The organism is Brucella sp. IR068, assembly GCF_049065885.1.
In the GTDB taxonomy this organism is placed as follows: domain Bacteria; phylum Pseudomonadota; class Alphaproteobacteria; order Rhizobiales; family Rhizobiaceae; genus Brucella; species Brucella intermedia.
In genome coordinates this window covers 1-109151 of sequence record NZ_JBAKHE010000013.1, presented here as the reverse complement: position 1 = coordinate 109151, position 109151 = coordinate 1, and the positions used below count along the sequence as shown (strand labels likewise).

Below are 109151 nucleotides of genomic sequence, written 5' to 3'. Positions count from 1 at the left end.
GGCAATCCGGGAACGGGAAGCGGCACGTGGACTTCGAGTGACACGACCCCGCCGGACACGAGTGCGACGACCGTGACGGTTGGTGCGATTGCCGGTGACGGTGTGGTCAATGCCGCCGAGGCGGCAGGCAATGTTGCGGTAACGGTAACGATCRCCAACSCGCCTTCGGATGCTGCGACGACGACGGTGAACGTGCTTGTCGATGGCGTGCCTTATGCGGCAGTTTCCAATGGCGACGGCACATGGACGGCTTCGGTTCCCGGCAGTGCGCTTGCCGGTGCTGCGACGMCGACGGTGACGGCGGAAGTCGTGTTTGCGGAGATGTCGCCATCACCGATCCGGAAGGAGACAATATCCCGACAGCTTCCGGCACGACGGAACCGGGTTCGACGGTTGTGGTGACCTGGCCGGACGGCACGACCTCGCAGGTGACGGCGGATGGCACGACCGGCGCATGGACGGCGACGGCTGTTTTGGCCCAACCCGCTGGTACCGTGTCGGTCGCGGTGACGGACCCGGCAGGCAATCCCGGAAGCGGTTCGGGCGGCTGGACGCCGAGCACCACAACGCCGGGTGCTGCTGATGATCTCGCTGCCGCCAGTGTCGACGTCGTGCCGACAGAAACGGCGGTGGATAATGGAGATGCGACCTATCTGCTGGGCATCGGTATCGGTCTGGGAATTATCGATCTCCAGGCGACGGTCCTCGGTGTTCCTTCAGTCGGGTTCACGATCACGGAGGGACATACTCAGGACCTGACCTTCGCCTTCGGCGGTCTTGCCAATGTCGGCGTGCTGGGCGACTATCAGGTCGTTGTCCAGAAATGGGATGCCTTGACAGGCCAGTGGACCAGCGTTGACGGTTCCGCTACGGGCGGCTCCATCCTCAATATTGGCCTTCTTGATGGTGGTGCCAATGGTGTTGTGATCCCTGACATGGATGCAGGCCAGTATCGCGCCTTCATGGTCTATAATGGTGTGGGACTGTCGGTACTGACCACCATGACCGTAAGTGGTCTGGATCACGACTATATCAACACGAGCATAGTAACCGGCGAAGCCACGGGCAATGTGCTCGACAATGATGGCGGCGCTGCCGCTGCCGGGCATATCGTCACCAGCGTGAACTTCAATGGCACCGATTATCCCGTGGCGGCAGGTCCGGCAGGCACGACGATCATCGGGCAGTACGGACAGCTCGTCATTCATCAGGATGGCAGCTACACCTACACGCCGAATGCAGACGGCACCGCAATCGGCAAGGTGGACCAGTTCACCTATACGCTCCATGATCCGGTGGCGAACACGAATACCCAGGCTATCCTCTATGTCCGTATCGACAGCGATGGACAGGGGCTGGTGTGGAATGACGCCGATCTCGGTGCAGATGCGACCTACAGTGTTGCTGCTACCAATGATGCGACGGAAATCGATATTACGTGGATCAACCCCACGGATACCGCCTACTTCGACCAGGCGCAGCCTTTGATCGGGGCGCTGGGTACCGTGACAGCGAACAGCAATCAGTTCACTATCGGGAGCAATATGGACGCGACCGGTAGTGTGGTTGTTTCGGTCACCGCTGCAGCACTAGCCAGTGGTACGGTCACAATCCAGAAATTGGTTGGCAGTGTCTGGCAGGATGTTAATACCGACAACGCATTCAACGTGGCTGTTGGTGTGCTCGGGAATGTCAAGACGATCGATATCGGCAGTCTGGATCTAGATGCTGGAACCTATCGGGTTCATACGACGCTTTCGGGCGCCCTTGCGGCAATCTCTGTCACGACTGACGTGAACGTCACCCATCTGGATCAGCATGTGATCTCTGGTGATCCGTCAATCAGCGGCAGCTTGGTCGCCAATGATGGTGTCGTCCCTGAAGGCTCGCGGGTCGTAGTTTCAGACGGCGGTACTTTTGTTGACGCAAGCGCAGCGGGCACTGTCATCCATGGTGTCCATGGTGACCTGACCGTCTATAGCAATGGTACATACAAGTATGAGCCGCTGGACACGTTGGCCTATGCCGACCGCGAAGGGACGGACAGCTTCACCTACAAGATCGTGCTTCCGGGCGGTTATGAAACGACGGCGGAACTGGTTGTCCAGCTTCATGACGGCGCGGCCGTAACGTTTACAACGGAGACGGCTGATCCGGTATCGGCAGAGAGTTTCTCGGCGGACACATCAGGCGATGTCGTGGCGCTTGGCGGTCTCGCCGGATCGGATGCTTCGGACAGCTCGCCAGAACCGGCGCAGCATAATCTGTCAGAGGCTCTCCTCCTTGACGACGGCGGCGGTGAGATCGTTCTGCCTTCCAGCGATAGCGAAACGGGCGGAGGCAGCTCTGCCGATGCGGCGGTAAGCAGCACAGATACCGATCTGATAACGGTAGATGAGGGCAGCACGGTGATCGATCCGTTGGCTTATCTGACACCCGATCCGCTGAGACAGGAGGACCCACCCCACTCTGCACATATGGTTTGATCGATCTTCCCTGCCGCCGGCTGGTCGGCGGCAGGGTTTCATCCGAAAATTTTCAGGCTTCGGCCGGTTATAACGGATATTAGATGCATAAAGCCCCGGTCTTAAATCATTTGCCAACCATATTGCTCAGTTCATGCCTTCTGGCGGCGTGCCAGACCACTACAATTGACCCGGCTCCGGGAGACCAGCTTTCTGCCCGGCCAACAAGGAAAGCGGAGGCTCCCCGGCCCCCGTCAACAACGGGTTCCGTTCCCCCAAACCCTGTTGCTGACGGGGGCAATCCTGCTCGAAATCCCGCGCCCGCGATACAGGCTTCAGCGGGGTCCCTAACAATGGAAACTGCCGTTCGGCGTGCCGTCGGCTGGCATCCAGCCGTCGACGAAGCGACAGGCCGGATTTATCAGGCCGACGAACGCATTCGGGCTGCGCAGGCAGGGTACTATCCCAAGCTCAATGCGGGCGTCGCTTCCGGTTATCAGAGCAGCAATAGGGAAGGCTGGCGGCCGAATTTCAATGTCTCGGCGTCGCAGATGCTTTACGATTTCGGCAAGGTTTCCAGTTCGGTCGACATTGAACGGGCCGTAAAGGATATCAGCAATGCTCGCCTTCTTCTCGCTATCGATGATCTATCGCGCGACACTGCCAATGCCGTTGTCGAGGTGCAGCGCTACAGAAGGCTTTCGGCGCTGGCCCAGGAACAGGTGGCAGGGGTTAAAGTCATCGCGGGCCTCGTCAACCAACGCACGGACAAGGGGGCGAGCACCATGTCCGACAAGGTACAAGCCGATGCGCGTGTAGAGTCCGCGCTGGCTACCCAGTTGCAATACCAGTCCGAATTGAACCGCTGGCAGGTGGCTCTCGGAGCGCTGATCGGCGGCGGTTCGCCAAACCCCGTTTCTGGTGAGCCCGGCTGGCTGGGCAAGGCCTGCGATGCTGCAACCCCGGACTGGGAAGAAGTGCCTGCAATGCTGCAGGCCAAGGCGGAGAAGGAGGAGGCTGAGGCGCAACTGGCCGCCAGCCGGGCTGAAGCTCTCCCAACCGTATCCCTTGAGGCGATGACCGGATACGATCTCAACGCGTCGAGGGACGATACACGAAGCAATGATCGCCAGCCGGAATATTCCGTAGGCCTGAATGTTTCGTCGAACCTCTACAATGGCGGCCAGACGACAGCCCGTAAAAGAGCTGCGGCCTATGCACTCCAGTCGGCAGAAGCAGCCATCAGTACCGCCCGCTACGATATCGAGCGCAATCTCATGGAGGCGAGAAGCCAGATTGGTACGTTGGGCCGGTTGATGGGATCGCTGGAATCGCGTGCGAACATGATGGTCAAGACGCGCGATCTTTACCGCGAACAATATCTGGAACTGGGGACCCGAACGCTTCTGGACCTGCTCAATGCCGAGCAGGAATTACATGAATCGCGGTTTCAGATCGCCAATACCGTCCATGATCTGCGGCGGCTCAATATCAGCTGCCTTTATAATTCCGGTAAGATACGCCGCGAGTTCGGCATCAATCCCGCGATGGTGCGAGGAGGCACGGTCAGCCAATGAAACATGGCGAAATCTCTCCCGAAATGGGATCAGTCTTGAGCTTTGAGCCAGAAGAAGACGTACAGGAGCCGAGGTTTTGCCAGGAACGCTGGCTGGAAGCCTTGCGGCTTGTTGCACAATATTACCGACTTCCGCTTTCTGTTCAGGGTGTAAAACTCGCCGCCGCTTCCATAGACCCCAATTCAACTGACGAGATGAAGCTTCATGCGATGGCCCGCCGCATGGGGCTGGGTATCAAGCTGGTCGACCCACAAAATATCAATCTTTCCAACTGGCATGTGCCTTTCATTCTTGAATTGACGGATGGGCAATTGGCGGTTGTTCACAAGATTTCAACGGATAGGGAAGCTGGGGTCTGGCTGAGCGGCGAACAGGGGCTGGAACATGCATTTCCCCTTGATGCTCTTGTCGTCCAAACCCGTCATGTTCTGCTGGCTCGCCCGGCCCGGACTGTTCCTGATGCGCGCGTCGATGCCTATATCAAGCCTTTCGAGGAAAACTGGCTAAGGCGGATCGTCTTTCATGATCTTGGGTCCTATAGCCATGTGCTGGTCGCTTCATTTATCGCCAATGTGCTTGGGCTGACGGGTATCATTTTTTCGATGCAGGTCTATGACCGTGTCATCCCTGCGCAGTCGTTCAATACGCTCTATGTTCTGTTCAGCGGCGTCGTGCTGGCGATTTGCTTCGATTTCATGATGCGTCGCGCACGAATGGGCATCATTGATATGCTCGGAAAGCGTACCGACCTGCAAATGTCAGATGTCGTGTTCGGTCACGCGCTCCGGGTGCGTAACCGGGCCCGACCGACTTCTACAGGTTCTTTCATCGCGCAGTTGCGCGATATTGAACAAGTGCGCGAATTGTTGACCTCAACGACCGTTGCAGCAATTGCGGACCTGCCGTTTTTCCTTCTGTTTCTCGTGCTGTTCTGGTGGCTGGCGGGGCCGTTGGTCTTTATCCCGCTGGCCGCGATCGCAGCCTTGATCTTGCCCGGTGTCTTTCTGCAAAGGCGTCTCCGCCGGCACGCCAATGAGGCCATGCGCGAGTCATCATTACGAAACGCCATGCTGGTGGAAACAGTACAGGGCATAGAAGACATCAAAAGCCTGCAGGCGGAGGATCGCTTCCAACAGCAGTGGAACCATTTCAATGCTGTTACCGGCGAGGCGCAGATCAGGCTTCGTTCCGTTACAAACGGATTGAGCGTATGGACCCAGAATGTGCAGACGGGCGTTTACGCGTTGACGGTATTTATCGGTGCGCCCATGGTCATCAGTGGTGACATAACCACCGGCGCACTTGTCGGCGCATCCATTCTCGGTTCGCGTATGCTGGCGCCGATGGCGCAATTTACGCAGATCGCCGGGCGTTTGCAGCATGCGAGGATCGCAAAACAAGGACTGGACCGTCTTATGCAGATGCCGGTCGACCATCCCGACAGCGAAACCCGGATTCACTGCCCGCATATCAAGGGTTCCTATCTCCTGAAGAACGCGCTCTTCCGTTATGGTGATGAAAGCTCGCCTCCAGCGCTGCTGGTGCGCGACCTTAAGATCGAACACGGTGAGCGGGTTGCTGTTCTCGGACGAAACGGTGCAGGTAAATCCACGCTCCTGCTCGCCCTGTCGGGGCTTATGGACGCAAGTGACGGTGAGGTTCTGCTGGACGATCTCTCCTTGCCGCAGATCGATCCGGCGGACGTCCGGCGCGACATCGGTCTTCTGACACAGAATTCGCGCCTGTTCTTCGGCACATTGCGCGACAATATCACGATGGGTGCGCCTGACGCTTCGGACGATGAGATCCGGCGCGTTCTTGCCATGGTCGGAGCCGATGGCTTTATCCGCAAACTTCCGCAAGGCCTCGAATATCTTGTTCAGGAAGGGGGAAGCGGTCTTTCCGGGGGCCAGAAGCAGGCCATATTGCTGGCGCGGCTGCTGATACGGGACCCGTCGGTGGTGCTGCTCGATGAACCGACATCCACGATGGATGAGGCGACCGAGCGCCATTTCATCCAGCAATTCGCAAAGTGGAGCGCAGGGCGCACCGTGGTCCTCGCGACACATCGCACGCGGGTGCTGGAACTGGTTGAACGGCTTATCGTCGTCGAAAACGGACAGATAGCACTGAACGATACCAAAGAACGTGGGCTGCAGGCCCTGCTCGGCGTAAGCAAGGTCGAAGCCCCGAGAACGGCCCCTGCAGCATCGGCCAGAACATAGGAACTGGCTCTGGTTGGGAGAATGGCGATATGGCAGCCCTTGGCGAAGATTTCGGCGATTGGGTGAACGGGAGTGTCGACGGTGCACGGCTGAAACGTTCGAAGCGTTTTGTCCGGCTTGTATTCCTGTTCTTCGCGGTTCTGCTGATCTGGGCTTATCTGGCTTTGCTCGATGAAGTGTCGACTGGCACCGGCAAGGTAGTTCCAACGTCCCAGGAGCAGGTGATCCAGTCCTTGGAGGGCGGGGTTCTAGCGAAGCTTTATGTTCGTCAGGACGATGTCGTCGAACCAGGCAAGATACTGGCTCAGCTCGATCCAACGGTCACTGAGGCAACGGTACAGGAAAGTTCCGCCAAATACCGTGCTGCGCTGGCCAGTTCCGCTCGTCTGACGGCGGAAGTCAATGGGAGCGATCTGGAATTTCCTGACGAACTGGATGCATTTCCTTCGCTTCAGGCATCAGAGACCAAGTTATATGAAGCGCGCAAACGCAGCCTCAAGGAGTCGCTCGATTGGCTTGCGGAGTCTAAGAAACTGGCGCAGGACGAACTCGCCATCAGCCAGTCGCTGACAAAGATGGGCGCTGCCAGCAATGTGGAAGTCATCCGGCTGAAGCGGCAGCTTGTCGAGCTTCAACTCAAGGAAACCGAGATCCAATCGGACTATATTGTCAAGGCACGTGAGGAACTCGCGAAAGCTAATGCGGACGTGGAATCGCTTTCTTCGGTGATAAGGGGCCGGGCGGACTCGCTTGCGCGGCTGACCCTGCGCTCTCCAGTGCGCGGCATCGTGAAGAACATTGAAGTTTCGACGATAGGCGGTGTGGTTCCTCCCAACGGCAAGCTGATGATTATCGTCCCGCTGGATGAACAGCTTCTCATCGAGGCTCGCATCTCCCCGCGCGACATTGCCTATATCCATCCCGACCAGCCAGCAACGGTCAAGGTCACCGCGTATGACTATGCGATATATGGCAGCTTGAAGGGAAAGGTCGTCAGTATTTCACCGGATACAATTCAGGACGAGGTCAAACCGGAAGAGTTCTACTATCGTGTCTTCATAAAGACCGAAACAGACGCACTTTTCAACAAAACTGGCGAGCGTTTTCCAATCGTCCCCGGCATGGTCGCTACCGTTGACATTCATACCGGCAGCAAGACTGTTATGGATTACCTCATCAAGCCTTTCAACAGAGCGCGGGAAGCACTCCGGGAAAGATAGTTGGCTTGTATTATCCGCGTGGCGAGAATGCCATTTCCCAATGGGCTCGCTGAGTCGTGGGTGTAAACCACCAGTGACTGAATAAGTCGAAATCGGCTTTAAACGGTTTCGTAGAAGCTGTCCCGCATGGAGCGCAGGATGATGACCGCAGAAGCAGCACCGGGATCGACATGACCAAGCGAGCGCTCACCCAAACGAGCAGCGCGGCCCCGTGCGGCCACCATAGAACGGGTTGAATCCGCACCCTTTTCAGCTGCTTCGAGAATTCTGTTCCACATTTCCAGGCTGCTCAAGCCGTGCGTTCGCGCGTCAACAGCCGTTTCCATCGCCGGTATCCATGCATCCAGCATGGTTTTATCGCCACGTTGTCCCTTTCCGCGTTCCTGAATGCCTCGTGTGATCGCCTCGACGATGCCGGCCTGGTCCTCGGCGTCGAGGCTTTCGCGCGGTTTAAGGGCCTTGGAAGCGTGGCGAAATGCCGTCGCATAGAGGGGACCGGTGGAAGCGCCCACGGTGTCGAGAAAAGCGGCTGCAGCTGCGGCGAAAATCTCGGAAGGGAGTATGTGCTCCAAATCCAACTTGGCAAGCGCGCTGTTGATGGCTGAAAAGCCCAGCACCATGGTGATGCCGTGATCCGCATCGCCAATTGCTCCGTCGAGATCGGAAAGTCGTTCTTTTTCCTCCTTCATCGAAAAGGCAATGAGCTGGAACATTCGGCTTAGACGACGCGCTGCAGTTTCCTGCATTTGTACCTCCCAGACAATCTGGAATTCATGTAACCGCCGAAAGCGGCTTTAATCAGTTGACCCGCAGAAAAGCCGTATCGCAAGGATGCGACAAGAGATCGGACAATTCCTGATCGAGGTGCATGACGGATATAGATGCTCCGTTCATGTCCAGCGATGTGCAGTAGTGGCCTACCCAATTGGCTTCGATTGTTATTTGCTTGGCGCTCAGCCGTTGTTCGACGCGTCGGAACAAAATGTAGAGTTCCATCAGCGGCGTTGAGCCGAACGAATTTACCAGTACCGCCACCCGATCTCCCGGCGATGCATTCATCTCACTGAAAATCCGGTCCATGATGTGATCGACAATGGCATCGGCGGACATCATTTTCTCGCGAACAACGCCACGTTCGCCGTGAATACCCACGCCGATCTCCATTTCTTCAGCGCCGATTTCGAAATTGTGGCGCCGTGTCTGGGGCAGGGAACAGGGCTCCAGCGCAACGCCCATCGTAAAGGTTCTTCGGTTGGCCTTGCGCGTCACCGCTTCGCATGCCTCGAGCGACATGCCGCGGTCACACGCTGCACCGGCTGCCTTGAAGATGAAGAAATTTCCCGCTACGCCGCGCCGACCGTCGCGATCCTCCACTGGGGACGACGATATATCGTCTGTTGTCAGAACGGTCCGTGTGGGAATGCCAGCTTCCTGCGCCATTTCGGCCGCCATCTCGAAATTCATGACATCCCCGACATAGTTGCCATAGACGAAGAGGACGCCTTCTCCGCCGGAGGCGGCCTTGGCGCATTCGAGAATTGGGGCAGGGGGAGGCGAGGAAAAGACATTCCCGATGGCTACCGCATCGGCAAGCCCTTTTCCGACATAGCCCAGAAAACACGGTTCATGCCCGGACCCGCCGCCAATCACCAGTCCTACTTTTCCCTGTCGGGGCCCGGTCCGTGCGACGAGCGCGCGTTTCGATCCGTTGATAGGAGCGAGATAGGACCGGTGCGCTCTGGTGGCGCCATCAAGCATTTCCTCCACGACATCGTCGGGACTGTTCAGAAACTTCTTGATATGCGTGCGGTAATGGCTGGACACGTGGGCCGGCTCCGCACGCAGCTTCTGCGAAAGCTTGCTGTCGATTTCAGTCACGCCATCCGCGTTGAGGATACCGCGTCCTGTCGCGGCATCGGTAATCAGAATGTTGATATAACCGCCCCGCAAGGCGGCGAGAATTGCAGGTACTTTGTCGAAACCACCTGCAACTGCGATGCGCATGTCGATGTTGCGCAACCTGTCGAGCGTAATACCGATGGTCCTGTCGTCAAGCGGGCCTGATACAGGCTGTCCATGAGAATCGATGAAGCGCCCGGCGACGACGCCGACGGCATTCTTGGCCAGATATTCCTGTATGGAGACGTTCTCGAAAAAGCCGCTGGTATGAATCGTGGAATTCGGTCGGAGCGAAGAAATACCGAACAACGCCTTGTTCGCGTGGTCCAATGCCTGGAACTGCTCCGCAATAATCGGTTCTCCGACTATTGCTGCCTTGACGTGAGCACTGGATACGATAGCTGGCGCTGTGATGTTGACGAGATGCGCATTTGTCGCCCGTGCCATGGCTGCCGCGCATAATTCGGGGGTGTAAGCGAAACTGGCGCGTGTTCCACCGGTAGCCTGAACGACGGTCACATCCTGCAAATTGGCTATGCGGGTGTTCTCAGCGATAGCGAGGACCGTCCGCCCCCAGGCGACAGCGAGCGTATCCCCGGATTTTAGAAGCTTGGCGATTGCTTGCGCAGCTGCGGTTCCAAGCCGGTCGATAAGCGCCTGCGCGCCGTCATCATTTGGCACTACCAGACAGTCGTTCAATCCGAAATGGCGCTTGAGTTCCTGCGCGATTGCAAGGGAACCGAGGCGCGCGGGTTCGATCGAGATGTTGACGATGCCACGGCTACGGGCATCCGCCAGATAGCTGTTCACGGTAGCCCGCGAAATCCCCATGATTTCAGCGATTTCACCCTGCGTGCGCCCATCTTCATAATAGAGCCAGCACGCCCAAACGTACGGATCGTCACCATAGCGCAGCGGAATGCCGTGGGTCGGTTCCACCTGTCCAATCTTGCTTGCGGTTGTTTTTCCGTTTGGCGCCATGTTCTCTGCACTGAACCTCTTGTTTCCTTCTAAACATATCCAACAAAAGTGCGAAGCGGTTTTGTGTTGGATAATGCGTAAAAACAGAAGATTGAGCGGTTCTGCTGAACCTGTCTTAACCGGACTGCTCTATCGTCGGGTTGCCTGGCAATACAACGGTTTTGCTTGGAGTTTTTTAGAATGCGCGGAAACAGCAGGCCCGGTTCCTGGCTTTACACCGGGCCTGCTGATCGTCGGTAATCCCTACTGGAACCGCACCCGTGCGCCGTCGGAAAGTTCCTTGAGGATAATGGCGCAGGATGTCGCTCCGGCATCCAGAACACCCAGCGACCTTTCGCCAAGACGGCTGGCGCGACCGATCTTCGCCACCAGATCGATCGTCGAATCCCGGCCTTTCTCAGCGGCTAAGACGAGAGCTTCGAGGGCCTCGGCAAATGACTTTCCGGCAGCGGTGGCTTCATCGAAAGCTTCGATGGCAGGCACGAGCGTGTCCAGCAATGTCTTGTCACCGACCTTTGCAGAGCCGATTGACTGGATACCTTCAAGCCCGGCGTGAAGCATGCGGCTGAACGCAGCCGCATCGATATTCTCGATCCCGTCTATTTTTTCCGCAAATTCGGTGAACATCACGCCGTAAAGCGGCCCCATCGAGCCGCCGATCTCGGTCATGAGCACTGTGCCAAGCGTATCGAGAGAAGCGGCCAGTGTCTCGTTCTTCCCCTTCAGTCGTTCGGCGGCCATGTTGAACCCCTTGGCCATGTTGACGCCGTGATCGCCATCACCGATCTTGCCGTCGATCTCGCTGAGATAGGCGCGGTTCTCGACAATCCGGTCGGCCATTGCCAGCACGATGTCTCCGGCTTTTGCGTTATTGAGTGTTTGCACAGGTCTCTTCCTTACAGAATGGTGGTGCAGCGCACTTCCACGTCGAGCAGTTCTTTCAGTTCGTTGTCCAGCGCCATGATCGTCAGCGTTGCGCCGACCATTTCAAGCGAAGTGAAATAATTGCCGATATAAGTGCGATGGATTGTCAGTCCGCGTGCCCGGATCTCGGATTCAATCGTGTCGTTGAGGATATAAAGCTCGTTCAGCGGCGTTGCGCCCAGACCCGAAATAAGCACGGCCACTTCGGTGCCTTCAGCAAGTTCGTGGTCATCGAGCACGATCTGGCACATATCTTTTGCGACTTCGGCTGCGGGCTTGAGCGGCTCCACCCGCACCCCAGGCTCGCCGTGATGCCCGATCCCGACTTCCATCGTTCCCGGCGCGATCTCGAAATTCGGATGACCGACGGCAGGCAGCGTGCATGGACCGAGCCCCACACCGATCGAACGGCAGTTATCGATGGCCTTCTGCGCTGTGGCGCGAACCTCCTCCAGCGCGGCTCCAGTTGCCGCTTTTGCGCCGCCAACCTTCCACATGAAAATCTCGCCGGCAACGCCGCGCCGCTTTTCGCGTTCGTCGGCAGGGGCTGAACAGACATCGTCGTTCGCGACGACTGTCGCAACTTCGATGCCGTCCTTGGCGGCCAACTTGGTCGCCATCTTCACATTCATGTTGTCGCCCGCGTAGTTGCCATAAAGGACGACAACGCCCTTGCCGCCGTCTGCTTCGCGTATGGCATCGTGAAAACTCTTGGCGGTTGGCGAGGAAAACAGTTCCCCCACCGCTACCGCATCAAGCATGTTCTTCCCCGTGTAACCGATGAAAGCGGGCTCATGACCGGAACCGCCACCTGTAACGACACCGACCTTGCCGGCGACGGGGGCATCTTTCGCAGCAATGACACGCGGGTTTTCCGCGAGCCGGACGATGTCGGAATGAGCTTTGACAAAACCCTTCACGGTATCTTCCACGACTTCGTCCGGATTGTTGATGAAGCGCTGCATGATATCTCCTGTAAGATGAATGAGCGCTGGGCTCAAAGAATGGTATAGCCGCCGTCGATCAGGAGATCGGCACCAGTAATCATGTCGGCTCCTGCAGATGCGAGGAATACGGCTGCTGCGGCAATCTCTTCTGGATAGGCAAAACGCCCTGCGGGGATACGCTTCTTTGCGGCCTCGCCCTTTTCACCGGCCCAGGCCTTCTTGCCGAGTTCCGTGAGCACGATGGTCGGTGAAAGTGTGTTGACGCATATTCCATGCTTGCCCCATTCGGCTGCGAAGGTCTTCGACATGCCGATGACGCCGAACTTCGACGCGCAGTAGGCGACGTGTTCTTCAATAGCGACTGTGCCTGCCTGAGAGGCGAGATTGATGATCTTGCCGCCCTTGCCCGCAGCGATCATGGCGCGACCGACCGCCTGAGTAACGAGGAAACTTCCTTTCAGATTATTGGAGATGGTCTTATCCCATTCATCGAGCGAAATTTCTTCTGCGGGAGCCAGATAGACGACACCTGCGCTATTGACCGCAATGTCGATTGTGCCGAACTCATCATTGACCGCTGCGATTGCGTCATTGACCGACTGCTGGCTCGAAACATCGCAAACGAACGGCTTTGCGTTTTCGCCGAGTTCCGCGGCTTTGGCTTTCGCAATATCAGCGCTGATATCGAGCACTGCGACTTTGGCGCCTTTGGCGATGAAAGCTCTGGATATTGCAGCACCGATCCCGGAAGCGCCTCCGGTCACGATTGCAATTTTTCCGGAAAGCGGGAAGTTCAGGTCAATTTGGGGAGCTTGATCGGACATTTTGTGCCTCGGGAGTCTGGTTTGTGAGCCTGGCGGCCCGGCATCCCTATCATGACTTTCACGATAAGTGGCGGGGCCGCCCAGGCAGCGTTACTTGCGGCTTTCCAGGAGCTTGTCGACGTTTTGAGCGGTCACGGGCGTCCATGGAACATTGTAGTTCTTGTTCTTGCCGTCGTTAAACGGCATATCCGGATACTGCGCCCAGATATCGGATTGAGGCTTGTACTCGCCCTTCTTGGCGTGGAAGATCGCAAGGTCGAGAGCGCCTTGTGCCTGCGCATTTGCATCCTGCAGAATGGAAGTCATCGTGCCTTCCTTGACCGCATGCAGTGCATCGGTAATACCGTCGATGCCGGCGATTGCGAAATCACTCACCTTGAGGTTGGCGGCCTTGATCGCCTCGATCGCTCCGAGCGCCATTTCGTCATTCTGGCCGATCACGCCCTTGATCTGACCGGGATGTGCGGTCAGCCAATTCTCCATAAGGGTCTGCGCTTCAGCGCGAGACCAATTCGCAGTCTGGTCTTCAAGAACATTCACGTCCGGGCATTCGGCCAGCGCTTTCTTGTTGCCTTCCAGACGGGAAATCTGTGCGGATTGGCCGATTGGTCCTTCAAGGATGACGACATTTCCCTTGCAGCCGATCTTGTCGAGCACGTCCTTGGCTTCCATATAGCCCGACACCGTATCGTCGGAGCCGACATAGGCCGCGAGCAAATCGGAGTTGACGCGTGTGTTCGAACCTACAACCGGGATGCCTGCGTCGCTGGCGGCCTGAACGGCGGTAGCACCTGCCTCGATATCAATAGGCACGAAGATGATCGCGTCGAACTTCTGCGTAATCATCGTATTGAACTGTTCCTGCTGGACCAGCGCATCATAACGCCCGTCGAATATAGTCAGGTCAACCTCGCCGTTCTTGACCGCCGGATGCTTTTTCAGGGCTTCCGACCAGACCTGCATGAACTCGGCATTCAATCCGTAAGGCGCCGCGCCGATCTTGAGCTTCTTGTCTTGTGCCAGTGATGGCGTAACGATTAGTGCGGACGCCGCAGCGAGCGCGATCAACAGTTTTTTCATTGCAATCTCCTCCTTGTTGATTTGGCATACCGATCAGTATGCCGTTCTTGAAAATGGGGGCGGTGCGGCTAGGCAATTTCCCGTTTGAATTGAATCGGAAGAAATGCCCTTCCGTTTGCTTTTGCGCATGTCCTTACCCCGAAACCGTTTCCTGCTTTCGGGAGGCCTGCTCTAGGCGCCCTGGTTGCGTTTCTGATCAAGCATGACCGCGCCTACGATGAGTGCTCCCTTCAAAACCTGCTGGTAGTAGGACTGGATACCCATCAGATCGAGACCGTTGTTCATGACACCGATGATGAGCGCGCCGATGAGTGTTCCCGTGATGCGCCCGACGCCGCCCGACAGGCTGGTGCCGCCAATGACGACCGCTGCGATGGCATCGAGTTCATAGCTGATACCCGCTTGCGGCAGCGCCGATCCGGTGCGGGCCGACAGGACCATGCCTGCAAGGCCGGCCAGCCCGCCGGAGATGACGTAAACAGAAAAGCGCACCCGTGATATGTTGATGCCAGAAGTATTCGCGGCGTGGGGATTGCCGCCAACAGCGTAGATATAGCGGCCGAACCGCGAGCGATTCAGAATCCACCATGATACCAGAAACACGATCGCGAGCAGAATGACAGGAACCGGAACGCCGAGAATGTTGCCGGTTCCAATCCAGCGAAAATCCGGGACAAGGGCGGGTACCGGCTTGCCGCCGCCGTAGATCAAGGTCAGGCCGCGCGCTGCGGAAAGCATGCCGAGCGTGGCCACGAATGCCGGAACCGCGAAGCGTGAGACTATCGTGCCGACCAGCGCGCCACAGCCGATGCCCACGAGCAGGCCGACGGGAATGGCTATGAACGGTGAATATGGAGCCCCCGCAATGCCTGCCGTCGCCGACGTGGTTGCAAGGCTGGCGCTGACGATACCGGCCAATGCGACCACAGAGCCAACGGAGAGGTCGATGCCACGCGTCAGAATGACGAAGGTCATGCCGATGGCGAGAATGCCGTTGATGGAGGTTTGCAGCAAAACGTTGGAAATATTGCCTGCTGTCAGGAAATACTCGTTGGAGAACGAGAGGATCGTGGCCAGAAGCAGGAAGGCGATGAATATGCCATATTCCTGAACGACCAGCCTGCGACGTTCGGAGCCAAACCAGCTGGTTGGTGAATTATTCTCTGTGGTGGACACTGTTCTACCTCTCCAGAACCGGCCGCAAGTGCTGATGCAGGCGACTGTTCTATCTCCTTGGTCTCAACCGATACGCGGTGCTTCCGTGTCAATCTTCATGTCGAAAGATGCACCAGCGTCTGCGCGTTCGTTTCCGCCCTGCGATAAATGCCAACCGATTGTCCCCCGCGCATGACCATGATGCGATCGGACATGCCGAGAACCTCATCGATCTCCGATGAGATCATGACTACAGTTCCGCCTTCGGCGGCAAATTCGCAGATGACGCGGTAAATTTCCTGTTTTGCGCCGACATCGACACCGCGCGTTGGTTCATCAAGCAGCAGAACGCGCGGGCTTCGCAGGAACCATTTTCCAAGTACGACCTTCTGCTGGTTGCCACCCGAAAGGCCGGAAACCGCCATCGTGTCATGCGCGACCTTGATCCTGAAACGCTCGATCATTGCCCTGCTGGCTGACGATTCCTCGCGTCGGTTCATTGCAAAATGCGGGCTCATCTCGGGCAGGCTGGCAAGGCAGATATTGTTGCGAACGCTGTCGCCAAGATTGAGTCCGGTGAGTTTTCGGTCCTCCGTCACGAAGGCGAGCCCGAGCGCCATGGCATCCGAGGGACGCCGGATGCTTATCGTCTCACCTTCCAGACGGATTGCGCCTTGGGAGGCTTTATCCAGTCCGAAAAGACAGTTGAATATTTCCGAACGACCCGACCCCATCAATCCGTAGATGCCGAAGATCTCACCCTTGTGCGCGGTGAAGGAGATATCGGTTATCTTGCCTGGTGCGCTGAGGCCCAAGACCTCGAGGCCTGGAACTTCTGTCGGGACATTCGTCTTGATGTATTCGTCACCCAATTCCCGTCCGATGATCAAACGGATCAATTCTGCGCGCGTGATAGCTCCGAGATCGCCGCTGTCGATATAGCTGCCGTCGCGAAACACGGTATAGGTGTCGGCAATCTGAAAAATTTCCGACAGGCGATGCGAGACGTAAACGACCCCTTTGCCGCTCGCTTTCAGCCGTTCGATCGCGGCAAAAAGCTGCTGGGCTTCCTTTTCGCCAATGGCAGACGTCGGTTCGTCCATGAAAATGACTTCGGCGTCGTGACTGAGCGCTTTTGCGATCTCAACCAGTTGAATCTGGGCGACGGACAGATTCATCATGAACTGATTGGCGCGAATTTTGAATTCGAGTTGGTCGAGAAGTTTTTGGGCATTCCGGTTCATCGTTTTGAAGTCGATGCCGCCGAAACGACGAAGCGGTTCTCTGCCCAGATAGATGTTTTCCGCCACGGTCATGTGCGGGATGGGGCTCAGCTCCTGCTCGATTATGGCGATGCCCGCCTGCAACGCTTCAGCAGGGCTGGAATATGTGACTTCTTTTCCGCGCCGCCGGATATGACCTTCGTCACGGGCGTGAATGCCCATCAAAATTTTCAGAAAGGTGGATTTGCCCGCGCCGTTGCCCCCGCAAAGTGCATGCACCGAGCCGGGCCGCAACTGGAGGCGTCCGTTCCGCAAGGCGGCAACGCCGCCAAAGGACTTTTTCAGCCCCTCCACATCCAGCAGAAGTTCCAATGCATTTCCTCCGGTGGCGGCAGTTGTTCTGCCGCCGGTTTCAACGGCCTCGCCGTCGTTTTGACAATATTCGATAAATGATCGACAAATGTCAACCTTTCATGTAAGAAGGACAAAAAGGGGAAAAGCAACATCAGCCCTGACGGTAGCTGGGCGGCGACAATAACGTTCCTATTCAATGGGTTAAGTGTAATCAGACGGATCGGCAGGTTTTGAGTGTAGATCTGGCCCGTGATTGCGCTTCCAGCTGAGGGATCTCCCGTTTTTGAGAAGATTTCGGTGTTGAGGGGAAATGTGTTGACAAGAGACAGAACTGTCTGACAAATGTCAAAATGTGGAGGCGGTCTTCAAGCTATCACCTGTCAGGAGGCGGCAGGGTTTGAAGAACGAGAAATGCTTCGATAGCGGGAGGATGGACGTGTCATCGAACAGCCTAGATCGACAGACGCTGTTTCTGGCGTTGATCAATGTCGCCGTTCTGGCGGCGGGCGGCTTTCTGGCCGGTTCAAATTTCATGGACAGCTATAACCTGCAATCGATGGCGTCGCAGGTTCCCGAATTGGGACTGCTGGCCTTCGGTGTCATGCTGGCGATGATTTCAGGCAATGGCGGTATCGATCTTTCGGGCATCGCGCTGGCAAATCTTTCCGGCATCGTCGCGTTTCTGCTGACACGCCATTATATTCCGGCTGCCGATGCACCGCTGCTTTTCTCGTGGGTATTTGCCGGTCTGGCGCTGGTCGTCGGGTTGATCGGCGGTGTCATCAATGGGATCGTGATTGCCTATGCGCGCCTGACGCCATTGATCGCAACGCTCGGAACCCAGCTTCTTTTTACCGGCATTGCCGTGTTCCTGACCAACGGCTCCGCCGTCAGCATGGGCTTTATCGAGCCGCTCGATAATTTCGGCAACATGCCCGTTCTTGGCGTTCCGATGTGCTTTGCGCTGTTTATCGCTATCGCTCTGGCGCTGTCATTCCTGCTCAAATACACGCCTTTCGGCGTGAAACTGATGCTACTTGGCAGCAATGCCAAGGCGGCTCGCTATGGCGGTATCAATGAAAGGCGCATGCTTCTCATCACCTATACGCTGTGCGGCCTTCTTGCTTCAGTTGCGGGGATCATCATTGCTGCGCGCAACTCTTCGGTGAAGTGGGATTATGGCGGGTCTTACGTCCTGATTGCGATCCTGATTGCCGTCTTGGGCGGTGTGAAGCCGGAGGGCGGCTGCGGGAAGATACTCTGTGTGCTTCTGGCCGCTACGGCTCTGCAGATACTCTCAAGCCTGTTCAATTTCATGAATATCTCGAATTTCTTCCGCGATCTTGCCTGGGGTGTTCTGCTGATGGCGCTTCTGGCATCGGCACGCATGCACTTCAGCTACTGGCTGCGGCCCAGAAGACAATAGCGACAAGGCTGCGGTTCCGGGATGAAGCCGCCAGTCGAGGACCCAAAAAACAATCTGCTTATATTAATGGAGGAGTCTTATGAGCATGTTTTCCAAACTGATAGCGGGCACGATGCTTGCGGGAACAGTCATGGCCGGCGCCGCACTCGCGGCAGACAAGCCGACCATCGTGACGGTAGTCAAGGTTACTGGTGAAAACTGGTTTACCCGCATGAACGAAGGGGTTGATGCTTATGGCAAGGACAATGCCAATGTGAGCGCCAGCCAGGTGGGCCCGGCAAAGGCTGATGCCGCGCAGCAGACCCGCATCATCGAAGACCTCGTTGCCAAGAATGTCTCGGCGATTGCCGTTGTGCCGATGGACCCTTCTGCACTTGAAGGCGTGCTACGCCGCGCTTCACAGCGCGGCATCAAGGTCATCACCCATGAGGGTGACAGCCTCGTGAATACCGATGTCGATATCGAAGCCTTCGACAACAAGGCATTCGGCGCGCGTATCAATGAAAAACTTGCCGAATGCATGGGCAAATCGGGCAAGTGGACCTCGTTCGTGGGATCGCTTGGCAGCCTCACGCATAATCAATGGGTCGATGCCGGTGCCGAAAACGCCAAGCAGTATCCCGATATGGAACTGGTGGCAGAGAAGAACGAATCCTTCAATGATGCCAACCGGGCCTATGAAAAGGCCAAGGAAATCCTCCGTAAATATCCGGATATCAAGGGCTTTCAGGGATCGTCCGCTATCGATGTGATCGGCATAGGTCGTGCCGTGGAGGAAGCGGGACTGCAGGACAAGACCTGCGTGTTCGGTCTCGGGCTTCCGAAGGATACCGGTCCATATCTCGAAAGCGGTGCTGTCGACCAGATTTTTTTCTGGGACCCGAAGGATGCCGGCTACGTCATGAACAAGGTCTCCGATCTCGTTCTCAAGGGCGAGGAAATCAAGGATGGCATGGATCTGGGTGTTCCGGGTTACGAGAAGATGACCGTCATCAAGGGGCCGGGCAAGGGCATCATCATCCAGGGCCAGGCCTGGGTTGATGCGGACAAGTCCAACTACAAGAACTTCCCGTTCTGACTACGAAGCAACGCGCCACGCTGACCTCCAGGGCCGCCCGCACCACAGCGGCCCTGGAGGGACCATCCGGAATTTCAGGAATTCGCCATGCTCGCCACCGATACAACGACACATTCTGCGCCGCCGTTTCTAGAGGTCAGAAACGTCAAGAAATCCTTTGGCGGCGTAAAAGCACTCAAAGACGTCAGCCTGACAATTGAGGCCGGACAAATCTACCATTTGATGGGAGAGAACGGTTGCGGCAAGAGCACGCTGATCAAAATCCTCTCAGGCGCACAGCCCGCCGATGAGGGGCAGATACTGATCGACGGCGAGGCGACCGGTGCAACGGCTGGCGATCTTGGCGCTATTGGAGCGCTTCGTGCAGGAATAGAAACTGTTTATCAGGATCTGTCGCTGCTACCCAATCTCTCAGTGGCAGAGAATGTAGCATTTACCGAACAACTCGTTGAAGCTTCCGGGCGTCTTGCCCGCCGGTTGAATATTTCGCTTCTGAACGAAACTGCGCGGCGGGCGCTTGCGGAAGTGCATTTGCCTACAGACAATGCGTTTCTTTCGCTCCGAACCGACACGCTGCCGCTGGCAACGCGCCAGTTGATCGCCATTGCGCGCGCGGTCGCTTCCGAGGCACGCCTTGTCATCATGGACGAGCCCACGACATCGTTGACCCGCCAGGAAGTTGAAAACCTGCTGCATGTGGTGGAACGCCTTCGCAGCAAGGGTGTGGCCGTGCTGTTCGTCACGCACAAACTCGATGAGTGCAAGTCTCTTGGCGGGCGTGCAATCATCATGCGCGACGGGCTGAAGGTTGCCGAGCTTGATGTCGCCTTGCACAGCAAGGCGGAGTTCAGTCATTGGATGACCGGTCGTGAAATCAGCGAAACACGCTATCGCACGGATCCGAAACTTGGCGAAGTCATGCTCGAAGTCGAAAAGCTTGGCGATGGCAAGGCATTTCGGGATGTTTCACTCAAGCTTAGAAAAGGTGAAATCCTCGGTATCACTGGCCTGCTGGATTCGGGCCGCAACGAGCTTGCGCTCGCTCTTGCTGGTGTCAAAACAGCAACAACCGGAAAGATGCGCTTGAACGGGCAGGAGATCGCACCGCAGTCGACGGCGCAAGCCATTGAATATGGGATCGGTTACGTGCCGGAAGACCGGCTGACTGAAGGTCTTTTCCTCGAGAAACCGATTCAGGACAACATTACCCTTCCGATCCTCGACCGGTTGCGCAATGCGCTTGGCGTGATTAGCGTCCGGCGTGCGCGTAGCGTCGCCGAGCAAAGCGTTGCCGACCTGCAGATCGTCGCGCCGGACGTAACCATACCGGTGCAGTCCCTGTCCGGAGGCAATCAGCAGCGCGTTCTGATCGGCCGATGGCTGACGATCAACCCTCAGCTTCTGATCCTGCATGGTCCGACGGTGGGGGTGGATGTAGGCTCGAAGGACACGATTTTCCGTATCATCCAGCGTCTGGCTGATGATGGTATGGGCGTCATTATCATCAGTGATGATTTACCGGAGCTTTTGCAGAACTGTGACCGCATTCTCGTCATGCGTCAGGGCCGTATCGTCGCTACGCACGCTGCCGAGGACCTGAGCGAAGATGCCATCTACCAATCCATGGCCAGCACGTCGAAGGAGGTGGCACAATGACTGAGATCGCATCTGCTTCGGTTTCGGATAAGGGTCGGGGCGGCATTGGCTCGCGTCTCTGGGATCTGCTGGGGCGCCGGCCAGAAATCTTCACACTGCTTCTGATTATCGTCACCTGTCTGGTGGTTATCGGTGCCAATCCTGATTTCCTTCAGATGAGCAATATCGTGGATATTCTACGCGCTTCCGTCGTGAGAGGATTGTTTGCGATGGGCGTGCTGGTCGTGCTCGCTTCCGGTGGGATCGACGTTTCATTCACGGCTATTGCAGCCTTTGTGATGTATGCTCTGACCATGCTGGTCACGAACTGGTTCCCTGAAATGCCGATGACGATCACCCTGATCCTTGCGGCTCTGGGCGGCGCGGCGTTTGGGGCTCTGAACGGCCTCCTCGTCCAGAAACTGCAAGCGCCCTCGCTGATCGTCACCATCGGAACGCAATATGTCATCCGCAGCTTTCTGCTGACCTTTGTCGGCACTGCGCTGTTCATGAATATTCCGGCGGCAATGGATGCTTTCGGCAAGGCCTCGCTCTTTACCCATCACGCATCGAACGGCGTCGTTTCAGTACTACCAGCCACGGTTCTGGTTCTCGTTGCCGCCGCGCTGGTAACATGGTTCATCCTTGAGCGGACGTTGATGGGACGGGCAATCTTCGCTGTCGGCGGCAATCCGGGCATAGCCGAACGACTTGGCATCAATCTCTTCCGCGTGCGTATTTTCGTCTTCGCCTATGCGGGGCTTCTGGCTGGTATTGCGGGCGTGGTTCACGTCTCAAGCAATCGTCTCGCCAATCCATTCGATCTTGCCGGTATGGAACTTGAAATCATCGCTGCTGTCGTGCTCGGCGGTGCGCGAATTACGGGTGGTTCCGGTTCGGTGATTGGAACACTGTTGGGGGTGCTTTTGATCACGATCGTCAGCAACGTTCTGATCTTCGTGGGAATTCCGAGCACGCTGCAGCTTGCCATTGTGGGCATTTTTATCCTGCTTGCCGGTACGATCTTCGCCTTGCGCAATCGCAGTTGAAATCAAATCGGCCGCGCTTTTCTGTCACAGCACAGGTGCGGCCTCACGTATTTTCTGGGAGGGTTTCATGTCACACGATGTGTCGGTCGTAGGGCTTTATATTCTTGATGTGCTCGGTCGACCGGTCGATGCAATTCCACCGGGCGGGAATGTCGAATTCATTGATGAAATTCGGTTGACCGTCGCGGGTACCGCTGGCGGTACGGTTGTCGATCTGGCCAAGCTTGGTCTCAACTGTCTGGCCGTCGGTGCCGTTGGAGACGACGAGAAAGCCGATTTCGTCATTGCGACGCTACAAAGGTTCGGTGTCGATACCGCGCAGATGCAACGTCTCAAAGGCGTGCCGACCTCAGCGAGCATCCTGAATATTCGCCACAACGGCGATCGTCCGGCTCTGCATGCACGCGGGGCATCGGACCATTTCGAGATTGCGGACAGTGCGCTGGATGCAGTGCTGGCGCCGCCGATCATCCATCTTGGCGGAACTGGTCTTCTGGCCAAGCTTGATGGCGAACCCAGCCGAAAGCTTCTTGCTGAAGCGAAGGCACGCGGAAGAACGACGACCTTCGATCTTCTCGGTGCAAATGATGGCACTCTCGACCTGATTGCTCCGCTTTTCCCGCATATCGACTATTTCATGCCTTCCATCGAGGAAGCGAAGCAGATTTCGGGTGCTGAGGATGTTGAGGGCGCAGGCGTCTTCTTTCTTGAGCGTGGCGTGAAGCATTGTGTATTCACGCTCGGCGGTGACGGCGTCTGTTTCATGGACGCATCAGGCCAAATCGTGCGCCAGCCTGCTTTCCAGATCGAAGTCGTGGATACCACCGGATGCGGCGATGCTTTCGATGCCGGTTTCATTGCGGCCTTGCATCACAAGATGGATTTGAAAGCGGCCTTGAACTTCGCTCAGGCGTCGGCCGCGCTCGTTGCAACAGGCCTCGGCTCGGATGCGGGTATTCGCTCCTTCGACGAGACGCTGGCGTTCATGAACACCGTGCCTGTCCGGCAATAGTTTAACAGAGGCGGGTGGGTTTAGAAGACCGCCCCGCCTTCTAATCAGCAAGGAGCCGTTCGGCAGCCTCCATATCGGTCACCAGATGCGTGGCATACCCGCCCGCCAGAACAGCGCGAATTGCTTCGACCTTTTGCGCGCCACCTGCAACGCACAACCTGTTCGGGACGCCACGCAGTTCATCAAGCTCGATGCCGATGACGCGCTGGTCGAGCTCGCGGACAATCTGCTTTCCGTCTCGATCAAGGAAGCGGCAGATCAGAACCGCCGCCGCCCCTTCACGTGCATAAGCGTCGATTTCGTCATTGCTGGTCACATCCGCAATGCGCATCGTGCTTTCGGCAGCAAGACCGCCGACGCCGAAAACAATCATGTCGGCCTGGCCGATCAGTTCGAACTGGCGCTGGAGTACAGGTTCGCCCATCAGCGCATCTCGTAGTTCAGCCGTGCTGAGCACGGCAGGGGCCAGCATGTTGATGCTGGTGGCGCCCATGTTGCGCGCCATGATGGAGGTGCAAAGCTCTGCGGAAAACTCCCGTTTGCCGATGGATGAGCCTGTGACCTGTACTATCGTGAGCCCTTCCATCGGCTGCGGCAGCGAAATTGCATCGGCAATGGCGAGTACCGTGCGTCCCCATGAGACGCAGATAGTCTCGCCGGGCTTCACCATACGCTCCATCAATCGCGCTCCGCCCGCGCCCAGCGCTTTCAGGCGAGCTTCGGCGGTGATTGATTTTTCGGATGGAATGACGAGTGCCTCCGCCAGCCCGAACCGCGTCGCCAATTTGCGAGCGATATGCGTGCGTGTCGCGATTTCAGGGTTCATCAGGATGCGCACGACACCTCTCTGCCTCGCCTCCTGCAGATAGTTGACGATGGTTGCGCGCGAAACACCGATCATTTGCGCGATTTCGTTCTGGGTCAGCTGGTTCTCGTAATAAAGCCAGGCTGCCCAGACAACGGCGTCATCGAACTCGGCCGGGATAGCATGCGTAGACGATGTTTGAGCGCCCGATGTCATACTCGTTTCCTGTTGTCTCTGTTGTTCCTGAGTTGCACAGAAAACCCTTTCGATCAACACGACAATCAATCGAGTTGACTAATGTCAGTTATTGGTGTCAATTGTATATGAGAGGAAGAGGAATCTCCACAAGTCTTTGTTGCGCCGTGGAAAATGCGAGGTTTTCCACGATGGCGCCTTTGTGTCTGCACTTCAATGCGCAGGCTTGCAGCTAAGGGAACGGCGGATGAAATCGAATTGGTCACAAGCGGATTTCGACAGGATTGTCGGTGTGTATGAACGGGCAGGCGTGAACCGCGATGTCGCGATCCGTACTTATACCACGCGTCTTCTCGGTTCCGAGCCCAAGCTGGTTTTGCACGGCGGCGGCAACACCTCGGTCAAGACCACGCTGATTGATCATGACGGCAGTGAAGTTTCCGTACTGTGCGTCAAGGGCAGTGGGTGGGACATGGGCAGGATTGAGCCGGCAGGTCTCCCCGCTCTGCATCTGGAACCGTTGAAAGCGATGGTGAACTACGAAACCTTGTCGGATGACGATATGGTCATGCTGCAACGCCGCTTGCTGCTCGATCCCGCAGCGCCCAATCCATCCGTGGAAGCCATCCTTCATGCGATCCTGCCATTCAAGCATGTCGACCACACGCACGCCAACGCGATCGTGGCGCTTACCAATCAGCCGCGGGGCGAAGAGATCATTCGGGAACTATTCCCGGAGATGATTATCGTGCCTTATGTCATGCCGGGCTTCGATCTTTCGAAGGCGTGTCTGAAGGCATTTTCCGCAAGGCCCGATGCACCCGGCATGATCTTGCTGAAGCACGGTATTTTCACCTGGTCGGAGGACCCGCGTGAAGCCTATGAAAATATGATTGCCGCGATTGACCGTGCTGAAAAGCGCATCGCGGAAGGCAGGTCACGCCCATTCGGAACGGCGAGCGCAGCACGATCGGCTAAAACCCTGGCCTCGGCGGAGGAAATCGCACCTCTATTGCGTGGAGCGATTGCACTCCCTGGCAGGGGAGAGGGACGGCCGCGCCGCTTCATTCTCGAGCACCGCTCTAATGACGATATTCTTGATTTTTGCGGTGCGCCGAACATCGCGGATCTGGTGCGGTGCGGGAATGCGACACCAGAACATGTCATTCATATCAAGCGCTATGGCGTGGCGCTGCCAAGGCCGGAAGCCGATAACTTTGAAGCGTGGACAGTCGGCGTAAAAGAGGCGGTGGCCGCCTATGCGGCCGACTACACGGCCTATTTCGAGCGTAACAATGCGCGTGTCGGCGGCGGCAAGAAGATGCTCGATCCGATGCCGCGCGTTTTCTATGTCGAGGGTGTGGGACTTTTTGCGGCTGGAAACACGCAGAAATCCGCTGGCGTCTGCGCGGACGTCGCCGAAGCGACGATTGAGGTCATTCGCGGTGCCGAAGGTATCGACCGTTTTGAAGCACTTTCCGAAGAAGACCTTTTTGACATCGAATACTGGTCACTGGAACAGGCAAAGCTTACCAAGCAGACCGAAAAGCCGCTCACTCGGCAGGTGGCGGTCGTGACAGGCGGAGCAGGCGGTCTCGGTCTGGCTATCGCGGAGCAACTGAAAAATCAGGGTGCGGAACTTGCGCTGATTGACATCGATGGGGAGCGTGTAGCCGCGGAAGCGAAGCGGCTGGGTGGCTTTGCCCTTGCATGTGACCTGACTGATCCCGTTGCGGCGGACAATGCACTTGCACAGATCGCCGCAAAATTTGGCGGGGTTGATATACTCGTCTCCAATGCGGGTGCAGCTTTTCAGGGCGCTTTGACCTCTGTCGATGACGATCTGTTCAAGGCTGCGTTCGATCTCAATTTCTGGAGCCATCATTATATTGCGCGGGCTGCGATCAAGGTCATGCAGAAGCAAGGCACCGGCGGTGCCATCGTGTTCAATGTCAGCAAGCAGGCCGTAAACCCGGGGCCTGATTTCGGCCCTTATGGCACATCGAAGGCGGCATTGATGGCACTGATGCGTCAATATTCCCTGGAGCATGCCGCTGATGGCATTACGGTAAACGCGGTCAATCCAGATCGAATACGCACGGGCCTGATGACCGACGAAATGGTCGATGAGCGTGCGCGGGCACGTGGTGTGACCCCGGAAGTCTATATGCGCGGCAATTTGCTGAAGCGTGAAGTCTCTGGCGAGGACGTTGCCGAGGCGGTTCTGCATCTGGTGCAGGCACGCGCATCCACTGGCGCTGTCATAACCGTTGATGGCGGCAACGTGGCGGCGATGATGAGGTAAACAGGTGCCAGTCGGGGTCCCGCCCGTTTCACCCTAAGCTTGATAGTTCGTTGTGATCGGGCGGTGTTAGGGAACCTTCTCGCCTTTTACGCCACTCCACGACAGTCATCATCCAGATGTGGAATATCAGAACATAGGTGAGTGACCCTCAAGGTGCGCTGAAGAACCCGATGGAATTACGGCTCCCAAAGCTAGGAACCGCCAATTGGGTTTTCCAGTCGCCAGGCACCCTGCATAGGCTTTCTGAGCAGGTTCCCCTGCTAGTACTAAGCCAATAAATTACATTTACCTAATATTTCAATCATAAGTCATAAACAATAATCAGTTAGTAATTTTACGATTAACCAAAACATGCGTTCTAACTTGTTCCGGTAATACTTGATGCGTATAACCACGCTGGTTGATTCAGTTTCGTTAAGGGGAGGCAATCATTACTTTTGGTTGCATTTTTCTCCCTGCACGGCACTTATTTTTTAAGGCGCCGCTGGTGCGAGGAGAAAGCATGTCTGGCAGTTATTCAATCTGGAAATCTTCCCGTCGAATGTTGGCGCGCGGCGTTGCTGTAGCGCTTGTGACTGCAGGTCTTATCCTGCCTCAGGCTGCTTATGCATGCACCAGTTTCATTCTTCCGACAAAAGACGGCAGTTTCGTTTACGGGCGCACGATGGAGTTGGGTTTTAATATCGATTCCAAAATGATCATGATCCCGCGCAACTTCAAAATGACTTCGCAGCTTTCGGCCGATACCGCAGGGAAGACGTGGAATGCCAAGTATGCGGCTGTAGGCATGAACGCCTTTGGCCTCCCGGCACTGATCGATGGCATGAACGAAAAAGGTCTTGCGGGTGGCATCCTCTATTTCCCGGATTTTGCGCAGTATCCTGATCCGTCCTCTGTAAAGCCGGAAAACAGCCTCGCCCATGGGATTTCCTGAGCTGGGCGCTGGGCAATTTCTCGACAGTGGCAGAAGTGAAAGCTGCGCTCGAAACGGTAGCCGTCGTGGGCGTCAAGCAGTCTGATATGGGCTTCGTCCCACCGGTCCATTACACGCTGCACGACACAACCGGCGCGTCGATAGTGATTGAACCGGTCGATGGCAAGCTGAAGGTCTATGACAATCCGCTAAGTGTCTTGACCAACGCGCCTACATTCGACTGGCATATGACAAATCTGCGCAACTACGTGAATCTGTCGCCAAAGAATGTCAAGGCGCTGAAAATCAACAATGAAACCATCAAGCAGCTGGGCGAGGGATCTGGCATGCTCGGCGTACCGGGCGATATGACGCCACCGTCGCGCTTTGTTCGTGCCAGCGCCAATCTTCTATCGGCTCGCAGCGTAGGAAGCGGCATCGAGAGCGTGCGCCTGGCGGAACACATTTTGAACAGTTTCGATATCCCGATCGGCCTTGTTCAGGGCGAAGCGGGTGAGGAAGACAAGCCTGTTGATTATACGCAGTTGTCGACGGTCGCCGACATGAAGAATGACGTGTACTACGTCAAGACCTATGAGGAACAAATCCTGCGGGGAGTTTCCCTCAAGGACCTCGACCTTGATGTCAAGGAACTTCTGACGATCAAGATTCCGACAGCAGTGGAGTCACTGCCGGTCTTGAAACAGAAATAAGGAAAAAGGAGCGGCGCGAGCCGCTCTTTTGCTTCACGCGCGGTTAATTTTCTTCGAGCCGCGATCAGACGTCAGTTCTTTGTCTTTGGAACTTGTGCACCGACGCCGGTGGGATATTGCGGAACGAGCGGCCAATCTCTTCCGTTTTGAGTCCGAGTGCAGAGAGCAGTTCTGTATGGACGGGACAACGCATGGCGTAGGTGAACTGATAGAATGAACCGAGCTGCGCGAGATAGTGGAAGCTCCCCCGCAAGACCGCTTCCACCTGCACTTTATCCATCGCCAATAGGCCGAGACCGCTGACGATGTTCTTGCAGGACCCCGGCGGTAAAAGGTCGAGCGCGGCGAGTTGTGTCGCGTCGGCCTGAATGACAGTTGAACGCGGAAAGCGTTTGCGTAACATACTCACAAAATCCGGATTGAATTCGATCAGTATCAGATCGCGGGGATCGACGCCTCGTTTGAGCAGAGCATAAGTGAATACGCCCGTTCCAGGGCCCAATTCGATGACGGGGCCGGTGCCCGGGCTGATTTCGCGCGTGATCAACCGGGCAAGAGACGGCCCGGACGGTGCTATTGCGGCAGTTAGCAGCGGATTGCGCAACCATGCAGCAAAGAAGGGAACGAAATCTGCAATTGGCATTCGGCGGCTCCTCGTGAAAACTGTTCTCCGATTCGTCCGGCAGAACCGCTGCAATTTCGAAGCTTCACCTGTCAAAGACCTGTCGTCCGGGTCGCGTGTAATCGTAAAATAGGCCGGGGCTTCGGGAACCGTTGGCCGATGCCAGCCTGATGCCAGACACGATGGGTACACCGAGCAAATGCGAGCAGGAAAAGGCACGGCAGATGCGAATTCTGGTGGTTGAGGATGAACGCGAACTGGCGTCGATGTTGGAACAGGTTCTAACGTCGCAAAACATGGTGGCGGACACTGTCGCTACCTGTGCTGAAGCCGAACATATGCTCGCGGAAGATTGCTACGATGCCGTCATTCTGGACCGCCGTCTGCCCGACGGGGATGGATTGTCCGTGCTGCGAAGATTGCGCGGCCGCGGCAGTTCGATCCCGGTTCTGGTTCTGACTGCAAATGGCGATTTGCCGGATCGCATTCACGGCCTCGATAGCGGTGCTGACGACTATCTGGGCAAACCCTTTGCTTTCGATGAACTCATGGCGCGGTTGCGGGCAATATTGCGCCGCAATGGCGATGTTCGCCCTGACATTGTCCGACTCGGCCGTGTGTCCTTTGATTTCATCGCCCGCGAGGCTTTTGTGGGCGAGACTCCGCTTTCCATGCCGCGCCGGGAACTGCTTGTGCTTGAGGCCTTGATGCGCCGAAAAGGACGTATGGTGCAAAGGCCAGTTCTGATGGAAGCGGTTTTCGGCATGAACGATGAAGTGGAGCCAAACGCTCTCGACACGCATGTCTCGCGCGTGCGTCGAAAGCTGGCAGCGGCGGCTGCGGGCGTCACGCTGAACGGTGTGCGGGGTGTGGGCTATCTTTTGCGCGAGACCGTTAATTGAAAAAACTACCCTCTTCTCTGAAGTGGCAGCTTATTACTCGGATCGTCTTCGCACAGGCGTTTATCGTTCTATCAGCGCTGGCACTTTTCGTTGCATTTCTCTGGCTGTCGGGTTTTGTTCACGAACGCTACGATCGAGGCGTAATAGACGTCATCAAGGAGGCGGTGAGCCGTGACGGGGACGGGCATCTAACCCTGAAAAACACGTCTGGACTGGCGGCGTTGCGTCGAGATGAAAAATCGCTCTGGTTTATCATTCACGATGCTTCCGGCAATCAGCTTATTGAAGGCACCGTGCCAGACGCCTACCGGACAATGAGCAACGCCCTGTCGAACGTGCTGGAAGCCCGTCTTGGCGACGATAAGGCCGGGGCTTCCAGGCCCGATGCCGTCATAAGACGGGAAGACACATCTGTGGGGCGCATTCTGATCATGGCAAGCACGGGAGGTGGTCTCACCTTCGGGCGGCTGGCCGAAGCGGTCGGGGAAGGATTCAAGATGCTCGTTCTTCCGGGTCTTCTCCTTGCCGCCATGGCAGCCTTGCTGGTCATTCCGCTGGTTGTGCGTATGACATTGAGGGGAGCCTCGGCAATCGCTGAGAAAGCCTCGCAAATCGAGCCTGAGCGGCGTGGAATCCGTCTGTCTACTGAGGATGTTCCTGCCGAGCTTTCACCATTGGTGGACGCGTTCAACGGCGCACTGGAGCGCCTTGATCAAGGATACTCGCGTCAGCAGCGTTTTTTGGCACAGGCGGCGCACGAATTGAGAACCCCGATCGCAATCCTCTCCGCCCGACTGCATGCCCTGCCGGAAAACGAAGTGAAATCTGGCCTCACGCGCGATGTGGCCCGGCTTGGAACTTTGGCGGGCCAGCTTCTCGACCTTCAGCGACTGGAAGGGCAGTCAAACAAGTTTCATGCGGTAGATATTGTCTCCGCTGCCCGGCAGGTGATTTCGGATATGGCGCCGCTCGCATTCGCTGCTGGACACGACGTGGTTTTCGATAACGATGCCGAAGTCATTAACGTCCGTGGTGATCGTCAGGCGATAGAGCGTGCCATTACCAATCTGTTTCAGAACGCGATTGATCATGGAGATAAGCAAGGGACGATTGCAATAAGCGTTCTGAGGCCAGCCGTGATTGAAGTTGCTGACGAGGGCAAAGGTATTCCTTCGGATATGAGAAGGAGCATCTTTGAGCCCTTTAGTCGCCTTGATGACCAAGGCCCCGGGGCGGGCCTTGGGCTTAATCTTGTCCAACAGATCATGGCGCTTCATGAGGGAACCATTGAAGTGGGTGAAGCCAGCTCGGGCGGCGCACGCATGAGGCTGGTCTTTCCTCAAACTGTTTCATCTTCAAACCGGTAGGCGATCTGCGGCAGGCCTGTTAATTATTGCCCTTGCGCGTAATCAGGTTCGCTCCAATTTTCCAGAAAGCGATTTTTGTGTTGCTGCGTCGGCTGCCGCATCCTTCGTTAATTGCGGGATCGGCGGGAATCCGAAACCCAAACGGGGGAAAGGGAACTCCGCCACGATCAAGCCAATACGCATTCAGATCCGGCAGCTTTCTTTTTCGCCGTTTCGAGGTGCGGTGATTGATGACATGGTTGGAGTTGCTGACTGCAATCAGATAGGAAGTGGCGCCGTGCGCTATCAAACCTTTCAGCACGAGCATGATCGCATCTTTCGGTCGCAAACCGCCGAGATCACGGGTTGCGGAAATTACCGCGCGTTTGGCGTCTGCACGGGCCGACCCTTGCAATCCGCCGACGATCAGACTGTATGATTGGCCCGGACGACGCACGAACACGAAGCTCGCCATGCAGAGAAGTGCGTCATCTGTCGCGTCCACCAGGCGCACCGTAAACGCGCCTTCGTGCCGACTGCCGCAATGATCGGAAAGCAGCAATTGGAGGTGATACGCGCGTTCCCGGCCACAAATCGTCCCAAGCTCGATCTTTTCGCCTCGCCAGAGCGCTTGCAATACGTGTGGGCACAATAACTGCCGTGCCAGTTCGAAATGCTGGGTGAGAATGTTGAACCGGGTTTTCCACGCCATCCGATGCACGAGGAATGACGAGAGGGATTTGCGGATAAGATCGTCGTGAGGCGGAGCGAAGGTGTGCTGCTCGGTGTATTCACCGAGAAATCTAAGCCAGCGAAGAGTGAGTCTAGGCGACAGACTGCTTCTAAGCATGAAAGCCAGAGTTTTGCGGAACTTCAGTCGCGAAAAAATGCTGACCGTCTGCCGCAACATCGAATGGGAAGCAGCCAGATGCTTCAGGGGCACATTCTGGTTGCTTGGCTCGGCACTATGATGGGGTTGGCCTGGTTCAGGCCTTCTTGTGGCGGACGTCGAATGGGAAAGTTGTTCAGCCAGCATGATCATTGTCCGTTACGGCGGGTAGGATGCGTGCCGGAATTTTCGTCAGCTTTGTCAAGGTTCGATGGAGAATTGTCGTGTGCTCGGCGAGCGTAAAACCGCATGCCGAATTGCTTTACGCCGTTGTCGATCGCCCTCGCCTGGCTGGAAATTCGTCGCCAGAGCCACATCATCAGGCACAGGACCAGCCCCCAGGCGACTATGACATCGGACAGGAAATGAGCGCCGAAGATAACCCTGTTGAAGGAAACGAAGAACAGGATCGGAACTGCGACCACAGTTCCTACGGATCGCCATTGCAAGGGAACGAAGACGATAAGCGACAGGGTTGCGGCGGCTACCGCGGCCTCGCCCGAGGGAAAGGAGCAACTGTGCCTGCAAGCGGCCGCATATTGCCATACGGGCGTAAAATCGGCGGTTCCACCGAATTCGACGATTTCGCGCGGACGAGCTCTTCCAATGGTGTTCTTCAGAAACTGTACTGTGACGAGCGGACCGACTAAAAAACTCAGCAGTACGAACAGGGCTTTATGCGGCGGGCAGAAGGAGAATTTGCGCGGCAAGAAGGCATACAAGCCCGTTGAGAGTAGCATCAAAGGCAAAAGGTAGATCAAGCCCTGCCGGTTTATATCGCGCACAGCTTTCAAAAACGGATTCTCAGACAATGGAAACCCATGGCCGTCCGCAAAAACGCGCGAGATGGTGAGGTCGACCGACGGAAACACCACGAGGATGAAGCTTGCAGCAAGAATAGAGCGAACCACAAACTGCGTCTGGCGGGACGCAGACTTGTAATGTTCGGGAACGCTGGCTGCCGAATGAGAATCGCTTGAGCCAAGGATAGTTTCCTGCATGTCGACACCTCGAAAGAGTTGAACGACCGCGATTTGAAGGCCGATTATCAAGACTCTGCGAAGATCGAACCGGCAAAGTGTCTAAAACCGATCTTCGGATGGCGCGCATATTGTTTGGAAATTGCACGTTGAGGATTTGCCGGTCATAGTCCGCGCAGATTTTACCGGGATTATTATCAACGACCTATATCTGGAGCCGCCAGTGGACAACAGTCTCGTTCTTATTGTGGAGGATGAGCCGGAAATTGCGCAAATCCTGGATGCCTATCTCGTGCGGGAGGGCTATCGCACGGTGCGGGCCGCCGATGGCGAAACGGCGCTGCAACATCACGCGCTGCTGTCGCCGGATATCGTTCTGCTCGATGTTCGCATTCCCAAGCTTGATGGTTTTGCCGTGCTTGCACGTCTGCGACAAACCAAAAACACGCCGGTCATCATGGTGACCGCGCTGGCCGAAGACATAGACCGGCTCAGCGGACTTCGCCTCGGTGCGGACGATTATGTCGTCAAACCCTTCAATCCGCAGGAGGTTGTAGCTCGCGTCAAGGCGGTGCTCCGCCGTACAAAAGGCGATCAGCAGGAGACGCTCCGCCGCTTCGGGGCGATTGAAGTGGATTTCAATGCCTACTCGGCTTTCGTCAATTGTAACGGAGAACGGATTGCCCTCCAATTAACACTCAGCGAATTCAGAATTCTTGCTTACATGGTGCGACGTCCCACGCACGCCTTCGACCGTGCCGATATTCTCGATGCCTGCCTGCCGGAAAGCGACGCGCTGGTCCGCACGGTGGATACGCACATATCCAATCTGCGAAAGAAGCTCGAAGCACTTGGGCAGAAGGATTTCTTCCCCGCCGTCCGTGGCATCGGTTATCGCTTGGCAGACCCCAAATGAAGCTACCCACGCTCCCTCTTGCCACGCTGACTGCCATCATAATTGCTGCCATGCTGGTGCTCAGTGTCGGACTGGCCTATCTGGGGGTGACCTCTTATGCCGCTTATCTGGAAGAGGGCGTAGTAAAGAGCCTGCCCGCCAATGCGGCGCAGGCTTACCGCGATATGAATTCCGGCATCGTTCCGGAACCTGCCGCGATCAGGGAACTGTTCGACCATCTTGATGGTCTTTCTGATCCGGTCGACTTTCAGCTCTACTTGTCCGTGCTTGTCTGCGGTCTGTTTTCGGCGCTTATTTGCAGTGTCATCGGAATATATCTGGCGCGACGGATCGCTCGGCCTCTGGAGCAGCTGACGCAGGTAGCGGAGGGGCTAAAATCGGGGGACTTTACCGTCCGGCTGGCGGAATCTCATACGAGCACGGTGGAGGTCAAGAGCCTTATCGAAAGCTTCAATGCATTGGCAACCAGCCTTGAAACTATGGAAGAACGTCTGCGCTTCAACAATATGGCTGTAGCACATGAGTTGCGCACACCACTGACCATATTGCGTGGCTCCATGCAGGGCATGGTGGACGGCGTATTTCCGATGGACACGAAGACGGTGGCGAGCCTTTTGCTGCAGGTGGAGGGGTTGTCCCGTCTTGTCGAGGATCTGCGAACGCTGTCGCTGGCGATAGGACAAAAACTCGTCATGGACCGCGAGCGCTTTGAAGTGGCGGAACTGGTGGACGCCGTAATCGATTCAGCCAAGCCGATGCTCGAAGCAAGCAAGCTTACTGTCGAAAAGGAATTGTCGCCAAGGACAGCGATAGCCGATCGCCAGCGTATTCGGCAGGCCATACTCGCGCTTCTGGAAAATGCCTGCCGTTATGCTGCCGGTGGCGGAGTGTTGCGATGCCAGACTGAACTGACCACTGATGGCTTCATCGCCATACGCGTCCTGGATCGAGGTCCCGGCTTTCCTGAAAATATGGGCGACATAAACGTCAATCCCTTCTGGCGAGGGGACGCGTCTCGTTCGCGGGCCACCGGAGGAACCGGACTGGGCCTTTCGGTTGTGCAGGCGATAGCGGCAGCCCATGGTGGAAAGCTCGAACTCCAAAACCGGCCTGGCGGGGGCGCCATCGTATCCATTCTTATTCCTGGGGACTCTGCAGAGCGTTGCTCCTGATTGCCGCAGCGCACCTCAGAGGGCTTGGCGCGCGCTTCGCACAAAGGGGGTTGTTTTCCAAACCCTGCTCGCCGAATCCTCAACGCCATCAAATTCTCGAAAAGTTCGCAGTCACGTCGGAACTGGAGGGGCTGCCCGAGCACGTGCGGCGCAGCGCTTTACCACGGACGACAAACTCGCCCTGTTGGCGGCTCATGAACCATGCGCAAATTCCGCGAACAGCGAGGATAAAGACCGCTATTATTACGATAATGAGCAGTTCCATAAGGTTATCTACGCCGCCAGTCATTGGGGCTTCCTTGCCGAACAATGCCTCATGCTGCACATATGCCTGCGACCTTAACGGCGCTTACAATTGCGCATCCATAATCGTATGCGTACTTCAATTCAGGAACACACTGAAATCCTTGATGCTATCGTTGCAGGCGACGCCTCTGCCGCTCGTGAACTGCTTCGCAATCATGTCGCAATTCAAGGCGACCGCTTCAATGATCTGATGTCAACAATAGCAAGTGCATTTAGTCGGAAAGAGTAATCTTCGGAGATGAACTGGGAGTCCTGCTTAGACCTTTTACAGGGTGATGAGTTTGATCGCTGTCGCAGTTACTCAGTGCGAAAGAGTGACATATCATCGCAATCGCCCGCCTGATTGGTCTGAAGACCGGGAAGGGCAGTTTGATCTAGTCATTCATTTGGTAGCATGCTCGGGAAGAATGGCAATATTTCATGCAACGACCTGATGAGACTCATTCTCCCGTTTTCGGCGCGACTTCCCATCGAAAGGCGGGTCACGCTATGCCGTCATAGAATAGCTATCAGGGCCTCGGCTGCGTCTCCGTCTATAATCAGGCCGTTCACGATCCCGCTCTTGAGCAGTGCTTTGGCGGCAACGGCCTTCTCCTGCCCGGCGATGAGCAGGACCACCTGAACCTTCTTCAAGTCGGCGAAGCTCAGAGCAATGGTCCGCTGGTTCATCTCGTGTTCGACCTGCTGCCCGTTCTCGTCAAAGAAGATGCCGTTGGTGTCGCCGATGGCGCCGGCAGCACGCAGGCTTTCCAGTTCGGATTTGCTCAACATGTTCTGGCGGCGCAGCAGCGAATCCTCTGTCAGTTCACCGGCACTGATGAAGCAGACGGAAGCGGTACGGGCAATTTCCAGCGCGCGTGCCACAGAGCGTTGGGAGATGAGAACTTTTCGATCTTCGGCGGAATCGGCGATGAAGGGTACAGGAAGGAAGAAGCCTTGTCCGCCTGTCCGCCGCGCCAGCATATGCACAACTTCGAACGGATTATAGGCGGAGTTTGCGGTCAGCGATCCCATCACGGAAATGAAGCGCGCCTGCGGTGCACGTACACCAGCAAGTTGCAGCGTCATCTGTTCTATGGTTCGCCCCCAGCCGGTGCCGATTGTTGCATCCTCATGATCGGCCAGAAAGCTTTTCAGATAGGTGGCGGCTGCAACACCGACAGCTCGGAATGATACCTGTTTGCGGATTTCAGAGGCAGTGTCGTCATCGGATTGAAAGCCAAATGGCGGTGTTGAAATACAAAAATCCAGACCGTACTGACGCATCAGCTCATTTTCCACGGGCAATGTGCCAGCGTTCTGATGGTCGATGGAGATGCTGACGAGACCGCTTTCGCGGGCTTCGCCCAGTATCTTGTTTACACGGGCCCGGGTCAGGCCGAGACGGGATGCTGTCGCCTCCTGGTTGAATCCTCCAACATAGTAGAGCCACGCCACGCGCACCATGAGGCTGTCTTCGGATTCGCTCATCTGTCTCTCTTTCGATTTTTCATTCACCAAATTACAAATGTATTTCTATTTGACATTTGTAATTTGGTGACGCTTAATACCAATCGTTCCGGCGGACAAGAGCGCGAAAGGGCAGTGAGGTCAATCGGAAACGAAACTGGCGCAAGGCGACGGAATGGTGGTTCTGGAGGAGCAGAAACAGGCATTCGCCGATGCGACAGAAGGGGAGAACGGCGGAGCGCCGATGGCGCTTTTCGCGATGGTCACGGTCCAGTTCGACGTCAAGCGAACTGAATGTGCCTGCAAGCAGCAATCAAAGTCGGATGTGGAGCCAACCACATGGCTTTTGGGAGGAAAAAATGGGTTCTGGATTTTTCAAGAAAGCAGTGGCTGTCACGGCCCTTGCCATGCTTATGGGCACGGCAAGCGCTTCAGCTACAAATGTAGCCTGGGTGCATTCCAACGCTGCTGCGCAGTCCGAGCAGCGCGCAAAGGCGGGCTTTGATGCCTGGCTCAAGGAGACGAACAAGGACTGGAGCATAAGCGTGCTTGATAGCGGTGGCTCCGGTGAGCGCACGGCGTCGAACATTCAGGATGCGGCCTCGCGCGGGGTGGATGCGATCATCGTCAGCATGTCGGATTTGCGCGCTTCACGCGCTGCCATCGATTCCGCTGTTGCGGCCAAGATTCCGGTTTTCGCTATCGATAGCGGCCAGGTCGACGGTGTGGTGGTGGATGTGACCACCAATAACTGGGCAATGTCGGCCGATGTGTCGCCCTTTTTGCTCAATGAGATGGGCGGCAAGGGCAATCTTGTCTTCCTGCGTATGGCTGAGCACCATGGCACGCGCAAGCGCGGCGACGTGATGGAGACCGTGCTGAAGGAATACCCGGAAGTAAAGGTAATCGCTGAGCATAATATCGACTACACGGCGTTCTTCGAAGACACGACCAAGACCATGCAGGACTATGCATCGCGCTTTGGCGAGGAGATCAATGCGGTCTGGGCCCCATGGGATGAGCCTGCACAGGCCGCGATCAACGCGCTGAATGCCGCTGGTCTGAAGAATGTCAAAGTGATTGGCATTGACGGCCATCCGCAGGCCATCGAAGAAGTTTGCAAGCCTGACAGCCTGATGATCGCGACGGTCTCGCAGCCATTCGAAAAGATGGGTGCGCAGACTGGCGAATGGATCGAGAGCATAGTGGTCAAGAAGGATGACGCCGCGAAGGTCATTCCGTCGAAGACCGTTTATCTCGATGCGCCTCTCGTCACCAAGCAGAACTGCAAGGACTTCCTCCCGAAGAAGTAGGCAAGCCCTCAACGTTGCCTGCATCTGGCCGGAGCGTGATCGTTCCGCGCTCCGGCCCCTTTTGGAATAGATTGAATTCATGGGAGTTCTCCGATGGCGGTAAGCCTGTCGCAGATCGTTATGTCCTATCCCGGAACGCTGGCACTGGATCAGGTGAGCGCTGAGTTTCGGTTTGATGAGGTGCATGGACTGATCGGAGAAAACGGCGCGGGAAAGACCACTCTGGTCAGCATTCTTGGCGGTAGCAAAAGCCCGACATCCGGCACAATCACCATTGATGGTGCGCCGGTGAAGCTGACAAGCGCCGGGGATGCGCTGCGCAAAGGCATCGCGCATGTATCGCAGGAGGGCAGTCTCGTGCCCGGGCTGACCGGCGCAGAGAATATTCTGCTTGGCGACGAGCCCCGGCTTGGGCTCGGTGTCATTGATAAGCGCAAACTGCTGTCGCGTGCCTGCGAACTGCTCAGGCGCTGGTTTCCGCAAGTTTCCATCGATCTCGACCAGCAGGTCGACATGCTGCCGATGGCTGACCAGAAGATCATCGAGATTGTTCGCGCACTGCGTGGCGATGTCCGGCTGCTCATCCTTGACGAGCCCACGGCCACCTTGCCTGCACGCGAAAAGGAAAGCCTCTGGGAGATTATCAGGACTTTGCCGCAGCAAGGGGTTGGCATCGTGTTGATCAGCCATTTCCTCTCGGAAATAAAAGCACTGAGCGATAGAATTACGGTCCTGCGCGACGGCCGACATGTTGCGACGCTTCGGGCTGCTGAAGCGAGCGAAGCCGGGCTGATTGATCTGATGCTGCAACGCACTGGCGGAAAAACGGCGATGGCGTCGGAGAGCAGCCAAAATCGCAGTTTCGGCCCCGTGGTTCTGGAAGTGAGTGACTGGCGTGCAGGCAATGTCGAAGTTGACAAATTTTCCATCCGTGCCGGTGAAATCGTCGGCCTGATCGGTTTGACCGGTGCCGGCCATTTTGGCTTCGCTCGTTCGCTCTATGCGGGGAGTGGTGTCACCAGCGGCAGCTGCCGTTTTCGGGGCGACGCCATCGCCCGGATCGATGCGCGTTCCATGCAGAAAAAAGGCGTCGCTCTGGTCCCCGATCACCGCATGGAATACTCGCTGATCGGCGATTGGGATGTGCGTGAAAACCTTGCTATGGTGCATCCGTCATTTGCGGCCATGGGCGGCACGGGCGTGCTGTCGATGCGCCGTGAAGCGCAGGAAGCCGACCGCACCATGCAGCTTTTGAACGTGAAGGCGCATTCGCGCAATCAGTTCGTGAAGGACCTGAGCGGCGGCAACAAGCAGAAGGTTTCTATCGGCAAGTGGCTGTACGGCGCAGACGACCACTACCGGCTGATGATTTTCATCGAACCCACCGAGGGTGTCGACATTGGGGCCAAGCGTGAAATTCATGCTCAGATGCGCCGGCTCGCCGACAAGGGCGTGGCAATTCTGGTCACTTCGTCCGACCTGCTGGAAATTGCTGACGTGGCAGACCGCGTCATCCCCTTCGTGAACGGTTCTACGGGTGCTGAAATTCCGCGTGAGGCCTTTTCCGAAGCGAAGTTCATTGCCGCAATGGCAGGAGTTATCCAATGAATACACAAAACCCCGCCGTTGCCCCACGATCGTCGCGTCACGCGCAGAGCTTTGGCAAGAAGCTTAAGGGTGAATGGCTGCTGAAATATTCAACGCTCTTCGTGTTGCTCCTGCTGTTCGTGGGCTTTTCGCTGACAGTGGACCGCTTTCTGACGGCCAACAATCTGCTCAACATCCTCCAGCAGATTGCCATGCTCACCATCGTCGGCGCGGGCCTGACCTTCGGCTTCGCCGCGCGCGAAATGGACCTTTCGGTCGGCTATATGGTCGGCATGGCCGGTATTGTGGTGCCGCTGCTGCTGGTTGCGGGCACGCCTTTGCCATTGGCGTTGCTGGCCGGATTGGGGGCAGGATTTGTCGTCGGTGCCGTCAATGCGGCGCTCGTCACCCTGGTCGGCGTACCCTCACTGATTGCGACGCTGGCAGTAGGCTCCATTCTATATGGGATCAACTTTCTGATGACGGGCGGACGCGCGATCTATGGCGGGCTTCCGGCCAGCTATCTCTGGCTGGGACAGGGGCAGCTCTTTGGTGTTCCCGTGCTTGCCTATGCCATGGTCGTCGTGGTGTTCGTCGCCTGGTTCCTGATGGAGCGCACGGTCTTCGGTCGTTACATTTACGCTGTGGGCGGCAACCTCAAGGCTGCGGAGCTGTCTGGCGTGAACGGTCGCTTCTATCGCGCCGCCGCCCTGATCGTCTGCTCGATTTTCGCAGCCGTTGCAGGGGCGCTTCTGGCAGCGCGCCTCGGCTCCGGCCAGCCGAATGCCGGCGAGCGCTATCTCCTCGACGGTTTAGCTACGGTATTCATCGGCATGACCATGTTCCGTCCCGGTACGGCGACGGTTGCCGGAACTTTCTTCGGCGCGCTGTTTATCGGCGTCATCAATAACGGCCTCAATCTGATTGGCATGGATACGTATATCCAGAGCATCGTGAAGGGCCTCATCATTCTCGTCGCGGTCGCGGTTGTCTCGCGTACCACCAAACTAAAGCTCCTGTGAGGGCATTGAACCGGACATCATGAAACATTTGCAACAGACAGGTCTGTCGGAGGCGCACGTGCAAAATCCGAGTAACTCCAATCTTCTCGAACTCTATCGAACGATGCGCCGCATCCGCACCTTTGAAGAACGCGTCGGCGAACTCTTCGTGCGCGGCCAGACGGCAGGTTCGATGCTTCACCTTTCCATTGGCGAAGAAGCCGCTGCCGCCGGTGTGTGCGCCGCCATGCAGCCACAGGACACATTTACGACGCATCATCGCGGCCATGGCATCTTTCTCGCCCGCGGCGCCGATCCCAGGCAGATGATGGCCGAAATCGGCGGCAAGGAAACCGGCTATTGCCATGGCAAGGGCGGCTCCATGCACATTGCCGACATGGCACTCGGTCATCTTGGGGCCAACGCTATCGTAGGCGGCGGTATCCCATCTGTTGTCGGGGCAGGCCTGTCGAGCAAATACCTGAAGAAAAATTCCGTTTCGCTCGCATTCTTTGGCGACGGCGCGATGCAGCAGGGCATTCTCTATGAGAGCATGAACATGGCCGCCCTGTGGGGCCTGCCGGTGGTCTTTGTCTGCATCAACAACCAGTACGGCATGGGAACGCGCGTCGATCAGGCGACCGCCAACACCGCCTTTGATCAGCGGGCCCACGCATTCGGCCTCAACGGAAGGGTTGTCGATGGCATTGATGTCGAGGAGGTCAAGCACGCTGCCCAGGGATTGATCGATGATGCGCGGCTCGGCAAGCCGGGCTTCCTGTCTGTCACCTGCTATCGGTTCTTTGGTCATGCGCGCATGGATAAGAGCCCATACCGCGCAGAGGCGGAAGAACTCGAAGGTCGCAAGAAAGATCCTGTAAAATTCACGCGCGACCAGCTCTTATCCTCCGGTTTCGCGCAGGAAGCCTCACTTGACGCCATGGATAGCGACATTGCTGCCGAGATGGACGCCACCATCGACTTCACCGTCGAATCCAAGGCGCCGCCGCTCACTTCCATGTTCAAGGATGTTTATGCGGTAGGGGAGCCCGAGCCCGAACCTGTCCGCACCCGTATCGACCGCATACTTTCCAAGGATGAAGCATAATGGTTGCCATGACTTACCGCGACGCGCTGCGCAAAGCGCTGGATGACGCCATGGCGGAAGACAACACCATCGTCGTGATCGGCGAGGAGGTCGGGCGCTATGGTGGTGCCTATGGCGTTACGAAGGACCTTATCGGAAAGTACGGTCCTGAACGCCTGATCGATACGCCCATATCCGAACCGGCTATTGTTGGTACGGCGGTCGGGGCTGCGATGACGGGGCTGCGGCCAGTTGCCGAGCTGATGTATATCGATTTTCTCGGCATGACGATGGACCAGCTTGCCAATCAGGCAGCAAAGATACGCTACATGTTCGGTGGGCAGATCGGCGTGCCGATGGTGCTGCGCACCCAGGGCGGTACCGGACGCTCCGCCGGTGCCCAGCATTCCCAGAGCCTTGAGGCATGGATAATGCATACGCCAGGTCTGCGCCTTGCCATGCCCGCCACAGTCCAGGATGCCTATCATCTGCTGCGCCAAAGCCTGACGAAGCCTGATCCCGTGGTCTTCATCGAGCACAAGGCGCTTTACACCCGCAAGGAAGAAGTCGATCTCGACGCCGAGCCGCTTGAATGGGGCAAGGCTGCGGTGCGCCGCACCGGCAAGGATCTCGTTATCATCACCTATTCGCGCCAGCTTCATTATGCACTCGATGCCGCCGAGAAACTTTCCGCGAAGGGCATCGAAGCGACGGTCGTCGATCTTCGGACGCTTAACCCGCTCGATTTCGACACAGTGCGTGAACATGTCGAGCGTGTCGGCAAGGCAATGGTGGTTTCCGAAGGTGTCATGACTGCAGGCGTTGCGGCCGAGCTGGCCGCTCGCATTACCGAGGAATGTTTCGACTATCTCGAACAGCCCGTTGTACGTGTCGCCGGTGAAGATATTCCGATTTCGGTTTCGCAGGAGTTGGAAACCGGAAGCGTTCCGACGCCCGATTTCATTCGTTCCGTTGCCGAGAAGATGCTGTCATGACCGAACGGATTCTCAAAATGCCACGCCTTGGCGAGACAATGGAGGAAGGCAGGATCGTCGGCTTCCTCGTCAAGCCGGGGGACAGTTTCAAGCGCGGGGATTCCATAATAGAAATCGAAACGGACAAGACCGTGGCTGAGTTTCCCGCCTTGGGTGACGGTACGTTGAACGAATGGATCGGAGCTATTGGCGATCAGGTCATGGTTGGTGCGCCATTGGCGCGTATCGATATCGGCGATGGTCCCGACTGGACGGATGAAGGTGGCGAAAGCGCGCCTTCTCCTGAAGAACCGGCTGCGTTGCACCCCGCACGCGCAGCCGGTTCGCAGAACGAACGCGTTGTCACCGACCTCGCTATGCCGCGTCTTGGTGAAACGATGGCAGAAGGCCGTATCGTTCGCTGGCTGAAGAACGCAGGCGAGAGCTTCGAGCGCGGCGAGGCCGTGCTTGAGATCGAGACAGACAAAACCGTTGCGGAGTTTCCGGCACTGGCGAGTGGAACGCTTGTCGATATCTTGCGCGAGGAAGGCGAGATGGTCACGGTTGGCGAGACCATAGCCCGTATCGAAGTGGCCGCTGCAGTTGCGGCAACGCCTGAAGTGGCGGTGCACAAGGCTGAACCCATTCGGCCTGAAGCCAAAGCGTTAGCCGCCAGACAGATGACTCCGGCAAGAGAGGGCGAGCGGGTCCGGGCCACGCCGCTTGCTCGCAAGGTTGCCCGCCAGAATGGCATCGACATCAATTCGCTTTCGGGTAGCGGACGCCGGGGGCGGATCGAGAAAGAAGACGTGCTGGCGGCGTCGAGCAATTCGAATTCAAACAGCGCTGTGCACTTTGCCGATCTGGCGAATGGCCGTGTCGCCTATCTGGATCAGGGTCCCCAAAATGCCCGCACAATCCTGTTGCTGCACGGTTTCTCTGGTGACCGGACGACCTGGACCGGTATTGCATCGGGTCTGCGCCGGGCGAATTTCAGGGTAATTGCGCCCGATCTTCCTGCTCACGGACTGACGACCATCAATGCGACGAATGCGGATGAACTCAGCGCATTCCTGCCCGCATTCCTCGACGCTCTGGGCATTGCCGAGGTGGATGTCGTTGCGCATTCTCTTGGAGCCGTCGTAGCTGCACAATTTGCAGCTGTGCATGTGAGCCGTGTTTCGAGCTTGACGCTGATCGCTCCTGCCGGCCTCGGTTCTGACGTGGACGTCGGATTCATTTCCGGCATGGCCCATTTAACAACGGCAGGCGAGGTCAGCCATCTGCTGCGTCGTATCGTTGCCAAGCCCGCAGAGCTTTCGCCGGAACTGGCGGCGAAGTTTGCTAAAACCATGGCCCAAGGGCGTCTCAAGGCGCTGGCAGCAGCCATTGTGGCCCCTACAGGGCAAAAGATCGATATTGTTCCGGGACTGGAAAAGCTTTCCCGCGCGAAACCGGTACGTGTTCTGGTCGGTCTTCTGGATCGCATCATTCCATGGCAACAGGCGACGACACTTCCGCCTTCCATTGCGGTGCATTTTCTCGGCCAGTCCGGCCATATGCCGCAATGGGATCAGGCCAAGGACGTTCTCGATCTGATTTTGAGTTCCATCGGAGGTTCCCATGACTGAGGACGTCAGGCTTCGTCTCAAGGAAGCGCAGGCTCGGCTCGGCGCTTTTGCGAAAGCTGCGCCCGAATTGATGACTGGCTTCGCCAAGGTCAGCAAAACCGCAACCGCTGCCGGCGCGTTTTCGTCCGGCCAGCGCGAATTGATCGCTGTCGGTATTGCCGTCGTGAAGGGATGCGAAGATTGCATCCTTTACCACGTGGATGCAGCGATCCGGCATGGAGCAAGCGAGCAGGAACTGATCGAGGCGCTTGAGGTAGCCGTTGAAATGGGCGGCGGACCGGCTGTCATGTATGCGGGCAAGGCGCTGGAAGTGTTTCGGAGCCTGAGTTGAAACATGCGCGATGAGGTATGCGAAGACTGGAGGAGTTTTCGCATCTGCCTCGGGAGGAGTTGAATGGCTTATTTTCTCACCGCCGATGGAGGAACGGAAAGTGTCCGCGCGCGGGTTTACGATCTTTCGGGCACGTGCCTTGCAAGTGCCGCAGTTCCTTATGAGACCAAGTTTTCCAGCGGCGCTCGTGCCGAGCAGAACCCCGAAGACTGGTGGTCAGGCTTTGTAACGGCTGCGCGCAAGGCGATTGCGGATTCGTCCGTCGACCCGTCCGCGATAGAAGCAATCACGCTGGCGACGACGAGCTGCACGGTCGTGGCTCTGGACGCGGCTGGTAAACCGCTGCGTCCATCGATCATCTGGATGGACGTTCGAGCAAGTGCCGAGGCCGATGCTGTCCTTGCCACTGCGGATATTGCCTTGCAGGCCAATGGCGGGGGGCGAGGACCGGTTTCGGCGGAATGGATGATCCCGAAAGCACTGTGGCTCGCGCGGAATGAGCCGGAGATATTCGAAAAAGCAGATACGATCTGCGAGTATCAGGATTTCATGACACTGCGCCTGACCGGTGAAAAAGCTGCCAGTCTGAACAACGTGTCGCTCCGCTGGCACTATTCGACGGATCGCGGCGGTTTCCCGGTCACACTCCTGGAGAAACTCGGCCTCAGTGATCTATTGCAGAAATGGCCTTCTCGCGTGGTCGCACCCGGAGAGGTCATCGGCGGGCTGTGTGCAACCGCTGCTTCCGAACTCGGCCTCTCGCAGAGCCTAAAGGTAGTGCAGGGGGGCGCTGATGCACTTATCGGCATGATAGGACTGGGCGTGGCCAAGCCCGGTCAGCTTGCGCTGATAACCGGCTCGTCCCACTTGCAATTTGGTGTTGCGGACAAACCTTTGCACGCGCCGGGCATATGGGGCAGCTATCCCGACATGGTCTATCCGGGACGCTATATTATCGAAGGCGGGCAGACTTCCACCGGCTCGATCATCGCATGGCTCGGACGCCTGATGAACGGGACCATGGACATGGAAGCGCTCAACGCCAAGGCGGCTGCGCTGGAGCCGGGCGCTGAAGGGCTTCTGGTGCAGGATCATTTTCAGGGCAACCGCACGCCCTATACCGATGCCTTGTCTCGTGGTGCAATCGTCGGACTGACGCTGGCGCATGAACCGCATCATATCTTCCGTGCCATCATGGAAGGTATCAGTTTCGGCACCCGTACTATTCTTGATGCCATGGCTGAAGCCGGTTATCGAGGCCAGGAAATCACCGTCGGCGGCGGTGCGAGCGCGTCCCCGCTCTGGCTGCAAATCCATGCCGACACTGCGGCCTTGCCTGTCTGTGTGCCGCAGTCACGCGATGCGCCTTCCGTGGGAGCTGCGGTGCTCGCTGCGCATGGAGCAGGCCATTTCGCAACCATCGATGAGGGTATTGCCGCCATGGTAAAGCCCGGCAAGCGCATAGAGCCGCGTCCGCGCGAGATGGCTCTCTACAATGAAATCTATCAGCAATATCGGGCGCTTTATCCGGCATTGAAAGCCGTTCGGGCTACCTGAAACATTGTCGCGGGAGGACTGAATGCTCACTGATTTTCAACTGACCGGCAAGCACGCCGTTATTACAGGTGGCGCGCGGGGTATCGGGCGTGCGATTGCCGAGCTTTTCGTTGAAGCCGGCGCGACGGTCATCATCACCGACCGCGACGAAGCGGCTGCCAGGCAGGCGGCTGCGGAACTCAATGCCCGTCGTCCTTCTTCTGCGAGCATGTACATTCTGGACGTGACCGACCGCGATGCGGTGGAGCGAACCGCCGATGCTATTGCCGCGGAGTTTGGCGTCCCGGACGTCCTCGTCAACAATGCGGGCATCGTTCGCAACAGTCCCGCGAGCGAAACATCCGAAGCGGACTGGCACGCTGTAATCGACATCAATCTTAACGGCGTCTTTTATTGTGCCCAATCCTTCGGCAAGCGCATGGCCGCTGTCGGACGCGGCACTATCGTCAATATTTCGTCGATGTGCGGCGAGATCGTCGTCTATCCGCAGCCGCAGGTTGCCTACAACGCCGCTAAAGCCGGAGTAAACCTCATTACCAAGTCCTTGGCTGTGGAATGGGCAAAGCAGGGCGTTCGCGTCAATGCGGTTGCACCCGGCTACACCGCGACGGAACTGACGCTTGCTGGCCGCAGCAATGAGGAATGGTTCTCAACCTGGATGCGCATGACGCCACAGGGACGGCTGGGAGAACCGAGAGAGATCGCGAATGCCGTTCTGTTTCTGGCGTCCGATGCTGCAAGTTTTGTGACCGGCACCGTGCTTGCCGTGGATGGCGGCTATACCGCGCTTTGATTTTGGGAGAATGAAATGACAGAACAGGCAAAAATCGCCCTCGTTACCGGTGCAAGTCGCGGTATTGGCCGGGCCATTGCAATCGGCATGGCCAAACGTGGCTTCGATGTTGCTATCAACGACATCGAGCGCCAACAGGATGCCTTGCAGGAAGTAGCGCGCGCAATCGAGGCCACAAGCCGGCGGGCTCTGACCGTCTATGCTGATGTGAGCAACAAAGCCCAGGTAGAAGCGATGGTCAGCAATGTTGTTGATGTGTTCGGCCGCATCGATGCTCTCGTAAACAATGCCGGGATTCTGATCGCCGGTGATGTCGAGCACCTGAAGGAAGAGCACTGGGACAGTGTGCTTGATGTCAACGCAAAGGGTACGTTTTTGGTCGTTCAAGCAGCGCTTCCTCACATGAAGCGGCAGAAATACGGTCGCATCGTCAATATCGCCTCCATCGGCGGCAAGCACGGTGCGCTTGGACAGGCCCATTATTCCGCATCGAAGGCTGCCGTCATGGGCTTCACCCGCGTTCTGGCCCTGGAGGTCGGCACGTATGGGATTACGGCCAACTGCATTTGCCCTGGAATTATTCTGACGGACATGGGGCGGGTCAATCTGGATGATGCCGCCGTGCGCCAGGCGTGGCAGGAAAAGACGGCGATGCGTCGTATCGGCGATCCGGAGGACGTTGTTGGGCCGGTCGCATTTCTGGCATCTGATGATGCCGCTTTTGTTACAGGACAAAGCCTCAACGTCGATGGCGGTATCGTGTTGAGTTAGAGGGGGATTGGAAACGGGAAGCTTCTTGAGGCAGTCAGCAGGCCCCTATCGCGAAATGATCGACCTTGGCTCAATCTTCGGAAAGAGAGGTGTCCAGAACCTTTTCGATCATTTCTTTTGCAAGCTGCACAAACATATCCGTTTTCTCGCGCCTCTGATCGAGGCAAGCTTCGAGCCACAGACCATCCAGTATGGCGTGCACACAAATGGCGGCGCGTTCGATTTCCGCAGGGGTGAACGCGCGTCCTTCGGCGGTGAAAACTTCGGCGAGAAGCGGCTCGGTTGCCCTGCGAAGGTTTGCATAGCTTTCATCGCGCACCGCCATGATCATCGGATCCACGCGATTCTGACTGATGAACGTGGCCCAAAGCGACAGCATCCGATCATCGGAGGCTTGCCCTTCCAGTGTTGCCTTGATGAATTGCAATAGCCGCTGATGCGGTTTCCCCTCTCGCCCTTCCAATATCGCCATGCTGGAAGCGGTGATCAGCTCCATTGTACGACGATAAGCTTCGACGATGAGATTGGCCTTGTTCTCAAAGTGATGGCGTATCAGCCCGTTTGTTACGCCCGCACGAGCGGCAACGGCACGCACGGTCGTGGCCTGAATCCCGACCTCGGATATACATTCCAATGTCGCTTCAATCAGTTCGCGTCGGCGTTCGCTTTCTGGGGCGCGTTTGAACAGGCTCGTCATGAAGCGCAACTCTCCTTTGGATTATCTCTCGCATATATGAGGGCAAAGGCAAAGCATGGAGACGCACTATTATGCACTTGCATAATAGTGCGTCTGTGTATAGCTTTCAGCATAAAGAACTGCTCAGGGAGAGTTTCAACAGGGCGGCAGGGATATCTCTTTGGCCCCCGCTTGCAGAGCGTTTTTAGGCTCCAAAGTGTGTCGAGCGGAGGCTGAAGACTTTGCGTGAAACACAAACCAATAGTGATTAACCGGCAAAGCGAAGCTGCGCTTTCCGGAACAATGGAATTATGCCCATGCGCGACCCGCGTTACGACATACTCTTCGAACCCATCAAGATCGGTCCGGTCACCGCGCCTAACCGTTTTTATCAGGTGCCGCATTGCAGCGGCATGGGTCATCGCTATCCCGACGCTGATCGACATATGCGGCGTATGAAGGCGGAAGGCGGTTGGGGTGTCATTGCCACACAGGAAACCGAAATCCATCCCACTTCCGACATAACGCCGTCCAATCAGGGCAGGCTGTGGGACGACAAGGACATTCCTCGTCTCATCCAGCTCACGGAGGCTGTGCATGAGCAGGGAAGCCTCGCAGCCATTCAACTCGTGCACAACGGCATCCACATCGCCAACCGACTGACGCGACTTTCACCGATCGGACCGTCCGACATTATGGTCGATGTGGAAGATCCGGTTCAGGCGCGCGCCATGGATAAAAGCGACATAGCCCAATTCCGCAAATGGCATCGCGATGCGGCCTTGCGCGCCAAGCGTGCGGGCTTTGACATCATCTATATCTATGCCGGTCACGACATGACGCTTCTGCAGCACTTCCTGCTTAACCGTTATAACAAGCGCACGGATGAATATGGCGGCAGCTTTGAAAACCGCCTGCGTCTGTTTCGCGAGGTGATTGCCGATACGCGCGACGCAGTAGGCGATAAATGCGCCATTGCGGTGCGATTTGCCGTAGAGGAGTTTTTGGGCGCGGAAGATCTGACCCATGACGGTGAAGGACGCGATGTTATAACAGCGCTGGCCGACGAACCCGACCTGTGGGACGTTAACCTTTCAAATTGGTCGAACGACAGTCAGACCTCCCGGTTCTCGCAGGAAGGCTTTCAGGAGGAGTTTGTTTCCTTCGTAAAACCTCTCACCTCGAAACCCGTCGTCGGGGTAGGGCGTTACACTTCCCCCGACGCGATGGTGCGTGCAATCAAGAAGGGCATTTTCGATCTGATCGGCGCAGCGCGGCCATCGATTGCCGATCCCTTCCTGCCAGCGAAAATTCGCGATGGCCGTATCGACGATATCCGCGAATGCATCGGCTGCAACATCTGCACGGCAAGCGATAATACGGTTGCCCCGATGCGCTGCACGCAAAATCCGACGATAGGCGAAGAATGGCGCAAGGGCTGGCATCCGGAAATCATTCCGCCCCTGCAGAAGCAGCAATCGGTGCTCATTATTGGCGGCGGCCCCACCGGGTTGGAAGCGGCGCGCGCCATGGCGCAGCGCGGCGCGGAGGTGGCGCTGGCTGAGGCTACACAAGAGTGGGGTGGTCGCGTTACGCAGGAATGCCGCCTTCCCGGGCTTGCTGCCTGGGGCCGTGTGCGGGATTGGCGCCTTGGCCAATTGCGGCAGGCATCCAACGCGCAACTTTATCTTGATAGCCGGCTTAGCGCGGAAGATGTTCTTTCCTTTGGCATCCCGCACATAGCAATCGCCACAGGGGCGCGCTGGCGTAACGATGGTGTGGGGCGGGTTCATCGTGACCCGCTCGATTATCTCGCAGAGGGGACGACAGTCGGCGTCAATGCACTGCTCGAAAACGGCGTGGCTGCGCTTGCGAACGATGGTCCGGTCGTCGTCTTCGATGACGATCGTTATTATATGGCGAGCGTTCTTGCCGAGCTTATCGCTTCATCAGGGCGATCCGTGACTTTCATCACTCCTGCCTCGATTGTCGCGCCATGGACAGAACACACGCTCGAACAGATTCGCGTGCAGCGTCGCCTGATTGAAAAAGGCGTTGAGATTATCCCGCTGCATCAGCTTGCAGGACGGACGAACGATACGCTCAATATCGCCTGCTCCTATTCCGGAAAAATACGGACGATCGACTGTGCGACGCTGGTTCCGGTCACCTCACGCCTGCCAAACGATCAACTCTGGCATGATCTGGTAGCCTTGAAACATCAATGGATGGATCATGGTTTGGAAACCGTCGAACGCATTGGGGACTGCCTTTCTCCCGGTATCATCGCGACCGCAACCCATGCAGGGCATGGCTATGCGAGAAGCCGAGGTTCCCAACCAATGGAAGCTGATTACGATATTTACCGGTGAGGATTGCTAGAGTTGGCGCTGCGCTTTCCGGCTTTTTATTGGTGAGAACAAAACCGTGGGAGAACGTCCTGATGATTTTGGCGAACTTCCTGTTAGTCGCACCGGAACTCTATTCATCGGTGCTGGCTTGATATTGTTAATTCCGCCGGAATTCGACCATATTCCGGATTGAACGCTTCGAAGATGCTGGAAGCTCGCTGAAATTGTGCTAGCCAATGCCAACTGCGAAACCCAATGTTGTTTGTCAGCCGGAGCGTCCGCGTAGTGGTGCTGGCATAATGACTATGTAGGTTGCACTTCATCCAAGTAATCAGAACTGGTGACGGGACAGTGGTGTCAGAGCCAGCTGATGGTGGTCTACCGGATGCTCGCTTGGTGAGGTTTCCTGACAATTTGTCTCCTGGCCTCATAACTTCTTAGCGGGAATACTTGCTTGCGCGTGTGTCGCGGCGAACATCCTACTAAAGGCTGCCGAGACACTTCAGTGTTCAACGATGGCGCATCACTTGCTTCGCTGCTCGAAATTCCAATCGCAGCCACCAGAACCGGGATGCGGCACGAGTGATACGGTGTGGGTGCGAGTTGACTGGAAATCTCGCTCCAAGGTGCCACATCGCCTGACAAAAGGATAGCACCGTGCGGCTCCGAATATCGGCGTCATCCAATCCAATATGTAAGCGCAGATCGGCGCTGCATCGCATAACCCAAATTGCTTCCTAGCAAGACTGCTCCGCCTTCAGCGTGGTGTTCAATTTGCCACAAAAAACCTCGGCGCGGGGGCTGCCGAGGTTGCGCCGGAAAAGCGGGGGCTTCAACAGCGCGTTTTCATCATGTCACAATCCAGGGAATATGCAACCAGCTGCCAAATCGCTTAAAGCGTCCAGCCGTAAACCGCGAGAGCTGCCCCACCAACGGCACCAATCACCGACCACCCAACCATGCTAATACCCATGAAGCTGTGATAAGTGTCCGCTGAAATTTTCTTGAAAGCTGCGGCCACAAAAAGGTTTGCAGCGGCACCGACGATCAGACCGATACCGTTGGCGACGTAAGCGGCTGGATGAAGCGCCATGCTCTGCATGAAATACGGCCGCAGTAGGAAAGTCGCTCCAAGCATCCCTGCAATCAGCACAAATACCGATACCATTCCGAAGCCTGACCATCTTACGAGCATTTACTGAATTACCTTTGTCTTGAGGGGACGTATGGCGATAATGACGCTTGCTCGTTGGTCGAGCAACCCACCGCTAGACGTTTCCTCAAGAAAAACCGTTCGTGTCCTCACTCCATCATCGAGTTTCAGGCACGCAATCCAACAGACAAAATAAGGAGAATACAATGGCCAAGGGAACCTTTGCTAAAGCGATGCCGCCTGTCTCCTCGGAAGAGGACGGATACGTCGACCGTCCGAAAGAGCCGGCGGCGCGACGAATATGGGCATCACGCTCTCTACGCTGTCCGCCTGGAGGGGCGAAAGGTATCGAAAGTCGAGGTGAAGGCTCTGGCCAAATCCAAAGCAATGGATATCTACCGTGAGAACTACTTCAGAAGATTGTCCGCGTCGATCAGGACAGCGTCGTCGGTCGCGCCCCTGTTCGGCCTGATCTAACCTCAGAAGTAGGTCCAAAAACTGATCCGCACTCTCATCTGAAAAGTCCGTTGCCAGGCGCAATTCCAAAGTTTGGGCGATTGCTTAGGCAGACTGCAAGGTCCCCGGTATCACGCCGATTGCGCGCCGTGCTTTAAATGGTATTTTTTGACTTCTTTCATAACCTGTGACGTTAAAGACGGTTGAAACTCCGCGAAGTTGGGCGGTGGATGGACTTAACCGTTATAGCTAGCGAACTTACGGATTTCGCTGCGATTTGCAGCGCGAGCACCTGTTGGATCTTAAGCCGACTGATCTAAAAATGGGGCTCCGGATTCTTCCGAAGCCCTTCTTGCGTAATGTCGCTCTTACCTGCGATAGGCTAAACCACCCCAGATGCGGCCTTCGTCACGATGACGACCGCCATGGACCGCACCGATGTACGCGGCCACGGCTGCAACGAGCGCAGATGCCGCAAGGAGGAACGCCGTCAGAATACCAGTTATTCTGGCCTTCTCAGCTGCGTCGGCTGCCTTTGCTTTGACTTCTTCCGCGGTTTTTGCAGCCTGGGCCTGAACGTCAGCAATCGCCTTTTTCGCTTCTTCCACTCTGGCCTGAGCTTCGGTGCGCAGTGCCTGCACACGCTCTACGGACTGGTTTACACGCGCCTGTGCGTCGGTTTGACTAAGGCCAGTTCGACTAGCAACCTGGTTAGTGAGCCATGTACGATCCGCGTCGGAGATTTCACCCGTGCTTAGGAGATTTCCGAGGATACCACTGACTTGACGTTGGAAATCCGCCATATTCTGGGCTTCCTGGCCAACCACCGAGCTACCCTGGCCATCCGTGCGCAGGAGACTATCCGTGAGGTAATCCAACGGGTTTGTTTTCAAACCCTCTGGCAACATTTGTTCAACGGATGGAGCAGCCGCTTGACCTGCGCCCTGGGCTAACCCGGACACCGCTTGCCCGGCGCCTGAAGCAAGTCCACCAGCTAATTGACCAGCACCTTGCGCAGTTGCACCAGCCACAGTTCCTGCGGTCTGCACAGCGGTTTCAGCGGCACTTCCAACTGCTTTTGCGCCGCCGGAGATAGCGCTAACGAGCAACAGCGTCGATATGATTGTGCCAAGGCCCCATACAACGAGGCCGTTTAATCCGTCTCGAACGGTCAATTCATCGCGTGTAGCTGTCCCAGCAGGTCGCCGCATTCTTCCGGTGATGTAGCCACCAAGCATGTAGGAAGCGACCATTGATATGATCATAAAAAGCGCAGTGACCACGAGCCAAACTACGCTTATGTCTCCCCCTTCATCGACGGAGAATGAACTTAAACCGAGACCACTGGCAAAGGTGGTGAGGACAGCCATAACACCAGATGCGACTGTGGCGCCAGCGAAGATGGCGGCCCAGTCAACGTAGCCGCGATCATTCGTGTTTTCTACAATAGTTGGATCTACCATCAGCGTAATCCCAGAAAAGAGAGGATGAACAACACGATAACGACTAGACCGACTAAATAGATAATGGAGTTCATTTTGAGTATCTCCTTTCGACAAAGAAGCAACCGGCTTGCAATTCTTTATTGCGGCGGGTTTTTCTATCTGTGACAACTCGCCAGCCACCAAAAAGTTTCAGCGAAAGGCGATTATTGGTTTGATCAATCTTTCGATCGGTCAGGGTAGGGCTCTTTAGGTACCCGTATATTAGGATTGCCCGGCGCGTTTGTTTGCTCGTGCGTGGGTTTCTCCTGATGGTCCCTCGGTTCGACCGGTGATGGGTCGGTTGCGTCCTTTTCCCGTACCAGATCGGGATCTGACCATGGATTTTTCTTCTGGGCCATTTTGCTCGCTCCAAAGCCTATTTCGTCTTGCTGGTTTCTTTCTTCAGAGAATTCCGCAGTGCATCCATGATATTAATGACATTGCCGGTGGCTGGTTCCGTTTCGGCCTTTTTGGACTTTGCTTTTACCGGTTTCTTCAGCGACTTCTTTTTGTCTGCGATTATGTCGAGGAGGCGTTCCTGCACTGGATCGTGAACCAGGTCGGGGCTCCAATCTCGTGTTTGCTTTTTTATGAATTTCTCAATCAGAGGAAGCGCATCGGAGCCGGCTTTTTCATTGCCGATCCTTGCAAAATATAAATCCTCGTCGCGTACTTCATCGCCATAGCGCAGCGTCCAGAGAACTATCCCTTTACCTCTGGGCTCCAGCATTACAGCCCGCTCACGACGAGACAGGACCAGCCGGGATATACCCACCCTATTCTCGGCTTTCATTGCTTCACGAATGACAGCAAACGCCTCCTCGCCGACGGGATCGCTCGGGGTTAGATAATAGGGAGTATCGAGCCATATCCATCCAATGCTCTCGCGTGAGGTGCACCCCGCACGCGCCGATACCCGTAACGAACCCGTGTCTGACAGATGTTCTTGTTCCCGACCTTCAGTTCAGCCTGCTCGTCGCGCCTTGACTTGTAGACATAAAGTGACCGGTCAATCTTGAGCACCGAACAGGCGCGTTGTACCGAGACTTTCCAATCCGACTTAATAGTGTCGACAAGCGCTCTTAATGGGATGGTTCGCCTCGTCCTTCCACCCCACATAAGGGAGACGAACAAAAAAGGGAGGATCGTCATGAGCGTTCGTAACAAATCCCGAGAAGCAGCCGTATTGCGTCGACATTGGCAAGAACGTGTTCCACGTCGTCGGATTGGACCCTGCTGGTCATCATCCAATACAAAAGGCGACTTTCCGGCGTGACACTGTCCTGCAATTCTTCGAAGGAGCTACGCCGACAATCGTTGGAATAGAGGCATGCCCCGGTTCACCGTGGCTGGCGAGGAAGCTCCAAGGCTTTGGCCACACAGTTCGAATTGTTGCTGCAAAATTTGTGGAGCCCTTCGTCAAATCCAACAAAAGTGACATCATTGATGCCGAAGCTATAGCCGGGGCCGTGACACGGCCAACAATGCGGTTTGTCGAGGTGCGTACGTCTGATCAGATCGATGTTCAGGCACTGCATAGAGTACGAGGTACGAGACCGCCTCCTGGCTCAGCGCACCAGGGTTATATGCCAGATGCGCGCCTTCTGCCTCGAATACTGCATTGCGATGCATCAGGGGCGGGTAAGTTCAAGGCGGACATGCCGAGGGTCCTGGAGGATGAGGACAACGACCTGTCGGCACCAATGCGGCAGTTGCTTATGTCTCTCTTCGAGGACATTCGCTATCTTGAGCAAAGAATTGCTGAAGTGAGCCGTCAGATCGAAGCAGCGGCCAACGCGGACGATACCGCCCGTCGCCTCATGACTGTTCCCGGCATCGGGGCATTGACTGCTACTGGGCTATTGGCTGCAGCGGGAACGGGTCGCCAGTTCAAAAGGACTCGCGACATGGCCGCCTGGTTGGGACTTGTTCCGCGAGGGCATTCAACTGGAGGGAAAACCACATTACTGGGTATCAGCAAGCGGGGAAGGTATATTGGCAACAGAGTACATGGCCTATGCAATATAATCTCACAGCGAAGCGTCTCCTATTAAGTAGATGAGAGGCTGTTGAGCGATGGATTATGGTCAGTTTCTCATTACAATAGCCGCGACGCCCTCCCGCTGCGCCGTTTGGCGTTGTTGTAATAGTTGGAGGCCTGCTGGACGGAGCGATGGCGGGATTGTTCCATGGCTTCGGGCAGCGGAATGCCACGATTGGCTGCTTCGGTGAGATAGCCGGAGCGCAGGCCGTGCGCGGAGAATTCACTTGCATCGAGACCAGCCATTTGCGCGCGTTGCTTGACGATCCGGTTGACCGCGCTCGGTTCCAGAGCCCGCGCGGAAACGTTGCCCCAACGATCCACTTTGCGAAACACGCTGCCCTTGTCGATTTTGGCGGCTTCCAGCCAGCGCGTGAGGGCTTCGACGGGTCGTCCGGTCAGATAGACCATCTCGTCCTGATCGGCGCCACTGGTTTTGGTCCGGCCGAGATGAATGGCGAGCGAGGGGAGGGGAGAACCATCGTCGTCAGTGACAGGCACCTGTTTGACAAACTGTTCTACGCGCAAGCCCGCAATTTCACTGCGCCTTCGTCCGCCCGAGGCAAAGGCCACCATCAGGATGGCCCGATCCCGCAAAGCGGTGAGATCCTCGCCGGAACAGGTCGCCAGCAGCTTGCCGAGGATATCACCAGTGATGGCGCTGGCACTCTTGCGGCTTGGTGGTCGGTTAATGGCGCGGACCGCAAGCCTGATCGCCGATTTGACGGCCGGTGACGAAAACGCCCCTTCCAGGCCGCGCCAGCGGGTCAGCGTCGACCAGTTGGCCAGACGCCGGCGCACGGTTGCCGGCGCATGCGGTCCGGACACACGCAGAAAGCCTTGGCTGCGCAATACCTGCTCCACAGTGGACGGCATGCCGTGCTCGGGTTCGATTTCGCGCTGCTGCGGCCGCCACAGATGATGGGCCACGAAGTTCAGGAGCAGGGCTTCCGGTGCGGGAAAGGGGAGGGGTCTGCCGGTTGCGGCCATTGACCAGGCTTCGAGATAGGCCAGGTCCGACGTCAGGGCCCGCAGCGTGTTTTCGCCCATGCCTTCATTGACCAGATGACGCAGCGTTTCGACATCCTCATCCGTCAATATCCCGGCGAGCCTGCCGCGGCGGCTCAGCGGCAGAACAGCCGCTATCGTATCTAAAGTCTCGGTGCGTTTTTCAATCGAACTTGACGACGAGCTGCTCATTTCGGCAGTCCGTTCTCGTCATATAGTTCATCGTGGTTCGAAGTCTGGTGCGTGTTTGCAGGCCTTCCCTTAAGCGCCAGCGCCCAGACTTCATCCCATGTGCCCTGGCCGTTCTGCGAAATTGGCACGATCGCGGCAATAGGATCGCCAGCTCGACAGATGACAACCTCGTCATCGCGCAAAACGATGTCGATCAGTTCCTCAAATCGCTCCGCTGCCTCGGCAATGTCCACGAATACCTTCCCCGCCACTGCCCTTACCAGACGCGCTCATGCAGAATCGCGTCGAAGGCCAGATCCGTCGAGATGAAAGTGCAGTGCTCAAGCCGCGCCTGAGCGGCGAGAATCCGGTCCCACGGATCGCGATGTTCCCAATCAAAATTTGCTGCAAGTTCGGCATGCAGATCGGTGATGGCTAGTGTTTGCAGGCCGCTTTCCGTGACGGCTGCCCGCAGTTCCTGGGGCTTGAGATCAAGCTTGTTCAGGCGCATCTTGTTGTCCAGTTCGTAGAACGTGACCGCACTGACGAGGATAGCATTTGCCTTGTCCTCGATCAGCGATCGTGCCTTCGTGGACAGGCGATCACTACCGATTGTCCACCAGTAGACGGCGTGGCTGTCGAGCAGGATTTTCATTGCGTATTTTCGCTATTGTTGGATTTGCCTTGCCAGACGCCGGTATCATCATTCCAGTCGCCGGCATCGATCGCCGCCTGCTCTGCATCAACTGTATCGAACAGGTTGTCGGGCAGGCGACGATGGCGCAACAGGCCAAATGGGCGCTTGCCACCGTCAGCTGCTGGACCGATGCGGGCGTAAACTTCGTTGCCACGCATGATGACGATCTCTTCGCCCTGGTTGGCGCGATCGAGGACTTCGGCGAAATTCTTGCGGGCTTCGCTGATCTTGTAGCTTGTCTGGGGCATCGGGACCTCCGAAATTGGCCGTACGCCATTGATACCATTGTTTTACAGCACGTACAAGTGCCTCGTACATATCACCTTCGATAAGAGGTACTTATCGGAGGTTATTAGCCCATCCCGACACCATCGCCAGTGCCGGACAGTAAATATTCTCTGGTGTCCGTTTGAAAAATTGTTTACAATAAATTCAATGCGTTACGATCTCGACCAATTGCCTCTGAAGACCCTGCTGTCATCGTTGGCCCGTGCCAGTGAAGCCCTGGCGCGTCTGGATGAGCGTCTTGCTTCTTCGCCGGTCGGCACAGGGCTGATCGAACGGTTGCATTTTGCCGATGCCTGCGCCTCGCTGTGGCTCGACGGCGAACTCGTCGAGATGGAAGATCTCGTCCTGCATGAAGCAGCCCGCGATATCCGCTCACCGAGCCACGCCCTGACCATTGCCCGCGATGTGTTGCAGACAAGGCGACGCATCGTGGCGCAGGCGCCCGATTGGGCGCTGAGCCCGAACGGTTTGCGCAGCCTTCGGGTTGGCGGGCAGGCGTGGCCTGCACCATCGCCTGGTGGGGGCATCGCCGCGGAGTTCGAAAGCGCTGTGGTGCCGAATGCGACGGTCGATGGGCAGCATCGGAACGGGGAGGGGAGAAAAAATCGTCTGGATGACGGGCTCGACCTGCCCGGCGTTGATCTCGACGCCATCGACGCGGTGCTGGCACGCTCCGAAACGGTTTTGGCCAGGGCGAAGGAGCCAGAGTGGTTGCCGAGGAGGGAGGCGGACCCGCTGATCCGCGATCCCGACTGGGATGAAGAGGAACGGCTCGACGAATGGCGGACGGTGTTACGTTCGATCAGCGATTTTCCGCCGGTGCTGCAGGCCATCCTGGCACTCGATGCCTGGAACGAGCTCGCGGTTTTGCAGCGGGCGCCGTGGCTTGGCCGCTTGCTGGCCGCATCCCTGCTTCGGCGCGAAGGTCTGACCACGAAGGCGCATCTGCTCGCCTTCAATGCCGGCCTGAAAACCATCCGTGTCGAACGGCGGCGTCATCGCAATTTTGATACCCGGCTACTCGCCAGTCTCGACGGGCTGTTGGCCGGTATCGAGCTCGGCTTCAAGGAGCATGACCGGCTGCTGCTGGCACGCCAGATGCTGGAACGGCGGCTGAAGGGCAGGCGGGCCTCGTCAAATCTGCCGGGACTCATCGAGCTGGTGCTGGCGAGGCCACTGGTTTCGGCGGGGATGATCGCCACCGAACTCGACATCACGCCCCGTGCCGCACTTCGCCTTGTCGAAGAGCTCAATCTGCGCGAAATGACCGGCAGGGGGCGGTTTCGGGCGTGGGGAGTGATTTGACACGTGTCTGACCCAGGCGCTTTTGAATGATTTTGCACGAATTACGAACGAAATATTTTAACATACTTAGCGACAAGCCGAAGGAGTTGCTTCACCGAAGCGATAGTTAGCAGCAGCGTAAGGGCGAGCGTGAGCACGAACATTGCTTTGACGTCGTCAAACGCCCACTCGGCGTGATGATGCCATATTTCAATGATGATGGCCGCCCCTCGTGGTGCCAGTATTGCGATTGAAGCTAGGGCCGCGAATGCAAGCGGCAAAGCCTTACTCAGTATAGCACTCACAATCTTCGCTCGTTGAGGTCCTCGATCGTCAGGGTCGGCAGCGGGCTTTAGATCAAGTGCAGCTGTTACATCCGGTAGCCAGAGAGTGTAGAGAGCGGTAAGGACGGCCAGTACGAGGCTTGCCGCGGATATGGCGTCAGACAAATGATTTGAAGTGCTCATGGATAAAGATTCTGGAGTTCAATGAAGGCACCATTTGCCACAAGATATGTGTCAAAAGTCCCCGGCTTACGCCTAATCGGGCTGCGCGGGGCAACAGCTGCAGACAGCTGAGCGTTGAGCATTTCGATCACTACAGCGTTTGGAAACCGTGCGACTCGCTCAGCGCCGTCTTCACCTTCACAAGCTGCGATAAAACGGCGGGCCGCCGCCTCCATTGTTTCTTTCAGACGCGCCCGATGTCGGGATAGCGTTGTCCGCAGAAGCGCTCGGCCTTGCAAACTCGTAAGATTAAACAGACGGGCGATGTGCTCGTCTGTTGGGAAGCTTTCGGTAGGCAACGCACGTAGGATTTCCGCCAAACGACGCTCGCGCATATCTGCCACCCCTGTAAGGGCCTGGCCAGCGAACATTTCAACGTATTCTCTTAGGGCTGCCGGCGCATACAGCTGGAGAATTTCTCCTACATCTTCTTGGGCGCAGCCCAGTGTGTCAGCGAGAACCGCAGCATGATCGTCGGACAAATCGAAACTAAAGTTTACGAGAATTTCGGGCATCGTTTATCCTTCAGGCCAATGATATGGCACGAGTGCGCTATCTCCCCGCCACTCCCTCACGATAGAGTCTTCAAACCAATCGTCAGTGAGGTGCGCGTGATCAAGAACGATTACTTGGAAGTCCGGCTTGATCTCTTGGCAAGCATGGGCCATCAGCTTGAATAGGGCTTTGACGGCAGCCCTGTCAGCATCCTTTTCAATCTGCTCGAGTCCGCCTTCCGAGATATCCGGCGGATAGTAGGCTTGTGTGGGCTGATCGAAAATGAGGAAGCCAGGTACGGGGCGGTCCCGTTCGCGAAGCCACCAGTGGATCGCAAGGTGGCTGAGCACGTGATAGCCCACCCAGTTTTCGCCACTTCCCATTCGGTTCAATGGGATTGGGCCATCAACAGTGTTGGCGACCACCGTGAGCTTCTTGACGTCCAATCGCAGCGAGCTGCCGTTATGTTCCAGGTCAAGCAGCTCGGAATAGTCCGTCATCTTCTGGCTGATGAAGCTCAGGATCGTCTGCAGTCGCGATTCTATATCGTCGCTGTTGATGCGGGAGCGAACCGCAGCAATCAAGCCTTTGATCTGCTCGATCTCCGCTGCAAGCTCCAGATCGTCCCGATCCGGCGCCATCGCTTCAAGAAATTCCGCGAGCCGACCAAGGAAGCGGCCGCGCGACACGATCAGGTCCTGACGGGCTTTGGCGGCCTCATCATCGAGGACAGCGCGCTGGAGTTCCCTTTGAACCAGCTTCAGATTGTCGGTGGCTTCGCCAATCTTGCTTTCGAGATCAGCGATATGCCGTTGGATATGGGGATTGTCGCGATAAAGGCCATCAAGCTGGGTGCTGACCCGCCGCAGCGAGTCCCGGACCTGCGTAACGCGTGGAAGAGGGGACTCCAGATGCGAATCGCAGAAGGGGCATTGGTCCGGCGATTCGATGTCGGAGTTGAACAGCTCGATGCTCTTCAAGCGGGATCGCTGTTCGCTGACCTCGCGGGAATATTCGGTCTGGTCGGAGAAAAAGGCTCGTGCGGCTCGAATGTCCTGATTGAGATCTCCCAGACGCTCCTGAAGCGTGCTCTGCTCCCCACGGAGGCGCGCAATGGTCTCGCCGAAATCGGATGTGAGGTCGGGTTGATCGATAGCGCTCTCCCCGATCCTTGCCAGGAAGGCGAAAACACTATCGTCCACAGCCTGATAGTCCTGTCGGATCAGTCCGACCTTCTTTCCTTCGTTCAGAATCCTCGTCAATCGCGACCGGCTGACATCAACTGCCTGCACGTGCTTAGCCTGCTGAGCCTCTAGAAGCCGCAACTTCTTTTGGAGTTCGTCCAACTCCGCGAAAAGCCGGAAATGATCTTCATCGACGGCACCGAGAAAATACGGGAGGGTGTCTTTCATCGCTTGAGGCAGGAACTGCTCATTCATCCGATGGAAGAGCTGGTCCTGGCTGGCGATGGTGTTCTGCTTCTGGAAGCAAAGGAAAAGCGCGTGTCCGATATCTGCTTCCAATGGCGGTCGGGTGCCTGAAGTTGGTCGGTGCTCATTCTCCTGGATCCCCGCAAATCGCGTCACGAACTCCTTGAGGCTCTCCTCGGTGGTGTTTTTCGTTATCTCATCAAGGGAGGGATAGGCGAGGTTTTGACCGCGGCAGAAAAACACCTTGGAACCCGTGCCCGCGCCCGGACCTGGGTTGTCACGGGCGATGAATACCTCGTCCTCGCCCTTGGCAATGTGCAGACCGAACCATGACACCTTCTTGCGGATTGTTCCTTCGGCGACATTGTAGCTACCGCGACCAAGGCAGTAGTCGACGATATCAATGATCGCCGATTTGCCGGTCTTGGATTTGCCTGTGATAATATTCAGACCGGTTTCACGAAACGGAACGATCTGCTGTTCGCCGACGTGGCTATAGATGACAATTGCCTTGATAATGAAACTCATGGACGTACTCCCAACGCCGCTGCGATGGAGGTTTCAGATCCGGATTTTGCAAGCCATCTACCCATGAACTTTGATCTATCTATGATTTCTTTAGTTTCTGCAGTGGTGTCGTCCAAGAACGACTTTGGAAAAGTTGCACGGCGTTCGCCGGCCCGAAGGTTTCCCTCATCGTCGACAGTAATCGTCTTTGTCGCGAACCCGAAGAGCACGCTCTCTTTCAAATAGGGCGTCAGGTTCTGCGCTCTCGACGCGAATCCGATGAGCAGATCCTCGTTATCCTGAATCCACGCATATAGTGATGTGACCGTCGAATAAGGCAGCCGCTCCCGGCTGCTTCGATGCAAGGCGGTCGATAGCGCAATAATCAGCAGGAAAAGCGACGCTCCATCACGGCCATCCTTGGTGAAGCCGCGTAAAAATTCGTGCGAAAGCGCACAGAGAAACGAGGGGCCGAAGAGGTTTGCTTCCTCAGGAGGGCGTCGAGCCCAGGTATCAAGCCGAGGCATCATCAACTCCGACCGAAAGATGATCTATGTAATTCGGATGCCATCCGACCTTCACCCGGTCAGCTAATCCATGGAATGATCCCGCCGTGATCCACGTCTCGATCACATTGCGGAATTCGATCTGCTGCTGGCTTGCCCAGTGAAATACTTTTCGCCCCATCGCGTTCTTCGAAGCATCATCGGCCGTGTGGGCTTCGCCACACTCTTCCTCGAATTTGCGCTCCCAGGAATCCTGGAGCTTTGCCTCATATCGTGCGACGTCGCCGTCAAGGAGCAGGTTTTCTCTCGCCCATTTTGATCGCTGAGTGTTCGACCGATAGAAGTCCTGAATTCCGCGCTTTATCGCCGTCTCCGACAGCTGGATTAGACGCATCTGCTTGACGTAGGTCTCGTCTTCGTCCTCAATCGAATAGGGCCGCTCGCCGAACTCGCTGGGATCGCTCACAGGAAGGCCAACCGGTCCGTAAAATGAGGCGAACTCCTGTGCCTTGATTGCTATGTGCTGGACCGGAATATCGGATGTCTCGGAGCCAACGAGGCGTTTCGCAACTGCGCCAAGCCACCAGCCTTCGAGCGATTGCGCGACCTTGTCGGCGGAACTGGCCGACAGGATGCGAAGCTCGCCTTCGACTTCGTCGAGAACGTTGTGCAGATCTGGCGCGCCATCCACCACGGTAATTGTGGCGAGCAACACATCGGCTTCCTCATCGGTTAAGGCTAGAAAGTCGTTACGGCCCGCCTCCGATGTTTTGTTGGTTGATGTGCGCGCGGCCGTTGCCAGTCGCTGTCTTGCCATCTGACGTTCCGCAGGTCCGCAGCCGGCGCGTAGCATGGCGAGGCCCCCATCATCAGGCGCTGTCGCGGTCGTAATGAGAAACCGCCGCGTATCGGCATTCGAAAAGGAGCCTGCCTTTAGTTGTGAAATCCAGATGCGAAGGGTTTTCCAGACATCGACACTGTTATCCGTGACGTCCTTCGGACCGATATGATGCTTGGCTTGGACGACGCAATGCGCGAGATCTTCTTCATGGAAAGCTATATCGTCGAACTTTTCGATCGAGATATGGCAATTAGGTTTAATCTTCATCTCACGGATCGCAAGCAGTAGAGCGAGCCGACATTGAAAAAGATAACCGGCTAGCGATCCTGATGCATCATATTGATTGGATTTCTGCAAACGACGCCCCCACGAAGTTGATGGAGCCAAGATAAACCAACCTAACGAGGAAATTCTACTAATAAATTGTGGGTTTCCACGGTTGCTGATGCATTTTCTGCACCTCTCACAGTAGGTGCCAGTTGCCCATATCGCACTTAGCCGAAAACAGCTGCGAAGAATCTTGAATGGCAATCAATTAATTTCCGGCCATCGTTTAGCGTATTGTGCCCAGAGTGAATTGTTCGCAACCGCTACGATCAGGACATTGCGGAGCATGTCCCGGGGCAGCAAGCGAGGCGCCTAGTTTGTCGTGGCACGAGTCCTACCCAGGCGGCCGGTTCGCCAGCCATAATGAACGTCAGCGCGCTCCCTACAGGATTGCAAACCCAGCCTAATCTCCACTTATTGTTCGTTTACCAAGCCATCCCGCTGGTCAATGTCGCCTTCACATCGCAGAGAGGTGGCTCGGGAAATCTGCACAGCTCGGATAAGTGGAATTTCTGCCTGAGTTTGGCTTAGATGCCAGGAACAGGAGATACCATGACGAGACGACCGCGCCGGAGCCATAGCCCGGCTTCCAAGGCAAAAGTGGCGCTTGCCGCGATCCGAGGTGAGCAGACACTGGTGGAATTATCTCAGCAGTTCGACGTGCATGCCAATCAGATCAAGCAGTGGAAAGACCAGCTCCTTGATGGGGCGACAGGCGTTTTCGGCGATGAAGCGAAGGCGGAGCCGGCCGGACCGAGCATCGATGTGAAAACGCTTCACGCCAAGATCGGCGAACTGACCTTGGAGAACGATGCTTCGCTTGGGGCTTACGCGGCCCCACTGGGGCCACGGACCCCGCTACGATATCCAGTGCGCTCGGCAAGGCGGGATTGCTGGGCGGAAAGAAATGATCGACCGCGAGCACAAGCTGTCGGTCGTGAGGCAGGCCAGGCTCCTCGGCTTCAGCCGTGGCAGCGTCTACTATTCGCCGCGTCCAGTATCTGATGGCGATCTTGCCCTGATGCGCCGGATCGACGAGCTGCATCTCGAATATCCGTTCGCGGGAAGTCGGATGTTGCAAGGGCTTTTGAAGGGAGAAGGCCTGGAAACTGGGCGGCTGCACGTCGCCACGCTGATGAAGAAGATGGGTATCGAGGCGATCTATCGTCGCCCGAACACGTCAAAACCAGCGCCAGGTCACAAAATCTATCCCTACCTCCTGCGCAAGCTGGCGGTTACCCGGCCCAATCAGGTATGGGCGATGGACCTGACCTATGTTCCGATGGCTCGCGGATTTGTCTATCTCTGCGCCGTCGTGGACTGGTTCAGCCGTCGCGTTCTGTCGTGGCGATTATCGATCACGATGGAGGCGGACTTCTGTATCGAAGCGGTCGAGGAAGCGCTGGCTCGCTATGGAAAGCCGGACATATTCAACACCGACAGTCAGAAGATGATAGCCAGTTCCCGGGCGGTTTGTCTCAAACACCGATCGATCGCTTGGTAGGCTGGCGCTGCAAGGCGTCCAGGTGTGGCTTGACCCACACTCCGATCGACCAGCGTGTCTTTCCCTGGACCTGTCAGCCGCCCGGGAGCGCCTTGCGGTGAGGCTTTGCCTCGGCGTTTGCTTGTGACCCAAGAAGGGCCTGACCGCGTTGGTCACATGACTGTCCTGTCCATGCATATGCCCGTGGTTGAGCCGTGCGATAGCGGTCAAACTCCAGAGGTTACGGCATGGAACAGAAGAACAAGCCAGCGCGTCATGTTGTCGGCGGCGTCGATACCCATAAGGATTTACATGTCGCAGCGGTCGTCGATGATTACGACCGCGTTCTTGAGACGCGCAGTTTCCCGACGACCCGTAACGGCTATCGGTTGATGCTTGCCTGGATGCGGACATTCGGAGAGTTGCAGCGCGTCGGTGTCGAGTGCACAGGCAGTTATGGTGCTGGGCTGCTGCGATATATGCAGGCCGCGGGCGTGGAGGTCCTTGAAGTTACCACACCAGATCGTCACGACCGTCGAAGACGGGGTAAGAATGATGATCTCGATGCCCAGGCTGCGGCACATGCCGCCTTTGCCGAACGGCGAACCGTCACACCTCGAAGCCGGGACGGCATGGTGGAATCTCTCAGAGTTTTAAAGGCTTGCCGAAAGACGGCAGTCAACGCTCGGCGCATAGCCTTGCAATTAATCCAGAATACGATCATCGCAGCGCCCGACGTGTTGCGGGATCAGCTGCGTCGCATGACCCGCATGCAACTGGTTCGATTGCTTGCCGCCTGGCGTCCGGACTTGACAGCCTATCGCGATGTGGAAGCGGCGTATCGGATTACCCTGAAGTCGCTTGGTCGCAGATACCTCGAACTGCATGATGAGATTGCCGATCTCGACATGATGATCGCTGCAATCGTCGAAGACCTGGCTCCGGACCTTGTCGAACGTAATTCAATTGGACACAACAGCGCCGCGCAGCTTTTGCTCACCGCCGGCGACAATCCCGAGCGATTGAAGTCAGAAGCAAGTTTCGCGGCGCTCTGCGGCGTCAGCCCTGTGCCAGCATCCTCAGGAAAGACCACAAGACATCGTCTGAACCGGGGCGGCGACCGGCTTGCCAATAGCGCCCTCCATATCATTGCAATTGGCCGCCTCAGGACCGATGACAAGACAAAGCAGTATGTCGCTCGCCGTATGGCTGCGGGCCACTCCAAGCTCGATGCAATCCGGGCATTGAAACGTTACATCGCTCGGGAAGTCTTCGGCATCATCATGCGTCGCCAGAAGCAGATCAATCAAACCAGGATCGTCGCTTGACAAACAGAAGGGCGTCCAGGGATCGCAGTTCACATCCATCAACTTCACGGCGGTGCTGAAGAAAGCTGAGATTGCGATCTCGATGGACGGCAAGGGCGCGTGGCGGGACAATGTCTTCGTCGAACGGCTTTGGCGGTCGATCAAATACGAAGAGGTCTACCTCCACGCCTACAAGACCGTGTCCGAGGCCCGCGCAGGGATCGGTCGTTATCTGAACTTTTACAATACTCGACGTCCACATTCATCTCTTGACCGGCAGTCGCCGGATCAGGCTTACTTCAACGCGCTGGCACCGATGATGGTGGCGGCATAATCGAGGCGGAAATCCACTTAACGAGACGCCCGAAACTGTTCAAACAAACCGAGCCAACTCTCAGCGTTGATCGGATACCCATTCAGAAACACGCTTTGGTCCGGCATAAACATGATAGTTTGATCGGTTTCTATCGTTTATGCCTCAGCTATTCGGAGGTTCTGATGAAATCTTTGTTCATGACCGCACTTGTATCGGTTGGGGTTTTCACATCCAGCTCAGCCTATGCTTTAGATGCTCGGAAGGATTGCTCAACGTTGAAGCAGGTCATCAAACAATCGAAAGTTAACTTTAAAAATGTTGCTGCTAACGTGCCGCCGAAGGATGTGGACGTTTACCCATCAAAGCTCACCTTAACTGGAAGCAATTTTTGCCGTGTTGTTTTGCGCACGAATGTATCCTCGGTGAGTTGGTCGTGCGTGCTGGAAGATTCGACGGTTAAAGCAGTCGCGGAGTTCGTTTCGAACTGCGTGGGCAGGATTGAAACACCTGATCAGGCTTATCAGCGAGTTGGCGCAAAAATTTTCCGTTTAAAACCACAGGTTCCCGTCGAGATAATTGTTTCGGAACTGGATCGCGGAAGTATTGCTCTGCAAGTCAAGGCGCTGCAGAAAAAGTAACGTCGGTTGAGAGGATAATAATAATTTCTGTTCGCTAGCGGTTGCTTTTCGAAAGGCGCCCTAGCCGTTGTGAAACTCATTTTCGATTTTGGTGGCTTCTTCCCAGCGTTCGCTGTACTAGCTGGTGAGATGTTCCGAGATGCGAAGAATCAGACGTGTGAGTTCATTAGTTTGCCATAACATCGACCACACGAGCATAAACGATGAGGGTTTCATTTGTCCAGCGGTGACAAACTCTTGCGATGACTTTGCGACGCGGATGACTGTTCTGGAACGGTGATCATTCGCATCCAGCGTTCGGAACTGGTCAAACTGAGGCCGTCGTCTCGCGCAATTCCCGGTTCGGATTCTTTGCAAAGCGGTCGTCTGACAAAGGAAGGCCCATGGCATGAAAGTTTGAGTTTCAGCTGCCGCGGCATCAAGAAGTTGCTGCGCTTGCCGATCGACTATTAATGCCCGCATCACACCTCCCTCGAAGGGAGATTACTGTGACGAGCGGAGACCGAGAATCTCGGCTTTAAATCAAAAACCCCAAACAGGCGAACAAATCGCGCCACGTACACACGTAATGTCTAGACACAGGCAATGTGATTGTATTCATAATCTGTTCTGGAATTGCAGATGTGGCTAACGTGTAGGAGAAGAAACCATGTATTTCCAATTGGGTAGCGTGATGGCCGCAGGGTTGATTTTTTCGACAGCGCCAATAGTTGCCGAAACGCTGAAGGTCCGCGATATCACTGATCAACAAGAGATATCAGAACGTGCCGGCGATTTTGAGAGCGATCTTAACCAGCTTGGTATTAAAGCAAAGCTGAACTGCGATCTGCTCATCGGAAGTAAGGGCGAAACTAACGACGAAAGCGTTGGTGCGATTTGCGATATGAGTATTTCCGGTAAAAAGCCCACTTCAATAATGTTGTGTAACGATACGATGATCGGCAAGCTCACCATCAAGGCTTACGGCTTTAGCATGGACAAGAAAGAGCTCGCTGCCTTCACCGAGATGAACTGCAGGCCGGGTGGTTAACGCTATCTCCAAAACCTCCGGTGCAAAACATTAACACTTATAACGCAGGTTCTTTTTCCAGGAAACAAATCAAACCCTGCTACAGAGACTGATAGTGATCGATATGAAAAACTGGCGTAAGGGTTTGATCGCTGCAGGTGCGGTATTCTTGGGCAGAGGAGGGATTTTGGCTTACGATCAATTTCAGCGGTATCAAGATGGCCTGGTATATCCGCAGCTGGAGTGTTGTATGTGGTCAGCTGGACATTAATGAGCCTGTTATCTTTCGAACACAGAGGTTTCGCTGATGATAATGAAAAACATGTATCTCTGTTGTCTGCTGATCATATTGACGGCATGCGGCCCCGACCAAATCGTCGTCGATTTGCCATCTCCCAACAAGTTCGTCCACGTCGAGGTTCGCAGATGTCCGCAAGCAGGTGCATTTTTGCAGTGGACCGAAATGGTGCAGGTTTCAGTGCTGGAGGCCGGCAGATCAGAACCCTGCAACTCTTTTGTGAATGCAATGGTTCAATTCGACAGCAAGGTAGCGGACGAGCAACTCGAGCTGGAATGGTTATCGGATAAAGTGCTCCGAGCTTGGCACCCGACTTTCAACCCTGACTATGGCCCCGTTAACACAACAGTTCGGGCCGGTTCGAAAGTGAGGATACAGTTTTTCCCCAAGTTTTAGTACATACCTCAGCAAGCAGCGGCGATGAATTGAGTTATATCGTCGACTCAGTAACACTGAAACAACAGTGCCTTTTTCTCTATACAGGCGATACGTCCTCCTTCGTGGGGAGCTCCGGTGTCTCCTAGGGGTGAGTCCTTCAGTTTGCTCCTCAGGAGAGAAAGATGAAATGGTTTCAAGCGCCAATAAATGTTTGGCTGCCGGTTTTCCTTCTAATGGTGATCGCAGGAGCGCCCGAGATTTCAATGTCGGCATCGCTGGCACAAGAGAGGTTCAAAGGTATCGCCAGAACTGATGCCCGTATCCAGCGTCTGGTTATGATTGGACAACTGTGTCGTAAGCTCACCGAAGAAGATGCCCAAGCGATCCTTGCAAACAGCCGCGCGGAACTGGAAGCCGCACGGGCGAAACTTGCAAATGACGAACAGGAGTGGGCGAGAATCTGGCAAGAGGGTGTCTTTATTGGTGCGACACAGGCCGCAGATATTCCTGACGCGGTCTGTGACGCAGGATGTGCGCATTTTGCCAGGCCAGACGGACCATTAACCGCAATCATGACCTGGAGCGGCAAGTCTCAGTCCGGGAATGACGCGCGCGTCCCGCGCCGTGCGATCCCGTGATCTCGACTCGTACCTGTTGGCAACTTCGCGATACGTTGAGGATTCTGGCAACAACTAGACTACATTCGGCCGCTCAAGGCGGGCGCGCGCTCATGCTTACAAGAAGCGAGATCATCAAGAGACAGATTGCTCTACCCCACCGGTCAGGAAAGGTTGGATAGAGCTGAGGGGAATTCCTGATTGCTTGCTCGCTTGTGAGGGCGATACCGGTTTAACTATCCTGGCAAATTGCTAGTTGATTGAGTCCAGATAGCTTGCCCAGCTTGATGCCCAATGCTGGCGTTTTTCGGGGGAAGCGGACCTGACATTACAGGTTTTCATATCGCTCTCAGGTACGTCCTGCAGCGTGGCTTTGCATTCCCACAGATTGTCCTTTTCAGGCGTGAAAGGCGAAACAAAGCTGACGATCCTGTTGTCCTTTATGCCAATTAAAATGTCGAACCCGGTTTCTGCAGACAGCGCCCATGAGCAGATCTGTTCAAAATCGAGCCGGTTGTCGCTCGGCAATGCACAGGCCGTACCTGCTTCGGATGCAATCTTCCGGATGAAAGATTTTCCACCCGGCGTTGTTATATCAAGATCGGCCTCGGACAACTGGCTGATTTCCTTTACGGCCATATCCTCGCCCGCAGATGTTTCGGCCATCGCCACACCCGTTGCCGTGACGCAAGACACCATTGTTATCACACGCAGAATAGGGAATACGTTTGCAAGCATTGATTTCACCTGTCTATCAGCGGTTTATTTAAAGAAGATGTATGATCAAGTTTAGGTCTCCATGTTCTGGAGACGGGGATTAATCAGCAGCTTGGAACGCGTGTCTGTCCATCAAGCCTGAAGCGACCGTCCTCTGCACGATGGTAGATTTCCTGAAACGTCTCCGTGCCGCTCTTATAGGAAACGGTGAGGCTCCGGCCTTTCTCAGCGGCAGTAATGGCACCGTTGATCTGTGCCGAATTGTCGTCGCTGCTCGCATTGGAATATTCGATTGGAATCCTGGCGAGCTCAACAGGCCCCGAATCCGTAAGCTCAGTCAGAATGGCGTAATAGCAAAAGAGCCCTTGTCCACCACCGCCACCTTCTGTGTAGAGAACCGGAGCATCACTGATATCCGATGACCATCCCCATCGTTCTGCCGGATTCCCGACAGACCCAACGGCTCCAACGTTCAACCACTCCCCACGAAGTGTGAACGGATATCTGGGTTCTCCGGCTTCGTGATCAAGATAATGCACCGCGTTCATCCCGGAACAGGCGGCTCCTGTACATTCATTTGCACCGGTGCTTACAAGGGCGGTTCTCGTGTCGGAGAGCGGGATGAATGCAAGAGGTACGAAATGAAAATTGTCGTCTCCAATTTTGCGTACCGCCTCATTCTGGCTTGCTTGTGGAAATGCAACTTCAAACGCAGCGGGTGTGCCAGCCGGTACCGTGTCACGATCAACATCGGTCATTTCTATCAAAGGCTTTTCTGATGAGACCGCAGGCAATGTCGTTAGCATGGTCATCATGCAACCAAGGATAAGACTGGAACGTTTCATATGAGTATTAACTCCTAAATAATACCATTTACAGTGTTCACTTGACAGCATACCTCAATCCCTTTCTATGGCCGTCCCAGAAAGCGGCTGACCTGTATGCTGGATGTAAATCAGTTCCTCCCGACAAATGATTCATGCTTCGATCAGTAATTCCCAATATTTAACTGGATGGGTCTGTAACCTAGTTTGCGAACGGATTTGACTTGCGATCCCATTCGAGCGGATTTCTGGCGGCAGGTTGTCCTGGAGGTGTGGCTCCCGCGGGGGGCTGACCGTCATCTTCCTTTGGTTTGAATCGCGGGGAAAAATGGGGCACGGTCAAGCGCGCCCATGAACGGCTGATTTTCGATGACTCGTCCTGACAGCGCGCAGCCCTCTCTTTTGGCAGCATACCGTTTTCCACGATTGCACGGTTATTCTCTGGATCTCGCCCATAAACGATGCAGAGCAGATTGTAATAACGTTGCGCATCGAGGGAATGTTCATCAGCAAATGACCGAACATCCGGCGTATTTGCCAGCTGGCTGTTGATCTTGAACCAGACCGACGCCAGCTGAAGGACACGCGCGATGTCATTTCTGGATTCACGGGTATCAACACCCATAAGCAGAAGGACAGCGGCCAATTGGTCAACGGAATCCTCCTCTCGCCCTACAGCGGGAATATCCAGCAGGTCTATCAAGGCATGGCCGGATTCGTGCAGGAGAATAAAACGAAGGTTGTTCTTGACGAATTCCACGGTCAAGCTGTCAGGATCAGAAGCATCCTTCGACAAGGCCTGTCCCATCTTCAGGAGATCGTCAATCATCTCATAACATAGGAAAATGGCGCTGTTCTGCGGATCGTAAAACGCGTTTATCGTATCGCACTGGCGCGTGACATAATGCAGTTGCCGCGGAGTCACAAAAAGCCCGTCCAGCGCATTGATCTCCGGAATATTGAGGAAAAGATGTGTATCGCTCGCCCATTTGTAAGCGTAATCGAGTCTGGCATCCTGCGGCGGGAAATAATGGTAGACGAAACGCAGCCCTTTTCCGTCCGTGGTGACCAAGGAGCCATCCGTGGGTGGAGGAAGGGCATCTTCACGCTGTTCAGTAAGCCCAGTTGAAGTGGATTGTGAAGCAGTCCGAGACGGTTGCGTATCGGCCGATGCCGTAGACTGGTCTGTCGTGCTTTGTCGCTGTGGCGCAGTCGCCGGTGCATCGGCACCCGCAGCATTCGCAAGACGGATCAATGTGGGGTAGCTTGGATCCCCATCCGATGTGTTCTCCCCAAACGGGTGGAAGCTGTTCGAAATCAATACCGAGATATTGTCGATCAGCTTGCTGTTTTCATCTTCGTTCCAGCTGAGATCATACCCGCGAACTTCATCGCCGCTCGCTTCGAAGCGTGTGTAGAATTTGCGGTTCTGGCTAGCCCCGGAAACAATAAACCAGTTGGGACGCTTGACTTTATACGTAATCGCATTGCCATCTTCATTGACAAATCTGGCGTAAAGAAGCTCGAAGTCGCTCGAGCTGCTATTGGCAAAGCGCGCAGTTTTCAACACAATCGAACCGTCACCGGACTGTAATGTCTCCCCCCCGATCTGATTTTCATCACGCTTTGTCAAAACTGCGCCAGGATAAGACAGCGTCATCCTGGAAAGCGAGTTATCCAGATACCCCCATCCCAGTTGTTTGCGAAGGTTCAAGGCAACATCGCTCAATTCGAGCGCATCTTGGCCGGAAATCCTTCCGGAGGCCGGCCTGTTGCGATCCTTCTGGTAGTTTGCAATGGCATTGCGACTGATTGGACCAAATTCGCCATCCGCAAAACCATTGTAATATCCGGTAAGGACAAGGCCCTCCTGAACGAGACGACGTTCCCAGACGTTCAGGCTTTCTTCTATCGATGCGGGGTCAGCTGAGCCATTTTCAACGAGAGTTTGTCCCTGGACCGATACGGTCGCGTTGGGCATTGCCAAGGCAAGGGGCAAACCCAGTGCAAGAAGCAGTCGACCCGATCTGAAGCGAAAAGCGAAGTTCATGAATGCCCCTGATTTAAGTAATCTCAGCAAGATTGCTCGAAGTTCCAGCTATTGTTGGGCGGTACCGTGCTCTTTGCGAATCCTGGAGCACGCATTGCAGACATACAACTGATCGCAATCAAGACGGGCTTGCGCCGACGTGAAAATAAGTCCCTGCCGCAGAGCCGAAACCACCTGATGTCGAGCCGTCACAAAAGGGCGTTGGAATCTTCAAGGTAGCTCCATCAAGACGCAGCACGAGGGGGCCACCAGCGCTTTGCAGCTTGGCTTCATCCGTGTACCCCTGCTCAAGGTCGCCCTCGAAACTACAAACCCAACTTCCGTTAGCTTGATCTGCGACATCAATTTGCACTGCCAGACCACCAGATGCTTTCCTCTTCAAGACGACAGAGCCCTGAGCATTGCTCCAGGTGCCTTCAAGAGATAACTGGTCGGTCACAGCGATCCAGTTAAGGAATTCTGCCCGCATATCGGTGTAATCAAGCAGCTTCTGCATCCTCATATCGCGATTGGCTAAACTACTTTCAAAAGCCTCTGTCCGAATTTTGAGAAAGGCTGCCTGATCTGCACGAAGCGCTTCCCTTAACTTCGTTCCTGTCCTGTCAAGAAGCGATTTATATGAAACCGTCATTCCCCGGTCGGATTCAGCAATCTCCGGGTCAGAACAAATCGCCTTTTCTGTCTCCGTCGATGCTTTTTTACAATCGAAACCGGCATGAGCATTGGCCGGGCTGCAACAAAATGCGAATGCCGCTAATAATACAATGAAACTGAAGCAATGATTGACAGGATTCATATTCTACACTCGATGATGACCATTGTTTCTTTAGCGTCGCTTGTCGAGAGTTTGCAATGATTTCTTTTCAAAAAATCAACACGTCACATGTTTATCAACATTTCATCTGAATTCACCAATTACTGCTATTTGCGGGCGCATCCAAATTAAAAACGTTCAGGTTAAACAACCGGATATTCGAGACGACTTGCCGACACTCTGGAAGCGTCTCGAAAGGTTCGCCTATCTTTTTGAGGTTTCTTACCTTGTTCGTTTTCACTTGCGCTGATCTACCGACTTCATATCACAGGTCGTGAACTGATTTTTGCAGATTCCGCGGAACCATGCCGCCCCTGTTTTCCGGTCACCGATCGTGCTTTGTTGCGAAGCTTCCGAAGCATCGTCGACACTGCGAAGGCGATATTCAATCAGCAGCCATTCAGCCGAGCAGCCCCTGATCGCGGTAATCTCTGCGACGTCGGTAAGCCAGTCATCTCCAAAATCAACCAGGAGAGCACTGCCAGCGTCTGGGCGCTCATAACCCAAGGCAGATTGTATACCCACCTGGACGAACTCCCCAGATACCCAGCCAATACCCTGATAGAGCACCTGGGATGGCAAAGTTCGCCCATCCTCGTCGGGCTCCACAGGGTCCGAAGCATTTTCTATCTTGAGCCAACCAGACTGCGCCTCAACGACATTGAACTCAGTACTAGCCGTGTCGGCGTCATCGTTTGTCCGCGATACAGGCAAATGTCCAACTACTTCTGCGGTCATGCTGGGTTCTGCACGCACTTTGATTGGTGCGTTTGCACGGAACGACGTCCATGCACTGAAAGCGCATTGCATACGCTCTGCAGGAATTTTCACAGTGGAAGACGTCGCTTCAGGCGCAGCATACACTGGCTTCGCAAACACCGTCAGGAGAGCTGTCGCGCCCAACACCCAGTTGGTTGAATTTTTCAAAGAACTCTCCTGATAGCAAACCTCATGGTAATTCTTCAACAGATTCGCACGACACTTGAAATCAGAAAAGCTAGACTGCGCAAGAGACTTTCTTAAAAAGCTTATCCAGTATGGCAAACGAAGAGTTTGTCGAGCGGCCAACTGTCCGCCCGATCGACGCACGTTGAGTTTCCGAGCTATTTCAGCAGTCTTCTCCGGCATGTTGAACAAGACAAGAACCTTGCCAGATCCAAAGCTCACGGAACTAACGATCACCTATCGGACGTTTCCATTGTGATCGGGAGAATAGAGCTCGCTGGTGGACATAGCCAGGCAGAATATGCAGTCATGATCTGGGGGCGTTACGGTGCCATTGTCCGGGGTAGCAGGAACATGGAAATCAGTCCCGATTTTGAACCTCATCTACAGATATGCCGCAAACACCACGTGGACGACGATAAAGAGCGGACATACGTCCAATACCATTGAAAAAATGCTCACAGCTTAACCAATTGAGCGTATAGAGCCCCAATGATCGGGAGAAAACTCCAACTGAATTATCGAGTGTAAAGATATATTCGTTGTCCCGTGAAATACGGTTGATCTTCATCACGAAATAGTGTGGATTTGCTCGGAAAATGATCGTTGAATTGTGGATTAATTCGTAAACTTCGGAGCTCGCAAATTGTTTTCTGGGAACCGCTTAAGCGCCATTTCCTGCGGATTAATCTCGGCAATATTTTTATTTTCCCATTCTATAGCTGGGGCGAGTGAAACAGGTGATTTGTCCAGCCGTGACAGGGCAGATTTACTGCGATATGCTGGCATAGATTGCGGTGCGAACGGAAACGGCGATTGCGTTGCTGGCAATACTGAGCGCGGTGACTATTACAATGTGCGTGTTTATGGCGATTGTGCAAAGGCAGCCTATTTTGGCAGAACCAACGACAAATCCACGCCCCTGAGAAAAGATGTTGCCACCACTGGCACCAAGGGCAAGACTGAAGGAGCATTGGCACCAAATCAACTGGTCTGTATCAGAGCCGCCGCACAGGTAGGTATGCACGATACGGATTACTATTCATGGCACTGCCGATGGACTACGGTCCAGAATGCAAAGGTGGAGAGCGATGCAAAAAGCCTGCGCCACTGCCAACCAGATACCAGACGATTATGGCCAAGTGCCGCCCGGACAGTATCAAAGGCTACCTTGATTGCCCGCAGGGATGGGTTTTCGCAGTAGATATGGAAGCTTATTCAAATGGGCTGCCTGGTGCACAGTAGATATCGTCCTATCGTTCACGACAGGGACGACGAGATGAAAAAGCAGCTTACAAATAGTGGCGCGGACGAATTGGTCGATGTATTGAACGAAGCTCGGCCCAAGACGGCTTTTTGAAGTTGGTATGAGCTGAGCCAATTGCAGTATCTCAGTTTGTGTGTTGGGCAGATGGAATGTTGCAGATGGAGGGTGATGAATCATTGCTGGAAATCCTCCGGCAGCAGGGGCATCCGTGTTCGGGTCATCGAAAAGTTCGATTCCTACAGGTCGATCGAAGCGAAACATTGGAAGTCCGCCCGCCACCGTGACCCAACTGACTGCCATTGGAATTTCAGCCGAAGCCGCACCTCATAAGGGCGAATTTTTCTTGATCGACGCCAGCTTATTGGGCAACGGCAGGGTTTCCGGCATAGAAATCGCCAACGAAGAGAAGCTGATCCATGCGGGGATGAATGTCGTCTCGCCTCCTAACGGAATGCAAGATCAGTATTTGGAGCGTCCCCACCTGGTTCATGTACCGGAGAAGGGCGTAATGCCACGCGATCTGGAAGAATTCGCTGGCTTATGGGTTGTGTCGGAACCTTTGAAGAGACTGTTTGAGCAGATGGACGCCGAGGCGTTTGCATTTGTGGCATGCAACTTCAGCCTTGCTGACGGGAGTCCCGGCCCTCAGTACTACCTAGGCAATGTACTGCGCAGACTCGATGCCCTGGATGAAGCCTCCTCTCGCGTCAGGATCAAGCTCGACCACAATTATCAGACCGGCGAGGACGAGAAACTTTATAGCCTCGTTGGCGGAGCCAGCTTGGTGTTCAAGCAGGATGTTGTGGGTGATGCCCGTATTTTCCGACAGGATCACATGGGGGCACCTCCCATCTGCAGCCGCGCGATGTTTGATGCGTTGAGTGCGGCCAACTTCTCCGGCGTGCGGCTGCGCGACGTAGCCGACATCTAAGAAGAGTCCCTTCGAACGGAGTCCTGGATTGGGAGTCGGAACAAGAGCAGTGCAAAACCGTACGGGGTCCTTATCAACGAAAGACAGCAAATTTCTTGTAATATAGGGACTTGCATGCGATTCTTCGGTAAGTCCTGCTGGAGATAAGTATGTCTGAAATGATGCTGGCAACACTTTCCAATATTCGGACTGTTGATGACATGGTCACCGCGTTTCGGGACGAGGAGCATTGCCGTCGTTTGCTGGAAAGTATGGTATGGTCGAATGGCAGGATCTGTCCCGCCTGTGGTTACAAGCGCTCGATCGCGATAGCTGGCCGCGACGTCGGCAAGTGCCGCGCGAGACCGGGTCTGTATCAATGCTGCAGCGGCGGCTGCCGTTTCCAGTTTACGGCGACAACACATACGCCCCTGCACGCCACGAAACTTCCCTTGAGTACCTGGCTGGGCGATATGGCTATTGCTGCAGTCGGACAAAGGCTTGTCCTCCGTTCGTCTCGCCGAAACACTCGGGGTGAGCCAGTCTGCAGCTTGGCGGATCGGCCATGCTCTGCGTCTTATGGTGGCGCCCGAAAACATGCTGGACGGCACGGTAGAGATTGACCATTTCTATCTTGGTGGCAGGCCACGCAGACATCCTGATGTTCCATCGCCTGAAAGATGCCGCAGGCAAAAACGCAGAAGACACCAGTCGTGGCTATTGTTCAGCGACCAGCAGACGGTACTCCCGGCTCCATCGCTGGCGACGCGCGCGCCGCTCTTGTTACCGGGCTTTCATTGCGAGCTGCCGTAGGTGCGATTGCGCCACAAGTCGAGCTTCAGGCACATTTGATGAGTGACGAGGCAAAGGCATTCATGGCCATTGGCGAAAGCTTCGCAGCGCACGAGACCGTCAATCACTCCAGCCGTGAATATGTCCGAGATACCGCCCACGTTAATTCAGTTGAGGGGTTTAACGCTCGGGTCCGCCGAACCATCGCAGGTGTTTTTCATCATATCAGCCCGGAACTTGCCGCTCTATATTTCCATGAGATCGGCTTCCGTTGGTCCCAGCGCATTGTCGTTGGCCAAGCTGTGCGGAAAAGCCGAAATGGTGAGGAAAGCATGAAAACCCTCTGGTCGCGAGTGCTGCCGGCACTGCAATTGCTGCAAGTATTCCGCGCTGCCACCGGTCGGCAAATGCGACGAAGCCTGGATGGCCGCGGCATCATCAAGTCATCCGTAGCTGTCTTTGGTTGATAAGGGCCACATACGATTCTGCACAATTCTTGTTCCGCCCCCAATCAGGAAACGAAGAAGAACTTGTTAGCGACAATCTACCTGATAACGTCAGCGTGACAGCGACATAAGAATCTCATCCAGCTTGTCGCTCGCGTCTCATCCTGAACGTAGCGCTATAGCTGGCCAGTTGACGTCGAACGAACCAGCTCTTGCGTTGCCGGATAATGTCATTCATAGCTGATGCAACCCACTATCTCCTGCGCAGCCAAACGGTGGTCGTCTATAACAGACGGTCGGCTGGTTAATAAAAGAGGCACAATAATATGAAACGATCTTACCTTGGATTTATTGCGGCAGTTGCCGCTGGATTGTGGTCCCTGTTTCCAGTTGAGGCACAGGAGATGCGCTGGCAATATCGCGAAGGTGAAAGCAGGTTCTTGTATCTCTCTTACGAGATACCCGAGACCGGAATGCAAAGCCTGATCCTCACTTGCGACATACAAGATCGTCAGTTTTCTGTGAACTATGTAGATGACCGGGACCGGGTGCGCGATGGCATGCGTGCTGAAGTCGAATTTGCATCGGAGAAAGGTCAGATATCGCTGTCCATGCTAGCTGAGCAACAGGAGCTCGACAACCAGGTCATGCTTGGCGCTGAGACATCCCTGAAAGGAGACCTGCTGAAGGTTCTCAACGGAAAGACACTTAGGGTCACGCTCTCTGAGGATACGGAGAACATTCCGCTGGCTGGCGCAAAGAAAGGACTCTCGTTGCTGGCAGAAGCTTGTTCGTAGTGACAACACGTCGAAAAGTGCGCGAGTTGATCAGCCTGCAGCGGATTAGGCCGGAGCAATCTGTTCCGGCAGACACGCTAAGGTCGAACGCAATATGAACATGGACTTACTTCAATTCGTATTTGGCTTCGATCTTATGAGTCGGTCACCTAGCACTACTTTGGCAGATTGATTATTTAGCGCTTCCCTCCGCGGAGTTTCGGTGATTCATAAGGGACCAGCTTTTGAAGGGAGCTGGTGATGAATGCTGATTGGATGGACGACCCCGAGCACTGGCTTCAGCCATTTTTGGCGGGTCTTCGCATTAAACTTCGAGGCCACAGGACTTCTCGGAGGTGACTTTCTCCGGCATCATGCTATGTTTGTCAATTTTGACGGAAAGCGGACGTTCGTGCGGTCAGCTCAGAGACAGCAAGACTAGACGCTTTGTCGCAAATGTTTCAGCTGGTTAGAAGCAGCCTGATCTCTGGGGTTTCGTTGCAAGAATTCCTTTAGCATGAACTGCCGTGGTGGCGTCGCCGTAACCGATAGATTTTGATCTGCATGGTTGCTCCACTAGAGAAACAGGAGAACGAAATTATGGGGGTTCAGAGTATCGTAGCCGTGACCTTCGCGGTACCGGTTCTGTACCATCCCGCGAGCAAAGATCGGGAGTTTCCTATTGTCCTGTCACTACTTGGAATCCGCGCTAACGGTTACGACCTTATTCGAAGCTTCGATCTTCCTCTTGTCTCGCGCCCATATGATCTGGCCGACTGGTCGCGCGAGATCACTGAGGCCGAATATCTCGATCTTGTCGGTCCGCCGGATATTGAGGCCCTACGCGCCAAGCATTCCGGTTTGCGATGGATGATGGAATGGCGGAGGGAGCCTGGACACGAGACAGACTACGGCCAGATTGAGAGGATTTTCCTTCTTGTTTCGGAACTCAAACGGGGCAATCGTCCCCTGCGCTACGAGCTCACAGTTTCAGACATGGGGCGATCGTCGGGTGCGCGGCCCGACGACAATCCGTTTAAGAACCAGTCATGATCGAAGATACTCCTCAGCGATGGAACAATGCCAAAATTCGAATTCCAAATGAGAACGATGATTTTCTGCTTGGCGCTGTGCTCGTCAACGCTGGTCCATGCCAGCGGCCAGCTGCCACTGCCACCGGTCGACGAGGAATACGGGTCCCACAGTGCGTGTGTTGTTGCTCTCGACGCCTTTCACTCGGAAAATCAGGCACAGATCAGGTCGAAGAGCATCGCGCCTAACGGTGAGGTGTCGGAGGTACGCCTGATCACCGACGGAATTCGCCACACCGCCCGTAATAGTGCGACTTACGACGCCACGGTCTGGTATCACCACGGTCGCCGTCGTGACGATCTCCAGGAAATGGAATACAACAACAGCTATGTGCACCGGTTGCGCATCTGTGAGGGCAAAATCATGCGGACGACGGGCGAGGATGGCTATACGCAGAGCACGTTCGGGCCGCTACCCGTCGCAGCCAACAATGCCTCGCAACGGCTCGATTGTCGGGTGCGCTATGAAGATTGCAGCCGCGAACTCGCCATTGTGGAAGCGACAATTGCGAGTGACCCTGAGCTTGCAGCTCTGCGGCGGTCAATTGACACCCGCATTGGCGACTTGAAAAGCCAGAAAGGGGTCGACGCCGCCGCTTCAGCGGCGCTGGACGAGGATGAGGCGAGATATCGCCGGAGTCTCCGGCGCGACCTTTATATTCTGGCGGATAGCGCGACCCTGACAGAGGAGGATCGTTCGGATCTTCGGGGTCGCCTGTCCTGGCGTTTGGCGGTGCTTGAGCGTATGTCGCTCGCATCCGATCGGTTGACCGGGCTCTGGAGTAATGCTTCCGGCGAGCTGGAGATAAAGCACCTTGCGGACGGTAGATACTCCGTGTCCGCCAATCCGGTTGATATCGACTTTCTCAAATGGACCTGCGAGCTCTCCGGCGAGGGCCGCCTTGTGAGTGGCGTTCTGACTATCGATCTTGGAGCGGGCGAACAGCTCGAGCTGAACCTACGGGACGGGATTCTCCATTCCTCACACAGGTTGCGCGCGACAGGTTCCAGCGAATTCTGCGGTGCCAACGGCCATGGCAATGGGGTTTGGTTCAGTACGCGCCCTCAGGATACAACAGAAAGCAGGAATAATTAATAATGCCACTAGCTTCTGGCAAGCTATGGTGACCTGAAAATGAGTGATCTGCATCCAGTAAAGTTAGATTGGCTTTTCCGGGACGTGCAGGGCAGAAAGATATTTTCGCGATAACGAAAGACGTGTTAATCGAGGTAAAGCGCTGTCGAATTCTTACGAAGGAAAGATCGAAATTGAATCGGGCCGTTCACTCACTTTTTGTTTCCAGACTATCCGGATTGTCTCTGGCGCTAATCCTTCTCGCCACCGGCTTTGGTTATCCAGGTTATGCCGCAGAGCAGACAACTCCTGTTACGAAAGTCAGCGGTTCCAAGCCACCTTTGCGCAAACTTAATCCCAGCCCGAAACGGGCTTATGAAATCCGCATGAAACTCGAAAATGTTTCCGATATCGCGCCTGCGGATCGAGGTGGCGCGCTGTTTGCGTCGGTAGAGGGTACTATGCAGTTCGATGTCCGCAATGCGGGCAAATGTGGCAAGACCCGCTGGCTTGCCGGCAACGTACCCGTTATCTCGAGCCATGAACCATTCCGTCTTTCGCCTGTTTCGGCGACCGAATACGTTGGTACGGTGTATGCCGATATGATTCTGGATGAGGATTACTATGGGCGCGGCGTGTGTCACTGGCAAATGACCGAGGCTCGCGTCGCTCTCACAGCACGCGATCGCGAAGAGGACACCCGCTTTGTTGCTGGCTTGTCTGCACAAAAGATGAGCGCCGGTGATACGCAGCAGCGCTATTTCTGGAAAGGGTATTATCCGCACTTCGAGCAGGGGAAATTCGCTGATTACGGTATAGCCCAGCTGTCGACCGTAGAGAAAAGCAACCGCGATCAGTACTTCACGATCACGTTGTCGGCCAAGGCGATCGGCCAGTAACTGGATCTTCTGTAAGAGGAGGGTCAAGACGAAAAATGGCGACTGTCCACGCGACAGCCGCCATTTTTCTTGAACCTCTAAAGCTCTGGTAGATGGCCGATTTGCAGGCCCTGGTTAAATTCCGCTCGCTTCATGCACGACGGTGCCATTAAAATCGCAGCTGGCGCCATGGTAGTAAGAGCAACCGGAAACTTCTTCCAGCTTCAACGTGTATTGATCGGTGAACTTAAAGTTCACCTTGCAAAAACGACTGTTCTGCAAGGACTCTTTTTTGCTTTCAATGAACCCTTCGTTTGGGATCGACATGGTTGCGCTGGCACCGGTAATGGTGACATCGCCTTTCAGGCTTCCACCGCAACCGGGCAATTTATCGGTCATTTCAACCGTCGTCGAAATAGCGGCAGAATAATCATTGCCCGACTTATGCGTCAGGTCCACCGTGAGAGACGCTCCGCCTTCGCTTTCGTAACGACCTGCGCGATTGTTTTCGTCACCCTGCGCCAAGGCTGGTACAGCAAGGACCGCAAGCGATACAGCCAATATCGATGTTCTGATCATGTAATCTCCAAAACCAATTAAATTCAAGGCAGATGCGGTATTTATCCGATTTGTCCGCCTACCAGATTATGCTGCGTCACCAAACCTTCAAGTCTGAACTTCGTTGTTTACAGCCCCGCGCACTTTGGTTCACGGATATCCAGCCGTTCCACAACGTTGCCATTGCTCGCAGGCACAAGAAGCACCTGGCTGATACAACTGGCCATTACCCGGTAAGAGCGTTGACGGCTGCATAGCGTCGCGTTCGGATCATCAATGGCAAGCTCACTTTTCCCGCACCGATATCCAGCTTTTTTCAAATTGGTCACGGCTTCAGCGACAGGCATTCCCGGTAAGGCCAACTTCCCGATTTCCTTGACGATATCGGCACTGTCGCGATTTTCAGCCAAAGCGCGCGGTATATCGAGAAACGACACACAGGATAACAAAACAATCAGAGGCAATCGGTTAAGCATCGAGCGACACCAGAAAATAGAATTTATGCTCTTATTCCATGTCGAGGCGATTTTGTCACGCGCGAATTGATCATGCCAGAACCAGTTTTATGCACCTTTTTCGTCCTTCAGAATCAGTCACTTGTCGGAGGCTTTTCCGAATGAACGCAGCCCATAATTGCAGGCTCGCGATCATTATGGAAAAGCCAGCCATCGAACAGTGCAGATGGTTGGCAACGGGCTGAGAGTGTGGTTTTTTTTGCGACAAACACATGGAGGTGGCGAATGCGCGCTTTTGGATTGATAGTTTTGCTGGGATGTGTGGTCTGTGCCTGGCCGAGCGTCGGACAAGAGAGCAACGCGACACGGAGAACCTCGGCTGAAGGTGCAAGCGAGCATTCAGCTCCGTCGGGCGCGGTTGGTGGCTCCTTTGCGGGCGCCTGGGCGTCCTGCGATAGCAAAGATTCGCCTGATGAGTGCAGCCGCTACCTTCTTATTCAAACTGGCGACCGTATCTGCGGGACATGGTCTTATTTCGCCTCCGGGCAAGGGTTTGAAGGCAGGGTAGTAGCGCACGCCAGTTCTGAGACCAAAGCGCGGCGCACGCTAGTTTGCGGTCGACCGGGCTCGGAGACCGACACCGAATGCGCGGAAGGTTGGCAACAAATTGATAAGCCCCTGGAACTTTGCGACGGCAAGCTCAGCGACATGGCGAGGGCAAACGGAGACTGTTTTGCAGACTATGAAGCTGTTCCCGCCTCACAGACCGAGCTTGCAGAGCTGGAAGTGCAGCCCTGGTTGAAGTCCTGTCTCGCAACACGCCCCTGACGGTAACGGGGCCGATTGGCCCGAAGCTATGAAAATGGTCAACCCAGAGAACAAAGATCGAATCTATCGCTCTCGATAGCAGGGGTCGCGGAAATCTGAAACCTGCGCCACGTCCGCAGCGGATCCGGCATCCGGGCCGCGACGTGTCGCAAAAGTCAGTCGCACAAGTTTGACTTTCGCACCAGATTTTTGCGACCGGTTGTCCCTGCATAATTGTAGCCCTTGTATGACCAGAAAAACACAACAACCCCGAACCAAACTAGCGCTACCCGGATGCATTGGGCTGAGAAACTCAGGAACGGGAATGAGTTCATAGGCTCTTCTCCCCGTAGCAATGGCCAGCCCTCAGCCTGCCAGAACGACAGATATGCGTTTATGCCCAGAAGCAGCGGAGCGATCCAGCCGGCGGATAGCAGCGCAACTATAGCGGCAAAGACTGTATGTCTTGTCATAGCGGCCTAACAATAATTCGGCCCCATCTGCGGGGCGTTGTGCGGTATATGTGTGGCTCCGCGGGTATTATTGCAGAAATGCATGCGGAGCCCCAACATGACAGATTCTGCGAAAAAATCACGCTTTGTTTGAACGCTTATGAAGCGCCCGAGCGACATAAAGACCGCCGACCAGAGCAACGATAACACTCATGGTCATGTTGCGGGTTGAATCGTCTTTCACAATCGGACGGACCATTACTGATCCATCTTGGGATTCGGCATATTGTGGACATCGCAGGACGAAAAAGCCTTGCGCTGCTGCGAAAAAAGCTATGCCCGCAATGACGCCCATCACAATGGCGCGTTTATTGGCGAATATGCTGCTATTCATAATATTTTGTTGCCCGGAGGTTGGTGGTGCGCTGTCCCTGCGAGCTGAGGGACAAGAGCTTTCTGAATGAAAATCGTAGCCGGTTCAATTGGGACAGTCAAAATGGTCTTGCAGTTTCATTTCGCCCCAGCCGGAACCGGCCCCTAGTTCGGCGGCGCGGGAAGGCGGATGGGTCATGACTGCGCTCCTCGCAAAAAGGGTGAAGCGTTATCGGAACTCGGGATAGTCGCGCTGAAGTTGGGCCTCGACCTGTAGCGTCAACGGATTCGGCTCGGCGTCGGGCAAGTCCTTGATCACCGCCCAGGGGCCGTCGACCAACAGGTGCCCAGCCTCGAAGGCAGGCAGGCCATCGCGCTGGCGCAGGGCCTGCACGGCCAGCAGTTCAGCCGGGAACAGGCGATCAAATGCAGTGTCGAACTCGTAGAACTTACTACCGGTGCTGCTCTTGGAGCGAGTGATGTGAAATTCGGACGCGGCCTGCATAGCTGTCTGGAACACAGACTCGTCGTTTGTGCGCCAGGCATCCAGCAGCTGCTGGTAGGGCTCGATTAGCGGCTTGCGGGGCTGGAAGCTCGTGGGGATATCGAAGGCCTGCGAAAACAGGCCGACCAGGAACACGTCGTTGGTGTTGTGGTTGATCATCCGCGTCGCCGGTGGGCGGTTCACCCGCTCGTCTTTTTCCGCCATCTCGATGAAACGCTCGGCACAGATATGCCCCAGCTCCCACTCGAACAACATCAGAGGGCCGGCCGCATTCATGCTGTCCCAGAACTCCCAGGGCCAGTTGCCGAGGTCGGGGCGGCGCTCACTGAACATTCCATTCATGCGCAGGTCGAGAGCACGCAGGGCCACAGCCCAGTGCATGAGCCGGGCCAGATCCCCGAGGTCCTGCCGTCCATAGGCCGCACAGGTGGCCATGCCGTAGTAGTGCCCCAGATCGGCAACAGGATTGCCTGGCATCTTGGCCGGCCGCTCCGGCGCATCCAGCCATCCCTGCAGGTCAGCCGAATATTCCGCCGGCCTTTCTGGATTGCCCGGGTAGGTCAGCCACTCTTGACATGCCTTGAGAGTTTTCTTCAGTGAGCGGTGATAGGCAAAATCCATTTCCGGGTCGTGCTCCAAGCCAAGTCCTGATGCCGACTGTGGCATCGTTGGAAAAGTATGCCAGATTCGATGTCAACGCGAAATCTAGGGGCCGTTTTCACAGCACGGTCAATTTGAAGCTTTTTTCATAGGGGGCGAATGGTCGAAGACAAGGTCATGACGCATCGCTACTATGAACGCGGACGGGGACGAAGGCTTCAGCTGGCACGATTTCGCCAGGAAAGACGGGGAGACCGTTTTTTTAATTGCGAGGGGGAGAGGGCAGCGCTCTTTCTCCCTCACTGGCGGAACCAAAGTCGACCGCTTTAGCGGTCGTCATTTACTATCTGATTGTCAAAGAGGGGAGCCGTACCTGTTTTAAGCGAGACGGCTCCCAGGTGCTTGACGCCAAGGGCTGGCAAGACGTCAGCACCTATTCCGGTTTTCCCGGATTGACGCACTATGCTGAAGCCGTTGGGCTGTGCCGCTCCGATACCTGCCGCGATTTCGAACTTTATCCAGCATTTGCATACCAAGCCAGACAACATTGAAGTTGACAGTCAGGAGGCGGCGGGAGCCGCATCCTAAGAAAATCCGCACCGATCGGGTTAAGTATGATCGACGGGTTTTTTATTGAAAACTGTGGAACATTGCAGAGCAGTCTCGAAAAAGCGGTCTTGCAACTGGATTTTTTGTAGTTCGGTTTTACCTTTGTTCTGAAGGCGTGTGCTGCGTGCGCCAGGGATACAGCCCTGATACGGAGAAAGCTTACAACCTTTCACAGGGACGCAGATTAATGACTGAAAATGAACGCTCTCAAGGGCGTATCAATTCTACACTCCGCCAGTTTCTCGACAATGAAGCTTCCGGAGGAATAGTACTTATGGGGGTAGCCGTCCTGGCGCTGATTGTCGCAAACTCCCCTTTTGCAGAACGGTATTTTTCAGGCCTGCATACTTATCTAGGACCCTTGAGCATTCAGCACTGGATCAACGACGCACTGATGGCAGTTTTCTTTCTGCTCGTTGGTCTGGAAATCAAAAGGGAGATGCTCGACGGACAGTTATCGTCCTGGAACCGCAGGATACTGCCCGGAGCTGCGGCAGCAGGCGGCATGATTGTACCAGCCTTGATCTATGTTATTTTTAACCGGGATAATCCGGAGGCGTTGCGAGGCTGGGCTATTCCATCAGCCACCGATATTGCCTTTGCTCTTGGCGTGTTCTCATTGCTCGGGTCGCGCGTTCCATCGTCGTTGAAAATATTCCTTGCTGCACTGGCTATTATTGATGATCTGGGCGCTGTCATTATAATCGCAGTTTTCTATACCGCCGATATCAATCTCTATGCATTGGCCGGAGCCGCCGCAGTTGTTGCTCTTTTGGTCGGGCTGAACCGACGCGGTACATTAACGCTTGTGCCTTTTCTGGTCTCAGGCGTGGTGCTATGGGTTTTGGTGTTTATGTCCGGCGTTCACGCGACTTTGGCCGGGGTTGTTCTCGCGTTGACAATTCCGATCAAAGTGACGCCTGGCGTGCCCGAGGCCGGCCATGATGTTTCTCCGCTTCATCGTCTTGAGCATTTGTTGCACAAGCCGGTTGCGTTTTTCGTAATACCGGTTTTCGGTTTCGCTAACGCTGGCGTTTCATTCAACGGTGTAAGTCTGGACACGCTCGCGCAACCAATCACGCTCGGTGTCGGCCTGGGACTGCTTCTTGGAAAGCTTGTCGGTATATTCGGTACCGTGTTTTTGCTGGTGAAAGCCAGACTGGCAGATCTGCCGGCAATGGCGAGTTGGACGCAGACATTGGGTACCTCCCTTTTATGCGGTATCGGTTTCACGATGAGCCTATTTATCGGACTGCTGGCATTTGATGATCCAGCACTTCAGGACGAAGTGAAGTTTGGAATACTGGGCGGTTCGGTTTTGGCCGGTCTGTCAGGCTATCTGGTCCTGCGGTTCAGTAAACGACGCAAAGCGGTCAGTTGAGGGAAATGGCAGTGACGGCTAACCAGAAACCCGATCCGGCCGGCCATCTCAACGCAACAAATGATGCAGCGAAAACTGATCGCCGTAAGCTCAGTCCCTCAATGACAGGCATAGGTAAACTGCTGCAAGAACAGCTCGCAGTTGACGAGCAAACAAACGGTGAGCACTTCGCTGAACTGCTGGCTCGTTTGGCGGTAACGGCTTCGGCACCATGAAGTATACTGGACATTTCGCCCGATGTTCAGGGTCGACAAAAAGTTCTGAAAGAGCGTTGCCATGGACTTGACTGAAATAATTGGCCCGCAGGACATAATGACCAATCTGGCTCCGTCTTCCAGAGATGACCTCTTGCGTGATCTGGCTATTTTCGTTGCACGGGGAACAGGGACAACTCCGGAAGCTATACTGGAATTGTTGCTCGAGCGGGAAGAGCTCGGCTCTACCGGTATTGGAGCAGGCATTGCCGTGCCACACGCTATTATAGATGGTCTGGTTAGACCGAGAGCGACGCTGGCGGTTCTGAACTATCCTGTCAATTATGATGCCTCGGACGATCTGCCTGTCGATCTGATTTTTCTCCTTCTGACTCCGAAACAGAATATGGCGGAACATCTGCGCATTCTTCAATCTTTTTGCAGATTGACGAAACGGGAAAGTTTTCTTTCATCGCTGAGGCAGCAAAAATCAGCTGAAGAGGTATATGGACTTCTGAAGCGTAGCCCCGACAATGTGTACTAACGCTGCTATACCTACGACTTCGAGATGGTCACGTGGGATGAGCTTGCCTCAGGAGAGCCGTAGATTGCGTGCATGAACATCGATAAAGCGGGCTGCGGCCTCAACTCCGCCCTCGCGATGGATTTTTTTCGCCAGATCACCGACTCTCTTTTGCATGTTTTGATCGTCAAGTTCGCGGAATATCCGGGCCAGATGGTCTGATGTCACTGCCTTCCGGTCTATAGGAGGAGGGCCGACGCCGAGTTCCTTAACACGACGGGCCCAAAATGGTTGGTCGCCAAAGAACGGCATGATGGCGGTCGGCAAGCCAGCCCGGAGTGATGCACCTGTCGTGCCGGCACCACCGTGATGCAGAGCGGCAGCAACTTGCTGGAACAGCGCGTCATGTGGCGCGGAGGGGAGGCAGATGACATGATCTGCGGCTGCGTTTGGATCGAGAGCACCGTTGCCAGTCAATAATATACCTCGTTTGCCTGCCAGCCTGAGGCCTTCTGTTATCATTGCTGTCAATCTGTCCGGTTCAAATGGCGGCATACTTCCGAATCCGACATACACCGGCTTCTCACCAGCACGCAGGAAGGCTGCAAGCGGGGCGGGCATTTGCCATTGTGCACCTTCATCAAGAAACCAGAAACCTGATACAAAAGTGGATCCATTCCAATCCTCTGGTATCGGCACGACGTGTCGACTGTAGCCGTAAACCGTCGCGTCTGGCTTGAGCTTGATGCGCGCGCTACCAAGTCCTAGCGATTTGGCTCGCCATTTTCTTAAAGGCCGCGCAAATAAAATGTCGGCACCCTTTATCGCCAATTGATGGCTCAGCTTGTTCAGAGGACCGAGTGACCGGAAGGGCAGCAAAGGGCTTGGAAATGCGGCTGTGGGTGTAAATCCGGGAATGGGCGATGCCAAGATCGCCGGTATTCCGAGAGTCTCAGCCATATGGAGCGAAGCCAGAGACTTCGGATGGTAAACAATCAGGTCAGGCCTGAAATCGCGTGTAATGCTCCATTCTGCTTCGAGCAGGCGTTCCATTATGGGCTTTACGTGCTTCAGTAGCGTGAAGCCGGCACTAAATCCTCGGCCTTTGGCAACCGCATTTTGCCCTTCGGGAGAGTTGAGGAGAGCCAGAAAATCTCCGGGCAATGGTGCGAGTTCAACTCCATAAAGAGCTGCTAATTCCGAAAACTGTTCCGGTGCTGCCAACTGAACCTTGTGCCCCAGGTTTGTAAGGGCGCGCGCTAACGCCAGATAAGGCTGGACATCACCTCTGGTACCCAGCGTTCCAATCGCAATTCGCAATCCGACCTCCCGGATATTTCACAATTACGCCGCTAACCAACAACAATCAGGTCCACTCAAACTGTCGACGGAACAATCCTGTAGTTTATGGCTGGCTGTCTGACGTCAAATCCAAGCCAACGGCTCAGAGGCTTTGTTGCCACAGGATGTCTATCGCTGCCAGAACCAAGGCTGCAGAACTATGAAGAATGTCACCAGTTCAAGTCGGCCCATTATCATGGACATTGCAATTAGCCATTTTGCCAGATCCGGAATTGATGCAAAATTAGTTGCAGGCCCAACTACCGGCCCAAGTCCTGGCCCGGCATTCGCCATTGCCTGTGCGACGGAAGATATAGATGAAAGATAATCAAGACCGGTTACAGAAACCAGAAGCGACATGACCAGTAGGGTCATCAGGTAAAGGAAAAAGAAGTTTCTAACATTGCTTATTGCGATGTCGCTAACAGGCTTCCGGTTAAGGCGAACAGATGCAGCAACGTTTGGGTAAAGCACCAGCTTGAGTGAGCGGTTTGCACTGCCGAAAAGTACTTGCCAACGGAAGATTTTTATTGCTCCTGCCGTCGAACCGGCGCATCCGCCAATGAGAAACAGCATGAAAAACAAACCGACAGCAAAGCTTCCCCAGGCGGAAAAATCGTCTGTGGCAAAACCGGTATCGGTCAGGATCGAAGTGACATTAAAGGCAGATTTTCTAAGCGCCTCGCCCGCTTCCATTCCTTGCGAAATATTCCACAACATGCAGGCAAAGATTGCTGAAGCAAGAATTGCCATGAAAGGCACCACTTGGCCTTCCACAGTTCGGCGTTGGCCTCGACTCATCAAAACCACTGCATAGAAGGCCAGCGGCAAGGCTCCAGCTATCATGAACACTATGGTTACAAGTTCTATGGGTAAAGAGTTATAGAAGCCAATCGAGGCATCCTTTGTTGAAAGACCCCCGGTCGCGATTGTCGTCATGGCATGATTGAGTGCGTCGAAGGTTGACATGCCTGCCACTCCAAGAGCGACGGCACAAGCGAGCGTCAGTGTGAGATAGACGAGGAGGATGTTACGTGCGAGCTGCCGGACCTTTGGAAAGGGCTTCTCGGAAACGTCAGAGGATTCAGAGCGAAACAGCTGCATTCCGCCGACGCCCAGGGCAGGCAGAACGCTAAGCGCCATGACAATAATACCGATGCCGCCGATCCATTGCAGGATTGAACGCCATAACAATATCCCTTTGGGCATATCATCAAGCCCGGTCAGGATGGTTGAACCTGTCGTCGTGAGTGCAGACGTGGATTCGAAAACAGCGTCCGTCCAGCTTATACCGAGATACGAGGTATACAATGGAATTGCACCGACCGCAGAAACCGAGAGCCACGCGCTCACTGTAATAAGGAGACCTGTTCTGCGGTCATTGAGCTTTTGTAATTCCGGACGAAAGCCAACCGTCAGCAGCAAGGCCACCGCACCGGTAATCATGGCAGATCGCAAAAACACCGCGGCGTCACGGAAGTTCGAAAACGAAATATCGATGACCGCCGGAACCAGCATGGCAATCGACACAGCAAGGACGAAAATTCCATTAAAAAACAGAACGATCCGAAGTCGTTCTAGCGTCATTCGACTATCCTGTTTTCGAGTTCAACCTGCAACCCGTAACAGTTTCAAATACGGCTCGACATAAAAAAAGCATAGTGATTTCTTGCGATCACTAGTGATCCTTTGCGATTTTCGCAACGAAGGTGACCCGCGCCAACGAGCCTACTGCGCATCTCAATCGGCGGAAACCGGATATTATCCCTCCGCTCCCTCGCGTTAATACATCGATCGTGCAGATTAATGGAAAGCAACCAGACTTGTTTCTGATGCGAATCCGGCACAAAATCTTGACCGGCAATCATAGATTGGTCAGTAGCTGTCTTTCGTTTCTCGCGAAAACCCGACATGCGCCAAACTAAATATAGTCAATATCCATCTACGAAACCCGAGGGTCGAGCCAAGGCCAGAGTCGATGTCACGGGCAAACAGGGAGCAATACCTCTTCAACAGTGTCAATGTTTCACGCGCCGACTCCGAACTATGCTATTAACGATCAAGTGGCCTCTGCAGCCTCCCGTTTGATAACCGTCAAGATCCCTTCCGACTGGATTGCATGAAGCGTATCCCGCAGAGTTGAACCGAACACGCCATCTGTCAGTGCTTCGGGAAGGATGTCCGGGCACACAGAGGCAACCGCACGGACTATCCCCTCCGATGTCTCGATATCTTTCAATCCGTTCAAAAGCTCAGTGGCTTTGGGATCATTCAATGAAACTGGGTGGCCGTCGTTCCCCTTTCGAGCCAGATAGGCAAGCCACGCAGCTAGAGCAAAGACAAAGGGTCTGTAGGGCTTGCCCGATGCCAGTGCTTCCAGCGCCGGGGCGGTGATGCGTTGTGGCAGTTTCTGCGTACCGTCCATCGCGATCTGCGCGGTGGAATGGGCTATAGCAGGGTTGGTAAACCGCTCGATAAGAGCCGTAGCATAGGCTTCGAGATCAATGGACAGTCCGTTTACAGTCGCTGCAGCCGCTGCAAGGTGCTGACGGACGAGTGCAGCATGCTCCGGGTCGGCCATAACCTCGCGGACCAGCTTCTTGCCGGAGAGCTGTCCGCTATAGGCAAGCATCGAATGGGCCCCGTTCAGCATTCGCAGCTTCATGCTTTCATATGGAGCGACATCGTCGACAAAATGAGCGCCGGCACATTCCCATTGCGGACGTCCGGCACAGAATTTGTCCTCGATCACCCATTGGCTGAAAGGTTCGGTTTCGACGGCAGCATGGTCTTCACGTCCCGTCAGTTCTAAAGCAAGCCTGGCGGTCTCTGCATTCGATGCTGGCGTGATCCGATCCACCATGGTCGAGGGAAAGCTGACATTGTCGGCGATCCAGCAGGACAACTGCTCACCGTGAGTTTCGCGAGCAAAGGCCAGTGCTGCATTTCGCAACTTCTGACCATTATGCGAGAGATTATCGCAACTGAGGACGGTAAATGCTGGCAATCCAGCGGCCTCACGGCGCGATAGCGCTGCCACGACAAGGCCGATCACGCTGGACGGTGTCTCCGGATTGGCGAGGTCGGCAGCGATAGCTGGATGCGCGTGATCCAGCCTCCCGTCGCTGCTGATGCCATATCCCTTTTCTGTCACTGTTAGACTGACGATGCGACATCCGGGCGATATCATCGCGTTCAAGACATCCTGTCCGACCTTCGGGCCGGAGAGTACCCGATCCAGTGCCCCGATCACCCGCGCCTCCGTTACCAGGCCGCGCGTGATCAGCGTATAGCGGCCATCCTGCGGATTAAGACTGTCGGCAACGGCAGTTCCCCGCAGGGACACGCCCGTCACGCGCCAATCGCCACCTTTTTGCGCCAGCACGGTATCGGTGTAGGACAAGAGATGCGCGCGGGCAAAATTGCCAAGCCCCAGATGAACGATGCCCACTCCATGATCTTCGGGTGTATAAGCGGGCCAACTGGCCGGCCCCCCGCGGTTTGCCTCTGCCGAAAGCCGTTTCACTTGTGGATCCTGACATCTGGATGGGAGAGGGCGGTCATGATCCCGCGCAATTCAGCCAGACCTTTCAGCCGACCGATAGATGGATAACCCGGTTGAGCGCGTCGGTTCAGATCATCGAGAATGTCCTGACCGTGATCGGGACGCATCGGGATGCGCCAGTCGGCACGGCCTTCAGATTTGCGGCGGTTTTCCTCCGACAGAATGGCTGCAATCATTGCCACCATATCCGTGTGACCTTCAAGATGAGCAGCCTCATGGAACGAACCGCCAAGATGGGGTTCCTCGAGCGCAACATTGCGCAAATGCAGGAAATGCACGCGGTCACCGAGGCGCTTCATCATACCTGGCAGGTCATTATCGGCGCGCGCGCCCAGTGAACCGGTGCAAAGTGTGATACCGTTCGCCGGAATGTTTACTGCATTCATGACCGCTTCATAATCGGCTTCCGTGGACATGATGCGCGGCAGCCCGAGAAGCGGGAACGGCGGATCGTCCGGGTGGCAGCAAAGACGCACGCCAATTTCTTCCGCGAGCGGAGCCACTTCTGCCAGAAAGTCGATCAAATGGCTGCACAAGCGCTCTGGCGAAATATTGTCGTAATGGGCGAGATGCGCCTTCACATCGTCCATCGACATACGTTCGGCAGCGCCTGGCAGACCGAATACGACATTGCCGGAAAGCTCCAGCCGCCGCGCCTCGGACATGTCTGCAAAACGCTTGTGGGCAGCTTCGATAAGGTCGGGTTGATAGCTTTCGGACGCGCCCTTGCGCTCCAGCAGAAACAGGTCAAAGACAGCGAAATCCAGCGCATCGTAACGCATGCAGGTCGCCCCATTCGCAAGCCGGTAGGCAAGGTCGGTACGCGTCCAGTCGAGGATCGGCATGAAATTGTAGCAGATGACCTCGATGCCTGCGTCACGCAGGTTGCGCATCGATGTCTTCCAATTGGCGATATGGGTCTTCCAGTCGCCGGTCTGTCGCTTGATGTCTTCTGAAACCGGAAGGCTTTCGACGACTTCCCATTTCAGCCCGGAAGGATCGCCATTCTTCATCCAGACAATTTCGGTCTGTCGCTGTTCGATTTCAGCGGGGGACCAGACCGCGCCGGTCGCCACGTGGTGCAGGGCGGTAACAACGCCTTCGACCCCTGCTTGCAGCATATCATCGATGGATACGAGGTCCTTGGGGCCAAACCAGCGCCAGGTCTGTCTCATTTATTCGTCTTTCTGTTTTCAGTGCGATGCCGACGCATCAGCGAAACTAATCTGAACCTTGACAGATCGGGAACGATCTTTAGCCGCCCTGAAGGCGGACAAGGCTTCGATCAAGGGAATGGTTGCAGTGATGATCGGTCGGGGATCGATAGCCCCCGATCCGATCAGACGTACGGCCTCGGCAAATTCCGTATCGAACCGCTGCGAGCCGACAAACTGGATTTCCTTGCCCACCATGACGTTGAGAGGCAAGACGGTTGGTCCGGCGACTCCGACCTGTACGAGCGTGCCGAGCGGACGCAGGCAGGAAATTGCGTCGTTGATGGCCGGCGCTGCGGCCGAGCATTCAAATACCAGATCGACCTTGCCCTTGCCAGCCTGCCAGCGGGCGAGCCCTGTCGCGTCAGTTGCAATATTGACAGTATGGTCAGCGCCCATGCGTGCGGCGACGGCCAGCGTGGCGTCCTGAATGTCTGTCACAATGATTTCCGAAGCGCCGCGCTGTCGCGCAACCGCCACGCAAAGGGCACCGATCGGGCCTGCGCCCGTTACCATGACGACTTTGCCCGCAAAGCTGCCTGCAATCGCTTCGCCACGATTGGCAGCGTGGAGGCAGACCGCCAGCGGTTCCGAGCAGGCTGCGGCTCCCGGATCGATCCCATCGGGGACAGGCAGGCATTGGTCAGCCGCAATCACGATCCGGTCGCGGAACATGCCCTGTTCGTGCGGGAGGTACATTGCCGAGCCCTTGAACCGCATAGCGGTGCAATGGCGGGGCAAGCCCTGCTGGCAGAAACTGCAGGTGCCACAAGGCTGTGAGGGATTCATGACGACAAGCTGGCCCGGCGTCAGGCCCGTCACGCCTTCGCCGAGGGCCTTGATGCGTCCCGACGCCTCGTGGCCGAGGATGATCGGCTCCCGAACGCGAATAGTTCCAATGCCGCCTTCCAGCCAGTAATGCAGATCCGATCCGCAGATCCCGCCTGCTTCGACCGCAACCAGCACTTCGCCCGGCCCCGGTGTTCCGACAGGACGGCTCTCGATCCGCAGATCATCCTGCGCGTGAAGACAGATCACGCGCGTGTTCGAAAATTCAGTCATTTCCACCTCAGGGCATCAATGTGTTGGGTAGCCACGTCGCCAGCGGCGGCAGATAGCTGACCATCAGAAGGACGATCAAATTGGTGATGATGTAAGGGATGATTGCCCTGATCACTGGCGAGAGGGGAAGTCGCGCAATATTGGAGGCGACAAATAGGCAAACGCCGACGGGGGGCGTTGTCAGTCCGATCATCAGGTTGAGCACCGCAAAACATGCAAAATGAATGGGGTCGATACCGACTGCCAATGCCAGAGCCTGCAAGGGCACGAACAGAATGATCAGAGCTGCGATCGTCTCCATGAACATGCCAACGAACAGAAGCAGGATGTTGATCAGCAGGATAACGAGAAATTTGTTGTCCGTGATCGAGAGAACCGCATCGGCCAGCGTCTGCGGGATACGTTCCGCGACGAGAATCCAGCCGAACACATTGGCTGTGCCTACCAGAACGAGAATGCCAGCCGAACTGATCGCGCTATCGATGATGATCTTCGGAATTCGGCTTACCGGCAGTTCCCTGTAGACGAACAGCCCCACCACCGCCGCATAAAGACACGCGACCACAGCCGTTTCAGTCGGCGTCGTGATGCCGATCAGCAGGCCACCCACGATCAGGGCGGTCATGGCGATGGCCCAGATTGCGCCGGTGAACGAGGATAGCAGTTCCCGGACGCCCTTCCAGTCCTCGCGGGGGAAGTTTTTCTTCTTGGCAATGAAATAGGTCGTTACCATCATGGCAAAACCCATCAAAAGGCCGGGAACCGCACCCGCTAGAAAGAGCTTGCCGACCGAAAGACCGGAGAGCGACCCAACGATAATCATCGGTACGCTTGGCGGGATCATCGGGCCGACGGTCGATGAAGCGGCTGTAACGGCAGCGGAGAAATCGGCTGGATAACCGACCTTCTTCATGCCGGGGATCATCATGCCACCGACGGAAGCCACATCGGCGACGGCGGTTCCCGAAATGCCGCCGAAAAGCATCGAGGCTGCGATATTGGCTTGCGCCAACCCGCCGCGCATCCAGCCCACAAGGGCATTTGCAAAGCGGATGATCCGCTCCGTGATGCCGCCGGAGTTCATCAAGTTTCCAGCCAGAATGAAACCCGGAATGCAGAGCAGAACGAAGCTGTCCATCCCCGCATACATCTTCTGTGGAATGACAACCAGCGGGATGTCTGCGAACAGAAGATAGGCCATCGAGGACAGGCCCAGGGTCACGGCTACGGGCAGGCCGATGGCCAGGCCCAGCACGAATGTGCCAAGGAGAAGGGTCAGACCCATCAGTTTTCCTCCGAATTGGGGATGGGGCGCCCGTCATGACGGCCCGACAGCATCTCAATGATGCGCATCACGGCCCAGAGGCCCAGAGCGACCAGAAGAACGATCTGCGTTGCGTGGACGAAATCCATGCGCCACCCGAGAGAAGGAGCGGTCTGGCGGCTCCCGATCATGGTGTAATCCCACGCGGCAGGCAGGAGAACAGCCGCAAAAATTACTGTCAATGCGGCGCTTACCAGCCGCAGCAGCCACGGCATACGTCCAGGAAGGCTTTCGCAAAGAAGGTCGACATTGACCATATCGCCACTACGCAGCGCGAGGCCCGCACCGAGCGCACCAATATAGAGCAGGCAGAATCTGGTCAGTTCCTCTGTCCAGACCGGGGCGGTGCTCAAAAACGTGCGCGCATACACCTGCAACAGCACCGCGCCCATCAATATGAGAAATGCTGCCAGTATCAGAAGGCGGCATAGGCCTTCCAACCCTTTGAATAGTTTTGTCATGGTATCCTCGACGGGGCGGCTGCCGGACGGAGGGTCGGCAGCGCCACTAGCTCAGTCGTTGAAAACCTGTTCGGCCAGGGGGCGGACTTCCTGCGGCACCGAGTTGATGACGGCGTCACGTGCCTTGTCGGCAAAGGCAGCCTGATCCACGTCGACAAACTTCACCCCCCGGCCTTCGAGGTCGGTGACGAGTGCCTTTTCGTCCGCAATGAACAGCTCGCGTTCAAAAGCCTGGGTGACCTTGGCAGCTTCCTGCAATGCAGCCTGATCAGCTTCCGAGAGTTTGCCCCAGCTTCGTTCCGATATGGCCAGATAGATCCACGAACGGACGTGTTCCGTCTTGTTGATGACTTTCTGAACTTCATAGAAGCCGCCGGACTTGAAAAGCGCGAGCGGGTTTTCTTGGCCTTCGATGGTGCCGTTCTGGAGCGAGGTGAAAACCTCGGAGAAGGCCATCGGGGTGGGGTTTGCACCGAGCGACTGCCATGCGGCAACAAAGATCGGCACGTTCGGCACGCGGACCTTGAAACCCTTCAGATCGTCCGGCTTGGTTATCTCGCGATTGGCCGACAGGTTGCGTGGACCGCGTGCGAAATAGGTCAGGGGGCGGATGCCGGCCTTTTCGATTATCTCTGCCTCGATCTGCTTGCCGATCTTGCCAGAGGCGACCTTGTCCATATGTTCAAGCGATTTGTATGCATATGGCAGAGCCAGCAGGGCTGCTTTTGGCGCCCAGTTTTGCAGGCTTTCACCGGTGATGGTCATATCGGCCGTGCCGAGCTGCATGCCATTGATGAGGTCGATTTCCTTGCCGAGCGATTCATTCGGATAGACTTCGACGGCAACGCGTCCGTCGGTACGGGATTTGACTTCATCCGCGAATTTCAGCGCCGCCTTGTGCCAGATATTCTCTTCATTGGCGAGATGCCCAAGCTTGAGTGTCACCTCCTGCGCCAGGGCAGTTCCCCCCATGACGGCGAGAACGGCACAGGTCGCTGCCAGCCGCGTAAGATTCTGAAATTTCATGGTTTCCTCCTCTAGATATGATTGCTGCTGCACTGCGGCTCTACAGAAAATATTCGGGCCGCTCCTGCTCGATGATAGGCAGATCGCTCAGAATTCCCCGCAGATGCATCCGTATCGAATGCTCGGCCTGGGCGGGATCGCCGTTCGCAATCCCGTCGACCACCGCGCGATGTTGCGAGATGAGGCGATCGACCGGGAAATGCATGCTGGAAAGAAACCGTACCCTATCCATCTGGGCCTTCATCTCGACGACGACGCGCCAGGCTTTTGCCTTGTCAGCTCCCTCGGCCAGAGTGCGGTGGAATATTTCATCCGCCTCCATGAAATCGCGTGCCGATCCACCGACGAGCTTTTCCTGACGAACGAGCTGGGCTCGCAATTCGGCAACCAGGGATTGATCGGGAGATTGGGCCAGAAGCTTGACGATGTCGGCTTCAACCGCTTCGCGCACAAAGCGCGCATCCATTACAGCCGGTAGTGAAATTTTTGCGACGAAGGTGCCCCGCTGGGGCCGAACCTCCAGCAGTCCTTCATTGGCGAGCTTGATAAAAGCCTCACGCACGGGCTGACGGCTGACCCCGTATTGTTGAGCCACGTCGGCCTCGGAAATCCGGGCACCCGGGGACAACGCATTATCAATGATGGCAGCCCGCAGCGTTGCGTAAAGCTGATCGACGACACTGACGTGCTTTGGTTGCAATAATGGACTTTGCATAAATGGGGCTCCTCAAATTTCGAGTATACCATACTACCATACCAGTCAACACAGTCCGTGTTGTTCCTCGAGTCGAACCACAGCTCGAAATGAAACATGGCGGTAGCCGGAGTTTGGTAGATTTGGGGACCGTGGCATTGCGACGGTTCATTGAGAGTTTTCTCACCCACAACCGTCGGCTACATCCCTAATCGAGTGGCGCATTTCGGGACTGGGCGGGACCGTTTTAGTTGCAGGGGGGATATGGATTGGTTGTTCCGCTGTTGTACCCAGTTCCATACAACTGCCATCTGCACAAAAGGACCAGCCTCCGATTGTCCTGCGGGAGGCCGCGAGAACAATTTCAGGACGCGGAGGAATGTTTGGATGATAGGTAACCAACCGTTCTTGAGAACGGCAACAGCGGGCGGGTCCATGCCTGCACCGGAGCCTCTGACAAGACTAACCCTTGGGGCGTCACATTCCAGACCTCCCGCCACGGCAGTTTCTCGACACAGTGCGTCCAGGAGTGAACGAAGCTCGTGGCGGCGATATTCATTACGCCGCCAGCCGTTGCAATACAGACAGCCATCAACCTGATGACGCGACGATGGAAGGCCGCGATCTCCAGAAGTGCCAGGCAAGAAAGGCAGCACAGGCTGCAAAACCGAGTTCATCGCTATAGGGATAGGTTGCAAGCATCAGAGCGATGGCAACGAAGGCTCATATGCGCTCCCACATATTCAGCGGTGTTCGCAGATGCCCGATAGCGGCAGCGCCCCAAAGCAGGATACTGAGTAGCGCCTTGACGATCATATAGGCGAAGGCAAGCCAGAAGCCGAACCGTTCGGTAAGCGGGCCACCCTCCTGCAGCATGATAACCGGCTCGTATACTGCCATGAACGGCACGGCAAATCCCGCCACCGCAATCCGGATCGCCTGCATGCCGATCTTCATGCCGGATTCTCGCGCGATTGGCGCCGCTGCGAAAGCTGCAAGTGCTACGGGCGGCGTGAGATCGGCCATAATGCCGAAATAGAAGACGAACATATGCGACACCAGAAGCGGCACATCGAGGTGAAGAAGCGCGGGACCGGCGATAGAGGAAGTAATGATGTAGTTCGGAATGGTTGGTATGCCCATGCCGAGTACGAGGCAGGCCAGCATGGTCAGTATCAGCGAGAAGAACAGAGAATTCTCACCAACGCTGACGATCACACGGGCAAAGGTCGAACCGGCACCGATCAGCGCCAGAACACCGATGATGACGCCGACCAGAGCACAGGCAACGCCCACGGGCAGCGCATTCTTGGCGCCTTCCGCGAGGCTTTGGAGGCAGAGATTCAATGTCTCGCGGCCGCCGCGCACCAGAAAGTTTATCGCAACCAGCACCGCAACAAGACCCATGATGAGCGTAATGCCGCGCAGGGCGTAGCCGAAGATATTGAACGTCGTGCCGAAAGCCGCCGCCGACATGATGCCGAGCGCAACCCAGAACAGTAGCCGCGATCGCCGGTGCGTGCGTGGTGGCCCCAGGCAGCGAAATGACCCTCGTGAATGACCTCATCGGGAAAGAACTTGTCGCGCGGGTCCAGAACCTTTCCATGACACAGAGAGGGCTTGACGTGTTCCAGCCATTTCGTGACAGCGTGCGCGGCGTCACGAGCCGGCTTGTGGCCGACGTGTCCTCGAAACGCTGACCAGCCGCGCGGTCGAATTGCTCCACAAAGACGATACGAGTACGGCAAACCCAGCTTGAGTGATGGCTTTGGAAGCATAGTCACGGGCGCCTGAACAGAACCAATATCGTGAACGCAAGCAGACCCAGGCCGACGCTTGTCGGGACAGCGTCTGGCGAAATCCAATCCACGAGAAAACCCGTGCCAGTCGATCCCATTGCGCTGCCGACGGAGTAGGCCAACGAGAAGCAGGCGGTTCCGGCTATCAGCATTCCGCCGTCGAAACGCTCGCCCAGAATTGTAAGCGCACATGTGCTCAGGGCAAATGTGGCGATGCCGATAACTGCGAATATCCCCAAAATAGCTGCTTCGGACTGAACGAATGGAATGATCAGGAACGCGATCGCCCCCACAAGGCCGCAGCCGGTCGTCACCCCGGCGCGCGAAGTCTTGTCCAGCAACCATCCCACGACCGGCTGGGCAAAAGCTGTGGGAAGCGACAGCACGGTAATCGCGTAAGCCGCAAATGCCTCTGAGTGGCCCACGCGCACGAAGTAGACGGCCATACCGGATATCGCAGCAATATCGGCAAAACCGAAGGCCAGTTCCATGAGCACCAGAATGGGCGCGGCGCGGATAAAGCGGAACAATACGCCTGCTGGGGCGCGTTCCGGCACTGTACGAGCGTTGCCGTTAAAGATTGCGCAGGCAAGACCAATCGATGCAATGTAGCCAGACACCAGCGCAAAGGCAGAACCATTGGTTGTGCCCAGAAATGGAATGGCCAGCGGGCCGGCCGCAAATCCCGCGCACATGCCGGCTCCGTAGAAGCCGGAAATACGTCCGCGTAGGCGGTCGGGGGTCGCCGTGTTCAGCCAGGCTCCGCTCAGGATTGAGATCAGGCTCGCACAAAAGCCGATAGCGAAACGGGCAATGAACCAGACTGGCAAACTGTCTATCACGGCGAACGCCGCAAGGCCGATAGAGCAGCCGAACAAGGCAGCGACGATCAGGAGGTTTCCCCGGACCCTTGCGGTGAGTTGATCTATTGCCAGAACAGACACTATCGCGCCGGCTGCATAAACGGCGGCATTCAGACCGATCAGACTTCCGGCCACGCCTTTTGTTTCAAGCACAAGGGAAATGAGCGGAAAGGTGAGACCCTGAGCGACTGCAAAGGCGGTTACGCTCGATATGACGATCGCGATAGCGGCCCAATCCGGCGCTGCGTCCTGGCGTGTTGCGGTTGCCACCATGGCTGGTACTGTCCTTGCCTGTCCGAATGCGCGGCCAAAATAGGGGAAAGTGCGCTGTCTTTCTGTCGACGATTGATCTATCTATATCTAGATTTCGTCAAACCAACATTGGGTTCCATCACGATGCCCGGTGCAACACGGCCCCGATATATTCGCGACATGGAAAGCCAGGAGGCGGGGCAGAACCTCGGCTGGCATACACACGATTTCGGGCAGTTCTTTTCTGCCATTCGCGGTTCGATGTATGTTGGCACACGCGACCGGGTACTCCTGCTCAATCCGGCCATGGCTGTGTGGATACCGCCTGATGTCGAACACTGGCTGCGCTATGCATCGAGCAATGAGATCATCTATGTCGACGTGAACCGCGCAGAGTCGGACAGGCTCGGAACAAGGGCTCGTATCGTTCAGATGACGCCGGTTCTTCGGGTTTTGATGGGCGCTGTCCCGGACAACGAGTCCTCCGGACTCACAAAGCCGCATGAGGCCGCTTTATACGAACTGCTTTTCCATGAAATTGTGGCTGCCAAAGACATCTCGCTTTCGATTGCGATGCCACGGGACAAGCGCATTTCCGGGCTTGCGCAAGCCGCGATAGATGATCCGGGCTCGATTGCTTCTATCGACGAATGGCTCATCGGCGCTTCGGCCAGCCGTAAGACAATTGAGCGGCTTTTCATAACCGAAACGGGAATGTCGCCTTCGCGGTGGTTAAGACAAATCCGCATTCTTCACGCCGTCTCCCAGCTTGCCGCCGGCAAGAAAATCAGCTCGGTAGCGCTCGATTTAGGATACCAGTCGCCGAGCGCCTTCACCTACATGTTTCGTAGCGCCATTGGGTTGAGTCCGCGCGATTTCCGCCAAATGGAGAAGAGTGTCGGCAGATAGGCTGTGCTGGATCTGCCGCATTCAGGCATTGGTGAAATCGTAAGGAACGACCGCAACGGGGTCGAAAGCTGGTCAAAACACGCCTTCGGTTCAGACGCAGATATTTTACGGCTCAATTCCGAATGCAGAAGTTGCCCGCGAAAAAATGCAATGGCCCATAGTGGGCCCCGGAACTTATCCAGACGTAAATCATGGACTGCCTAGATATGACCGAGCGGGTTGTGCGTTCCGGACTATTGCTTGGGTGCCAGATGCGTAATCGAAATCAAGCATGTATGTTAAGAATCTTGCTCACCTTCTTCATGAAACTCTCGCCTGCGTCACCATTTGATGAGACGCTAATCCGTTTCGAGCACCTGCGAGGATCTGCACTTCTTCCGAGGGGAAGAGAAAATGCCGCCAAGCGGCTGACCGACACTGAGGTTGCAAACGCAATTCTTGGCTTTATTCTTGTCCCTCAGTCAGGCCAAACCGACGCCGAAAAACTGCTCTTTTCCGGCTTCATGCGCGCATATTCGGGTCGGGTATCGGCCAGCGTCTTTTTCAGTGCTTCGGCAACGATTTCGGCCTCGCCGTCATGCAGGTTGCAAGGGTCGAGATAGAAGTGGCCGCGCTCGATTTCGTGATTGCGCACGATGATCGGTGGTTCGGCTAGCGATAGCGCTTTGGCAAAACCGGCCGCCGAGAAACCGGATTCCGGCGTAACGCGAATCTCCAGCCGGTCGAGGGGATTGTCGGTTGGATCGGACACAATGTCAGCTTTGATGCCTTTTTGTCCGTCCAGCGTATCGTGCCAGAGCTTCAACGCCGCTGTTTCCCGTTCGCGGATGGCTGCGTGATCGCGGACTTCCCAGGCTTCCAACGCCCCAATCACCCCGGCAATGCTTTCCTTGCCAACCTTCATGCCGCGGCCTATGCCGCGATTTTGCAGGAAGGCGGCGCGCACCAGATCCTTGCGCCCGGCCACGATACCTGCAGTTGGTCCGCCGAGAAACTTGTGGCCGCTATAGATGACAATATCGGCTCCCGCCTTAAGGAACCGTTGGAGGTCGTACTCGGAGGCTGCATCGACGATGACCGGCACGCCCTTGGCATGGCAAATTTCGGCGAATTGCTCCAGCGATAGCATACCATACTGTACGGTATGGTGAGACACAACGTAAAGGGCTGCCGCCGTCTTGTCGGTTATCGCGTTCGCGACATGGTAATCATGTGTGACGCTGACAGTGCCGGCCTGTATGACTTTGCCGCCGGCCAGCCGGATCGACTGGTCGATATTGCCGCCGAAATTCACCAGATGACCGAGCTGGACGATAATTTCATCCTTCGCGCCGGGCGCGACGTCCGGCAGGCGTTCGATCGCGAGAAGGTCGGTTCCGGTAATGGCGCCAGCCAGTGCCAGCGATATACCGCTGGCACAGGACGCAGTGATGAAGCCCGCTTCACCGCCGGTCAGGCGCGCGACGACCTTGCTCGCGGTGCGGTGCAGGTCGTCCATCTCAACGAATTGCGGCGCGATCTCGGCCATGGCTCGAATGGCTTCAGGAACGATGATCGACGCGCCGAGCGCAGTCATCGTGCCGGAGACATTGATTATCGGACGCAGGCCGAAGCGTTCGCGGATCGTTTGGTTGGGACGTTGAGAATTGGACTTATCCATTGTCGTGTCTTTCATCGTGTTCTTCGGGAAAGATTTCGACGATCGCTTCTATTTCGACCGTGATGTTGTTGGGCAGCGAGGCGACGCCGATAGACGAACGGGCATGCACGCCATCGTCGCCGAAAACTTGGACCAGAAAATCGGAACAGCCGTTGATGACGCGCGGATGCTCCTCGAAGTCATCGACCGCGTTAACGAAGCCGAGCAGTTTCACGATCCGCTTCACGCGCCGCAGGTCGCCCAGATGCGCCGTCAGCACTGCGAGCAGGTTCAATCCGACAAGGCGGGCGTGTTCTCTCGCTGTTTCGGTGCTGACGTCTCGGCCAACTTTGCCCTTGTGCAGGACGCCTTCATGGTCCAGCGGTCCCTGACCGGAAATATAGAGCATATTGCCGATTTCCAGCACGTTGCGAAATGTGCCAATCGGCGTGGGAGCAGGTGGAAGTTCGCGCTCCAACGCGGCAATGGGGCGATAACGGGACATGCGCACGCGGATCCTAGTTCAAATGAGAGGTTCTGAAACGCGATAGGAAGGCGTTCAGGCGGTCGTTTTGACCAGCCTGGGCCATCAGGTGTGCCGGCGGGCCATCAGCTGCGACGCGGCCCTCATCCATAAACACGATGCGGTCGCTGGCGTCGCGGGCGAAGGCGATCTCGTGGGTCACCATCAACATCGTCATGCCCTCCTGCGCCAGCTGGCGCACTACGTCGAGCACCTCGCTAACCAGCTCTGGATCGAGCGCCGAGGTGATTTCGTCCAGCAGCAGGATTTTCGGTTCCATGGCCACCGCGCGGGCAATGCCCACACGCTGCTGCTGGCCGCCCGAAAGTTCCGACGGCAGGTTGTCTATGCGGTGGCTAAGCCCGACACGCTTGAGCCAGTGTTCGGCGATGGCGCGTGCTTCCTGCTTCGGCTTTCCGCGCACTTTCGTCAGGCCCAACATGACATTCTGGGCAGCCGTCAGGTGCGGAAACAGATTGAAGCTCTGAAACACCATGCCGGTTTCGGCGCGCATCCGGGCAAGGTCGGTTTCGCCCCGGCGTTTGCGGTTGCCGGTATCGGAATAGCCTACTTCACGACCATCGATCTGAATCGACCCGGAATCATAGGTTTCCAGAAAATTCATGCAGCGCAGCAACGTGGTCTTGCCGCTGCCCGATGGGCCGATCACGGCGACGACTTCTCCCTTTTGCACCTGCATGTCGATACCCTTCAGCACCGATACGGAGCCATAGGCTTTTTCCAGGCTTTCAATCCTGAGAAGCGGCTTGTCAGTTGCAGTCATGGCTCTAGTCCCGAATATAGGCATAGCGGCGCTCTACCGAGCGGCTGACCAGTGAGAGTGAATAATTGATTACGAAATAGATGAACGCGCCCAGCAGATAGAGCGACATAGCCTCATAGGTGCGACCAATGACTTCGTTGATCGACTGCATGAGATCGACCACGCCGAGGAGTGAAACCAGCGCGCTGCCCTTGACCGCATCAGTGACGCCGTTGATCCATGGCGGCAGGAAGCGTCGAAGAGCTTGCGGGAAAATCACGTAGTGCAGGCGGGATACGAAGGTCAGGCCGATAGCTTTGGCAGCTTCCATCTGTCCCTTGGGTATGGAGACGATGGCACCACGTACATATTCGATGACCTGTGCGGCCTTGAATAGCGTCAGCGCTACCACACCTGCCCAGAAGGAATTGATCGAAACGCCGAGCGGCGGAAAGCCGTAATAGACCACGAAGATCAAAACGAGGATCGGGATACCGCGGATGCAGTCGCTGAACAGGCGTATGAGCCATTGCAGCGGGCGCGGGCCATAGATCAGCCCGATCCCGAGAATGACGCCGGAAATCAGCGAGAAAAGCACGACTAGTACAGATACGAGCAGCGTAATCGCAAGGCCTTTGCCGAGGAAGGGAAGCGCATATAGGATGGAAGACATGGTTCAGCGCTCCGCTCTGAAACGGCGTTCCAGCTGGCGCAGGCCGAGCAGGATTCCATATCCGGTTACCAGATACATCACCGTTGTCACGATGTAGACCTCGACGATTCGGAAAGTGTTGAAATTGATCCACTGTGCGCCGTAGGTGAGTTCCGGCACTGCGATCACCGACGCCACGGACGTATCCTTAAACAGCGAAATGAAGGTGTTGGACAGCGCGGGCAGCGTGATGCGTATCATAGTCGGCAGGCGCACATAAAGCAGGCGCTGCCATGGCGTCAGGCCGATGGCCTTGCCGGCGTCGATCTGGCCGCGTGGAACCGCCTCCAGACCGGAGCGAAACACTTCGACCAGATAAGTTCCGGCATAGAGCGACAGCGTGGCGACGAAGGAAACGGTCGGACTATATGCGATGTTGACGACGGTGGGGATGCCGTAAAAGACGATATAGACAAGGAGGATCAACGGCACGTTGCGCAGAACCTCGACGTAGGCCGAGATCAGGGCGCGCGCGACCTTACCGGCCGACACATACCAGATGGCGAGCGCCAGCCCGATGATCGCGCCGATCAGGACCGAAAGCACCGCAAGCTCAAGGCTGAGAACAAGTCCTTGCCACAGTTTATCAAAATGCCGCCAGATCAGATTGAAATTGATATGGTAGTTCATGTGCGGGCGCCTGCCTCCCGGTGTATTGGATCGGGACGGTTTCGAGCGCAATCCACATTCCGCTACAGCCTCCCTCTCGGGCAGGCGACTCGCAATGTTCGGATCGCGCCCTGCAATGCCCGACCGCAGATAGGGTCGGGCGCTCCAGATTCAGATGGACGGAAAGCCCGGTTTGCGCTCTGGCGGCTCCATGCCGAAATATTCCTTGAAGCCTGCGTCATACAAGGCATTTTCGTGGCCGAACATGGCAATTGAAAAGGCGGTATTTACAAATGTCAGCCAGTCCAGGTCACCCTGACGCACCCCGCCGCCATAGAGCATCGCGTTCCATTGCTTGCCGGCGTCGAAGTAACGGTCCGGGTTTTTGGCGACGAGCCAGCGCACGTTCGACAGGTCGACTGCGGAGGCATCGGCGCGATTGGAGTCCAGTGCCTGGAACACGTTGGCCTGCGTATCGATCTGCATGACCTGCGCGTCCGGCAGCACCGCGTGCACGGTCGTCTCGGCGTCGACATTTTGCAGGATCGCGATGCGCGCGCTGCTTCCCTTGGCCTTCAATTGGTCGAATGTCTTGGCTGCGGCGTCGGGCTTGGTCAGAAGAGCGACGCCCTCAACGTAATAAGGGCGCGTGAAGTTGATGAGCTGCGCGCGCGCTCCAGAGATCGTCATGAACTGGAGCGTGATGTCGACCTTGCCTGTAACGATATTGGGAATGCGTTGCTGCGCATCCTGCTTCACGAATTCGACCTTGGTAGGATCGTCAAACAGGGCCTTGGCGATGATCCGACCCATGGTGATGTCCATACCAACCAGTTCGCCGGCATCATTCTCGAAGTGCCAAGGCGCATTAGTGCTGCCCGTACCCACGATCAGGTGTCCCCGGTCCAGAACGGTACGCAGCAGGCTGTCGCTCGCTGCCTGCGCTGCCGCCTCCTTAGCATTCAGCGTCACGGCGACAGCCGCTCCGAGTGCTACTCCACCCAACCCGAGTTTAAGGAATTCACGCCGTTCGTTGCCTGCAGCCATGTTTGCCTCCGTGCATGTTTGCTTAATTGTTCCCTTGATATTCTTGTTAGTCTTATATATTGGACTATAATCTTATATTTAGGACGATATTATAAGATGTGCGGTTTGGCAACCATGATCGGACGAGAAAGGTCAACTCATGACTTCGGGGCAGATTGCAGGTGGGACACGCGTGGCACGAGGACGACGCGAGCGCGGGATAGATCGCATCCTCAAGCTCTTTTCTTATTTGCAGGAGCATGGGGGCCCCGCGCGGCTAGCGGATCTGCCGAAGGCGCTCGATGCGCCTAAATCAACGATCTACGATCTGGTGAATATCCTGAGCGAGGCGGGCTTGCTGGAAGTCAAGGACGCACGGGTCTATTTTGGCAAGGTAATGCAGCTCTATGGTGCTAGTTACCTGCGCGC

General features: G+C 55.8%; 95 protein-coding genes and 8 pseudogenes. 50 read left to right on the top strand and 53 right to left on the bottom strand.

Features of this window, described 5'->3' with window-relative positions:
* The 5 genes and pseudogenes from ACOWVS_RS19150 to ACOWVS_RS19130 form a co-directional block, all read left to right on the top strand.
* Positions 1-402: pseudogene (locus ACOWVS_RS19150) on the top strand (hypothetical protein); the annotation flags it as partial.
* A complete protein-coding gene (locus tag ACOWVS_RS19145; RefSeq protein WP_420984183.1) occupies positions 399-2486 on the top strand; it encodes a BapA/Bap/LapF family large adhesin in 2088 nt (695 codons plus the stop codon). The pseudogene ACOWVS_RS19150 and the gene ACOWVS_RS19145, both read left to right, overlap by 4 nt.
* A gap of 332 nt (positions 2487-2818) precedes the next feature.
* Positions 2819-4042 carry a TolC family outer membrane protein gene (locus ACOWVS_RS19140; protein WP_006471933.1) on the top strand — a complete coding sequence of 408 codons (1224 nt, stop codon included), beginning with the start codon at positions 2819-2821 and terminating at the stop codon, positions 4040-4042.
* Positions 4039-6267 (top strand): type I secretion system permease/ATPase, encoded by a 2229-nt coding sequence (locus tag ACOWVS_RS19135; protein ID WP_006469730.1) that lies wholly within the window; start codon positions 4039-4041, stop codon positions 6265-6267. The genes ACOWVS_RS19140 and ACOWVS_RS19135 overlap by 4 nt, the downstream gene beginning before the upstream one ends.
* 29 nt (positions 6268-6296) lie before the next feature.
* Positions 6297-7487, top strand: coding sequence for an HlyD family efflux transporter periplasmic adaptor subunit (locus ACOWVS_RS19130; protein WP_006469731.1), 1191 nt, complete (start codon positions 6297-6299; stop codon positions 7485-7487).
* 98 nt (positions 7488-7585) lie between these two features.
* Here the strand turns inward: ACOWVS_RS19130 and dhaL (ACOWVS_RS19125) are convergent, their stop codons facing one another.
* The 8 genes from dhaL (ACOWVS_RS19125) to ACOWVS_RS19090 form a co-directional block, all read right to left on the bottom strand.
* Positions 7586-8233 carry a dihydroxyacetone kinase subunit DhaL gene (dhaL, locus tag ACOWVS_RS19125; RefSeq protein WP_006469732.1) on the bottom strand — a complete coding sequence of 216 codons (648 nt, stop codon included), beginning with the start codon at positions 8231-8233 and terminating at the stop codon, positions 7586-7588.
* Between the two features lie 52 nt (positions 8234-8285).
* Positions 8286-10367, bottom strand: coding sequence for a bifunctional sugar-binding transcriptional regulator/dihydroxyacetone kinase subunit DhaK (locus ACOWVS_RS19120; protein WP_006469733.1), 2082 nt, complete (start codon positions 10365-10367; stop codon positions 8286-8288).
* Between the two features lie 243 nt (positions 10368-10610).
* Complete coding sequence (dhaL, locus tag ACOWVS_RS19115; protein WP_006469734.1) at positions 10611-11252, bottom strand: dihydroxyacetone kinase subunit DhaL; 642 nt, start codon at positions 11250-11252, stop codon at positions 10611-10613.
* Positions 11253-11263: 11 nt separating this feature from the next.
* Positions 11264-12256 carry a dihydroxyacetone kinase subunit DhaK gene (locus tag ACOWVS_RS19110; protein ID WP_025092223.1) on the bottom strand — a complete coding sequence of 331 codons (993 nt, stop codon included), beginning with the start codon at positions 12254-12256 and terminating at the stop codon, positions 11264-11266.
* 32 nt (positions 12257-12288) lie between these two features.
* A complete protein-coding gene (locus ACOWVS_RS19105; protein ID WP_006469736.1) occupies positions 12289-13062 on the bottom strand; it encodes an SDR family oxidoreductase in 774 nt (257 codons plus the stop codon).
* 90 nt (positions 13063-13152) lie between these two features.
* Entirely contained in the window at positions 13153-14142 is a 990-nt protein-coding gene (locus ACOWVS_RS19100; protein WP_006469737.1) for a substrate-binding domain-containing protein, read from the bottom strand.
* 171 nt (positions 14143-14313) lie between these two features.
* Positions 14314-15318, bottom strand: a complete 1005-nt coding sequence (locus ACOWVS_RS19095; RefSeq protein ID WP_006469738.1) for an ABC transporter permease — start codon at positions 15316-15318, stop codon at positions 14314-14316.
* A 95-nt stretch (positions 15319-15413) separates the two neighbouring features.
* Positions 15414-16892 (bottom strand): sugar ABC transporter ATP-binding protein, encoded by a 1479-nt coding sequence (locus ACOWVS_RS19090; RefSeq protein WP_006469739.1) that lies wholly within the window; start codon positions 16890-16892, stop codon positions 15414-15416.
* Positions 16893-17310: 418 nt separating this feature from the next.
* Here ACOWVS_RS19090 and ACOWVS_RS19085 point away from each other — a divergent pair, with 418 nt between their 5' ends.
* The 5 genes from ACOWVS_RS19085 to ACOWVS_RS19065 all read left to right on the top strand — a co-directional run bounded on the left by ACOWVS_RS19085 (position 17311) and on the right by ACOWVS_RS19065 (position 23074).
* Complete coding sequence (locus ACOWVS_RS19085; protein WP_006471931.1) at positions 17311-18300, top strand: ABC transporter permease; 990 nt, start codon at positions 17311-17313, stop codon at positions 18298-18300.
* Between the two features lie 79 nt (positions 18301-18379).
* Positions 18380-19378 (top strand): autoinducer 2 ABC transporter substrate-binding protein, encoded by a 999-nt coding sequence (locus ACOWVS_RS19080; protein WP_006469741.1) that lies wholly within the window; start codon positions 18380-18382, stop codon positions 19376-19378.
* A gap of 87 nt (positions 19379-19465) precedes the next feature.
* On the top strand, positions 19466-21034 hold the full coding sequence (locus ACOWVS_RS19075) for a sugar ABC transporter ATP-binding protein (protein ID WP_006469742.1): 1569 nt from the start codon (positions 19466-19468) through the stop codon (positions 21032-21034).
* Entirely contained in the window at positions 21031-22062 is a 1032-nt protein-coding gene (locus ACOWVS_RS19070; protein WP_006469743.1) for an ABC transporter permease, read from the top strand. The genes ACOWVS_RS19075 and ACOWVS_RS19070 overlap by 4 nt, the downstream gene beginning before the upstream one ends.
* Before the next feature lie 67 nt (positions 22063-22129).
* Positions 22130-23074: a carbohydrate kinase family protein gene (locus ACOWVS_RS19065; RefSeq protein ID WP_006471930.1), complete on the top strand. Its 945-nt coding sequence runs from the start codon at positions 22130-22132 to the stop codon at positions 23072-23074.
* Between the two features lie 40 nt (positions 23075-23114).
* Here the strand turns inward: ACOWVS_RS19065 and ACOWVS_RS19060 are convergent, their stop codons facing one another.
* Positions 23115-24095, bottom strand: coding sequence for a sugar-binding transcriptional regulator (locus ACOWVS_RS19060; protein ID WP_006471929.1), 981 nt, complete (start codon positions 24093-24095; stop codon positions 23115-23117).
* Between the two features lie 226 nt (positions 24096-24321).
* Between ACOWVS_RS19060 and ACOWVS_RS19055 the strand changes: the two genes are divergently transcribed.
* Positions 24322-26379, top strand: coding sequence for a bifunctional aldolase/short-chain dehydrogenase (locus ACOWVS_RS19055; RefSeq protein WP_006471928.1), 2058 nt, complete (start codon positions 24322-24324; stop codon positions 26377-26379).
* 502 nt (positions 26380-26881) lie between these two features.
* Positions 26882-28005: pseudogene (locus ACOWVS_RS19050) on the top strand (linear amide C-N hydrolase).
* Positions 28006-28069: 64 nt separating this feature from the next.
* Here the strand turns inward: ACOWVS_RS19050 and ACOWVS_RS19045 are convergent.
* Positions 28070-28648, bottom strand: coding sequence for a class I SAM-dependent methyltransferase (locus ACOWVS_RS19045; protein WP_006471927.1), 579 nt, complete (start codon positions 28646-28648; stop codon positions 28070-28072).
* A gap of 203 nt (positions 28649-28851) precedes the next feature.
* Here ACOWVS_RS19045 and ACOWVS_RS19040 point away from each other — a divergent pair, with 203 nt between their 5' ends.
* Positions 28852-29529, top strand: a complete 678-nt coding sequence (locus tag ACOWVS_RS19040; RefSeq protein ID WP_075041760.1) for a response regulator transcription factor — start codon at positions 28852-28854, stop codon at positions 29527-29529.
* The gene (locus ACOWVS_RS19035) at positions 29526-30896 is read left to right on the top strand and encodes a sensor histidine kinase (protein ID WP_075041744.1); all 1371 of its coding nucleotides are present in this window, start codon (positions 29526-29528) and stop codon (positions 30894-30896) included. The genes ACOWVS_RS19040 and ACOWVS_RS19035 overlap by 4 nt, the downstream gene beginning before the upstream one ends.
* Positions 30897-30915: 19 nt before the next feature.
* Here ACOWVS_RS19035 and ACOWVS_RS19030 read toward each other — a convergent pair whose 3' ends face one another.
* Positions 30916-31911, bottom strand: a complete 996-nt coding sequence (locus ACOWVS_RS19030; protein WP_247644425.1) for a DUF535 family protein — start codon at positions 31909-31911, stop codon at positions 30916-30918.
* Between the two features lie 2 nt (positions 31912-31913).
* On the bottom strand, positions 31914-32765 hold the full coding sequence (locus ACOWVS_RS19025) for a phosphatase PAP2 family protein (protein WP_006471923.1): 852 nt from the start codon (positions 32763-32765) through the stop codon (positions 31914-31916).
* A 202-nt stretch (positions 32766-32967) separates the two neighbouring features.
* Here ACOWVS_RS19025 and ACOWVS_RS19020 point away from each other — a divergent pair, with 202 nt between their 5' ends.
* From ACOWVS_RS19020 to ACOWVS_RS19010, 3 genes and pseudogenes are all read left to right on the top strand, one after another.
* Positions 32968-33660 carry a response regulator gene (locus ACOWVS_RS19020; protein WP_036565313.1) on the top strand — a complete coding sequence of 231 codons (693 nt, stop codon included), beginning with the start codon at positions 32968-32970 and terminating at the stop codon, positions 33658-33660.
* Positions 33657-34832 (top strand): ATP-binding protein, encoded by a 1176-nt coding sequence (locus tag ACOWVS_RS19015; RefSeq protein WP_006469754.1) that lies wholly within the window; start codon positions 33657-33659, stop codon positions 34830-34832. The genes ACOWVS_RS19020 and ACOWVS_RS19015 overlap by 4 nt, the downstream gene beginning before the upstream one ends.
* Before the next feature lie 184 nt (positions 34833-35016).
* A pseudogene (locus tag ACOWVS_RS19010) lies at positions 35017-35367 on the top strand (FCD domain-containing protein).
* A gap of 266 nt (positions 35368-35633) precedes the next feature.
* Here ACOWVS_RS19010 and ACOWVS_RS19005 read toward each other — a convergent pair.
* Positions 35634-36608 (bottom strand): sugar-binding transcriptional regulator, encoded by a 975-nt coding sequence (locus tag ACOWVS_RS19005; RefSeq protein WP_006471919.1) that lies wholly within the window; start codon positions 36606-36608, stop codon positions 35634-35636.
* A gap of 338 nt (positions 36609-36946) precedes the next feature.
* Between ACOWVS_RS19005 and ACOWVS_RS19000 the strand changes: the two genes are divergently transcribed.
* From ACOWVS_RS19000 to ACOWVS_RS18955, 10 genes are all read left to right on the top strand, one after another.
* Positions 36947-37900 (top strand): sugar ABC transporter substrate-binding protein, encoded by a 954-nt coding sequence (locus tag ACOWVS_RS19000; protein WP_022568402.1) that lies wholly within the window; start codon positions 36947-36949, stop codon positions 37898-37900.
* Positions 37901-37993: 93 nt separating this feature from the next.
* The gene (locus ACOWVS_RS18995) at positions 37994-39508 is read left to right on the top strand and encodes a sugar ABC transporter ATP-binding protein (protein WP_021586465.1); all 1515 of its coding nucleotides are present in this window, start codon (positions 37994-37996) and stop codon (positions 39506-39508) included.
* Positions 39505-40509, top strand: a complete 1005-nt coding sequence (locus ACOWVS_RS18990; protein WP_006469761.1) for an ABC transporter permease — start codon at positions 39505-39507, stop codon at positions 40507-40509. The genes ACOWVS_RS18995 and ACOWVS_RS18990 overlap by 4 nt, the downstream gene beginning before the upstream one ends.
* 58 nt (positions 40510-40567) lie before the next feature.
* Positions 40568-41596, top strand: coding sequence for a thiamine pyrophosphate-dependent dehydrogenase E1 component subunit alpha (locus ACOWVS_RS18985; RefSeq protein WP_085979586.1), 1029 nt, complete (start codon positions 40568-40570; stop codon positions 41594-41596).
* On the top strand, positions 41596-42570 hold the full coding sequence (locus ACOWVS_RS18980) for an alpha-ketoacid dehydrogenase subunit beta (protein ID WP_006469763.1): 975 nt from the start codon (positions 41596-41598) through the stop codon (positions 42568-42570). The genes ACOWVS_RS18985 and ACOWVS_RS18980 overlap by 1 nt, the downstream gene beginning before the upstream one ends.
* Positions 42567-44180, top strand: a complete 1614-nt coding sequence (locus tag ACOWVS_RS18975; protein ID WP_006469764.1) for an acetoin dehydrogenase dihydrolipoyllysine-residue acetyltransferase subunit — start codon at positions 42567-42569, stop codon at positions 44178-44180. The genes ACOWVS_RS18980 and ACOWVS_RS18975 overlap by 4 nt, the downstream gene beginning before the upstream one ends.
* The gene (locus ACOWVS_RS18970) at positions 44173-44511 is read left to right on the top strand and encodes a carboxymuconolactone decarboxylase family protein (RefSeq protein ID WP_021586467.1); all 339 of its coding nucleotides are present in this window, start codon (positions 44173-44175) and stop codon (positions 44509-44511) included. The genes ACOWVS_RS18975 and ACOWVS_RS18970 overlap by 8 nt, the downstream gene beginning before the upstream one ends.
* Before the next feature lie 63 nt (positions 44512-44574).
* The gene (locus tag ACOWVS_RS18965; protein ID WP_006469766.1) at positions 44575-46068 is read left to right on the top strand and encodes an FGGY-family carbohydrate kinase; all 1494 of its coding nucleotides are present in this window, start codon (positions 44575-44577) and stop codon (positions 46066-46068) included.
* Between the two features lie 22 nt (positions 46069-46090).
* Entirely contained in the window at positions 46091-46861 is a 771-nt protein-coding gene (locus ACOWVS_RS18960) for an SDR family NAD(P)-dependent oxidoreductase (protein ID WP_006469767.1), read from the top strand.
* Positions 46862-46876: 15 nt separating this feature from the next.
* Positions 46877-47632, top strand: coding sequence for an SDR family NAD(P)-dependent oxidoreductase (locus ACOWVS_RS18955; protein WP_006469769.1), 756 nt, complete (start codon positions 46877-46879; stop codon positions 47630-47632).
* 70 nt (positions 47633-47702) lie between these two features.
* Here ACOWVS_RS18955 and ACOWVS_RS18950 read toward each other — a convergent pair whose 3' ends face one another.
* Positions 47703-48329: a TetR/AcrR family transcriptional regulator gene (locus ACOWVS_RS18950; RefSeq protein ID WP_039853426.1), complete on the bottom strand. Its 627-nt coding sequence runs from the start codon at positions 48327-48329 to the stop codon at positions 47703-47705.
* 290 nt (positions 48330-48619) lie between these two features.
* On the opposite strand from ACOWVS_RS18950, the gene ACOWVS_RS18945 reads away from it, so the two are divergent.
* Positions 48620-50680 carry an FAD-dependent oxidoreductase gene (locus ACOWVS_RS18945; RefSeq protein ID WP_075041741.1) on the top strand — a complete coding sequence of 687 codons (2061 nt, stop codon included), beginning with the start codon at positions 48620-48622 and terminating at the stop codon, positions 50678-50680.
* An 871-nt stretch (positions 50681-51551) separates the two neighbouring features.
* Here ACOWVS_RS18945 and ACOWVS_RS18940 read toward each other — a convergent pair.
* From ACOWVS_RS18940 to ACOWVS_RS18930, 3 genes and pseudogenes are all read right to left on the bottom strand, one after another.
* Complete coding sequence (locus tag ACOWVS_RS18940) at positions 51552-51827, bottom strand: hypothetical protein (RefSeq protein ID WP_006472882.1); 276 nt, start codon at positions 51825-51827, stop codon at positions 51552-51554.
* Positions 51828-52636: 809 nt separating this feature from the next.
* On the bottom strand, positions 52637-53731 hold the full coding sequence (locus ACOWVS_RS18935; RefSeq protein WP_006472883.1) for a hypothetical protein: 1095 nt from the start codon (positions 53729-53731) through the stop codon (positions 52637-52639).
* 397 nt (positions 53732-54128) lie between these two features.
* Positions 54129-54647: pseudogene (locus ACOWVS_RS18930) on the bottom strand (Ku protein); the annotation flags it as partial.
* 313 nt (positions 54648-54960) lie between these two features.
* Between ACOWVS_RS18930 and ACOWVS_RS18925 the strand changes: the two are divergent.
* The gene (locus tag ACOWVS_RS18925; RefSeq protein WP_006469782.1) at positions 54961-55806 is read left to right on the top strand and encodes an IS110 family transposase; all 846 of its coding nucleotides are present in this window, start codon (positions 54961-54963) and stop codon (positions 55804-55806) included.
* 44 nt (positions 55807-55850) lie between these two features.
* Here ACOWVS_RS18925 and ACOWVS_RS18920 read toward each other — a convergent pair whose 3' ends face one another.
* The 4 genes from ACOWVS_RS18920 to ACOWVS_RS18905 are packed head-to-tail and all read right to left on the bottom strand — an operon-like array spanning position 55851 to position 57917.
* Entirely contained in the window at positions 55851-56993 is a 1143-nt protein-coding gene (locus ACOWVS_RS18920; protein ID WP_006469783.1) for a site-specific integrase, read from the bottom strand.
* Complete coding sequence (locus tag ACOWVS_RS18915) at positions 56990-57226, bottom strand: type II toxin-antitoxin system Phd/YefM family antitoxin (RefSeq protein WP_006472886.1); 237 nt, start codon at positions 57224-57226, stop codon at positions 56990-56992. Before ACOWVS_RS18915 ends, ACOWVS_RS18920 begins: the two co-directional genes overlap by 4 nt.
* Before the next feature lie 23 nt (positions 57227-57249).
* Positions 57250-57627 (bottom strand): type II toxin-antitoxin system VapC family toxin, encoded by a 378-nt coding sequence (locus ACOWVS_RS18910; protein ID WP_006469785.1) that lies wholly within the window; start codon positions 57625-57627, stop codon positions 57250-57252.
* Positions 57624-57917, bottom strand: a complete 294-nt coding sequence (locus tag ACOWVS_RS18905) for a type II toxin-antitoxin system Phd/YefM family antitoxin (protein ID WP_006469786.1) — start codon at positions 57915-57917, stop codon at positions 57624-57626. The genes ACOWVS_RS18910 and ACOWVS_RS18905 overlap by 4 nt, the downstream gene beginning before the upstream one ends.
* 178 nt (positions 57918-58095) lie before the next feature.
* Between ACOWVS_RS18905 and ACOWVS_RS18900 the strand changes: the two genes are divergently transcribed.
* Positions 58096-59262, top strand: a complete 1167-nt coding sequence (locus ACOWVS_RS18900; protein ID WP_075041759.1) for an RHE_PE00001 family protein — start codon at positions 58096-58098, stop codon at positions 59260-59262.
* 41 nt (positions 59263-59303) lie between these two features.
* Here ACOWVS_RS18900 and ACOWVS_RS18895 read toward each other — a convergent pair whose 3' ends face one another.
* From ACOWVS_RS18895 to ACOWVS_RS18875, 5 genes are read right to left on the bottom strand one after another with little or no spacing between them, the layout of a single operon-like run.
* Complete coding sequence (locus ACOWVS_RS18895) at positions 59304-59708, bottom strand: hypothetical protein (protein ID WP_075041739.1); 405 nt, start codon at positions 59706-59708, stop codon at positions 59304-59306.
* On the bottom strand, positions 59705-60262 hold the full coding sequence (locus tag ACOWVS_RS18890) for a hypothetical protein (protein ID WP_075041738.1): 558 nt from the start codon (positions 60260-60262) through the stop codon (positions 59705-59707). Before ACOWVS_RS18890 ends, ACOWVS_RS18895 begins: the two co-directional genes overlap by 4 nt.
* 3 nt (positions 60263-60265) lie before the next feature.
* Positions 60266-62200 carry a DUF3732 domain-containing protein gene (locus ACOWVS_RS18885; protein ID WP_075041737.1) on the bottom strand — a complete coding sequence of 645 codons (1935 nt, stop codon included), beginning with the start codon at positions 62198-62200 and terminating at the stop codon, positions 60266-60268.
* Positions 62197-62706: a three component ABC system middle component gene (locus ACOWVS_RS18880; RefSeq protein ID WP_075041736.1), complete on the bottom strand. Its 510-nt coding sequence runs from the start codon at positions 62704-62706 to the stop codon at positions 62197-62199. The genes ACOWVS_RS18885 and ACOWVS_RS18880 overlap by 4 nt, the downstream gene beginning before the upstream one ends.
* Entirely contained in the window at positions 62693-63793 is a 1101-nt protein-coding gene (locus ACOWVS_RS18875) for an ABC-three component system protein (RefSeq protein ID WP_075041735.1), read from the bottom strand. The genes ACOWVS_RS18880 and ACOWVS_RS18875 overlap by 14 nt, the downstream gene beginning before the upstream one ends.
* Positions 63794-64405: 612 nt before the next feature.
* On the opposite strand from ACOWVS_RS18875, the pseudogene ACOWVS_RS18870 reads away from it, so the two are divergent.
* The 7 genes and pseudogenes from ACOWVS_RS18870 to ACOWVS_RS18840 form a co-directional block, all read left to right on the top strand.
* Positions 64406-65315 (top strand): annotated as a pseudogene (locus tag ACOWVS_RS18870) (IS3 family transposase); the annotation flags it as partial.
* A gap of 269 nt (positions 65316-65584) precedes the next feature.
* Positions 65585-66664 (top strand): IS110 family transposase, encoded by a 1080-nt coding sequence (locus ACOWVS_RS18865; RefSeq protein ID WP_075041734.1) that lies wholly within the window; start codon positions 65585-65587, stop codon positions 66662-66664.
* Positions 66665-66680: 16 nt separating this feature from the next.
* A pseudogene (locus ACOWVS_RS18860) lies at positions 66681-66977 on the top strand (transposase); the annotation flags it as partial.
* Between the two features lie 164 nt (positions 66978-67141).
* The gene (locus ACOWVS_RS18855; protein ID WP_247644424.1) at positions 67142-67597 is read left to right on the top strand and encodes a hypothetical protein; all 456 of its coding nucleotides are present in this window, start codon (positions 67142-67144) and stop codon (positions 67595-67597) included.
* Positions 67598-68246: 649 nt separating this feature from the next.
* Positions 68247-68627 carry a hypothetical protein gene (locus ACOWVS_RS18850; protein WP_075041732.1) on the top strand — a complete coding sequence of 127 codons (381 nt, stop codon included), beginning with the start codon at positions 68247-68249 and terminating at the stop codon, positions 68625-68627.
* 286 nt (positions 68628-68913) lie between these two features.
* Positions 68914-69300 (top strand): hypothetical protein, encoded by a 387-nt coding sequence (locus ACOWVS_RS18845; RefSeq protein ID WP_075041731.1) that lies wholly within the window; start codon positions 68914-68916, stop codon positions 69298-69300.
* Between the two features lie 164 nt (positions 69301-69464).
* On the top strand, positions 69465-69920 hold the full coding sequence (locus ACOWVS_RS18840) for a hypothetical protein (protein WP_075041730.1): 456 nt from the start codon (positions 69465-69467) through the stop codon (positions 69918-69920).
* A gap of 231 nt (positions 69921-70151) precedes the next feature.
* Here the strand turns inward: ACOWVS_RS18840 and ACOWVS_RS18835 are convergent, their stop codons facing one another.
* The 5 genes from ACOWVS_RS18835 to ACOWVS_RS18815 form a co-directional block, all read right to left on the bottom strand.
* Positions 70152-70637 carry a hypothetical protein gene (locus tag ACOWVS_RS18835; protein WP_247644423.1) on the bottom strand — a complete coding sequence of 162 codons (486 nt, stop codon included), beginning with the start codon at positions 70635-70637 and terminating at the stop codon, positions 70152-70154.
* 83 nt (positions 70638-70720) lie between these two features.
* Positions 70721-71461: a hypothetical protein gene (locus ACOWVS_RS18830; RefSeq protein ID WP_247644422.1), complete on the bottom strand. Its 741-nt coding sequence runs from the start codon at positions 71459-71461 to the stop codon at positions 70721-70723.
* 181 nt (positions 71462-71642) lie between these two features.
* Positions 71643-73490, bottom strand: a complete 1848-nt coding sequence (locus ACOWVS_RS18825; RefSeq protein WP_075041728.1) for a DUF4344 domain-containing metallopeptidase — start codon at positions 73488-73490, stop codon at positions 71643-71645.
* A gap of 118 nt (positions 73491-73608) precedes the next feature.
* The gene (locus ACOWVS_RS18820) at positions 73609-74286 is read right to left on the bottom strand and encodes a lysozyme inhibitor LprI family protein (protein WP_075041727.1); all 678 of its coding nucleotides are present in this window, start codon (positions 74284-74286) and stop codon (positions 73609-73611) included.
* 255 nt (positions 74287-74541) lie between these two features.
* Positions 74542-75471 carry an SH3 domain-containing protein gene (locus ACOWVS_RS18815; protein WP_247644421.1) on the bottom strand — a complete coding sequence of 310 codons (930 nt, stop codon included), beginning with the start codon at positions 75469-75471 and terminating at the stop codon, positions 74542-74544.
* A gap of 424 nt (positions 75472-75895) precedes the next feature.
* Here ACOWVS_RS18815 and ACOWVS_RS18810 point away from each other — a divergent pair, with 424 nt between their 5' ends.
* The 7 genes and pseudogenes from ACOWVS_RS18810 to ACOWVS_RS18780 all read left to right on the top strand — a co-directional run bounded on the left by ACOWVS_RS18810 (position 75896) and on the right by ACOWVS_RS18780 (position 82505).
* Positions 75896-76453, top strand: coding sequence for a hypothetical protein (locus ACOWVS_RS18810; RefSeq protein WP_247644420.1), 558 nt, complete (start codon positions 75896-75898; stop codon positions 76451-76453).
* Between the two features lie 343 nt (positions 76454-76796).
* Entirely contained in the window at positions 76797-77447 is a 651-nt protein-coding gene (locus ACOWVS_RS18805) for an imm11 family protein (protein WP_170873249.1), read from the top strand.
* A gap of 149 nt (positions 77448-77596) precedes the next feature.
* Positions 77597-78685 (top strand): annotated as a pseudogene (locus tag ACOWVS_RS18800) (IS1595 family transposase).
* 305 nt (positions 78686-78990) lie between these two features.
* The gene (locus ACOWVS_RS18795; RefSeq protein WP_075041726.1) at positions 78991-79461 is read left to right on the top strand and encodes a hypothetical protein; all 471 of its coding nucleotides are present in this window, start codon (positions 78991-78993) and stop codon (positions 79459-79461) included.
* Between the two features lie 579 nt (positions 79462-80040).
* Complete coding sequence (locus ACOWVS_RS18790) at positions 80041-80493, top strand: hypothetical protein (RefSeq protein WP_075041725.1); 453 nt, start codon at positions 80041-80043, stop codon at positions 80491-80493.
* 27 nt (positions 80494-80520) lie between these two features.
* Positions 80521-81627, top strand: coding sequence for a hypothetical protein (locus tag ACOWVS_RS18785; RefSeq protein ID WP_075041724.1), 1107 nt, complete (start codon positions 80521-80523; stop codon positions 81625-81627).
* Between the two features lie 173 nt (positions 81628-81800).
* Positions 81801-82505 carry a hypothetical protein gene (locus ACOWVS_RS18780; protein WP_139309259.1) on the top strand — a complete coding sequence of 235 codons (705 nt, stop codon included), beginning with the start codon at positions 81801-81803 and terminating at the stop codon, positions 82503-82505.
* Between the two features lie 114 nt (positions 82506-82619).
* On the opposite strand, the gene ACOWVS_RS18775 is transcribed toward ACOWVS_RS18780, so the two are convergent.
* The 4 genes from ACOWVS_RS18775 to ACOWVS_RS18760 all read right to left on the bottom strand — a co-directional run bounded on the left by ACOWVS_RS18775 (position 82620) and on the right by ACOWVS_RS18760 (position 86254).
* On the bottom strand, positions 82620-83063 hold the full coding sequence (locus ACOWVS_RS18775; protein ID WP_075041722.1) for a hypothetical protein: 444 nt from the start codon (positions 83061-83063) through the stop codon (positions 82620-82622).
* Positions 83064-83170: 107 nt separating this feature from the next.
* A complete protein-coding gene (locus tag ACOWVS_RS18770; protein ID WP_075041721.1) occupies positions 83171-83518 on the bottom strand; it encodes a hypothetical protein in 348 nt (115 codons plus the stop codon).
* Between the two features lie 1377 nt (positions 83519-84895).
* A complete protein-coding gene (locus ACOWVS_RS18765; protein ID WP_075041719.1) occupies positions 84896-85150 on the bottom strand; it encodes a hypothetical protein in 255 nt (84 codons plus the stop codon).
* Between the two features lie 207 nt (positions 85151-85357).
* Positions 85358-86254, bottom strand: coding sequence for a hypothetical protein (locus tag ACOWVS_RS18760; protein ID WP_081375256.1), 897 nt, complete (start codon positions 86252-86254; stop codon positions 85358-85360).
* Positions 86255-87029: 775 nt separating this feature from the next.
* Here ACOWVS_RS18760 and nhaA point away from each other — a divergent pair.
* From nhaA to ACOWVS_RS18745, 3 genes are all read left to right on the top strand, one after another.
* Positions 87030-88223, top strand: coding sequence for a Na+/H+ antiporter NhaA (nhaA, locus tag ACOWVS_RS18755; RefSeq protein WP_075041716.1), 1194 nt, complete (start codon positions 87030-87032; stop codon positions 88221-88223).
* Between the two features lie 11 nt (positions 88224-88234).
* Entirely contained in the window at positions 88235-88438 is a 204-nt protein-coding gene (locus ACOWVS_RS18750) for a hypothetical protein (RefSeq protein ID WP_075041715.1), read from the top strand.
* 61 nt (positions 88439-88499) lie between these two features.
* Positions 88500-88961, top strand: a complete 462-nt coding sequence (locus ACOWVS_RS18745; RefSeq protein WP_075041714.1) for a PTS sugar transporter subunit IIA — start codon at positions 88500-88502, stop codon at positions 88959-88961.
* A 48-nt stretch (positions 88962-89009) separates the two neighbouring features.
* Here ACOWVS_RS18745 and ACOWVS_RS18740 read toward each other — a convergent pair whose 3' ends face one another.
* From ACOWVS_RS18740 to ACOWVS_RS18690, 11 genes and pseudogenes are all read right to left on the bottom strand, one after another.
* Positions 89010-90260, bottom strand: a complete 1251-nt coding sequence (locus ACOWVS_RS18740; protein ID WP_075041713.1) for a glycosyltransferase — start codon at positions 90258-90260, stop codon at positions 89010-89012.
* 150 nt (positions 90261-90410) lie between these two features.
* A complete protein-coding gene (locus ACOWVS_RS18735) occupies positions 90411-91868 on the bottom strand; it encodes a TrkH family potassium uptake protein (RefSeq protein WP_075041712.1) in 1458 nt (485 codons plus the stop codon).
* Positions 91869-92340: 472 nt separating this feature from the next.
* Positions 92341-93807 carry a mannitol dehydrogenase family protein gene (locus ACOWVS_RS18730; protein WP_075041711.1) on the bottom strand — a complete coding sequence of 489 codons (1467 nt, stop codon included), beginning with the start codon at positions 93805-93807 and terminating at the stop codon, positions 92341-92343.
* Positions 93804-95021 carry a mannonate dehydratase gene (uxuA, locus tag ACOWVS_RS18725; RefSeq protein ID WP_075041710.1) on the bottom strand — a complete coding sequence of 406 codons (1218 nt, stop codon included), beginning with the start codon at positions 95019-95021 and terminating at the stop codon, positions 93804-93806. Before uxuA ends, ACOWVS_RS18730 begins: the two co-directional genes overlap by 4 nt.
* Before the next feature lie 18 nt (positions 95022-95039).
* Positions 95040-96122, bottom strand: coding sequence for an L-idonate 5-dehydrogenase (locus tag ACOWVS_RS18720; RefSeq protein WP_075041709.1), 1083 nt, complete (start codon positions 96120-96122; stop codon positions 95040-95042).
* Between the two features lie 7 nt (positions 96123-96129).
* The gene (locus ACOWVS_RS18715) at positions 96130-97407 is read right to left on the bottom strand and encodes a TRAP transporter large permease (protein ID WP_075041708.1); all 1278 of its coding nucleotides are present in this window, start codon (positions 97405-97407) and stop codon (positions 96130-96132) included.
* Positions 97407-97907 (bottom strand): TRAP transporter small permease, encoded by a 501-nt coding sequence (locus ACOWVS_RS18710; RefSeq protein ID WP_075041707.1) that lies wholly within the window; start codon positions 97905-97907, stop codon positions 97407-97409. The genes ACOWVS_RS18715 and ACOWVS_RS18710 overlap by 1 nt, the downstream gene beginning before the upstream one ends.
* A 51-nt stretch (positions 97908-97958) precedes the next feature.
* Positions 97959-98933 carry a TRAP transporter substrate-binding protein gene (locus tag ACOWVS_RS18705; RefSeq protein ID WP_075041706.1) on the bottom strand — a complete coding sequence of 325 codons (975 nt, stop codon included), beginning with the start codon at positions 98931-98933 and terminating at the stop codon, positions 97959-97961.
* A 40-nt stretch (positions 98934-98973) separates the two neighbouring features.
* Positions 98974-99648, bottom strand: a complete 675-nt coding sequence (locus tag ACOWVS_RS18700; protein WP_075041705.1) for a GntR family transcriptional regulator — start codon at positions 99646-99648, stop codon at positions 98974-98976.
* A gap of 343 nt (positions 99649-99991) precedes the next feature.
* Positions 99992-100186: a DUF1850 domain-containing protein gene (locus ACOWVS_RS18695; RefSeq protein WP_247644418.1), complete on the bottom strand. Its 195-nt coding sequence runs from the start codon at positions 100184-100186 to the stop codon at positions 99992-99994.
* 32 nt (positions 100187-100218) lie between these two features.
* Positions 100219-101133 (bottom strand): annotated as a pseudogene (locus ACOWVS_RS18690) (TRAP transporter large permease subunit); the annotation flags it as partial.
* A 38-nt stretch (positions 101134-101171) separates the two neighbouring features.
* Here ACOWVS_RS18690 and ACOWVS_RS18685 point away from each other — a divergent pair.
* Positions 101172-101327 carry a hypothetical protein gene (locus tag ACOWVS_RS18685; protein WP_170873248.1) on the top strand — a complete coding sequence of 52 codons (156 nt, stop codon included), beginning with the start codon at positions 101172-101174 and terminating at the stop codon, positions 101325-101327.
* 80 nt (positions 101328-101407) lie between these two features.
* Here the strand turns inward: ACOWVS_RS18685 and ACOWVS_RS18680 are convergent, their stop codons facing one another.
* Positions 101408-102562 (bottom strand): MFS transporter, encoded by a 1155-nt coding sequence (locus ACOWVS_RS18680; protein ID WP_075041704.1) that lies wholly within the window; start codon positions 102560-102562, stop codon positions 101408-101410.
* A 123-nt stretch (positions 102563-102685) separates the two neighbouring features.
* Here ACOWVS_RS18680 and ACOWVS_RS18675 point away from each other — a divergent pair, with 123 nt between their 5' ends.
* Positions 102686-103450 (top strand): AraC family transcriptional regulator, encoded by a 765-nt coding sequence (locus ACOWVS_RS18675; protein ID WP_139309257.1) that lies wholly within the window; start codon positions 102686-102688, stop codon positions 103448-103450.
* Positions 103451-103907: 457 nt separating this feature from the next.
* On the opposite strand, the gene ACOWVS_RS18670 is transcribed toward ACOWVS_RS18675, so the two are convergent.
* The 6 genes from ACOWVS_RS18670 to ACOWVS_RS18645 form a co-directional block, all read right to left on the bottom strand.
* On the bottom strand, positions 103908-105110 hold the full coding sequence (locus ACOWVS_RS18670; RefSeq protein ID WP_075041702.1) for an aminotransferase class V-fold PLP-dependent enzyme: 1203 nt from the start codon (positions 105108-105110) through the stop codon (positions 103908-103910).
* The gene (locus tag ACOWVS_RS18665; RefSeq protein WP_075041701.1) at positions 105103-105594 is read right to left on the bottom strand and encodes a RidA family protein; all 492 of its coding nucleotides are present in this window, start codon (positions 105592-105594) and stop codon (positions 105103-105105) included. The genes ACOWVS_RS18670 and ACOWVS_RS18665 overlap by 8 nt, the downstream gene beginning before the upstream one ends.
* Positions 105595-105607: 13 nt before the next feature.
* On the bottom strand, positions 105608-106396 hold the full coding sequence (locus ACOWVS_RS18660; protein ID WP_075041700.1) for an amino acid ABC transporter ATP-binding protein: 789 nt from the start codon (positions 106394-106396) through the stop codon (positions 105608-105610).
* Positions 106397-106400: 4 nt separating this feature from the next.
* Positions 106401-107048 (bottom strand): amino acid ABC transporter permease, encoded by a 648-nt coding sequence (locus tag ACOWVS_RS18655; protein WP_075041699.1) that lies wholly within the window; start codon positions 107046-107048, stop codon positions 106401-106403.
* A 3-nt stretch (positions 107049-107051) separates the two neighbouring features.
* Entirely contained in the window at positions 107052-107717 is a 666-nt protein-coding gene (locus ACOWVS_RS18650; protein ID WP_075041698.1) for an amino acid ABC transporter permease, read from the bottom strand.
* 150 nt (positions 107718-107867) lie between these two features.
* Complete coding sequence (locus ACOWVS_RS18645; protein ID WP_075041697.1) at positions 107868-108743, bottom strand: transporter substrate-binding domain-containing protein; 876 nt, start codon at positions 108741-108743, stop codon at positions 107868-107870.
* A 139-nt stretch (positions 108744-108882) separates the two neighbouring features.
* On the opposite strand from ACOWVS_RS18645, the gene ACOWVS_RS18640 reads away from it, so the two are divergent.
* Positions 108883-109151: helix-turn-helix domain-containing protein (locus tag ACOWVS_RS18640; protein WP_420973131.1), on the top strand; the 269-nt coding region annotated here is incomplete at its 3' end.

Coding starts and splice junctions, on each gene's coding strand:
- ACOWVS_RS19140 (WP_006471933.1), top strand. CDS start 2,819: ATGGAAACTGCCGTTCGGCGTGCCGTCGGCTGGCATCCAGCCGTCGAC.
- ACOWVS_RS19135 (WP_006469730.1), top strand. CDS start 4,039: ATGAAACATGGCGAAATCTCTCCCGAAATGGGATCAGTCTTGAGCTTT.
- ACOWVS_RS19130 (WP_006469731.1), top strand. CDS start 6,297: ATGGCAGCCCTTGGCGAAGATTTCGGCGATTGGGTGAACGGGAGTGTC.
- dhaL (WP_006469732.1), bottom strand. CDS start 8,233: ATGCAGGAAACTGCAGCGCGTCGTCTAAGCCGAATGTTCCAGCTCATT.
- ACOWVS_RS19120 (WP_006469733.1), bottom strand. CDS start 10,367: ATGGCGCCAAACGGAAAAACAACCGCAAGCAAGATTGGACAGGTGGAA.
- ACOWVS_RS19110 (WP_025092223.1), bottom strand. CDS start 12,256: ATGCAGCGCTTCATCAACAATCCGGACGAAGTCGTGGAAGATACCGTG.
- ACOWVS_RS19105 (WP_006469736.1), bottom strand. CDS start 13,062: ATGTCCGATCAAGCTCCCCAAATTGACCTGAACTTCCCGCTTTCCGGA.
- ACOWVS_RS19100 (WP_006469737.1), bottom strand. CDS start 14,142: ATGAAAAAACTGTTGATCGCGCTCGCTGCGGCGTCCGCACTAATCGTT.
- ACOWVS_RS19080 (WP_006469741.1), top strand. CDS start 18,380: ATGAGCATGTTTTCCAAACTGATAGCGGGCACGATGCTTGCGGGAACA.
- ACOWVS_RS19075 (WP_006469742.1), top strand. CDS start 19,466: ATGCTCGCCACCGATACAACGACACATTCTGCGCCGCCGTTTCTAGAG.
- ACOWVS_RS19070 (WP_006469743.1), top strand. CDS start 21,031: ATGACTGAGATCGCATCTGCTTCGGTTTCGGATAAGGGTCGGGGCGGC.
- ACOWVS_RS19065 (WP_006471930.1), top strand. CDS start 22,130: ATGTCACACGATGTGTCGGTCGTAGGGCTTTATATTCTTGATGTGCTC.
- ACOWVS_RS19060 (WP_006471929.1), bottom strand. CDS start 24,095: ATGACATCGGGCGCTCAAACATCGTCTACGCATGCTATCCCGGCCGAG.
- ACOWVS_RS19055 (WP_006471928.1), top strand. CDS start 24,322: ATGAAATCGAATTGGTCACAAGCGGATTTCGACAGGATTGTCGGTGTG.
- ACOWVS_RS19045 (WP_006471927.1), bottom strand. CDS start 28,648: ATGCCAATTGCAGATTTCGTTCCCTTCTTTGCTGCATGGTTGCGCAAT.
- ACOWVS_RS19040 (WP_075041760.1), top strand. CDS start 28,852: ATGCGAATTCTGGTGGTTGAGGATGAACGCGAACTGGCGTCGATGTTG.
- ACOWVS_RS19030 (WP_247644425.1), bottom strand. CDS start 31,911: ATGCTGGCTGAACAACTTTCCCATTCGACGTCCGCCACAAGAAGGCCT.
- ACOWVS_RS19025 (WP_006471923.1), bottom strand. CDS start 32,765: ATGCAGGAAACTATCCTTGGCTCAAGCGATTCTCATTCGGCAGCCAGC.
- ACOWVS_RS19015 (WP_006469754.1), top strand. CDS start 33,657: ATGAAGCTACCCACGCTCCCTCTTGCCACGCTGACTGCCATCATAATT.
- ACOWVS_RS19005 (WP_006471919.1), bottom strand. CDS start 36,608: ATGAGCGAATCCGAAGACAGCCTCATGGTGCGCGTGGCGTGGCTCTAC.
- ACOWVS_RS19000 (WP_022568402.1), top strand. CDS start 36,947: ATGGGTTCTGGATTTTTCAAGAAAGCAGTGGCTGTCACGGCCCTTGCC.
- ACOWVS_RS18995 (WP_021586465.1), top strand. CDS start 37,994: ATGGCGGTAAGCCTGTCGCAGATCGTTATGTCCTATCCCGGAACGCTG.
- ACOWVS_RS18990 (WP_006469761.1), top strand. CDS start 39,505: ATGAATACACAAAACCCCGCCGTTGCCCCACGATCGTCGCGTCACGCG.
- ACOWVS_RS18980 (WP_006469763.1), top strand. CDS start 41,596: ATGGTTGCCATGACTTACCGCGACGCGCTGCGCAAAGCGCTGGATGAC.
- ACOWVS_RS18975 (WP_006469764.1), top strand. CDS start 42,567: ATGACCGAACGGATTCTCAAAATGCCACGCCTTGGCGAGACAATGGAG.
- ACOWVS_RS18970 (WP_021586467.1), top strand. CDS start 44,173: ATGACTGAGGACGTCAGGCTTCGTCTCAAGGAAGCGCAGGCTCGGCTC.
- ACOWVS_RS18965 (WP_006469766.1), top strand. CDS start 44,575: ATGGCTTATTTTCTCACCGCCGATGGAGGAACGGAAAGTGTCCGCGCG.
- ACOWVS_RS18960 (WP_006469767.1), top strand. CDS start 46,091: ATGCTCACTGATTTTCAACTGACCGGCAAGCACGCCGTTATTACAGGT.
- ACOWVS_RS18955 (WP_006469769.1), top strand. CDS start 46,877: ATGACAGAACAGGCAAAAATCGCCCTCGTTACCGGTGCAAGTCGCGGT.
- ACOWVS_RS18950 (WP_039853426.1), bottom strand. CDS start 48,329: ATGACGAGCCTGTTCAAACGCGCCCCAGAAAGCGAACGCCGACGCGAA.
- ACOWVS_RS18945 (WP_075041741.1), top strand. CDS start 48,620: ATGCCCATGCGCGACCCGCGTTACGACATACTCTTCGAACCCATCAAG.
- ACOWVS_RS18940 (WP_006472882.1), bottom strand. CDS start 51,827: ATGGTATCGGTATTTGTGCTGATTGCAGGGATGCTTGGAGCGACTTTC.
- ACOWVS_RS18935 (WP_006472883.1), bottom strand. CDS start 53,731: ATGGTAGATCCAACTATTGTAGAAAACACGAATGATCGCGGCTACGTT.
- ACOWVS_RS18920 (WP_006469783.1), bottom strand. CDS start 56,993: ATGAGCAGCTCGTCGTCAAGTTCGATTGAAAAACGCACCGAGACTTTA.
- ACOWVS_RS18910 (WP_006469785.1), bottom strand. CDS start 57,627: ATGAAAATCCTGCTCGACAGCCACGCCGTCTACTGGTGGACAATCGGT.
- ACOWVS_RS18905 (WP_006469786.1), bottom strand. CDS start 57,917: ATGCCCCAGACAAGCTACAAGATCAGCGAAGCCCGCAAGAATTTCGCC.
- ACOWVS_RS18895 (WP_075041739.1), bottom strand. CDS start 59,708: ATGAGCACTTCAAATCATTTGTCTGACGCCATATCCGCGGCAAGCCTC.
- ACOWVS_RS18890 (WP_075041738.1), bottom strand. CDS start 60,262: ATGCCCGAAATTCTCGTAAACTTTAGTTTCGATTTGTCCGACGATCAT.
- ACOWVS_RS18885 (WP_075041737.1), bottom strand. CDS start 62,200: ATGAGTTTCATTATCAAGGCAATTGTCATCTATAGCCACGTCGGCGAA.
- ACOWVS_RS18880 (WP_075041736.1), bottom strand. CDS start 62,706: ATGCCTCGGCTTGATACCTGGGCTCGACGCCCTCCTGAGGAAGCAAAC.
- ACOWVS_RS18875 (WP_075041735.1), bottom strand. CDS start 63,793: ATGAAGATTAAACCTAATTGCCATATCTCGATCGAAAAGTTCGACGAT.
- ACOWVS_RS18865 (WP_075041734.1), top strand. CDS start 65,585: ATGGAACAGAAGAACAAGCCAGCGCGTCATGTTGTCGGCGGCGTCGAT.
- ACOWVS_RS18855 (WP_247644424.1), top strand. CDS start 67,142: ATGAAATCTTTGTTCATGACCGCACTTGTATCGGTTGGGGTTTTCACA.
- ACOWVS_RS18850 (WP_075041732.1), top strand. CDS start 68,247: ATGTATTTCCAATTGGGTAGCGTGATGGCCGCAGGGTTGATTTTTTCG.
- ACOWVS_RS18845 (WP_075041731.1), top strand. CDS start 68,914: ATGATAATGAAAAACATGTATCTCTGTTGTCTGCTGATCATATTGACG.
- ACOWVS_RS18840 (WP_075041730.1), top strand. CDS start 69,465: ATGAAATGGTTTCAAGCGCCAATAAATGTTTGGCTGCCGGTTTTCCTT.
- ACOWVS_RS18835 (WP_247644423.1), bottom strand. CDS start 70,637: ATGCTTGCAAACGTATTCCCTATTCTGCGTGTGATAACAATGGTGTCT.
- ACOWVS_RS18830 (WP_247644422.1), bottom strand. CDS start 71,461: ATGAAACGTTCCAGTCTTATCCTTGGTTGCATGATGACCATGCTAACG.
- ACOWVS_RS18825 (WP_075041728.1), bottom strand. CDS start 73,490: ATGAACTTCGCTTTTCGCTTCAGATCGGGTCGACTGCTTCTTGCACTG.
- ACOWVS_RS18820 (WP_075041727.1), bottom strand. CDS start 74,286: ATGAATCCTGTCAATCATTGCTTCAGTTTCATTGTATTATTAGCGGCA.
- ACOWVS_RS18795 (WP_075041726.1), top strand. CDS start 78,991: ATGAAACGATCTTACCTTGGATTTATTGCGGCAGTTGCCGCTGGATTG.
- ACOWVS_RS18790 (WP_075041725.1), top strand. CDS start 80,041: ATGGGGGTTCAGAGTATCGTAGCCGTGACCTTCGCGGTACCGGTTCTG.
- ACOWVS_RS18785 (WP_075041724.1), top strand. CDS start 80,521: ATGCCAAAATTCGAATTCCAAATGAGAACGATGATTTTCTGCTTGGCG.
- ACOWVS_RS18775 (WP_075041722.1), bottom strand. CDS start 83,063: ATGATCAGAACATCGATATTGGCTGTATCGCTTGCGGTCCTTGCTGTA.
- ACOWVS_RS18770 (WP_075041721.1), bottom strand. CDS start 83,518: ATGCTTAACCGATTGCCTCTGATTGTTTTGTTATCCTGTGTGTCGTTT.
- ACOWVS_RS18765 (WP_075041719.1), bottom strand. CDS start 85,150: ATGAATAGCAGCATATTCGCCAATAAACGCGCCATTGTGATGGGCGTC.
- ACOWVS_RS18760 (WP_081375256.1), bottom strand. CDS start 86,254: ATGGATTTTGCCTATCACCGCTCACTGAAGAAAACTCTCAAGGCATGT.
- nhaA (WP_075041716.1), top strand. CDS start 87,030: ATGACTGAAAATGAACGCTCTCAAGGGCGTATCAATTCTACACTCCGC.
- ACOWVS_RS18745 (WP_075041714.1), top strand. CDS start 88,500: ATGGACTTGACTGAAATAATTGGCCCGCAGGACATAATGACCAATCTG.
- ACOWVS_RS18735 (WP_075041712.1), bottom strand. CDS start 91,868: ATGACGCTAGAACGACTTCGGATCGTTCTGTTTTTTAATGGAATTTTC.
- uxuA (WP_075041710.1), bottom strand. CDS start 95,021: ATGAGACAGACCTGGCGCTGGTTTGGCCCCAAGGACCTCGTATCCATC.
- ACOWVS_RS18720 (WP_075041709.1), bottom strand. CDS start 96,122: ATGACTGAATTTTCGAACACGCGCGTGATCTGTCTTCACGCGCAGGAT.
- ACOWVS_RS18715 (WP_075041708.1), bottom strand. CDS start 97,407: ATGGGTCTGACCCTTCTCCTTGGCACATTCGTGCTGGGCCTGGCCATC.
- ACOWVS_RS18710 (WP_075041707.1), bottom strand. CDS start 97,907: ATGACAAAACTATTCAAAGGGTTGGAAGGCCTATGCCGCCTTCTGATA.
- ACOWVS_RS18705 (WP_075041706.1), bottom strand. CDS start 98,933: ATGAAATTTCAGAATCTTACGCGGCTGGCAGCGACCTGTGCCGTTCTC.
- ACOWVS_RS18700 (WP_075041705.1), bottom strand. CDS start 99,648: ATGCAAAGTCCATTATTGCAACCAAAGCACGTCAGTGTCGTCGATCAG.
- ACOWVS_RS18695 (WP_247644418.1), bottom strand. CDS start 100,186: ATGAATATCGCCGCCACGAGCTTCGTTCACTCCTGGACGCACTGTGTC.
- ACOWVS_RS18685 (WP_170873248.1), top strand. CDS start 101,172: ATGACCCTCGTGAATGACCTCATCGGGAAAGAACTTGTCGCGCGGGTC.
- ACOWVS_RS18680 (WP_075041704.1), bottom strand. CDS start 102,562: ATGGTGGCAACCGCAACACGCCAGGACGCAGCGCCGGATTGGGCCGCT.
- ACOWVS_RS18675 (WP_139309257.1), top strand. CDS start 102,686: ATGCCCGGTGCAACACGGCCCCGATATATTCGCGACATGGAAAGCCAG.
- ACOWVS_RS18670 (WP_075041702.1), bottom strand. CDS start 105,110: ATGGATAAGTCCAATTCTCAACGTCCCAACCAAACGATCCGCGAACGC.
- ACOWVS_RS18665 (WP_075041701.1), bottom strand. CDS start 105,594: ATGTCCCGTTATCGCCCCATTGCCGCGTTGGAGCGCGAACTTCCACCT.
- ACOWVS_RS18660 (WP_075041700.1), bottom strand. CDS start 106,396: ATGACTGCAACTGACAAGCCGCTTCTCAGGATTGAAAGCCTGGAAAAA.
- ACOWVS_RS18655 (WP_075041699.1), bottom strand. CDS start 107,048: ATGTCTTCCATCCTATATGCGCTTCCCTTCCTCGGCAAAGGCCTTGCG.
- ACOWVS_RS18650 (WP_075041698.1), bottom strand. CDS start 107,717: ATGAACTACCATATCAATTTCAATCTGATCTGGCGGCATTTTGATAAA.
- ACOWVS_RS18645 (WP_075041697.1), bottom strand. CDS start 108,743: ATGGCTGCAGGCAACGAACGGCGTGAATTCCTTAAACTCGGGTTGGGT.